Origin of the sequence: Nonomuraea indica, from assembly GCF_002850745.1 — a bacterium.
GTDB classification, from domain to species: Bacteria; Actinomycetota; Actinomycetes; order Streptosporangiales; family Streptosporangiaceae; genus Nonomuraea; species Nonomuraea indica.
Genome location: NZ_KZ559478.1, coordinates 1 through 81,368 on the forward strand (window position 1 = coordinate 1; position 81,368 = coordinate 81,368).

Here is an 81,368-nt window from a genome sequence, read left to right on the forward strand (position 1 = left end):
CCAAGCTCGCGATCAGGCTGTGACCAGCGCCCTGCCGTCAGGGGGATGAAAAAGCCTCACTTCTCCGCGCTCTGGCGCGACATCAACTGATCGGCCGAGGGAGTCCACTTCGATGCGGACCTCGCCGCGTATTCTGCCGCCATGCTGCCTGACTTCGCCTACCATCCGGATCCGCTCAGCACGGGTTCGGTGAAGGCGTCTGATGCGGCGTGCGTGTGTTGCGGTCAACGGCGAGGCTATGTCTACACAGGACCGGTCTACTGCGTCGGGACGCTCGCGAGCGAGCCTTGTATTTGGTGCATCGCGGACGGGAGCCTGGCGGCTCGCTATGACGCCGAACTTATAGACGTCTGCGACGCCCCCGGCAACGTGCCGAGAGAGACGATCGAGATCATCCGTCGGAGAACCCCTGGCTTCTCCGGGTGGCAGCAGGAGCGCCGGTTGTTCCACTGCGGTGACGGCGCGGCATTCCTCGGACCGGTCGGGGCGGCGAAGTTGGCGGCTTTCCCGGACGCCCGGGAAACGCTTCGCTTTGAGCACTCCACCGGCGGATGGTCGCCCGAGCAGGTGGATGACTTCCTCGCGGCCCTGGACGAGGACGGCGATCCCACGGCCTATCTATTCAGGTGCCGGACATGCGGAGCGCATTTGGCGTACGCCGACTTCACGTAGACCCGCTGCGCAAGGACCAGTGGGGATTATTCAGGGCCCCGAGCGTGGGCCACGGGCGTGCGATTGCCCCCAGGTCGCCTCTTCCTCCCACTGGTTCGGCTATGCCTCGGGCGCCCTTGTGCACCGCTTGAGGGGGCAAGCGACGGTAACACGTCGTGCGAGGTTGGCTCTGGCCCTGTTCAGCTTCGGGGCTGCATCTCGCGTCCGTTGTGGCGGCGGGGTGGCCGGGCGGGACCGGCCCGGAGAGGCCGCACGCCCACCTGGACCACCCGGCGGGCGGCGGCTTGATGACGTAGGGAAGGTTTGGAGCACGCCCATCCGGCGTGCTACCGATCGGTTCTGACTGCTGCTGCGATGTCGCTCATGGCGCTGGCCACCGCGTCGGCGCCGGCTCCGTGAGCGTCATGTCCTTGCCTGGCTGGTTGGCGTAGGCGATGCTGCGGGCTCCGGCGTTGATGGCGACTTCCGTGGCGAACCCCGAGTCCGATCAGCACGGAATCCTCCGGTCGCACCCCGGCTATCTCGCAGGCCCGCAGTACTGATCGCGGATGGGGCTTCATCTCGTCTGGCCTCCCGATGGCGCGCCCCACGACCTCAAAGCTGCCGTTCAGACTGGCACGGCCAAGAAACCGCTCGAGGGCTGGCTCTGAGTTGTTGCGGACGATCGCCATCAGTCGGCCTGCCTCAGTGGCAAGGAAGGCCAGCCCTCCAAGTCACTCACCCTGGACCAGGCCGGAGCAATCCTCAGGGCATCCGAGGGCACCGCCCTCCACGCATACATCGTCCCGTCGCTGCTCCTCGGCGCGCGGACAGAGGAACTGCGGGCGCTAACCGGGTCGCACGTCGAACTCGACAGCACCCCGCCGTCCATCATGGCCTGGCGCCCAGTCCGGGAGGCGGCGACACGAAGACCCACAAGTCCCGGCGCACGCTCGCCATACCAAAACGCTGCGTGGATGTCCTCAAAGCTCCACCGCGAGCGCCTGGACGTGGCCAAGAAAGCAGCGGGCGATCGGTGGCAGGACAACGACCTGGTCTTCGCGTCCAAGGTCGGCACCGAACTCGACTCCCACAACGTCCGTTGATCTCCGCTGTGCTCCGGTGTCAGCGGGTCCGCTGACTTTCGCTGATTCCGGCCCACGGGAGTCCGCCCCTTGATGGCTACCGTACGACTGTGACGCTCACTGATGCCGAGATGGCCGCTCTGCTCGCACCCGCCGGGCTCCACTTCATAGGGCGGAGGAACCGGGACGAAGTCCGACTGCCCTCACTGCCCCCGAACCACTCAGCCGCAAGCGCCCGCCCCGAGCACGGCCGGTTCGACTCCCACTCCGACGAGATACCCGAGGTCGATGACCCGGACATGCCGAACAAGGTCAATGCGAGCTGGTTCCGGATGGCGACGGAGTACGGACTCCTCAACGAGGACCGTGAATTTCTGCTCGCGGTCGACTACGCGGGGGACGACGGAGCCGACGATGGAGAGGACCACAGGGGCTGGGCCCATGTGCGGCTCCTCGATGACTGGAACTGGGTCACAAGCGAAATAGACCAGTTGCGGAGCTGGATCGCGGCGACGTTCACAAGACGATTCGTACCGGAGTTCACGGTGGTCTCCCTGGACGGGAAGGTGATGATGAACACCACCGTCTGGGGCAACGGCACTGTAAGCACCATCGCCATACGCCCTGAGTAGGAGACCAAACGCCGAACAACAAGAAGGCCCGGCTCCACATGTTCTGGAGTCGCGCCTTCCGACCTGGTGGGGCGTTCACGAGTAGGCGTCTCCCCAGGAGACGGGCTCCACCAGCTTTGACCGGTGCATGAGCCCCCATATGGCCAGGCCACATGCGCCTGGAATGGCACCCCTACGGCCTCCGCTTCCACCGGATACGCGTGATCGCCTGGACGTGCCACTGCCGCGCCACCGTGTGCGAGTCGTGCGGCGCCGGCGGCCAAGCTTTCATCCGCCGCGCCGTGCAGCTGGACGACGGGCACCAGGTCCACGAGACCAATCCCTCGCCGCCGCAGGAAGCCTGGATGCTCTGGATATGTCTCCTGTCAGGAGCCGCCCGATAGGCGGCAGGGGCCGTGACGGTCCCTGCACGGGGCACACTTCGGCCAGCCGCGTGATCCGGTGGCAAGGACCGACGAAGTCGGTCCGCGGCAGCGATCCCCCCAGCCATCAACAGCGAGTACCGAAGCGAGCGATCGTCACGGTCTCAGCCCATTCGCTGCCACCTATCAACTCGATGACACGACGTGGTCTTCGCGATCGAAGCTGATCGAGCAGGCGTGGAGCCTGTCGCCACATCAGCCGCGAGATTCGCTGAACCAGCGCCCAGCCGAAGGCAGGAGGAGCAGGACGATGACAGTCCAAGTGAGTATGTGAGAGCCGACCATCGCACTCCAAGTCACAGCGGAGAAGAGCGCCAAGTCGAGGACGGTGGCGCCGACCATCAGCAGGTGCACTGCGATTGTTGCCCACCGTAAGTACATTCGGCGGCTCGACCACCGGCTCAACAGCCACCCGAGAACAGCGGCGCTTCCTGCAACGTAAATCAGGGCAGGCAGGATGTCCCAATTGAAGGTGGAGAAGAAGCCAGCCAGCGTGATCGCCAGGCCCACCAGACGGAAAGCCACTTCGACCGTGATGATGAACTGAGCCGCTTTTAGCGTGCCTGGCATGGGCGGCGCCTTGAGGGTGTTCGCCACAGTCCCATTCTGATGGACAGGGCCAATGGGGCGACAGAGGGCAATTACCTCACAGTCCTGCGCCGTTCGATGGTGCGGCGGGGCGGCCGGGCGGGACCGGCCCGGAGAGGCCGCACGCCCGCCCGGACCGCCCGGCCGCCCGACGGGCGGCGGCTTGATGACGTAGGGAAGGTTTGGACCACGCCTCGGACCGCGAAGCACAGACTGCGACTGCCTGTTCGGTGGATTAGGCCGGGGCGTTGCCTGTGGTCGGCCCCTCGTCTGCTCGACTGCTGAAAAGCGCATAGCCGGGCTCGACCGTGGCCACCTGGAGATCCGAGAAGACAAGCGTGATGTCGTGTGCGTTGGCCTCAAACCGAACCTCATGCATGTCGATGCCCAGAGCGTCACCCCATGCCCGAGCACGCGCGGAGTCCTGAATGATCGTTGCTCCCGGATAGAGGTTCTGCCACCTCACACCCCAGCAGAATCCGTCGATCTCGTGTGATGCCGGATCACCGAGAAGCCGGTCGTCCAGGGAACCTTGCCAGATGTCTCGACGAAGCGCCGTATTCACATGTGCCTCCATGCAATGCCGGAAGAGATACCGCAGATGAACAGGAGCGATCCGCGCACGTGAATCAACAGGCAGATAGATGATCATCTCGTAGTCACGCATGTAGTCGGTGAAGCCGTGACAGATCAGCGCCTGATCGAACGCATCATCGAGGAACTGCTGGAGAGCCGAGAGATCCATCCCCGGTTCCTACACCACCGCAGCGACGGCCTCCACCAGCTTTCGCATGCTGTCAGTCACCGCGTCGGCCCCCGCTTGCGCAAGTGTCACGTCTTTGCCCGGCTCATTGGCGTAGGCGATGCTGCGGGCTCCGGCGTTGATGGCGGCTTCCATGTCGAACCCTGAGTCTCCGATCAGCACGACCTCTTCCGGTCGCACAGCGGCTATCTCGCAGGCTCGCAGCAGAGCCGCCGAGATCTCCGGCACCCTGGACCGCCCGGTCCGACACCACGACCTGGCCCGCCTCGACCGCTACGGCGTCACCGACGACGCCGCCCGCCTGATCCGCACCGCCTGGGACCTCGGCAACCCCGACACCCACCCCGACCTCGCACCACTCCGGCTCCGCCGCTGGGCCCACATGCTCGGCTACCGCGGCCACTTCTCCACCAAGAGCCGCGCCTACTCCACCACCCTCACCGCCCCTGCGCCGCGTCCGCCTGGAATACCGCCAGGTCCGCGACCGCGACCGCCTCCCGTACGACCCGACCACTGCCCTCGTCCTGGCCCGCTGGCAGTACGGCGGCCAGGGCTTCACCACCGGAGAATCCGCACTCGCCGCTTCGATCAGCAGCAGAGGAGACAAGCATGGCCGATGACACGCAGCTGTACCGCGTCCCCGACGCCATGCGGAAGCTCCGCATGAGCCGCAGCGTGATCTATGAACAGCTCCGCTCCGGTCGCCTCCGATCGGTCAAGCAAGGCCGTGCCCGCCTGATCCCGGCCACCGCTCTGGCCGAGTACATCGCCCTGTTGCAGCAGGAGGCATCATGACCAAGCGCCGCAGCCGCGGGGACGGCGGCCTGCACTGGGACGAGGCACGCCAGCGCTGGATCGCCTCCCTTACGGTCGGCTACACCCCGGCCGGGAAGCGCATCGTCAAGAAGGCGAGCGGCAAGACCAAGACCGCCGCCAAGGACAAGCTGAAGCAGATCGTCCGCGACTACGAAGACGGGCTGCTCGTCTCCTCGACCGGCTACACCGTGGCGAACGCTGTCCAGAACTGGCTGGACTTCGGACTCAGCGGGCGTGACCCGGCGACCGTCGACGAGTGCACGATCCTTGCGAACAAACACATCATCCCGGCCCTGGGCGCCCGCAAGCTGGTCGACCTCACAGCCGACGACGTGGATCACTGGCTCGCCGACAAGGCAAAGGAGCTCAGCACCCGCACTTTCCGCGAGCTGCGCTCGATCTTCGTCCGCTCGATCTTCGTCCGCTCGATCTCTCGCGCCCAAGCCCGAGACAAGGTGAAGCGCAACGTGGTCCTGCTCTGCGAGATCCCGAAGGGCAAGGAAGGCCGGCCCTCCAAGTCACTCACCCTGGACCAGGCCGAAGCCATCCTCAAGGCGTCCGAGGGCACCGCCCTGCACGCGTACATCGTCATGTCGCTGCTCCTCGGCGCACGCACGGAGGAGCTGCGCGCCCTCACCTGGTCGCATGTCAACCTCGACAGCACTCCACCGTCCATCATGGTCTGGCGCTCAGTCCGGGAAGGCGGCGACACCAAGACCCGCAAGTCCCGTCGCACACTCGCCATGCCCAAGCGCTGCGTTGACGCACTCAAGCTCCACCGCGAGTGCCAGGACGTGGCCAAGAAGGCAGCGGGCGACCGATGGCAGGACAACAACCTCGTCTTCGCGTCCAAGGTCGGCACCGAACTCGACTCCCACAACGTCCGCCGCTCGTTCCGGGCTGTCCTCAAGAAGGCCGGTCTCAACGCCCAAGAGTGGACCCCACGCGAGATGCGGCACAGCTTCGTCTCGCTGCTGTCCGACTCCGGCATGCCCATCGAGGCCATCTCACGCCTGGTCGGCCACCGCAACACCACCGTCACTGAGACCGTGTACCGCAAGCAACTCCGCCCGGTGGTGTTGGATGGCGCCGAGGCAATGGATCGGATCTTCCCGGACATTTGATGCTTACAGAGCGGCAACACCTGCTGGGGTGAGGCGATCAACGTCTCACCCCACGTCCATATGAAAGCTGATCGTGCGCTATGCGCCGCACCTGTGGGAGAGGTACCGCAGCTGCCAACTTGATGACTACGATCAAGGAATGTCGGACACTCGTCGTATGGATCACGCAGCGGACGGGACGCCCGATCCTGAGGATCTTGCCCGCTGGGCCCTGCACTGCTACTGCCCCAATGCGATACGAACGCCCCATCAGGTGGTGCGCGACGGAAACAACGGACAGGTGCTGTACGCAGCACGTCACGGCGCACTAACAAAGCACCTGAACATCTCCGACACGCAACTCTCCGAACTCTTGGAGTTTCGCCTTCTGGAACGGGACGGGGAGAAAGTCCGAACCGCATTCCCGGTCCTCGGTTCGCGTGAGATTACGTCGCTGCGAACCGCCCTTCGGCGACTGGCGACCCCTCTGGTTGACGCCGTGGAGAAGCCGGTACAGGACATCGCCGTGGAACTCCAGCGGCGCGGGATCGACCACAGCTTGTACGCCATGGTGTTCGGCTACGCGCTGGACCTCTTGTTGTGGCACCAGTTACGAGCGGGGGACGCCGTCCCAGACACAGAGCTGACGGCCGAGCGCCGATGGTGGAACGGTGCTTTCTGGGCCCTCTACCCACCACGCCTCGGCGGCTCCGGCACGAACTTCTACCGGTTCGCTGCGGATCTAACCCTGGTGACCGTCTGGTCGGACAGCACCCTGAACCGCCTCCACACCATGGCCTCGACCCCAGGGTTAGCGGAGGCCATGCAAGATCAGGACGTAACCTCCGTCACGGACTCCCAAGGACACCGCTGGCGGGTGCGATTCGACGACGGCCGTCCGGCGATACCGCTCGTCGGCATGAACGATGTCCTGGACGCGCTTGCGGCTGCAGTGGCGCGTCCTGTTTCGGTCTTCCTGCTGAGCCACGACATCGAGGAAGCTCACAGGGCCATTGCCTCCGATGATCGGGGCGTGGCAACCGTGATCGTCGCCCATGAGCTGATCTGGGAAATCACCGAACAACTCATCGCACGCGGCGTCTGCACCCGCGCACCGCAAGGAGAAGACCTGACCGGCCTGTTGTTCCTCTTGGCCAACCGAAGCTCATGATCGTGCAACCAGAGAGAACTCGCTCGGCAGGGACGCCCTAGTCACTCAGTTGGTCACCCAGCAACGCAAGAGGCCGCTTCCATCAACCGGGAAGCGGCCTCTGACCTGGGTGGAGATGAGGGGATTCGAACCCCTGACCCCTTCGATGCGAACGAAGTGCGCTACCGGACTGCGCTACATCCCCAAGACCTCGACCAGATTAGCAAACTCCGAGGGGTCCTCGCGCCATCCTCAGTCCCCCACCGCCCGAGCCGGCGGTTCCGCGTACTGGTCGAACAGGACGTCGCCCTGCCGGGCCGCCAGCTCGATGATCTCGGCCTCCGCCTGTTCGGCGGCGAGGCGGGCGGCGCGGCGCTGTTCACGCAGGCGGCGGGCGCGGTCGGCGCGGGCCTGGGCGGCGCGCTGGCGGCGTTCGCGGTCCACCTGTACGGCGATGCGCAGGAACGCCAGGTAGGCCAGCATGACGACCACGGACGGGGCCACTCCCCACCAGGGCATCATCCGCACCGCGGCCGTGACCACGGAGGCGACGACGAGCAGCGCGGTGAAGAAGAGCAGCCGGCGGCGACGGGCGACGATGATGGCGCGGCGGCGGGCGCGGAACTGGCGCGGGTCGACCCGTTCGCCCTCCGGCAGCTGCAGGTCGGTGACGGGCGGGGCTTCGAGGCGTTCGAGGTCGGGGAGCTGGTGCTCGCCGGTGTAGTACTCCTCCAGCTCGGCCAGCTCGGCGAGGTTGGTCTTGTCGCGGCGCAGCCACATGGGGACGAGGACGCCGAGCCACATGACGACGATGGCGAGGTAGAGGAGGACGCTGCTCACAGCCACCTCCGGGCACGACGAAAACGCCTCTGTGTCGATGGCGTCTTCGATGTGCTCACGTCACGCACCGTAAGACCGCGTGTCACTGATTGACGAGCATTCGGTGCGGTGTGTCGCGAGATCGTCAAACCTCTTCTACAGGAGACCCCCCGCGAGCGGCTGACTCACGTGCGCGACGCCACTGCACGAGCAGACCGCCAGGAACGTCCTCCACGGTCAGCGCGTAGCAGATGTGGTCACGCCAGGCTCCGTCGATGTGAAGTTGGCGACGCCGTATGCCTTCTTCCCTGAATCCGAGCTTCTCAACCACCCTGCGGCTGGCTTGGTTCTCGGGCCGGATGTTGGCCTCCAGGCGGTGCAGCCCGGTGGTGAAGAAGCAGTGGTCGACGGCCATCGCGAGGGCGGTGGGGGTGATGCCCTGACCCGCCAGCTTGCCGTCGATCCAGTAGCCCACCTGGGCGGAACGCGCCGAGCCCCAGACGATCGCCCCGATGGTGAGCTGCCCGGCGAACCGGCCACCGTGCGTGATCACCCACGGTAGCGCCATGCCCTGTCGCGCCTCGCGGCGCAGGGTGCCGACCATGGAGATGTACGGGCCGAGTCCGGTGCGGAACAGCGGCGTCTCCGGGTTGCTCGGCTCCCACGGACGCAGCCAGTCGGCGTTGCGCAGCCGGGTCTCACGCCAGACGCGAACGTCGGCCAGCCGGAGTGGGCGCAGGCTTACGGGCCCCTCGGTCAGGGTCGCCGGCCAGCCACGAAGTCGATCCACGCCACCATCATCCCTCCTGGGGCTTCGCCCCCGCCACAGGTCAGCGCGGGTGGTCGCCGCCGCGGATCTGGTCGACCGCGTGCTTGAGCACGGGCGCCAGGACGGCGACGCCGTCGCGGACGCCTCCGGTGGAGCCCGGCAGGTTGACGATGAGCGTGGACGCCGCCTGCCCGGCGAGGCCGCGGGACAGGATGGAGGTGGGGACCCTGTCGCGGTTCGCCTGCCGGATGGCCTCCGCGATGCCGGGGATCTCCCGGGTGATCACCCGGGCGGTCATCTCCGGCGTGAGGTCCAGCGGCGTCAGGCCCGTCCCCCCGGTCGTCACGATCGCGTCGTAGCCGGCGGCGACCCCGTCACGCAGGGCCGCCTCGACCGCCTCGCCGTCCGGCACCACCATGGGCCCCTCCACGGCGCAGCCCGCCTCCTGCAGCAACGACACCAGGAGAGGCCCGGACCTGTCCTCGTACACCCCGGCGGAGGCCCGGTTCGACACCGTCACCACGAGTGCACGGATCATGGCCGCGTCCACACCCCCGTCTTGCCGCCGGTCTTCTCCTCCACCCGTACGTCGGTGACCACGGCCGCCGGGTCCACCGCCTTCACCATGTCGATCAGTGCGAGCGCCGCCACCGACACCGCGGTCAGCGCCTCCATCTCGACCCCGGTGCGGTCGGCCGTCTTCACCCTGGCGGTGATCGCGACACCCCAGTCCGTCACGTCGAGGGTGACCTTGACCCCGTGCAGGGCGATCGGGTGGCAGAGCGGGATCAGGTCGGGTGTCCGTTTCGCGCCCATGATCCCGGCGATCCGGGCCACACCGAGCGCGTCTCCCTTGGGAACCTCTCCCGACCGCAGCAGCGCCACGGCCTCGCCGGACAGCAGCACCCGCCCCGTCGCCGTGGCCGTACGCGCGCCGACGTCCTTGGCGGAGACGTCCACCATGCGGGCCGCGCCCGTCTCGTCCAGGTGCGTGAACTCGCTCACAGCCTGATCACCTGGACCGCCGTGCCCGAGGGCACCTCCGTCACGTCCTCGGGCACCACGATGAGGGCGTTCGCCGTGGCCAGCGCGGCGAGCTGGTGCGAGCCCTGCCCGTGCACGGGTGTCACGGTGCCGTCGTCGGCCAGCACCCCGCGCAGGAACGACCGCCGCCCCGCCGGTGAGCGCAGCGCGCCGATGACGTACGCCTCCACGGTCTCGGGGAACCCGGCCGGCAGGCCGCGCATCTTGCGCAGCGCGGGCCGGACGAACAGCATGAACGACACGAACGACGAGACGGGGTTGCCGGGCAGCGCGAAGATCGGCACTTGGTCCTCCCCCACCACGCCGAACCCCTGCGGCATGCCGGGCTGCATGGCCACCCGCTCGAAGTGGACCGTGCCGAGCGGCCCGAGCGCCTGCTTGACCGGTTCGTACGCGCCCATCGAGACGCCCCCGCTGGTGACGACGGCGTCGGCCCGGACGAGTTGCGCGTCGAGCTGGTCGAGGAACGTGGCCGGGTCGTCGTTGACGGTGGTGGCGCGGAAGGCCTCCGCGCCCGCCTCCCTGACGGCGGCGGTCAGCGTGAAACTGTTGGAGTCCCAGATCTGGCCGGGCTGCAACGGCGTTCCCGGCTCCGCCAGCTCGGCTCCGGTCGACAGCACGACGACCCGCGGCAGCGGCCGCGCCCTGACCCGCCGGCGGCCCACCCCGGCGATGATGCCGAGTTGGGCGGCGCCGATCACGGTGCCGGGCTTGAGCACGATCTCACCGGCCTGCACGTCCTCGCCGGCCCGGCGGATCGAGTACCCCGCGGGGGCGCTGCGGTCGATGGTGACGGTGACCGTGCCGCCGTCGGTCCATTCGACCGGCACGACCGTGTCGGCGCCGGCCGGCACGGGCGCCCCCGTCATGATCCGTACGGCGTGGCCCTGTCCCACGGCACGCAGCTCGCGCGACCCGGCCGCCACGTCGTCGACGACCGCCAGCCGGGCCGGCACCTGCTCGATGTCGGCGGCCCGTACGGCATAGCCGTCCATCGCAGAGTTGTCGAACGGCGGCAGCGGCACCGGCGAGGTCACCTCCTCGGCCAGCGTCGTGCCGAGCGCCCGCTCCAGCTCCAGCTCCAGGGGCGCGAGCGGCCGTACGGTGGCCAGGATGTCGGCCAGGTGGGCGTCAACCGATTTCATCGAGGAACTCCCGCAGCCACGGCACGAACTCCGGCGCCAGGTCCGGCCGGTCCGCCGCGAACTTCACCACCGTGCGCAGGTAGTCGAGCTTGTCACCGGTGTCGTACCGCCGGCCGCGGAACAGCACGCCGTGGACGGGTCCGCCCTGGTCGGTGCCGCGCCCGGCGAGCGTGCGCAGCGCGTCGGTGAGCTGGATCTCGTTGCCGCGGCCGGGCGGGGTGTTCTCCAGCACCTCGAACACCGCCGGGTCGATCACGTAGCGGCCGATGATGGCCCAGTTGGACGGCGCCTCCTCGACCGGCGGCTTCTCCACCAGGTCGGTGACGCGCACGACGTCGTCCTCGGAGGTCGCCTCGATCGTCGCGACCCCGTACAGCGAGACCTGCTCCTTCGGCACCTCCATCAGCGCGATGACGCTGCCGCCGTAGGTGTCGCGCACCTCGATCATGCGCTTGAGCAGCTCGTCGCGCCGGTCGATGAGGTCGTCGCCGAGCAGGCAGGCGAACGGGTTGTCGCCGACATGCTGTTTGGCGCAGAGCACCGCGTGGCCGAGGCCCTTCGGCTCGCCCTGCCGTACGTAGTGGAGTGTGGCGAGCGAGGCGGGCTCGCGGACCTGGGACAACCGGTGCTCGTCGCCCTTGGCTTCGAGTACCTCCTCCAGCTCGAACGCCCGGTCGAAGTGGTCCTCGATCGACCGTTTGTTCTTGCCCGTGACCATGAGGACGTCGAGCAGCCCAGCGGAGGCGGCCTCCTCGACGACATACTGGATAGCGGGCTTGTCGACGATGGGCAGCATCTCCTTGGGTGTCGCCTTGGTCGCCGGAAGGAACCGGGTGCCCAGACCCGCGGCGGGCACGACGGCTTTCGTCACAGGGTCGAAGTCAGCCATACATAGACCCTAGTGGAGGTCCCTGTGGACAAGCTGAACCTGCGTCGCGAGCTGCTGTCCGCGCGCGCCTCCCTCACCCCCGAGCAGCGGCGCGCGAACGCCGTCAACGTCCGCGAGACACTGCTCGACCAGCCATGGGTGCAGATGGCGGGGCTGGTGGCCTGCTACTGGTCCATCGGCACCGAGCCGGACACGCACGGGCTGGTGTTCGCGCTGTGGAAGCACGGCGCGACCGTGATCCTGCCCGTCCTGCGCGAGGACCACGACCTCGACTGGGCCGTCTACGACGGGCCCGACACGCTGGCGCCGGGCCGGCTCGGGCTGATGGAGCCGGTTGACACGCGCCGGGGGGTCGAAGCGATCCGCACCGCCGCGCTGGTGATCGTCCCGGCGCTCGCCGTGGACAGGCTCTCGGGGGTACGGCTGGGCCGCGGCGGCGGCTCGTACGACCGCGCCCTGGCCCGGGTCGGCCCGAACGTCCCCACCGTCGCCTTGCTCCACGACGGCGAGCTGATCGACGACGTGCCGGCCGAGCCCCATGACCAGCGGGTCCGCTGGGCGATCAGCCCCGAGGGACTCACTAGTCTTATGTGACCGAACAGACGAGAGGGGGCTATATGACGCTGGATGTCTGGCTTCTTCTCGGAGCAGCGATCGTCATCGCCGCGATCGCGTCCGTCCGGGTCGCGCACCGCAGCGGTCTGCCGAGCCTCCTGCTGTTCCTCGGGTTCGGGCTGGCGCTGGGCGACTCGGGGCTGGGCATCCCGTTCAACGACCCTGACCTGGCCAAGCAGATCGGCATGATCGCGCTGGCGGTGATCCTGGCCGAGGGTGGCCTGACCACCACCTGGTCCCATGTGCGCCGCTCGGTGCCGCTGGCGTTGATCCTCGCCACCATCGGCGTCGCGACCAGCATCGTGGTGATGGCCGTGATCGTCCAGGCGCTGCTGGGCCTGGAGCTGACGACCGCGTTGATCCTCGGCGCGGTGCTGGCGCCCACCGACGCCGCCGCCGTCTTCTCCGTGCTGCGCCGCCTGCCGCTGCCGCCGCGCCTGGCCGGCGCGCTGGAGGCGGAGTCGGGCTTCAACGACGCCCCCACCGTCATCGCCGTGGTGCTGCTGAGCAGCATGGCGGGCGCGCCGTCCCTCGGGACGTTCGTGCTGGACACCACGATCGAGCTGGTGATCGGCGCGGCAGTCGGCCTCGCCGTCGGGCCCGCCGGCGCCTACGCGCTGCGCCGCGTCGCCCTGCCCGCCTCGGGCCTCTACCCGATCGCGGTGCTGGCGCTGACCTTCGTCTCGTACGGCGGCGCCGTGCTGCTGCACGGCTCGGGCTTCCTGGCGATCTACCTGACGGCGCTCATCCTGGGCAACTCCCGGCTGCCGCACCGGGCCGCCACCCGGGGCTTCGCCGAGGGCGCGGCGTGGCTGGCGCAGATCGGGCTGTTCGTCATGCTCGGGCTGCTCGCCAGCCCCAAGGAGATGGGGTCCGCGATCCTGCCCGGTCTCATCGCGGGAACGGTCCTCGTCCTGATCGCGCGACCGGTGTCGGTGGCGGTCAGCGCGGTCGTGGCACAGGTGCTGCGGCTGGCCAGGGTGAGCTGGCGGGAGCAGGCGTTCCTGTCGTGGGCGGGACTGCGGGGCGCGATCCCGATCGTGCTGGCCACGATCCCGTGGGCGGCGGACGTCGAGGGCTCCAAGCACGTCTTCAACCAGGTCTTCATCATCGTGATCGTCTTCACGCTGCTGCAGGGGCCGACGCTGCCCTGGGTGGCCAGGAGGCTGGGGGTGACCGCGCCCGGCGAGGCGCACGACCTGGAGGTCGAGTCGGCGCCGCTGGAGGAGCTGCAGGCCGACCTGCTGCAGGTCAAGGTGTCGGCCGGATCGCAGTTGCACGGCGTGGAGATCTTCGAGCTGCGGCTGCCGGCGGGCGCGGCGGTGACCCTGGTGGTCCGCGACGGCACGTCGTTCGTGCCTGCCGCCGACACCCGCATCCGCGCCGACGACCAGCTTCTCGTCGTCACCACCGCTGCCTGTCGCGACCAGGTCGAACGCCGCCTGCGCGCGGTCAGCCGGCGCGGCAAGCTGGCCGGATGGTACGGCGAGCGGGGACTGGAATAGCCGATTGACCGGATCGGTTACCATTAGCAGTCGCATAGCTCGAGTGCCAGAGCCTGAAGGAGGAGCGCGTGCCGACCTACCAGTACGCCTGCAACGACTGCGGTGAGCAGCTCGAGGTCGTCCAGAAGTTCACCGACGACGCGCTGACCGTCTGCCCCGCCTGCCAGGGCAACCTGCGCAAGGTCTTCTCCGCCGTCGGCATCGTGTTCAAGGGGTCGGGCTTCTACCGCACCGACAGCCGTTCGTCGTCCAGCTCGTCGACGCCGGCGTCCTCGTCCACCTCGGGTTCTTCGTCAGCTTCCGCTTCGTCGAGCTCGTCCTCGTCGAAGTCCGGCGACTCGTCCTCCGCCTCCACGGCCCCCGCCCCCGCCGCGGCCTCCAGCTGACCCGGACGGCTCGGCACGCTCTCCGAACGGCTGGCCGACGGCTCGACCTCCGGGCGCCTCACCCGGGCGACGTCGGCCCAGCCCTGGCGGCACGTTGCCACTCCCGAGCCCTGTGGACGGTCCGGAAGGCCGCGCGTCGACACGGTCGCCGAGAGGTCGCGAGCCCCCGCATCGGCTGTACCGATCGCCCAGCTTGTCCCACAACGGCGTGGATACGGTCGAGGCCGCGAGCTGTCCACAGGGGTCGAGGCGCGTTATCCACAGAACCCCGTTCCGGAGCGGCGGCCTCCCCGAAGAAGTCGATAGCCTCGGCGCCATGGTCACTAGCGCACCCATCGGCGTCATCGGCGGCTCCGGCCTCTACTCCCTCCTTGACGACGCGGAGGAGGTCGAGCTCACCACCCCCTATGGGCCACCGAGCGACGTGGTCACCGTGGGGCGGATCGGCTCGCGTTCCGTCGCCTTCGTCCCCCGGCACGGGCGGGACCACCGTTTCCCCCCACACCGCATCCCCTACCGGGCCAACCTCTGGGCACTTCGCTCCCTGGGCGTGCGCCAGGTGCTGGCGCCCAACGCTGTCGGCTCGCTCCGCCCGGAGCACGGTCCCGGCGTGATCGTGGTCCCCGACCAGCTCGTCGACCGCACCTCCGGGCGCGTCCAGACCTACTACGACGCGAGCGGCGCCGTCCACGTCTCGTTCGCCGACCCTTACTGCCCCTCGGGCCGCGCGGTGGCGGTGGCCTCCGCACGAGCAGGCGGGTGGGAGACGGTCGACGGCGGCACCTTGGTGGTCATCGAAGGGCCCCGGTTCTCCACCCGGGCCGAGTCGCGCTGGTTCGCCGCCAACGGCTGGACGATCGTCGGCATGACCGGCTTCCCGGAGGCGGTCCTGGCCCGCGAGCTGGCCCTCTGCTATACCCCGCTGTCGCTGGTGACCGACCACGACGCGGGGGTCGAGGCGGGTGAGGGGGTGACGCACGAGGAGGTGCTGGAGTTCTTCGCCCAGAACGTCACCCGCATGCGCACGCTGGTCGCCGATGCGGTGCAGTCCCTGCCCACCGACCGGACGTGCCCGTGCGGCTCCGCTCTGGACGGCCTGAAGCTCCCGTTCGAGCTGCCATGACCGGCGGCGGCCGCCTCGACACCCGCCGGCCTGGCAGCGACCGGTCCAGGATCGGGCAGCACGGCAACGAGCACTCTGGCCTCAGACGCCTCGGCCTCAGACGCCTCGGGGGCCGGCGCCTCGGCGACCGCCGGCACCGCCGCACGATCGCCGCCGTGCTGGCCGGCGCGGGCGTCCTGCTGGGTTACTCGGCCCTGCGCCCCACCCAGGGCGCTCCGGTCCTGGTGGCCGCGCGCGACCTCTCGCCAGGGGTGCTGCGCCCGGCCGACCTGGTGGCGGTCCCGCTCGACCACCCTCCCGACGGAGCGATCCGTTCGGGTGCCGTGGGCAGGGTCCTGGCCGGCCCGATGCGCCGAGGCGAGCCCCTCACCGACGCACGCCTGCTCCACACGCTCCGCCTGCCCCCGGGCACGGTGGCCACCCCGGTGCGCATCGCCGACGCCGATGCGGTCCGGCTGATCTCCCCCGGCTCCACCATCGGTGTGCTCGCCGCCTGGGAGGGTCAGGCGGCCCAGCTCGTCGCCGACGACGTCACCGTGGTGACCATCCCGCCGGCCGACGACGACAAGGGCGCGCTGATCGTGCTGGCCACCACCCCGGCCCAAGCGGGCACACTGACCGCGGCCCAGGCCGGCGGCCACCTCTCGATCACCATCAAGCCCGGCTAGGGCAAGGTGTCGATCTTCGGGTCATACTCCCAGTGCCACGGCTCGAAAGGACTGCTGTACGCCCAATCCGGATGAAACCACCCGTACTTCTTGGAGTTCCTCTCCATCCAGACGAACTCCGGCGACCGGAACCTCTCCACCCCGCCACACAGGTCCACCGCCAGCCCGAGCCCGTGGTTACTGCGTCCCGGCACCGCGGCGAAGCCCGGCCGCCGATAGTAGACCGACTGCTGCTCGGCCAGGTTGCGATAGGCGTCCGTCACGCAGATCGGCCTGCCGAACTGCCGCCGGTACGCCTCGCTCAGGCTGACGAACGCGATGGCGGCGTCGGCGCGCAGGCTGTGACCCTTCTGCTGCAAAGGACAGAGCATGGCGCTGGGGATGAGGCCGTTCGGGTAGTTGCCGGCCGTGGCGGCGCGCAGCGGGTTGCAGCTGAACGCCGCCCTCCCCACCTTGTCCACCTTGATCCCCATTTTGACGAGAGCCTGGGTCAACGACTTGACGACCTTGTCGGAGCGCTTGCGCAGCATGTCGACCTCGGCCGACAGCTGGGCCTCGGCCAGCAGGTTGCCGGCCCGGATCTCCTGCGCCTCGGCCGCCACCCGCTGCGATTCCCTGGCGAGCACGGCGACCTGCTCGACCGACGCCTGCCGCTCGCTGACCATCTGGCTCACGTTGGCCATGGCGCGCAAGGTGTCGGCATTCGAGTCGCCCGACAGGAACGGCATCACACCGTTGGTCACCACAGGCTGCTGGTACATCAGCTCGACCAGCCGCGCCACCGGCTGCCGGCTCTCCGCCAGCTTCTGCTCGGCCTGCTGCAACGTCTGCAGCTTGGCCTTCAACTCCTTCTCCGCGGCGGCGATGTCCGCGCGGCGCTTCTCCAGAGCCTTGGTCGCTTCTTCGAGTTCCTGCGCAGACTTCTCGGCCTGTTTGCGCAACTCGGTGAGCTTGGCGGGGTCCTTGTCGGCGACCTCCGCGACCCTCGCGGTCCGGACGCTCTGCCGTACGCCGGCTTCCGCCCGTCCAGGCACCACAACCAGCGAAGTCACCGCCATGACGACCGCGATCAGGCCAGCTGATCGGGGGGGTGGCACGTCCGACTCCTCCGTTTGCACACTCGTTACCTGGGTCAGGCACGCACGTTACTACAGCCCCCGGAGTGCCCGGACCCAACTCCAGAGACCCGCTATGAGACGAACGCACCCTTTGTACGATCAGTCCTGGCGTTCCGGACACCGACCCCCGGAACGCGCTGCTCAACACCCACACCCCTGGGTACGCCCCCACCCCCGCCCCGGTTCGACCCGCGGCGACGGTGGGGAACCTCACGCCCTCGCGGGCACGATCACCACGAGGCCTCACCCGGCTCCAGGCCCGCCTCCGGCAAGACAGACGGCAACGGCTCCAAGGGCGGCTGACTAGGCACCTGGTCGGGCGATCGCCGGGACTGCGCAGGGGACCGCCGCACCCGCGGCCGATGAGGAGACGGCCGGCCCACCTGACCGGCCCGCCTCGCCGACCCGGCAGGCACACGATCGTCCGCCTCCCGCTCGTACTCCCCGCACATCTCCCACATCCACGTATCCACCCACTCCTTCGGGCACCTCTCCCAAGGCAGCTCCGCGGGCACCGCACTCCGCCGCCGCGCGGACGCGACAGACACCTCAGCCCGTCCACCCAGGGACGGCGCCCCCTCACCGGACACCGGCACGCCCACCTCCGCAGCCGCGCCCTCCCCGCGAGAACCCCCCTCGGCCCCGGGCGCCGCGGACATGAACCCCGCGTACACCACAACAGGCCGACCAGGCGCCGGCACCCGCACCGGCCGCCACCCAACAGGCCGCGCACCCCGAACCGGCCCCTCCCACCCCACGCCAGCCCGCTCCAACGCCGCCCGCTCCAACCCGGCCCGCTCGTACCCGCTGAGCTCCCCCGCCAGCAAACCCCCAGCGAAGATCACCGGCGCCAGCAACGCCGCACACAACACCACTGGCCGCCGATGCACGTCCCGCCGCCGCCTCCTGATCACGCACCGACGTTAGCCACCCCGCCCACCCCACCTCCCCCACCCCAGGCATCCCTTTACCGCGGCTCACAGCACCCATGACCCACCCACCCAAACTCACCCCGCCTCCACGTCCCACACAGTGCCGGACTTTCGCTAGGCTTACGGGAGTCCGCCTCCGTAGCTCAGGGGATAGAGCACCGCTCTCCTAAAGCGGGTGCCGCAGGTTCGAATCCTGCCGGGGGCACTCATCTCCACCAGGCATTCCAGCCTCTGACCTGCGGTTTCTTAGCCGCAGGTCTTTTGCTTTACAGACCCTCGATAGGTCGCCGAGGGCACCCGTATGCAGCCGTAGGACCATGATCAGGGGACATATGGGGGATGATCTTGGGGGCTTATCCCGAGGTCACACACCGTTCCTGGATGACTGTCGCGGCCAGAGGGCTCGCCCATAGGGTGGCCCCGTGCAGCGCCTTGCCCTCTTCGACCTCGACCGGACGCTCATCGACCTGGACGCCGCGTTCGTCATGTGGGCAGAGGAGTTCGCCGAGCAACGGCGGCTGGGGCCCGAGGGCGTCGCCTGGCTCGTCTCTCTGGATCGGGCCGGGCATCCGCATCGAGAGGTCTTCTTCGGCAAGGTACGCGAGCACTTCAGGCTGACGGAAGCAGTCGAAGAGTTGTGGGCCGCCTACCGCCACCGCATGCCGTACCTCGTGCAGTGCTACCCCAGAGTGCGGGAAGCGCTGACCGCGCTGCGCGACACAGGCTGGCGGATCGGAATCGTCACCAACGGCACGGCCGACAACCAACTCGGCAAGCTCCGACGAACCGGCCTCGCCGACGCGGTCGACGGATACGCCGTGTCCGGAGCCGAAGGTATCCGCAAGCCGGAAGTCGGCATCTTCGAGATAGCCGCCGAGCGGTGCGGAACCAGCCTTGCCCAGGGGGGCTGGATGGTGGGCGACAACCCCATCGCAGACATCGGAGGCGCCCGAGCAGCCGGCCTGCGCGCGATCTGGATCAACCGAGGAACGCGGCCCGTCAACAAGCACCAGGCAGACCATGTCGTCACAGACGTCATCGAAGGAATCGCCATCTTGGATAGGCAGTGAGGCTTTCAGGCAGGCCCGCAGAGAACGGTGCCCTGGTGGGGCCTACAGGAGCGTGCACCGAAGCGATCCACCCGCCATGTCAAGCTCCGGGGGCGCCGGTGGCTTGTGCTCACCTCGATCCGGGAACAACTCCGCACAGGTAAGTGGACCCCTCCAGCAGCCTCGGCGTCATCGTGATCCCGGTGAGGCGACCACAACGCCATTCAACCCTCAGCCCAACCGCTCATCCCGCCACACCTTGATCACGAAAGATCGAGGTTTAGGGTCCCTCCGGAAGCTTCCGCCGATGTGCGCCAGGGGGAGACGAACCATAAATCATCGGCCAGATCGTCCCGCCCTTGCCAAGCATTCCGGATGCACGGAGACAGCTCAGGGCGCATCGTGGATGTCGACGACAACGATCGGAGGCAACACGATGGCCACGGCAAGCGCTTGGTTCGCTCTGGGAGGAGCCCTAGGTGGTGTCCTCATCAGCGGCGCAATCGCTCTGATCACAGCCGTCCTCAATCATCGCTGGCAATCCGAGGCTGCCCAACGGAACTTTGACTGGGAACATTCAAGGCAGATCCGTCAGGAGCGCCGCGAAACATATGCGCAGTACTGGACAGCCTGGAATGCGCTGATGCGCATCCTGGAACGTGGTCGCGACAACATCGAATCTGCCGATTTAGCTGCCGCCGAAGCTCTCTGGCGCGAGGCCCTAGACGCCATGTTCCTCATCTGTGGTTCGAAAGTCCTGGAAGCGGGCATCGAGCACATCCATCTCACTGAGGCTCGTATCGCCGCACGGAGCACAAGAGCCGTTGACGGTGCCGGCAAGTCGCGCGCTCTCAACCGGGCCATGCGAGAAGACATCCTGCATGGGCACAGGGATCGATATCCGGCCGAACTGGAATCTCGCCGCCCTTGAGGCCATTGCCGCCACAGGCACGTTACAGGGGCAAGCCGCATCATGGCGGCATTCACCTGAGCAGCATCGATCTCTATCGCGGCTCGCTATAGCCCAAACGGTCGCCTGTACGAGCAGCCCCGGCCGGGATAGGGTCCGGGTCGTGCGCTTTGGTGCCAATTCGAGGCTAGCTGCCGCGGTACTCGTCTGTTTCGCGGCCCTGACGGGCTGCTCGGGAGAGCCGGAGCGGCCGACGCTAGAGGAAGCGACGCGGCAGCTAGTGACCGACGGGGACGCACTGTTGTCGATGGTGAAAACGGACCTAACCGGGCTGACGCAGGAGCGAGCTGATCAGGACCGGACAACTTCGTGCACACCTGGCGAAGTACAGCGGTATTTCGTGTTCAAGGGTAACCTCGCAGATCCGGCCAGGCATGATCCGATCAGCCGCATCGGACTGCTGAAAGGCAAGCTCGAAACCATGGGGTATCGGGAGGCCGTGGACGAACTCGACCTCATGGAGGACGAGTTGGGCGTTACGGTGTCTCTCCATGAGGAGGCCAAATTGACCTTCGTGCTCCTCGGGCGCCTGTCACAGACTCCCAACCTCGTGATCATGGGCAAAACGGAGTGCTACCCACGCACCGGCTGAACTCGCTCATGTGGGATCGGGGACCTGCGCGGCTTCCTCGCGGAGCTGTCTGGCGCGGCGGCGGAGATTCTCGGCGGTGCTCAGGCAGGAGTTCTCCAGTTCGCTCATCTCGCGTCTGAGCCGGACAGCATTCGCGAGGTACCGCTCTGAGGCGGGGCCCTTCCACAGGGGCTCGCTGTCGCTTGGCTTCGACGGGATGCCGTTGAACGTGTCGGCCAAGGTTCTGGCGTACCTGATGAAGGTAGATGCCAGCGCCTCCTTCTCGGCTGCTTCACGGAGCAGTTGGTGTCTGACGGGCATGCTCAACCACCCCGTACCTTCAGCGCCTGGACCAGGGCGCTCATAAGTCGGCCCTTGACCGCGTCTCGCAACAGGGCTCTGTCCGCTGCGGCGAGCGGCGCCTGCCCGTGAGCCTTCAGCGACTCGACCAAAAAGCCCACCTGCTGTTCCACCAGTTTGTTGGCGACCGCTTCGGCGTTGTCCGGTGTCCTCTGGTCGAGGTAATCCGTGATCATGTCCTTCATGACGCCCTTGGCGTCGTCGAGCCCTTTGTCCTTGCCGGTGGACACGAGCGCACTGTCGATGGGCAGGAACTTGTTGTTGAAGAAGTCGACAGGCATGAGGATGTACCCGGCTAGTCGTTCGGCGTACTCGTCGTCGCTCCACTCGGCGTATGTCGAGCCAGCCAGCAGCAGGTTTCCCAACGCACCCGTCCGCGCGGCGAGGTTGGCGTGTGCCTCTCGCCCGTAAAGATCTGGATCGAAGGGATGGAACCGGCCCGTGTCCAGCTCTTTGGTGTAGTCCTGGCCCGCCTTCATCAAGGCATCGGCCGCGACAGGGTCCTGCATCAGCGCACCCAGGAACCGGGCGCTCACGGCGGGGTCGAGCTTGTCCCAGGGCGCTCTTGGCTCCAGATAGGGCACCTCCGGCGAGTTTCGCTCGGCCTGGCCTCGGGCGAGCTTGTCGAGGATGGGCGCGATGTCCTTGGCGAGCATCCGGCTGATGGGCGAGTTTGTGAACGTTCCGATGCCGCCGCCGACCCAGAGACTGTGCTCGGATCCGATGCTGCTGATGACGGTGATCCAGGCCCGCTCCCGTATGTCATCCACGCCGGCGCCCGGCTTCAACGCCCCGTGCAGCGCCTTCGCCAACGCCTCCTCGTAGCCGGGGACACCGGTTGTAGTGACGGTGTAGGCGTTCAGCAGAACGCCGGCCTCCTTCTGATGCTCGGCCAGCAACCGCTGGAACGCCTCCGGATTCGCCTCGTACGCCTTGGCCAGGTTGTACAGACTCCAGTTGGGGTCCGTGGGATAGGCGTCAGAGTTCGGTGGGCGGTTGAGCAGGTTGGTCGCCACCCGGTTGAGGAAAGTGCCGGACTGCGGGGCCAGGGCAACCAGGGTCGTCAGGATGTCCGACGGGGCTGTCTCCACCATCTTCTGCCACTCGTTCCCGAGCCGTCCGGAACTCTCCGCGCTGGCGAACACTCTGGCTAACAGGCCCGGCGAAGAGTCTCCGGCCCGCTTCAGCGCGTCCGGGGTCAGACCTCTGCGCACACCAGCGGCCTCGATGTTCATCCAGTCGCGGAGCAACTTCTGGAACGTCGTAGGGCCGAGGGCGGCCAGCAGCGCCGCCGCGTAAGTCGGGTCGTTGGCCCTCCCCTTGAGCGCCCCCAGCGCCTTCTCCACCCCGTTCCAACTCGGGCCGGACAAGTGCAGGTCGTGGAGCTTGAGGGCCGCGGCGATGGCATCCGCGTCCTTCCTGGCCGCACGCGCCGCCTCTGCCCCGTTACTGAACGGGAAGGTGGCGGCCAACATGCCCTTCTGCTGCGTCGGCACCAACCGCTTGATGGTGTCGACGCGCCATTTCAGGTCCTGCTGCGACTCGTGGAAGAACGCCCAGGTGCGGTGCATCGCTGTGATGCCCCCATGGCCAACCCAGTCCTCACCGGCCTCGGCAATCGCTGCTTCGAGCCCTGGCCGCGCTCTGCCCAGGACCTCCTTCCCAGCCTCCATCTGGCGGATCAGCTTGTCTACGCCGAGGGGATCGATCCCGACGAACTCCCCCATTGCCCCCTCCCGGAGGGTTGGCTATAGGGCGGGAGTCAAGCACAACAGACGTCTCGGGTAAACACGTAATACATTGTCATAAAGAAGCGGAATCGCTTGTGTACGACGGTTAGTCGCAATAAGTCTCGATGAAAGCCAACATGACCGCAGTGTCCGTTCTTGTCGAGGCCGGGCCGACCGAAAGCTGTCCTTCGTGGATCGGGCGCCACGCGCTGTGCGAACTGGGCGAACTGCAAAGATCCGGGCCCGGCCATAGCCAGGGCCCGGAGCGGCCATCTATACGTCGAGGGCGCTGTTGATCTTCCCGTTGATCTGCTCTTGCTGGCCGTCCATGCACTTGGCGTAGACCCGGAGCAGGACGTCAACGCCATGCCCAGCGCGCTTGGCGACCTCAGGGGCCGGCACGCCGGCGTTGAGCCAGAGCGACACCGCCGCATGGCGGAGGTCGTACGGCCGAGCAGCAAGCGACGAGGTTACCTGGGCAGGCGTCAGAGCGAGCTTCCGCGCTTCCTGCCAGACTCGGGAGTACGCGGAACTGGAGTAGACGCCTCCCGTGCCCGTACAGAAGATCCTGCCGTCCTTGGCCGTGCCGTACTCGGCGATGTGCTCACGGAGCATCGCGACCAGGACCGGCGGGATCGGGATCTCTCGCGTTTCCCTGTCCGCCCGGTGCTTCAGGCTTCGGGACTCGTGGGTCTCGCCGGAGTTCGTCCATCGCTTCGTACTCTGGGGACGCGCTCGCTCCAGGACGATCAGGCCCCATCCCGATGCGGGCAGGGTGCAGTTGTTCGCTCGGAGATCCGCCGCCTCCTCCGGCCGAAGCGCGGCGTAGTAGATGCAGCCGAACAGCGCCTTGAGCCGAGCCCCCCGCTTGCGACCCACCATGGACAGGGCGACGAGGAGCCGCCTTGCCTGCGCTGGGTTGACCACGGTTCGCGGATCCACGACCGTGACGGCCTTGGGTGCAGTCCATTTGATCTCGTTGAGCGGGTTGGTGCCGAACACCTTCTCCTCAACCGCGTGCTCCAGCAGGTGATGGAGAATGGCCCGCTTGCGCCGTACCGTGTTCGCCCCCGCCGGGCCGCCGGCGAAGGTGGCCGAGATGGCGTCGAGTGCCCTGCGGAGAACCGCGGCATCGCCCAGAGCGGTCAGAGGAAGCGAAGCCTTCTCCAGCCACCTCAGGGTCACAGCTTGAGCCGCGGTTAGGTCTGCCCGTCGATCCTCGGGAAGGAGCACATGAACCTTGAGGACTTCCCGCAGTTCCTCAGGCTTGGGACGCCCCGGTGCGTCGGCCGTCAGAGCGGGAACCAACGACAGGAGCGCGTACGCGTCCGTCTCGCGGGTCCGGGGCGCCGAAGTGCGCCAGCGGCGAAGGATGTAGGTCTGGGCGAACTCCAGGAATGTCGGGCCGGAGGATCGGGCGGCGAGCATCGACACCGGCAGGCCGGTCACGATGTCGAACTCCTCCCCTGCCTTGGCCGCCTGGCGTAGGTCGGACAGGAAGGCGTTGGCCAGGCCCTTGGTACGGAAGCTCTTGGACTTCGCCTTGCCCGCGACCTTCCAGCGGGCGATAAAGGCGGGGGTATCCCGGTCCGAACGATGCTGGACTCCGCCGAGCTTCACGTCGTAGGTGGTGTTCACGCGGCCTCCCGGCGAGAGTCGAGCCAGGCCAGGAGATCGCTCCGCCAGACGCGCAACTCGTCATTGGGGAGCCGGATGCACGCAGGTGCACGTCCGAGTTCGCGCCAGCGGTAGAAGGTGCGGCGGGAGATTCCGCCCAGTTCCTCGAGTACCTCGGGAACGGTCAGCAGCTTGTCCTGCCTACTCATCAGGACCACCGCCCGCGTACGACAGGCTGGTGCCGGTGAGTGCGGCGGCCAAGAGTTGGTCTCCGAGGGACAGACCCTTTCCGGCATACTCCCAGTGGGCGATGACGAGGACGGTGTCCTCGTCGAAGAGGGGCAGGCGGCCGGTGGTGATCTCCTCTGTTCGCTGGTGTTCTTCGCGGGCGGCGCGGAGGGCGCCGAGGGTGGTGGAGTAGCGGCGGCTCTTGGTGGAGAAGTGACCGCGGAAGCCGAGCATGTGGGCCCACTGGGTGAGGCGTAGGTCGGCCAGGTCGTCGAGGGTTCCCAGGCGGAGGCATTCGGCGATGAGGCGGCGGGCGTGCTCGCGCAGTGGGTACAGGGCCAGTTCGTCGAGGGTGTGGATGCGCCGGTCGAGCGTGCCGACGCACTCGGCCGCCTTCGTCGCGTACTTGGCGATGTAGGCGGCGACCGCTTGTTCGGTGAGGTCGCCGTTCATGGTGATCGGGCGGATGTCGAGCTGGGTGCCCCAACGGAAGACGCGGCCCAGCGGCTCGACCTCGACGGTGATCGCGCCGGCCGCGTGCTGGACGGCTTGGGTCAGGGCATCGGCGGTGGCCCAGGCTGGAGGCGGCGAGGTGGGCCCGGTGGGGCCGTCGAGGCGGATGACGGCGTGGAAGTGGACGACGCCGCGCCGCTGGTATTCGGCGACCTTGGCGAAGGAGATGGTGAGCTGTTCACGCAGCTCGCGCAGCGTGAGTCCGGAGAGCCGGGCGAACCGTCGCCGCAGTGCTTCGGTGAAGCGCCGCCATAGCTCGGGAGCTACGGCGTTGAACAGCACCGAACCTTCGTAGTCGTAGCAGTCCGAGCAGAGGGGCTCACCGAGGTGCGGGGCGTCGGCCGCATGGCGTGCCGTGCAGGACATGACCTGCCCGTGTGGGCAGGTCTCGGCCTGACGGCGAGCGTGGCAGGGCAGGACCTTGCCGTTCTTCTCCCGTCGGACGTGCACCGCGCCGAACGACGGCGCGGTGAGCGTCACGAACAGCGCCGGGTGTGCCGCAACCGTCTCCGGGACACCCTTGCCGCCGACCAGGCCGGCCCGGACGAGCTGGTAGGTGTCGGCGCGGTAGGTCTCAGCGCAGGCGGGGCAGCGGGAGGCGCGGCGGGTCTTGCATGGCACCCGCAGGACGCCGTCCGGTTCGGTGTGGGTGCTGTAGCGGTGCAGGAGCTGGCCGGTGGCGCGGTCGTAGTGCTCGACCTTGCCGCGCAGGTGGATGGGCTGGCGGCAGCCGCCGGTGCGCTTGATCTGGTGGGCCCAGCGGTCGTAGTTCGGGTCGTGGAGCCGGGTGATCATCCCGGCGAGTGCGTGTGGGTGGGGCAAGATGGGTTCCGTCCTATCCAGTGTTCTGGGTGGATGGCCCCCGGCCTGGCGCGGATCTTGGCGGATGTGTGGCCAGGCGGGGGGCGCTACGGCTATGCGCCGTGGTTGTCGATTCCGGTGCCGTCGCAGTCGCGGCAGGTGTCGCGGTCGTTGTCGAGGCCGGTGCCGTTGCAGGTGCAGCAGCGGTAGTGGATGACGGTGAAGTCGCTGGTCATCGGCTGTGGTCCGTCTCGCGCGGGACGATGTTGACGTAGATGTGGTACTGGCGGGGGCGATGCCGGTTCGGGTAGGCGCGGGACACCGAGGTGACGGTGAAGATCTCGCGGAGCCGGAACATGCTGTAGGTGATCTCGGGGCGGGTGCCGTCGAGGCGAATCTTCATGGGCGGTGATCCCTTCAGGCCGTGGGGCCCGGGTCGGTGTCGGTGGAGTCGTAGACGGTCCGGTAGGCGGCTTCGGCGGCTTCGTGACGGGCGCGGGAGTCGGAGAGGATGGCGATGGCCTGGTACTCGACGGCGCCGAGCCGGATGGACGTCGAGTAGTGGCCGTTGTGCTCTTCGGTCGTGGTGCCGAGCAGCGCCGCGATGTCGTCGATCTCGGCCCGCATCTCGTCGTCGGACGCCGTCCGGGCGTGGTGGTAGACGTCGATCCGGCGAGGTGCCGGGATGTCGGGGCGGTCGTGGAGGAGTTGGGCGAGCGCGCGAAGGCCGGCTACGAGCGCCAGGCGCGCATGTGGTGCGGGCATCGGCTGCGGTCCTTTCACAGGGGTTGTGCGGTGTGGATGGTGCGGAGCAGGTCGGCTGCGAGTTGGTTGGAGACTCCCAGGCGTGTGCGGAGCAGGTCGCGGGTGATGGGTTTGCCGTGCTTGGCGGCGTGCTCGTCGGCGACGCGCCGGGCGTAGTCGACGAGGGCCGGGTCGGGTGCGGGCCCGTCGTCCTGGCCGTTCTCGCCGGCGGGGACGAGAACGGGACGGGCCGGGACCGCTGAGGACGTCTCGGGGACGGCCGGGGACGCCGACACCGTGACCGGGGACGTCTGCGGGACGTCCTGTGGACGCGCAGCGGATGCCCGGCGTTCGAGCATCGAGACGGCGACGAGGAACGCGCCCGCGGGTGTCGCGGCGGTGATCCAGCCCCAGGCGGTGGGTTCGGCCTGGGCCAGGTTGGCGGCCAAGGACAGGACGATCCCGCCGGCCAGGACGAGGACAGGCCAGGAGATCGGGCCGCGCCGTTCCCGGCCGGTCTTCTTGTCGCGCTGGCGTTCGCGGGCAGCCATGACGCAGGTGAGGTCGATGCAAACGGCGATGGCCCAGGACATCCAGCCGGTCTGTCCGTGCTCGCTGGCGGTGTCGCGGATGTGGGCGAACGAGCCCGCGCCCGCTATGAGGGCCAGGACCAAGACGGGGCCGGTGTCCACGAGCCAGGCGGCGAGGTGTCGCATCGGTATTCCCTCCCTTCGTAGGTGCGATCAGGCGGCGGGTATCTCGTGCGGCTGGGCGGCCATGACCTCGTCCCAGGACGGGGCAAGGTGGGCGTGGGTGTAGGCGGCGTGTTCGGCGGCCTGCTCGGTGACGTAGAAGGAGCGGGCGCGGTACCACTGGCCGTCCTGGCCAGCGACGATGGCGACTCCCGGTGTCTCGGCCGGGATGGCACGAGCTGAGACGAGGGCAGCCGGGTCGAGGTCGCCGAGCGTCATGGTCGCGGTCTCCGGGTCGTTGACCCGGTGGCAAATCCGTCCCGAGCACTGGGCCCGGAGGGCGGTGACGCCGGGCCCGAGGTCGGAGCCGATGCGCTGACCGCAGCAGAACAGATAGATGCCGAACGCCCGCCCGAGCTGGGCCACCCGGAGCAGCGCGGTCGAGGTCTTGGCGATCTCGTCCTTCTCGCTCTTGTCGGCCATCAGGTACAGCTCGGCCAGCTCGTCCACCAGGACCACAATCGGGACGGGCCGTACGGCGGGTGGGAGTTGCCAGATGTTGCGGGCCCCGGCCATCCGGCACACGCCCATCCGGTCGGCCATGAGCGTGACCAGGTCGTCGAGCAGGGTCCCGCATTCGGTCCGGGTAGTGGCCAGCGCGGACAGACGCGGCGCGTACGGGGTGAACTCCACCCCGCCCTTGAGGTCGAACCCGACCAGCGCCACGGGTTGCGGGGCCAGGCCGACGATGAGCGCGTTGGCCAGGTTGGACTTGCCCGACTGGGTCGCTCCGGCGTTGATCCAGTGCGGGACCGTCGTGAAGTCGATCGTCCACGGCCCGCCGGTCTCCAGCTTGCCCACGGTGACCTTGAGGAGTTCGGTCGAAGCCGGGAGGTCGGCGACCTTGACCAGCGGGTCGCGCATCGTGGTGGCGAGGACGACCCGGCCGGGGCGGGGCGAGGAGACGCGGACGGCGTGCACGCCCCAGGAGTGCGCGAGCCGTTCGGCCACCTCGGCGTAGTCGGCCGGGATCTGCCCTTCGAGGGTGTGGATGGTGACGCGCCAGCCGTGCCGAGTCGGCATCGGCAGCCACATGAACGGCTTGGTGTCCACAGCGATGCGCTGGAACTTGCGCTTGACGCGGACGACGCCGGTCGAGGCGACCAGGCCCGGGACGGTGGTGAACCAGAAGCGCTGCCGCTTCTTGGTCAGTCCGCAGCCGAGGGCGACCTTGCGCCAGGTGGCCCACACGCTGATCGCGGTCAACGGGTAGCCGAGGACGAGCCAGTAGGAGCGGTAGTGCCAGTGGTGCCAGGCCCAGAGCCCGGCCGCGATGGCGGCCGAGACTCCAAGCAGGGTGAGCAGGTCAGACACCGGCGGCCTCCTGTAGCGGAAGCAGAGCGGAGGCGCGGTAGCTGATCCCCCAGCGGCCGGCGATCTCCCAGACGTAGCCGACGAGGCCGACGGCGTTGACGGGGTCGCCGGCGGTGATGGGCGGCTCGCCGGTGATGCCGATCTTGACGAGTTCGATCCGGCCGAACTCGTCCTCGACGGAGACGGTGACCTCGTAGACGGTGTTGCCGTTCTTGTCGGTCTTGATCTCGCCGGTGTCCTTGTTGAGCACGCGAGGCCGCGGGGCCTTCACGCAGGTGATGGTGAGCTTGCTGGTGTCCACAGGGATGGGGACGGTGCGCATGGCGGTTCCTTCGTTCGATCCGAGTGAATCCTCTTGGCATACATAGAACGCTTGGAATTCTAAGTTGTCAAGGGATTCCACGAAGACTTGGTTGGCATGTCGGATGGGGTGTGCTGAACTGGAGGCAGACAACCTCGCGAAGGGCACGGGATGGTCGAGAAGACGGGTCGCCCCGGCTACCTCCAGATAGCCGACGACCTGCGGAGGCAGATCAGGACGGGATCACTCGCTCCCGGTGCGGCACTGCCGTCGACCGCTCAGCTCTGCCAGCGCTACGACGTGTCCGCGAGCGTGGTCAAGGCGGCCATCAGCGTGCTCCGTACCGAGAACCTGGTCGTCGGCCAGCAGGGCAAGGGCGTGTTCGTCCGCGAGGGCGCCGCCGAGGCCAGCGTCGAGGCCGGCGCCGAGGGGGCGGTCTCGCCGGACGTCATGGACCAGCTCTCTCAGATGCGCCAGACCCTTGCTGATCTCGGCGGGCGGATCGCCGATCTGGAGAAGGCCGTGTTCCAAGAGCGAAAGCGATCTCGCTGACCCGGCAGGCCAACTCCTCCATCTCGGCCTGAATGGCGCGAAGCTCGTCCAATAGCCGCTTGTTTGCGGTCATTCTGGCACCCCTTTCTGGTCGGTCTCTATCCCGGCGGGGATGCCGTTAGTTCATCGCGCATTCGCGCTGTTCGGTATCACGGAGCGTTAGCTAAGCTTCTTCATTGCTGCCTGCACGGCGGTTACACATGCGCTTTCACATGCCCGCTTCTCAAAGTGCGCAAAAGGATGCGATGAAGACAATCCAGCGCCCCGGATGGCGCCCCCTGCTGCTGCGCCAGCACCGCGAGGCGCACGGCCTCACCCTCGAAGCAGCAGGCGATCAGCTCCGGCAGGTCGCCCACCGGCACGGCCTCGTCGCACCAGCCGCCAATTTCCAGACACTCTGGGCACACGAGCAGGGATCGATATATCCCGGACCTCACTACCGGCGGGCCTATTGCCTCCTCTATCAGGCAAGTGAGCCCAAGCTAGGTTTCCGGCTACCACTACCCGGCGAAATAACCGAAGTGGAAAATTCCATCTCGGATTTGCCCGCGCCCACCGATCCCGCAGCGGACAACGCTGCCGCCCAGGTCATCGAACAGACCCTCATGAAAGTGTCCGGCAGCCCTTCCAACGCCGAGCAGAACGCACTCCTCAACCGCGTGGTCGACGCCTGGCGCCGCCGGCACGGCCAAGGCAGTCCGAAGCCGATCCTCACCCTGGTCGGCGGCTACGCCGGATCCGGCAAGACCGAGTTCTCCCGCTTCCTGTCCGACATCACCGGCTGGGCCTTCCTCGACAAGGACTCACTCACCCGCGCCATGGTCGAACGCCTGCTCGTCTCTCTCGGCGGTGACCCACACGACCGGCACACCGAGCTGTACCTGCGTGAGGTCCGACCGCTGGAGTACCGGTGCCTCATGGAGACCGCGTTCGACAACCTCAACGTCGGCACCTCCGCCATCCTGTCGGCCCCGTTCATCGCCGAGCTGGCCGACCCCGACTGGGTGTCCCGCCTCACCAACCGCTGCGCCGCCAAGGGCATCGACGTCGCCGTGGTGTGGGTGCGCTGCGACGTCGACTCGATGCGCGAGTACATCGAGTTCCGCGGAGCCGCCCGCGACGCCTGGAAGCTCGACAACTGGGACACCTACACCAGCGGCCTCAACACCGAGACCTGCCCGCCCACCGCGCACATCACCGTCGACAACCGTCTCGGCGCCGCGATCAGCCTTGCAGACCAGACCCGCGAGACCCTCAAGCGGATCCTGTCGTGAACGGCGTCGTCCTGTACGGCCCACCGGCCAGCGGCAAGAGCACCACCACCACTGCCCTGACGGCTCTCGACCCGAGGTTCGTCCTGCTGCGGAAGTTCAAATCCGGCAACCGGCGCGGCACCGAATACGACTTCGTCACCCCCGAACACCTCGCCCGACTGCGGGCCGCCGGACGGCTGCTCGCGGAGACCCACCGCTACGGCAACATCTACGCCATCGACCGTCACCAGATCGAGCAGATGACCCAGACGGGGCAAGTGCCTGTCGTTCACATGGGCAACATCCCCGACATCCTGCGCCTGGCCGAAGCCGGGGCTTGGCTGCCCGTCCTGCTGTGGGTGCCGCGCGACGTCTGCGAGCGGCGATCCCGGCAACGAGGTGACGGCGACACCGCCAGGCGTTTGAGCGCATGGGACGAGACCCTGCTCGACCTGCAAGCCCACGACGCCGGGCTCTTCTCGCTGCGGATACGCACCGACCAGACAACCCCTGGCGACGCGGCGCGGCAGATAGCCCATGCCTACTTCCGCCAGGAGGCGCCACCACTCGATCACCACGCCTGACCGCTCAAGATCCGATGCCATAGATCCTTCGCCGCACGCTCCCGCATCCAGCTTGTCTCGACGACGTCGGCCGGTGACTCACCCGACATGCGCCTGACGAACCACAGACCGCCCGCCGTACACAGCTCGAAGAACGGGCGCCGGCAGTCGCAGGTGTGTGCCCGTACGCGCAACCGGTCGGCGCGCGGCAGGCTCCTCTCCCACTCCACCGGCTCGGCCCACGGCTGGGGAGGATCAGCGTGCGGCCCGTGGTAGTCATATACGCCCATGACACCGCCGCATCACTGCCGGACCTGCTGCGCCTGCAGCAGTGCGACGAGGGTCACGTAGTCGTCGGCGCTCACCGTCTGCTCCAGCCCGGCGTCGATCTCCGCGTTGCGAAGCGGAGCGCCTCGCCTGGTCGCGTAGAGAGCGCCCGCGTCGCTGCGGAAGAACGACCAGTCGGGGAACGTGGCGCGAAGTGCGTCGAGGTCGTAACCGGGGAGTGCCATGGGGCCAGCGTAAGCAAAGCTCAGATGGGTTGTCTATAGGGCTCCATAGGGCCATCCGGAAAACGATGGGACCTCACGCATTCCTACAGTGACGTCATGATCGAGTTTCGCCACGACCGGCCTCGCTGGGAGCAGGTCGCCGACGTGATCCGCGAGCGCATCGCCGCCGGCGTCTACCGTCCCGGCTCACGAGTGCCGAGCGAGAACGATCTGATGCAGGAGTTCGGGATCGCTCGCATGACCGCCCACAAGGTGATGCGCGCCCTCCGCGAGGAAGGCACCATCTACACCGTCCGCGGCCTCGGCAGCTTCGTCAGCCAGCCGAGCGACACGAAACCGCCGGAAGGCGGGGCGTCCAGCACGTAGGCTCCGGACCGTGACTCGCAGGATCGACTTCTACAACGACCCGCAAGCGCCAGCCGCGAACAGCCTCGTCCCCTCGGTCAACGTCGTCGTCACCAACGAGGCCGGCCACATCCTCCTGATCCGCCGCTCCGACAACGACAACTGGGCCCTACCAGGCGGAGCCATCGACCTCGGCGAGTCGATCCCGGCAGCAGCCGTACGCGAGACCCTGGAAGAAACAGGCATCACCTGCGAGGTCACAGGTCTCGTCGGGACCTACAGCGATCCCAACCACGTCATCCTCTACACGAGCAACGGCGAGGTTCGGCAGGAGTTCTCCATCGTTCTTACCGCCCGAGCTGTCAGCGGCGAGCCGACCCCCAGCACTGAGTCCCGCGAGGTTCGTTGGGTACCGCGAGGCGACCTTTACAGCTACCGCATGGATCGCTCCATGAGACTGCGCATCAGCCACTACCTCCAGGCAGACGGAAGCCAGAAGCCATACATCGGCTGACACGGAGCCAATCGCTTCGACCGACGTCAAGCCTCAACCGAAGCCGAGCAACATCGGAGCGATAAAGCACCAGGTCACAGTCATGATCGTCGACTGGATGAGTACTTTCTCCACGTCTTCAAGGCGCGTTCCGCCTTCGGCGACCCGCGCGCGTCGGGCGGTCGCTGGCCGCGCTGCGGCTCTGCGGCCGGTCACGGCCAGCGCCACCCACGCGCTCAGGCTGGCCTACGCGGAGATTCGACCGTTCCGACTATGGGATCTGAAGCCTGACTGCGCTAGATATAAGCGCGCGTTGAGCAAGATATCGCACTAGTCCGATGTCGTGTCCGATGCTCTGCGCTTCGATGCCGAAAGGAAGAAGGATGTCGGGGGAACCATCAACTCCATCTTCCTTCGTGTGTACAATCCGGCATCTGAGGTCATATATTCTCATTGCTGCCTGATCCAGCAAGCTACTCTGGCGATTATTTGGATCGATTCGCGCCAAGCCATCTATTTTGGATTTGCCGCCGAAGTGCGCCACTCTCTCTGGAGATTCGGAAAGAAAGTCTCTAATATCATCTTCGGTTGCACATCCGCGAATGGTTGCCTTTAGCTGCTCTCTTTCGCTGCCATATCCGCGCCCTTGGCCGCTCGCAAGGCGAAGGATTCTCAAGACCCTTCTATCGTCTTCGTAGTCAAGGGTGGGATCCTTCAGTTCGTATCGAAGTCTCTCCACTACTTCTCGCTGGCTATAGAGGGGAAAGTAGTATTCTAGAACTTGATAGTTGGCCAAGAACTGCAGCAACGGCATGCCGGTGGCAGACCTGGCATACCAGTAGAGCTGCAGAGCGTCGCGGCTATATTCGTTCTTAGGGACGCATGGCTGAGCTCTTATTCTCCGCGGCCTAGCCTCGCGGAGCTCTGAGGTTGTATCGATTCGCCGAAGGCTGAGAGCGACGCCGTAGTTTAATTCCAGCTCAAACAGAGCGGAGCTTACGACCGTTTCAAGCACACCTATTGCTTCATCATGGCGATCGGCCTTCACTCCTGATATGCGAACCGTTGTTATGCTCATGTGTACCCCGGGCGACATAGCAGCGAAGCGGCTGCTTGCGTCCCCTATTTCCATAACCAGATTGTTATCAGAGATGAAGCCGAGCCGCCATCGATAGGAATCCTCGTCCCTCTCCGCACCCTCTAAATGGGTAAGGGTGTATCGCCATCCACCCCTGTCGCCAAGGGGCGTTACGGAGGCTTCGATAACGCCCGAATCGGCGAACTGGAAGGCGTCATAGTAACCCAGCGCCTTAGCATCCTTCAACGACGATCTCATGCACTCCTTTGCCTGCTCCTTTGAGAAAAGAATAGATCGGCTCGTCCGACCATTTGGGATGTCGATGCGAAGCGCCACATTGTCCTCCGTAGTTACGGGGACCCACTCGCACGAGATTCCATGTTTCTTGCAGTATGTCTCAAGCCGAACCCGTCCATCTCTCGGTGAGAGCATCGCTCGCGCAGAATCCTGAGTAAATGCGTAATCATCCATGGTCACTTCCTGGAGACGCGAAGGCTCAACATCCTGATCATAAACATGACTGGCCCCTCGTATCAGCGCAATTTCTAAGCGGTGTCCTCATTGATCGATCAGGACCACACTGATCTGCCACGCCGCTTCCGGTGCTCTCGGGCCTGGCGGCCCTGCGCTCCAGGTCGGCTTGCCACCGGGTATGCGGGTTGCTGTGGTCTGCTGTACAGCAGGGAAGCACAGCAACGCAGCCTGATCGTCGCGTACGGCGTCACACGGTTGAGCAGTGGCGCCGGCTCTCGACCACGGCCCTCCGCTTGACTCGTAATGAAGTGTTCCCGGTTGCGGCCGTGACGATCGCTCACTTCGGTACTCGCCGACCATGGTTGGGGCGATCGACGCCGAGGCCCTCCTTCGTCGGGCCGCGGCACCGAGTGACCATGGCTGAGGTGACAGCAGCGCTGACAGCAACGTCCGCACACGCCGACACATCGGCTCCACCGTCCACACGCGCCTGACCACGCTCTTGATCAGCCGAGCCCGGTGATTGCTCCGCCTGAAAAGCGGAAGGTCAAGCTGCCGCGCCACTTCCGGCGCTCTGGTTTGGCGGCCCTGCGCTTTGGTATGTCATCGGATACACGGCCAGCTGTACAGCAAGGAGGAACAGCATCATCGCCTTTGTGATCCACATTATGTCAGCCTGCATCTGCTATCCGACCGGGGGCAAGGCGTTCCCGACCAGTTTCTCGCTATCGCCAGCGTTCCTCGCCGAACGCTATTTGCGAGCATCGATCAGGAGCTGCACTCCGAAGAGTAGTAGGGAGATCGCTGCACCGAGAAGCACGCCTGAAATAAATAGTGACCGGTTGGCTAGCTGCTCCTGTGCGAAGTCGACCGTCGTTCCAGTCTTTTGTCCAGTTCCACATCCACTCCACCTAAACCCCGGCCCTGTGGGTGCGGGCTGAGCTCCTTCTATCCTTTCTCCAGCGCTTATTGGCGCTACCTCCGTCGTACATTCGGGAGGATCGGCTAGATCGGGCCCGAGTAGCATCGATCCGCGGTCATAATTCTCTGCGAGCTCTTCGATCGACGCTGTTTTGAAATCTTCGAGCTTCCAGACACCCGTCTTAATATTGACATCGGGAGCCCAGTAGGCTTTTCGGTAGGCCCCTACCCGTGTTACCGGGGTACTCACTATCTCGGCAGATACCATACCCATGTAGACCTCCTCACTTGTCACAGGGTACTGTGAGCACATTGCGGCTCGAATCATCTGGTCGGCAATCATGGGATTGCTATTCTCGCCGTTGTTGTTCGTCCACGTCTCTACCGATTGCCCCTCCGCCTTGTAGACGACCTTCTTGTCTAGTTTCACACCTCCCTCCATCGCAAGGGCGTAGGGAAAGCATCCATTGGCCGAATTGCCTGCCCGGCCCGTTACGACAATTACCACGTCATAAGCGTTGGAGTTCGGAATGGTTTTTTCTTCTTGTGGAACCTTATAAGAATAGCTGATGTTGAGCGACTTCATTCCAGGCGGCACAAGCAGAGTGAGCCTACCCCAGGGGTTGTCCGCCCTTGATTGCGTCATCGTTGCGGTAGAGAAGGCGAGCCAGCCGCCGAAGCCGGTGGCTATCGCTAATACGAGCGAGACGACACCGAGAGAGATACGGCGCTGGTGCGTTCGATTAGGCTTGCCAGTGACTTCAGCGTGGGGAGAGAGCTTGCTAGAGGCGCCGCTCGTCGAGGACGCGGGAGTATGGAGTAGGCGGCTCGCTACTGCGATCACGATCAGGACTCGCGCCAGGATGTGCACATGAGGTAGACGATTGGCGGCGAGGATTCGTGCCATCACGAGGGTTGACGTCTTCCGCGCTAGTAGACGCGCTTACTTGCTAGAACCCTGCGTCATGGACATCCGAGGAGGGGGATTCCGTCACGGTAGTCATTAGAGCTGGGGCAACGGAGCGGCCTGAACGGTCGTGATCTCACTTGACAACAACAGTTCGGCGACAACATCGCTGGCCCTGGGGCGGTTTGTCGTGTTTCGGCGACCAAGGTGCTTGGAGTCGCCTCACACATCTGCCCGCCCCTCTGACACCCACTACTCCCCGAGCAGTACAACAGCAGTGTGTAGCACCGCGCTGACCCGGGCACCCTTGTGAATCACGGGCAACAGCGCGACCACCATGTCGACCGCTGCCAACCGCCTCCCCACGTGTTCACACCGAAGCGCCACTCACTTCAGCCGAGATTGCGTAGCCAGGACGAGGCCGCGCAACTCGGCCGGCGTTGGCCAGGGTGCAGAGCGATGGATCATCCGATGGCAGTTCGAGCAGATCAGAACCAGGTCATCGAGACTTGTTGTAGTGGGTCCCGAGACGTGTAGGGGGATCACGTGATGACACTCGATGTAGCCAGCTCCACGTGGACCGTAAGCTCGTTCGAAGTCGAATGAACATACTTCGCAGGCGAGAGTGCCGGCTCGGCCAAGGACAGACTTGATCTTTGCGGTGCGCAACTTGCTATCACGCTCCCGTGCTACATGCTGACGCAGCAGGAGCCGCCCCTCAGGCGCACTCACACCCTCGTCGTCTTCTTCTGCTACCTGAGGCAACCTTGTCAGCGCACCGCTGTCCAGACCCGCCCGAAGCGCTTCAGCAGCAGCGTGCATGACCGCCGGACGCTCTAGGAAGGCGTCAAGGACCTTGCCATCAAGTTTGTTGCCCTTGGTCTGCTTGCCTGTGTACTCGGAATGCTGCGTGGCAATGTCCCAGGTTTTGCGAGCCACGCCGGCCGGGTTGCGGAACGTCTCGCCGCGCTTCTGTTCCGGGTGTAGAGGGAGTAGCTGCAGCAGTCGCGACAGCTCGATAACGTCACGATGATCTGACCGGAGCCCGCGCCAACCGTGCGACCGGAGGAGGTCGCACGCAAGAACGATCTCGTCCCACACCCACGCAGGATTGCCCTGCCGACTGCCTCTGCTGGTGCCTGTGATCGTCATGCCAGCGAGACTACGGGTTGCAACCGACATTCGCTCAGGCGAAGACGCAACGAGGGCAAGTCCCGGCTACAAACGACCACAAGCACTGTTGGATCAGAGCGACGACCGCTCGAAGTCGTGGCTGGATCCCGGTTGCAAGCAGGCAGTCGTACGCCAGCGGGTGCTGTCATGTACGCCGCTCAGCTATTCGGACCGACGCGGCGGGCTGACACGATGGCCGCAATCTTCTTGGCCGCCTCCAGAGAATCCTCGTGCTCCCAGACGACGACCAAGCGCCAGCCAGCCTCCGCCAGCGCCGTCTCTAGCTCAAGGTCACGATCTCGATTCCGCTGGATCTTCGCTTCCCAGTACTCGCGATTAGCCCGCGGGAGCCGTAGGTGCTCCTCACATCCGTGCCAATAGCATCCCCGCACCTCCACGCAGACCTTGACCGGCCGGAACAGCACATCCGCCGTCCGACGAACCGACGGGATGGGACGCGCGCACACTCGGTACCGCAGACCAAGGGCATGAAGGGCACGCCGAAGCGCCAACTCAGGCCCCGTGTCCCGACTCCTATTGCCCTGCATCGCCTTCCGCGTAGCTGGCGAGCTTGCCCACGAATCAGCCACACACTAAGCGTAGCCGTCTTGCTTTACTCTCCATCCAACGTCACATCGAAGAGTTCGTCCATGTCAGTTGACCCTTCGGGATCATCCTCTTCAACAAGAACCTGGCCAATAAGCTTGCTGGCGTCGATAGCAGACGGATCCGGCTCTGGTCTACCTTCCACGTACGCAAGCCGTGTCGCGGCGAGATACGTCAGCCGGATAGCCTGGATAAGGAGCACTCTTCGCAGCCCAGTCGACACTTCACCTCGCTCGTGAGCCACAGCGGACAAGCGGGCGAGCATATCCGCGCGACGAGCAATCCGCGTATCTGGATGACCACGCTCTCGACGAAGCTCTGGGGTCACAAGCTTGAAGCGGCGAGACGGCGGCAGCTCTATAGGAGAGTCACTCTTGGGCGGAATCTTTTCATTGAGAATCGCTTTGAACTTGGAATTTTCGATAGCATGGAGATACGCGGAGTACTCCACCTCGTCAAGCAATCTCTTGGCCTCGGCGTCGCTAGTGCCCCTTCCCTGCAGGTCCCAGAGTGGCCACAGCTCGAGTTCAGCGACTTCGAAAACATCGAGGATTCGCATGGCGACCGCGTCTGTGCGCTGATTAGTGAGATGACGCTTGACTCTTCCGGCTAACCGCTCATTGGTTTGCCCCACGTAGATTGGCTCGCCATCGTAGTCAAAGAACGCATAGACCCCCCACTTGGAGCCGCCCCACTTACGCCCTTGGTCGTCCACCTCTTGAAGAGCCTTATCGAGCTCCTTACGGAAGTCCTGCACTATGGGCGCAGGAAGATCCTTTTTAGCAGGCTTGTTACCTACACGATTCGTCCTACCACCAATGGTCAACGCAGGCCCTCACGTCCGCAACCAAGATCCGTCCACTGCCGCGCACCAACGTAACGGGTGTCACTCGCACAGACAACAGGACACAGCGGTGCGGCACCCGCCCATGCTGGGCGAGGGCCGCATCAGGACCGCTCACACAGCGACGGCCGGCGTCTCAGTGAATTTGCCAGCAACCAGCGGAGCTAGGTAGTGCTCAGCGAGCCACTGAACGGCGTTGACACAGACGGCATCGCCGAATCCGTACAGAGCTTGGTTCCGCCGCAGGCCATCCAGGCGATAATCATCAGCTCCCATGAGCCTTGCGTACTCACGTGCGGTCATCCAGCGGACACGAACTCGACCATGACCGGCCTCCACGAGAGCCTGCTTCGACGATCCTCCGCGCGCTGTTCGCAGACAACCAGCTACGTCGTCCGCGCGAATCTCCCACATCGGCACGCCATTGCGAGTCCGCCTGTAGGCCGTGCGATACGAGATAGTCTTCGCAGCTCGCATCAACTGAAGCCTCTGATCCTGGATTGGCGATAGAGAGTTCAGAAACGCGGCGCTTCGCGCCTCATCCCACCATTGAGCGTCTTCCGCCGAGAGCTTCTCAACAATCTCTGAAAGGCCCGCCTTCTTCAAGGCGGGCGGATCGGGAAGATCAGCTTGATGCATCCTCAGATCGTCTGTTGAGAAAATCGCATCAAGCCACACCGGCCGCAAGGTCCTGTTCGGAACACCGACGCTGGGCGGCGGGTCCATTGTGCCGACTATGAATAGCCGAGGCCGAGACTGAGGGACGAAGCGCCGTGCGTCGAGCGTGAGGACATCGACGGAGTAATCCAAGTCGTTCAACGCCTCTACCGCGGCCACCAAGTCGGCCCCTTTGTGACTGGTGGCGAGTCCAACCACATTCTCAAGGGCAACAGTCCTCGGCCGTCGCTCCTTCATTTCTTCGAGAACCCTCACAAATTCCATGAATGTTCCCGACTCTTTGCCTGCAAGCCCTCTGCGCCATCCAGCAAGCGATAGATCGGTGCAGGGGAACGACGCCCAGGCAAGGCCAAGATTGTCTGGCATATCGACACCCTTGACATCGGCAACACTGTCCGTAACGTATGTATGCCGGTCTGGGTCATCTTGAAAGTGACGCGTATACATTTCGTGCTTGTCCGCGTCGATATCGTTCGCCCAAACGACGCGGAACCCCGCTTGCTCAAGGCCCAGCCTGACCAACCCGATGCCCGCGAAGAACTCAGCGACTGTGGGCATTCCGTCCGGTGCCCTCTCCTCGGCGGCATGCTCCGGAGCAATGGTCACGGTGCTGACCATACGACAGCCTCCCCTTCTGCCCCCAGTCGCTACCGACTGCGAGTCTTGATCGGCAACACTCTCGCAAGCCTCACACCTGCTCACTCGTTCTACACATCGGCACCGACAAGCCCATCAGCACCTAGCTGCTGAGACGTCAAGACGCCGAGGTGTTCGATGAGCTACACCGTATCGCGTGGGACATGACCTGTGTCGTTACACCTCGTGGGCTGTGGATGACTCCTGCGCACACCCGAAGCTCGAAAGCTCCAAACAGCCTCCGCCGTCACTGCTGCCTGGAACACAATACGATCGTCAACTCCTCACAAGTGCGCCAGAGCGAACGATGGCCCCAACCTGGGCATCCCAGAGTCGTCCCGCTGCGGTGGAGACTTGATCTCTTGAGAAGATCGAGCCTCATGCCAGGCAAGCCTCCGCACCCGCCGAGCTGCGCCGTCGACCGGTGCGGATCGTCGCCGAGGTGCGACCGGATTGCCCAACCGAGTCGACGGCCGCCACGGACAGAGCTGGTCGCACGCCGCACTGGTGCGAGAGCGGGGCCGTGTCAACCCCGAGATCGCGATCTGGATAGCGGTGCTCAACAACACCATCCTGGACAGTACAGCGCCAACGATCGGCTGCCGCCTGTCACATTCGCACAAGGTGATCGAGAGGGGGTAAGCCGCAGCGGTCCTGTTGAGGACCGCTGCGGCATGGGGCCGTGTCCTCGTTTCCAGGCGATTTCCACATGCTTGCTGTCACACATGTGGCGAGGTGTGGACAAAACCGGCAAGTGACCGTAGAGGTCATGGTGGGAGACTCGCAATCCGCCCGTTCTGTCGTTCAAGAGCAGTACCGTGAGAAGCAAAGCCCCGACAGGTAAGCCCCTGCTCACCTATACGGGTGGCGAGGTCGACGCAAATGGGCGGCCAGAGAGCCTACGGGCACTGCCCGTGGTGTACATGAGGGAGATTGAGTGTGGACGCTGAAGACTCGATGCCCTGTAGGCATGCCGGCGCACCTCCACAGCCGGTCGTCGATTCGGTCATCGCTCTCATCCGGAATCTAGGAGCTGAAAGCGCCCTTCTCGGTCAATACGGGTTGTCCTCGCAGGAGTACAACGCCGCTCTGCCCGCAGCCGTCGAAGGTCTTCGAGGCAGCATGAGCGCTAGCGTCCAGGACCGGAAGGCTTTTCTCGGCACCCTCTTTCAGTACATGCTCGACAAGGGCGCGATCAGCGGCCTTGAGAGGCCGCGGTACGGTGACGACACCGTGTATCGTCTGAAGATCAGCGGCTTTGGAGACGTCGCTGTTATCCAGAAAGGCTGTCCGGACGGAGCTCACAGCAGTGTCCGTTGGTCGGCTCCGACATGGGCACAGGAAACGTACCTGTGGTGGTTGTGTGACAGTATGCGTTACGAGCCTGGCGAACACCTTTCGAAGGGCGTCAACCGCCTCCGCCAAAGGTTCTTCGGCGACTACCCGGACACAGTCGACGGTGTGATCTTCCATAATCATCTCTGTGGAACGAACCAGCGGATCTGCCCGAAGATCGACAACTCGATTAGACTCGACGCCGTCGACGTCCCTCCACCTTGCATTTACGTGATGCCGGACCGCATGGATGGCGCGTTCGAATGGAACTGGGACGGCAGCCAACACCGGTTCTTCCCACGAGTCCTGCTCAGTGCGTTCGGAATCTCGTCGGAGCAGGCACCCTTCTTCACCGGCTACATCGGGTTCCAAAGACGGGGAGGAACCCCTCGCGCCACAATCACCTCTCGTTTCGGCGCCGGCCGCGCTACCACCTTTAGGAACTGATGATGTTCATCCCCAACCTCGACCCTGACCGGGCTACTTTTCTCGCAACCAGAAACAAGCTGTCTCCCGTTACGGTGCCTGCTTGGCCTCGGATTGACAAGGATCTTCCGCAGGTGCAAGTTGAGGTCACCTGGGTCCGATTCTCGACCTTGAACCATCGGACAAAGGCCGAGCAGCTTCGGGAAATCCACCAGACTGGCCGTGACGATCTCTTCACACACGATCCGCTGGGGCCTGACGCTCAACAGGCCCAGTATGGCATCCTATGCCGCCAAGACGGCTTCGAGCTTTTGAAGGCCGATCTCGCAGACAGAGGCCAACAGGACCCGGCAATCTTGACCGCCGACGGAGTGCTGATCAACGGCAACCGCCGCTGCGCGGCAATGCGGTCACTCTACGAGGAAGACAACAACCTCCGATTCCAGTACATCAGGTGCTTGGTGCTGCCCGAGGACGCCACGGCCGAGGAACTGATCTACCTCGAAGCCGAACTACAGGTCGCCCGCGACTTCAAGCAGGACTACTCCTGGGTCAACGAGGCGATGCTGATCGAGGACCTCTTCAACCGCGCGGGCAAGGACTGGAAGAAGGTGGCCGCGCGCATGCACCGCAAGGTCAGCGACGTTCGAGAGCTCTACGACAAGCTGCAGCAGGTTCATCAGCTGGTTGAGCTGTCACAGGGCGCTCGCCTCCATGTCGACTTCGCCGACAATGAATCGGCCTTCGATGAATTGGCCAAGCACATCAAGAACAGGCCGACGAAGGAGGCTGACGCGGTCAAGGCCGTATACTTCCTCGGCACACTCGCGGGGACCGAATACCGAAATCTCCGCCACCTGCGGCGCGCCGACGCCGCCGAGCTCGTACGACAGGAGATCGAGGGCAACCCTGCGCTCAAGCCGGTGCTCGACATCGCCGAAGAGTCCGCTCCTGGGGAGAGCGAGGACAATCTCCTGGACGACGTGCTGGGCGAAAGCGAACCGCAGTCTCCGCTTCACAACGTGCTCAGCTTCGTTGCGACCAAGCGGCCGGGCGCGAATATTACCCTCGCGAGCGGAGACAAGGTTGCCGTCCAGGACGTGCTCGGAAGCCTGAGGAGTGCCATCACCACGGTCGCCTTCGAGGCCGCGGAAGAGCAACGTGACCAGAGCGCGGTTGCTGCTCCGGTGGTCAGGGCCGATAAGGCCATTGCGGAATTGAAACGGGCGCAGTCCGCTCTCCCCAAGGCTCGGGCCCTCGACGATTGGGATGAGGCGGCCTTCTCGGAGAAGGTCGACCAGTTGGAGAAGCTCATTGCGAAAATCAAGGGGTCTCGGTGATCTTCGCGGAGCTCTATCGTGGCGGCCGCCCGGTCGTCGTCCTCGAGCGAGGGGGCGGTTCCAGTGACGGAGCGTGGGCGCGGCTGCAGGAGGCTATGTCCCGCGGTGTGATGGGGGGGTCAGCCAATCGCGCAGAGATACGTGCGGACGTCTTCCTCGCAGAACTAAGCGCAGTCAGGGAGGTTCGCTCGCTCTTCGGCCAAGGCCTCAGCTTCGGGCCGACGCTCACCGATCAGCTCAGATCGCTAGCACGCGACCGCAAGTCGCGCGAGACCGCGATCTCAGAACCCGCAGACGTCCCATTGGACGATCTCGAAGCGGAGCTCGGCAGGGCAGGGTTCCGCAGGAAGCTCAAGCCGTTCCAGCTCGAGAACCTGGCTACGATCATGCGCCTGCCGCATGGGGCAGATTTCTCGGTGCCAGGCGCGGGCAAAACGACCGTCGCACTGGCCAACTTCACTCTCAACCGGGCGCGTGGCAGGGTCGAACAGCTGCTGGTCATCGGCCCGATCGCCGCCTTCCAAGCTTGGAAGGAGGACTCTGCTGCATGCCTGAACACGGCTCCGTCGATCGCCATCCACACCGGCCCTGGATCGCTGATTCCCGAAGACATCGACATCCTCCTCACCAACTACAACCGCGTCGCCGCCGACTATGACCGGATCAGGCAGTATGTGGCTCATCGGCCAACGCAGGTCGTCCTGGACGAGGCACACCGGATCAAGAGGGGTGAACAGGGGGTTCACGGTCGGGCTGTCCTCGACCTCGCTTACGCCGCCGAACGTAGAGACGTGCTCACGGGCACACCGGCGCCGCAGGGGGCATATGACCTCATTGCGCCGATCCGCTTCTTGTACCCGGGACAGGACCAACAGATCCTCCCAGCTAGCGTCTACTTCGAACGCGACGGGAGAGAGCCGGAGGTGCTAGAGGCGACCAGTAGAGCGATCTCACGCTACTTCGTACGGACACCGAAGTCTCGGCTCGAGCTGCCCGCTACGCGTTTCACTGTGGAGCCTCGTCCCATGGGTCCCATTCAGCAGGCGATTTACGACGCTCTCCTCGGGAGGTATAGAGGAGAGTTCCAGCTCAATCGAGACGAGCGACGACGGTTCAACCGGCTGGGGCGGATCATGATGTATCTGCTCGAGGCCGCCACGAACCCCATGCTGTTGATCGCGGGATCTGATGAGCACGACCAGCAGGGTTTTCAACATCCGCCCCTCAACCTCCGCGGCGACGAGGCAATCGCCGAACTCCTCCAGCGATACCGCGAACACGAAATGCCCTGGAAGTACCAGCGAATCACGGAAATAGTCACCGAGGCTGCAGCGAAGAACGAGAAGGTACTCGTCTGGTCGACCTTCGTGCGGAACTTGAAGATCTTGGGTGCCCATCTCAAGGAGTTCCAGCCGGCGATTGTCCATGGGGGAATTCCTCCCGAGGACGGCGCGCCGCTGGGAGTCCTGACACGCGAGGCCGAACTCCACAGGTTCCGCAACAATCCTGACTGCAGCATCCTTCTGGCCAATCCAGCGGCGTGCGGAGAGGGCGTTAGCCTTCATCACTGGTGCCACCACGCGGTGTACCTCGACCGGACGTTCAATGCGGGGCATTACCTCCAAAGCCAAGATCGGATTCACCGTCTCGGCTTGCAGGATGGCACTACCACCCGCTTCACAATCCTTCTCAGCGAAGGAACGATCGACCAGAGCGTAGAAGGAAGATTGCGCGATAAGATCATCGCTTTGTCCCGGCTGATGGACGATCCCGGCCTGGTCCGGGTCGCATTGCCAGAGCCAGACGAGGACGCCTCTGACCTGCCGGTGGCCAGTGACGACATAACGGCCCTGGTCTCTCACCTGCAACATGGCGGGTGACAGTGCTTCCACGGCATGGACTTGCCTATAGCGTCCTGCTGCTCACCCGCGTCGCCAGCCTGGCACCCAGGAGCAGCATTGACGACTGGACAAACGCTGCCCGTGCCCATGGCTCCTACCTGGCCTCGGCCATTGACCTTGAGGCCTCCGCAGCGTTTCTAGTGGCCTGCGGTCTCGTCAATCGCACAGACCCTATTTTGCTGAGTCCACAGCTCACCGAAGTCGCCGGTCTCGGCGACGCCGTGAGCCTCTCGGACGTTGCGCGCCTCCTGTTAGCCACCGCCCCACCGCCTTGGCTCCGCCTCGCGATCTCCGCCGGCGGAGTCTCACGCGAGTACATCCCCGCCGAAGATCTCAAGGGCCTACTCTGGCTCGAACCCGATCTGGATCGGGTTCTCCTTGACGCCTACGCTGATCTCGACCAGTCCAACCAGGCAGCGATGCGTAAACGCATCGGCGATGCTGCCGAGCTCGTCGTCCTTGCGGCTCTTCGGCACGCTGGGCACAAGCCGGTCCACGTCTCGCAGATCTCCGACTCGTATGGCTATGACATTGAGGCCCGTGGCACGGGTGCTGACCGCATCGAAGTAAAGGCGGCCGGACCTATGACGAGGGGGACCTTTCATCTCACGCGCAACGAGTACGCGAAGAGCCTGCAGCACGGCCACCAGTGGCGTCTTATCCAGGTCGTATTCAACAGCGCCGCCTTCGTTGCCGACGAACTCAACGCCTCGCATGTCGCGGCCGTCTGCCAACTCGCTCCCGGAACTCTCCAGAAGATCGTTCCGCCAGACACTCCGCAGTTCACCTGGGAGGGATCCGCACTATTGTCCCCTCCCGATACAGCGTGGCTTTCGCCGGGACTCGTCCTGGACCCTGACACCAAGATTCCGGGAATCGGTAGCTTCGCTGACTGAAGCCCAAGCGGCCCAGAAGCCGGCGGCCCGGTCGTGGAGCCGGGCAGTCAAAGTGCGACCCTCTTGCCTCTCCACTGGTTCGGGACAAAGATGTCACCATGGCTAGGATCAAGGAGTTCTTCCGAGTTACGAAAAGTTCAGGACCACATCCCACGGAAGTGGAATGCGGCTATCAGGCGATCCACACAGATGAGGGCGTCTTTTTGCAGCTCAGCACATACGGTTCGGACGAACGACAGTCCGAAAAGAAAACAAGCCAGACCCTTCAGCTCGATCGACAACGTGCCGCAGAGCTGCTTTACATCATCACGAGCACCTTTCCTGATTTGAAGGTGGAGAGGGCCTGAGGAACAGGATCAACTTGATAGAGACTCGTGGCGGATAGCGACAGCGGGTACATCGACCTGCGCGTTTAACAAACATGCACTCCGACGTGCTCGCCGTCAGGCCGGAACAAGTGTGAATCCTACGAAACGCAAGTCATCTACGAGCGCTCTACCATTTTTCGAAGTCGACCGCCGGTCGTGAATTCAGCGATCCAGGTACGCATACAGCCGTATGGCCTGCGGCATCACAGTTCACCCCGTTACCTGGTAGACCGGAGAGGACTGCCTCGCCTCCACTTTTCTCGATCTTGAGTTGACCAGCTATGAGGTTCGGCCGGAGGCCGATTTCTTGCCATGGTCAGCGCGGTTGCCCGGCTACCGCGCCGGGTGGGCGGGGGTTCGACGGGCCAAAGGGGGACCTTTCCGCTCTTGGGGACGAAGTGGTGATGGCTCAGACTGGTGCCGGAAGAGCATCTAGCCGGGGCCAGGGGCCGTGATGATCTACCTGGCCCCGGCCATCGCGGCGCCATGCGGAGACGCAAGCGGCGGCCTCAGTGCAACCCGCCGTCGACGGCGGGCAGGCGTTGCCCTAGTCGTTTGAGCTTGTAACGGCAGGAGTCAGTGCCGGTAAACTCGCAGCCTAGTGCGACGATCTCCAGCCAGTTCTGGTTTTCGGTGCAGTCATGCAGGGGCGGGTTACGCAGGCCGGTGTCCTTGGCCGCGGTGATGCAGGTCCAAATCGGCGAGCTGGCTAGCGGTGCCAGTCGCGAACAAGTGAAGCGGTGCCTATCGAGATCCGTGAAACGCAGCTGGGCGACGGCATGCGGGCATTGTTTGCGAACGATAACGCGCAGCCCCTTCGCCCAGCTGGTCAACTCCAGCAGCCCGTGAGCTCAGTGGCCCAGGCGTCGGGACAGACTTGGCAGCCGGGCTCGGGACGGTGGCGGCGAGTTCGCAGATCACGGTAGCGATGTCGTCGGTGATGGATCCTTTATGAAGTACTTCAGCCATCGTCCGGGCGTCTAGCCAGGAGCTACGCACGGGTGCTCGCCGCCGGATTCGCTACGGAACAGCACGTTTGCGCCACTGGGCGCGGTGTAGCTGGTTTACGGCGAGCCGGGTCGCCTCGATGCGGCCGGCAGCGGTGTTGGAGGCGGCGTTGCCACGTCGGGCTGTACCGATTCACCCCTCGAACAGTCAGTGTGCTCTGCGAAGTTCGCTCCGCCACCTGGCAGCACCAGGATGGCTATCGGCTGCTAGCTCTACAACGGCACGTAGTCAAGTCTTTGAAAGCAGCCTATACCCTGGCGTACATGCTTTTGGTGGCAGCTCGGAGTGTGCCTGGACTTATCTGACCTAACACCCTCTCCTGAGAGGTGAAAGCTTAATCAATTACGGCGCAGCCTTACAAAGACACTCTCAATCTTAGCCACGCCCGCAAGGACGCTTTCTACTCTCTGCTTCGCGAGCGCAGGGTCAGGCGGATTTTGAACAACTTGCGCCGACTGATGAGCAACTAAGCCGCGCATCACACCAAAGCTATTCATATCGGCAAGCCAAACGTTATCGAACTCGGCTTCTTGAAACCCGAGAGGGAGAAGCATTTTCATTAGGTTGGCCTCTTTTATGCCGTGATTATCGCGCTGAAGATATTCACGATGCAACTTAAACGCCTTTTTTACAACCGCGTCAAACAAGTCCGCCGAGACTTGCTTAGACAAAGACTTAGGAGCTACTACTTTCCTCTCGTTGTATAACATCAAAGCCGCCATACAGAGGCTTGATTTACCTTTAGACTTCCAGCGTTCTTCCGCCTTTTCCAGCAAATCCAAACACATATACTCGATGTAGGACTCGATCTCCGCATGGCACAGCACGATGTATGCTCTGACGTGATCGTATTGATCAGCCGTGTAGTTGCCTAGCAGATCAATGGCGGGAAGAAATATTCTTTCTAAATTCGCTAAACGCTTGCATAAGCGGCTATACCTACGAGACGGCAATGTCGCCATCCGCATCGAAGGAAGGCAGATGGATGTCGATACCTATGATGTCCCTCAGAGCGCGCCCCCACTGGATGAGTCTCGTACCCGTCGCCTCCCTACTCTTAGTCGTGGCTGTAATCGCTAGGTAGAATTCTTGTTCACGGCATAGCGATTGATATTTCTGCTTAATTTGATGCTCTCGCCCGATAGTCGCGGCACGTATATTTTCATGACGAAAATAATAAGCCATGATGTCGAAAACGGCACGATTGAAAGGTCTTTCAAACTCACTGCCGTTCCAGCGGCGAAAGGCGTCGGCCCCAAAAATCTCCCTTGTTAGAACTATTGCGGCTACGCATTCGTTAGCCATATCCTTAAGCTCATTTTCGCTTTTCTGCCACATCTTGTTGAGATTCACGCACGTCCGATCCAGAAGCACCTTCAGGTTACTGGAATAACCTTCAAGATATAGCGCGAATGCATAGAAGCGGACTAGAAGTTCGACGTCTCGCATGCGAAAATCAGGGGTTTTTGTCTTTGCCGAAAATAGGGATGCAAAGATAAGCTTCTGAGAGGTATAAGAGTTCGCAAAGTCCACGAACCCTCCCGGATAGAGAGCCTGCCTAAGTTCCTGAGGGCTTAGAGGGACATTGCCCGTATTTAGACGATGGAATATCAAATAGAGGAACTCGTCCTGCTTCCAATTTCGAATAACCATAGTGCGGACGGTTTGCGTCTCCAGGGAGAAGCGGGCCTCATCGGGAAGAGCATCGATCGACTTTCCGTTGAGATCGCTTCTCAACTCAAGCCCGGCGAGCTTGAAATTCCCTTTAGAGAATTGCATGATGGTTAGAAGCCGCTGCTTACCATCTAGCACAACGAAGCCACTCCCGCTCCGGCTCTTTCTTTCGGCCAAGACGATCTGAGGCACAGGAAGCCCCACAATCAGCGACTCAATGAATCTACTCTTCTTCTTTCGATCCCATGCATCCCTGCGCTGGAAAACGGGATCCATATCTATCTGACTACGAGAGATCAGATTGAGCAGCGTTTCAGTGGTCCAATCACTTGAGACAACGATGGCATCGAAGCTAACTTGCTCTTCGAAGCCTTCAAGATCGTCTTCGGACTCGCTAAAGAGATCCTCGGCATCACTGTCGACGTCTTCTTGATAGAGAGAGTTTTTCAGCATATGACATTCAGCTCCAAGAATATTGCATTCGCAAGTATCATAAACAATCAGTTCGATCGCAAACGACCATGGAGGTCGCTATTGCTGTCGTATCCGTAATGCGTCGCGGTACTACGTGCAACCTCCTGCCTCTGTTGCTGTGAGCGCCTTCGAGGAAGGTGCGCCGCAGACGCTTGTTCCGCCTCGAGAGCCGCAGAGCTATCGTGCCATGGAGGAGCTGCGGAGGTACAGGACGCACGAAGCACGTAGATGCGTGCCGTACAGCTGCTCAGCATCCCCCAGGTCAACCCACCTAACTTTCGACTCCATTCAGACCATCCCATCTTCGAAAGGATCGTGCCTGTACCAGGGAGGACATCCACTGCGTATTTGCAGGTGGTCAGCGCCGCGCCACCTCCCCGCCTCTCGGACCGGGAGGGACGCAAGCCCACTGGGCTACTTGCGAAATGCCCTTATGAGCAACGGCCACATCACCGGTGTTCGTGCAGGCGAAGGACTGTAGGACGAGGACTTGGCCACCACTCTCCTACAGCGAGCGCCGCGGAGGTTCGTCCCGTTCGCCGTAGGGCCCCAGACGACCAGGCCGTGCCCTCGACTTCTGGCGCGTGCCGCTCACATGTCGATATTTGTCGACGACACGCGAGGGCCTGCCTATGAATTTGATCTAGGTCTCATCGAACGAGCGGCAAGTCCTTGCAGGCCTGTTCCAGGTCCGATGCCCAGATCCACAGTCGGCGACGCGGTGGTACGTGGTAGCTGTACAGGCCGACCTCGGTCATCGCACGAAGGTCCACACATACCCGCTGATAGGCCCCCGCGATTGTCTTGGCCGGGTCCAGCAGATTCGTCACGCCGAGCTTGATGCAGGCCCGGTACTCGCACTCCAGGATGAGGTCTTCACCAAATTCGTGCCACGCTCCCAACTTCTTGGTCCGGCATTCTCTGCCTCGGCAAGGAGGAGATTGAGGTCGAACGTCCGCGGGATCGAGGGGTAGAGCGTCCTCCAGACCCGCATCGAAGAGTAGCGCCAGCTGGACCTCCCCTTCGCCTTTCCTGTTCGGTTAGCAATCGGCGCCGTGACAAGCCGCCAAATGCGCCCCGTCCACCAGCCGAGAACGCTGCGCAAGGCGACACGACCAGTCCATGAGCGAGATCCGCTGCTGGGAGCCCGCAAGTCGCGATGGCGTCTCTCGACGACGCTGACGGTCGCGGCTCGCCGCCAGCACCACGAGCAGCACCTCAAATGACAGGGTTGGTCGTACCACCTACGCCGTACAATTCATCACCCCGAGCATGGAGGAGTGAGCTGTGGCGGACTCGGCACTACCTGACTTCGAGGAGAGGCTCGCCGCTTTCGCCTCTTCCGTGTTCACAGAGCTCCGACCAGGGCAGAAGCAGGTCCTTGCGACCTACGCCCGGCATCATCTCGACACCGCGGACCTCGCGATAGAGATGCCAACAGGCGAGGGCAAGACCTTACTGGCGCTACTGATTGCTGACTACGCCCTCGACCAAGGACTGTCGGTGGCTTACCTGACCGGAACACGCCAACTGGCGGAACGTGTCGAGGATGAGGCCTCCAGGCTAGGTTTGGAGACCGTTCGGTTCTCTAGCAAAAATTACGGCGGCGCTAGACTCGACGACTATCACCAAGCCCAGGCCGTCGGCGTGATGAACTACTGGGTCTACTTCAACAGCAAGCCGGTCCCAAAACCAGCCGACTTGGTCATATTCGACGATGCCCACCTAGCCGAGCAACCACTGAGCGGATTGCAGACACTCCGCATCCCTGACACACCCGGTCCAGCGCGCAAGCTCTACCGGACCATCTGCGATCTTGTCGTCGCACACACCAACGCGTACGCGGGTCTGCCAACCATGCGCGACGGCATTGCCCGGCCAGGCACGCCGCCGGAGCTGCTGTCTTTCAGAGACTGGGCGGCAATCGCCACTGCAGCGCGGAACGCCATCGAGGAGTCGCCGCTGGCCGCCGACGACAAGTTCGCGAAATACGAGGCCGACGAAGTCAAGAAGCTCGAGAATAAGACGGACGCTGTCAGGGCCGAGGCCAAGAAGCGCAGGGACGAGGGGAGGAAGCTAAAGGACGAGATCAAGTGGGCGTGGCCGAAGGTCCGTGAATACCTCACCCACTGCGGGGTGTTGATCGGGCCGTCGGGGATCGAGATCCGCCCCTATCATCCGCCAACCGCACTGAACGCGGGCTACAGCCAGGCGAAACAGCGGATCTACCTGTCAGCGACGCTCGGCTCGATGGACGACTTGCAGCGCCGTATTGGCGGTGCTCCGGTTACCCGGCTGGTGACCGAGCAGTCCCTGCCCGTCGGTGCGACCGGCGACCGCATGTTCGCGCTCAATCCAGGCCAGCAGCAGGCCACCGACCCAACTATGCTCGCCTGGGCACTCGACCAGGCCGACGCTGCCGGCGGGCGGGCCGCCTGGCTTTGCGCCAGCCACACAGAGGCTGACACGTTCCAAAGGCTGCTCACCGGCTTCGGCCACACGGTCTACCGCCTGCGCGCAGGAGAAGATTCCGTTGTAGACGCCTGGAGCCAAGCCCAACAGGGGCATCTGGTAACCGCTGGCCGCTACGACGGACTCGACCTCGCGGGCGACCTGTGCAAGCTGGTCGTCATCACGACAATCCCTCAGGCCAGCAGTGAGTTCGAGCGGTTCGTGGTCGCCTATCTCGGAGACGCCAGCTTTATGCGCCACCGTGTCGGCCAACGAGTTACTCAGGCCCTTGGCCGAGCTAACCGCACCGATACCGACCGGTCTCTTTACCTCGGCCTGGATCCCACCTTCGCGGAGGTGCTCGCTGATCCCAGTGTTCGTGCGTCGATTCCTGAAGGCACACGGCCTACCGTCCGCAGTGCGCTGGAACTGCATGACCAGGGCTGGGAGGCCACGATGAAAGCCTGTCGGAACTTCTGGCAGGCAACGAGACCGATGACTGGCACGGAGTCCGCCGCCCCAGCGGCACCCCGTCGTAAGGCACGCCCCGGCCGCAGCATGACTGGAAGTGGCAACGTCGCCAGCGCGGATGCAGAAGTGTCGGCAGCCACCGAACTGTGGATCGGTGACCAAGCCAGCGCCTCCCGTAAGGCCCGTGAAGCCGCCAGGTTGCTTGGTGCCGCCGGTGAGACCGAACACGCCGCGTTCTGGCGCTACGTCGAGGCCCATGCCCTGTTCGACCGCGGCCGACCCGAGGACTTGGCCGCCGCCCGAGAGGCATTGGAGGACGCAACCGCCAACGGACCCCGCACGGCGTGGTTTCGCCGCCTGAGCCGCACCGTTGCTGACCTACAAGGGCATGAGCCCAGGGCCGACGACACCGACCGCTTCTTTCTGGCCTGGGATGAATGGCGCCGGGAAGTCGGCGGGCGACTCGACAACGCGCTCTCCGCCGGCCGCGCCGTGCTTACTGGCAAACACGATCAGCAGTGCGAGGGCCTCAAGGTGCTCGCCCGTTTGGCCGGTGCCAGTGGCGAGCGACCACACAAGGCCGAGCAGAGCGCCACTGACTGTCGCTGGACCTGGTCCACCGTCAAGAGGGGCGAACGCCGAGTCTGGGAAGTCAAGACCGGCGAGCCCCACCCCGTCGCCCGTGAAGACGTCAACCAGCTACTTGGTCAAATCGAAGTGGAGACCAAGCGCGCTTTCAGGACACGGGTCTATGGCTGCTTGCTCACACCGGCTACTACAGCTCAGGACGACGCTGCCGAAGCGGCACGCGACAAGATCACGATCATCAACCACGATGCCGCCGTCCGGCTCTACGATGTGTTGGCCGATCGACTGCGGCAATACGCCGCCCTGTGCGGCGACGGCAACGCCGAAGCGCGGGGTGAAGCCCGGACCAAGATCGAGGCGCTCCTACCCCCAGATGGCTGGCTCGGCAAGCTGCTATCGCCGACGCTAGGGAAGGTCATCAACGTTGACGACGTCACGAACTTGTTCCCACCACGCTGACACGTAACCCCGCGAGTGATTTCGCGGCCACCCTGGTCGAAACAGGGACATGCGCGGGATGATCTTGCAGACGGTGCGGGCAGAGCGAAGCATCTGCGCAGGTCAGACCATATGGGAAGGGAGCTTCGCCCACGCTCTCCTAAAGCGGGTGCCGCAGGTTCGAATCCTGCCGGGGGCACGCACCTGGATCGGCATTTCAGGCCCTTGACCTGCGGTTTCTCAGCCCGCAGGTCTTTTGTTTTGTGTCTCTGGTAGCCAGCAGACGGCGCCCGCATGCAACCGTAAGGCCATGATCAGAGGACATACGCGGAATGATCTTGATAGCGTTTCCGCAGCTCAGGCCCTGATTATCCACCATCCCGGCCTCCGGCACCCGCTACGGCCACCCGGACATTAGACGAACGCCACTGGCGATCGCACCAACCCCACCGCGTCACTCCACGTCCCCCGAGCAACTCTCCGGCCCATGCTCAGGCTGCTGCCACACGAACGCCAGGCCTGTTAGCGCTTGCGGCCACAACGACTGCTGACTTGCAACTGGTCCAGCAGCGCGCGCATTCGCCCCGCGCTGGCCCGGCAGACGAACGTGCGCGCCTCTTCGATCACCACCAGTACCGGCGGGCACGGCCAGCCCTGCTTGCCGATGGGTTCATCGCGGAGCACCGCGATCACCCGATCGGCCATCGCCTGCAGCAGGAAGACAGGTGGCGATGCATCCCGAGAACCGGACATCAGGACCCATAAGACGACCGGCCAACCTTGTTCGGGCATATCCACTAGCTGCGACGATCTTCGAGCTGCACAATTCCGTACGTGAAGGCATATGTCGGAGTCACCGACGGCGACTGGTATCGATTCATGTCGGCTCGCCCGACCTTGACGGAGGCCAACTTCTGGCGTCCCTCGGGCAGCACGAACTTCCGCGCACTGCGTCCCGGCGAGCCGTTCTTCTTCAAGACCCACCATTCGGGCAGGAACCCGGTCAACGGCTTTCCGTACAACCAGGTAGTCGGCGGTGGCATCTTCGAAAGCTTCCAGCCATTTTCCCTGTCCGAGGCATGGGAGACCTTCGGCGAGGCCAACGGCGCCGACCATCAGGAGCAGATGAGGGAGAGGATCAGCAAGTATCGTCAAAGTCCCATAGCAGCAGGTGAGGACCCGATCATCGGCTGCGTCCTGCTCCGAGACACTCGATTCTTCGAGCTTCCAGCGGGCCCGCCCCCTGACTTCGCCTCCAACATCGTTCAGGGCAAGGGCTACGACATGGCCGCCCCTCCTTACACCGACTACTTCACCGACCTCATGACCCGTCTGCTCGGCAACGACACCACCGACGTGGCACAACCATGGCGGCTCGAAGGCCCCGTCTTTGGGGACCCCCGCTTGACCCCCCGGCGTCTTGGCCAGCGAGCCTTCAAAGCTGTGGTCCTCAACGCCTATGGGGGACGCTGCGCCATCACCGGCTCGACCATCCGCCCAGTACTACAAGCAGCCCACATCCGACCAGTGACACGCGGAGGCGAACACCGGCTGGACAACGGCATCCTGCTGCGTTCGGACATACACATCCTGTTCGATCAGGGGTATCTCGCGATCGGTACGGATTACCGGCTACGAGCGAGCCCGCGCTTGAGTCAAGAGTTCGGTGACGACGAGCTCTACCAACATGCAGGAAGTACGGTCACCATGCCTGCCAACGCATCCGACCGACCCAGCCGAGCTTTCCTGGAATGGCATCTGAACGAGGTGTTCCTCGCAACATAGAGGCCAGGTAGGGTGCTTCCGACTTGATTTTGAGTCGCCCGAGTTTCGGTGGAATAAGAGCCAGGCTGGTCCAGACAGTCGCCGGCACCGTAACCTGCGCAAGTCCGTCCTGCTGGACGCCGACACCACCCACCGACAGACGCGTTGTTGGCCGGTCGCGCTCGCGCGCTGCCCGAGACTCGCGTCGGGATCGTGGAATCGATCCGCGTCGTGCATCTGGCTCGGGCCGGCGCCATGAAGTGCGCAGCCTACTAATCATTGCCCAACTCAGCTTCGGGAGTAGATGGCGGGCATGTCGGCCGAGGCGTTGATCGCCGCCTGCGCGCGTCTGGCGTTGGGTCCGCTCCAGAGCACCAGGCTGTCCTGCGGCACCTGCGCGCCACTACCCAATCGTGCCGCTCCCTGCGTGATCGTGTCGGTCGAATGACCTGAGGCCCTCGAACCTGAGCATGCGTCGTCCATCGCGCCAGTGAAGACAAGTCCAAGTAAGAGATCGTCCGCTATCTCAAGCACTACATCACCCACGGACTGTTCGAATCCTCACGGGTAAGACAGGAAGCGAATCATGATCTCCAGCGTCCGCTACCAATGCCCCAATCACCCACAAGCCCCTTCTCGTTATATTTAACTTCTGCCGCGACTACAACAAGGTAGCTTCCTTGACGCGCAAATTGCAACGGTATTTGTCGGAGCTATCTGTTTACATGACTCTCAAGCCCCCGCGTCGAGGTCTGGAGGAAAGCCATGGCAGATCGGTATTACCGCCGCGGCCATTGGGTCAATAAGTCCCGCCGCAAATCCAGAAAAGGAGCGGGCTGGCTGATCCTGGCCATTGCTGCCGGCGTGGCCTGGTTCGCCGTGCAGGGAACCAAGTCCGAGCCACCGGCGCCAGCTCAACCCACTTCCACAGCGCAGGTCGTCCCTGCCGATGTCGTACCCTCCGAGGTTGCGACTCCGTGAGCAGCAAGGCATGGAACTGGCTGCGACCACACATTCGTCCTCGGCGGCCTGCGACCCTCGGTGAGTGGGCAGCGGCGGCAGCAGCGGCAGTGTTCACCGCTCTTCTTCTCTTGGAGGCCCTGCGGGCCCTGATCGAGTTGGTGCTCGGCCATTGGTATCTGACCGCCACGGCAATCCTCGTTCCTGTCGGTTTCGTGGCCGGGCGGTGGCGTTGGAAAGCGGTCATACAGCGTCGCCGCGCAGAGCGTCTCGCTCATCTGCGGCTCGACCTGGTCATGGACATCGACAGGCTCGACCCCACGGCCTTCGAATACGCCGTCCGTGACCTCATGATCCGCGACGGCATCGGCGCCAGACGAGTGGGCGGCGCAGGCGACAGGGCCGCTGACGTGATTGGTCGCGGCCCGGGTGGCCGCGTGATCGTTGTGCAGTGCAAACACACACTCACCCAGGCGAAAGTCGGCGCCAAAGTGATCTACCAGGTCAATGGCACCGCTGAACACGCCCATGGCGCCGATGACGCCATCGTGGTCACCAATGGATCATTCACCAGCAGCGCCGTGAAATACGCCGCGGAGGTGGGCATTCACCTGATCGATCGCGACGGCCTACGCGCCTGGGCCCAGGAAGGTGTAGCGCTTCATGAGCTCCTCAAGCTACGCCTGGACGACAGCCGATGGCGCCGACAGCGCGGGCGGCTTCGCCGGCACCGACGTCGAGGAGCAGGTAGGACTGGAGCAGCGAGATCGAGAATCTCGCATGCGCGTCGTTCGCAGGGTTGAGCAGCGCCGACCGATCTTCTCACTTCCGTCACTCGACCGGGCCGATGCTGAGCGGCGGCAATGATTTCTTGAGCATGTGATCACGCGGTTCAACGCAGCTGGAACGAGCGGCTCGTCGAGTCAACCTCGCCCAACGGCGGCGACGCGGTGTCGATCGAGGTGTGCGAGGACGGTTTGGTTGGCGGCCCAGCCGTCAGGGAACTTGATCGGCACATTGAGCTGGACCTTCGGGCTCGAGGGATGGCTGTCGAGCATGTCGGTGATTCCGGCCCTGGCCACCACGATGCACGCGTGACGATGCCGGGACGTCAGCACGCACAAGCGCCCCGACTCCAGATGAAACGCCGTGGCGTCACGGCGGCCGGACAACGGATGCCAGACGATCGTGATGTCGTACTCGCGACCCTGCAGCCGGTTCGCCGTGTCGACGGTCACGCCGCCAGGGACGCCTGCCTTTCGTACAGCTGCCACTTGATCCTTGTGGGCACAACCGATGGCGATCCGGGTCGCTTCCGCCTCGTGCCAACCGTGTTCGTCCTCGGCCACTGTCCCCCGCTGTAGCAGGCGGCGGGCTAGGCCAGCGCATGCTTCGGCGACCTCGGGGTCGGTGCGAACGGCGTGACGGTTGGGCAGCTCATGCATCGCCCAGCCCTGCGCCCCAGCTTCCGCCAGGGTCGGGTCCCAAGGGTCACGCAGTCCGGGAAGGGTGAAACGCAGCCGCCTTTGTCCGGGAGCCGTTCCCGCGGTGAAGGCGTTGGCCGGGTAGAACGCCTCCGACACCACCTGGGCAGCACTGGCCGGAAGCCTCCATGACACCGGCAGCTGATGAACTTTGAGCCGGTTGAGCCGCTGTGTCACGGCGACCGCACTCTGCATGGGGTCCCACGCCAGACCGGCCCACCGTTCGCTCTCGATCACTGAGAAGGGATCGAGCTGTCCCGGGTCCCCGACGAACAACGCCTGACCGTCAGCGAACAACGGAGCCACGGCCAAGAGCTTGTCCGAGCGCATCTGATAGGCCTCGTCCACGATCGCCCACTCCCACGTCCGGTCTTCGACGTAGGCCCACTTGTCGGCAGTGGAGACGACGACCTGGCACTTGTCGACGTTCTCGGCCTTGTTGTGCGTGGTGACGTTGTCGTGGCGGGTGACGCGGGGCGGCGGTTCGAAGCCTTCGGCGTGCAGACGTCCGATGGTGAGCTGCGGCTCTCGGCTCGCGAGCCGGTCGACGAGGTCGTCCACCTGCTCATTGGTCTGCGCGACAATCATGAGCCGCTCGCCTGCCTTGGCGATTTCCACGGTGGCCGCCACTACCAACGTCGTCTTGCCGGCACCGGGTGGGGAGTCGACGACCAAGCCTTTGTGCGTGCGGCTGGTGTAGTCGGCGAGAATACTCGCAGTGGCGGCCGCGGCGGCTTCCTGTGGACTCATGACCAGATCTCCCCCGCGTCCTCGTCGGTGGGCACGTATTCCGTGGGCGGACCGCCATGGGTCCAGGGCGTCAGTTCCAGCGAGGGCAGTCGTGGCCTGCGTCCTTCGGACGGGTCCAGCTCGGTGTAGCAGACGGTCTCACCGACAGCGGGTATCGTCGCGCCTTTGCTCATGCCGGAGTTGATCTGGATCACCACGAGCCCGTCGTCGATGGACATGAGCTGGCACGACTGTTTGGGACGCTGCGGGGACAGCAGCTTCTTGCCGGGCGTGATGCGTACTGGATCATCGGTACGGATGGTGACCAGCGGGCGCAGGACCCGGCGGACCTTTCCAGGAGGAATGATCTTCCTGTCGACTTCGAGATCCACGACCCGGCCCTCGAAGGCCACCCCTTCCATGCGGTGGTCCGCCATGACCAACGGATCGTCGAACGCCTTGCCGGCCTCGTAGCTCTGTTGGGCGCTCTCCATCATGGCGAGCCTGCGGGCCGCGGCCTGCGGGTTGTCCCACCGTCCCGGAGGAAACGCCCCCTCGGCGATCCTGATGCTCTCCCTGGCCAGCGCCACACGGTCACGTTCCCAGCGAGCGGCCACGCGAGCAGCTGCAGGAAGAGCGCGTAGCAGGTCGGCGCCTCGCCACATGAGATCCCAGGTGGGCGTGAGCTGCTCAAGGAGCGCCGCATGGAGCTGGCTCTTAACGCCGGTGGATTCGTACAGCTTGATCAGCGGTTCCAGGACCTGATGGTCGAAACCCGGGTCTGTGTCGGGGCCAGCCGGCGGCGAACGCAGCGGATCCTCCGCCAGCAAAGCCGCGGCATCGCCTCGTTCGCCCGCGGGTGGATCGATCCAGGCCAGCAGAGCGGCCAAGTTTCCGTCCTCGGCGGTGCTCTGGCCAGTGACCCAGTGCTCACTGAGCACGCCCGTCATGGAAAGCAAGATGGCGGAGCCGGCGAACTCACTGCGTTCGTGCAAGAAGGTCAGCCATCGGCCCAGCAACGGCACCAGCGGCGGTACGGCATACGGTCCGGTAGTGCTGCGGAAGCGGGTGGAGCGGCCGAGTAACCGCGTGAAGCTCACCCCGCCTTGATTGGGCACCAGGATCTGCGGCGCGTCGAGGCAGCGCTCCTCCTGAAGGTCGATCCGGGAGGAGAACTGCCTGATGTACGGCACGAGGATTTCGGCCAGTTCGGCCATGAAGGCGAAGCGATGATCGCGGTTGCGAGGCTGCGGAACGATCAGAAGCCGGGGATCAGCCCTATCGTCCCCCACCATCGCGGCCACAGGTGCCGCTGCTTCTCCCGCCATGCGTAGCGGGATGAAGACCATGGGCTTCTCCGCAAGGTGTACGTGGCGGAGAGTCGTTAAGGCTTGGGCCCGCCCCGTCTGCAGGGCCTGCACCTTCAGGTAGGAGCCAAGGAAGGTCACGCGACCACCTCACCGTGGATTCTGCGGGCGTACGTGAGCCGCTCGGTCACGGCAACTAGATCGTCGGATGGCACAGCGGCACCGGTGGCGAGATTGACCACCGTACTCACCGACTCGATACCGCCGAGGTCGTCACGGACAGCTCTCCCGAGGGCCTCCAGCGAGCCGCACGCTCTGGCCTCCGTCCGGCAGAAGTATGCCAGCTCGCAGACGGACAGGCATTCAGGCGCGTACCGCGCCGGAATCTCGGAGACTGCCGCGCTGAGCTCCGCTGCCGAGCGTGTCGGGGTGTCACCGTCCATCATCAGGTCGAGGCTGAGACCGGGGGGCAGAGTGTCGAGGATCGTGTCGATCCTGGCCAAGCGTTCCAGCTGGCGCCGCAGCACCTCCAGTTGATGGCGTACGTCGACCAGCCGGGCAGTCGGAAAGTTCCTGAAGTTCTCAGGACAGACCAGGATGATGTCGTGGGATACCCGCTGCGGATCCAGTCGGAGTTGCTCGAACAGGACACGCATCGCATGGACGTAGACGGCCGCCTCTCGCGCAGCCGCTGAAACTTTCGCGGTCTCGGCTTGGTCGTCGATGATGGCGAACGTCTTGATCACTACGACATGGAACTTGCCCTGCGCCTGGAAGGCGATGACGTCCGGCTCAAGGTATACGTCGTAGCCCGCGACGTTGAGCTTGAGCAGCGGATGATCCACGATCGTCGCCGCGTCAACCCGGTTCGCGGCGGCACTCCTGAGCAGTTGCTCCGTGTGCTTTCGGAGCAGCGCGCGACCCGCGTGCTCGTCGACGTCCTCCACGTCCCGATAACCGGCCTCCTCCACGGCCAGCCCCAACAGCCCTCGTAGCAGGCGCAGGAGATGAGCTCCGCCGTTCTCCTTGACGATCGCCTTGAACTGCCGGCTGCGGATCAGCGCGAAGGGCGACTGACCGAACTGCATCGGGTGGCCCAGGTGCTGGACGACCTTTCCCTTGTCGATCCCCGCCGCGTCGAGCACGGCCCTGCGGTGACATGCGGGATTGGCGGCCAGGGCTGCGATGCTGCGGGCGTTGTGGTCGACGGGCGGGCTCGGGCCGCGCAGCGCGTCGAGCCGGCTCATGCGGTGCTCGCCGTCCTCAATCCCGCACCGAAGAGCTGGTTGACCTCCGCTAGCTGTGATGCCGCACGCTCAGCGACCGCCTTGCGGTGTTGTCGATCTTTTTCCTCGTGTACGGCGAGTTCGGCGCGGGCGGCGGTGATGACTCGGCCCGGATCCGCGGGTCCGAAGTCGGCCACCGCGCCGGGGATGTTCTGCGCCATGGCGGTGAGGAGCCGGAACCCACCGAGCGGGCTCTCGCCGGCGCGGGTGAGCCGCTGCAGATGCTCTGCGATGCGGATGGTGGAGGTCAACAGGTCGGTACGTGGACTCAGCGGCCCGATGATCCGGCGGCGCAGTGGCCAGGTGCTGACGGCCAGCACACCTCGTACGGGAGAAAGGCGTTCGGCGCTCAGCGCCGCGCAGAGGTAGTAAGGCCTTGAGTTGGGGGACGAGCGGAAAGATCGCTCCTCGTCCCTGCGCAGACTCGTGAGTTTGGCGTTGGTGATCGTACCGCTGAAGAACGACTCGTCGACCGCGACGATCGTCTTGGCCGCAGCTGGTACACCCAGCAGTGTCAACGCCTGGTGCACATGCTCCCTGACTGGGGCGGGCGGCGCAGGAGGGGGATTGATGGCCTCTTCCCAGGTTCGCTCCACTTGACGGAGCTCGGCTCTCAGGGATCGCACCCGGGCGGGGTCTCCGGCGGCCGAGGCTACGCGTATCTCGCGCCTCAGCGTCAACATGCGTTCTTCAAGCCCGTCCATGTCCACGTTTCCGCAGCTTAGCAAGCGACCCAAGCGGAGCCAAGCTATTCCACTTGCTTCCACTATTTTCCACGGTTACCCTGGGCGAGTAGCCCTCACGGCAGGCGTGGCATTCGGTGTGGATGGGGATCCACCGCCCGTCTCCGAGGGCCTTTTCTTCTTCCCCTAGGCGCCCGGTCCCGTGGGCCGGCGTCTTCCGCGAGCTAGGAGACGAAACATGGTGCGACCGAGGACGCGTGACCTGACCCTGTACCGGCTCACGGGCGTGGAGCCCACCCCGTACGGCATGCTCAACGTGCTGGACCTCGCCAAGCTCGACGAGCTCGAGGTGGAGCCGCAAGAGCTCTCCCTGGCCGGGGCGCCCGCCCTGTGGGTGGCCGGGCACCAGGAGATGCCGCTGGCCAGCTGGTGCGAGGACGCTGCGGCCACGACGGGCCTGAACGTGGCCTTCGACGAGCGGCGCTCCTTCGGGCTGCTGATGATCGCCGTCGACGGCGGCGTCTACGCCATCGGCTACGGCCAGGGCCACTGGTGGATCCCGGACGAGCACAAGGACCACGGTTTCGGCATCCGCTTCGCGGTGCGCCGCCTCGACCCCGACCACGTGCAGGACGTGGCACGCCGCCGCATCGGCGCGCGTGGCCGCACCGACCTGACTCTGATCCCCGGCGGCATGCCGATCTGGGCTCTGGGCATCGAGGAGCAGGCCGAGGTGATCCGCCGCATGGGCGGGCGCTCGCGCGACCTCAAGGTCACCTTCTCCAAGGCCGACGAGCGGCCGGTGCGCCTGGAGGCCGGCGTGGGGCTGAGCATGAGGTTCGGCATCTGGCCGGAGGACCTCGTCGCCGACATCCGGGAGATCGCCCGCGTCTGCCGTGAGGACGAGCCGCACCCGGCGCTCGAGTTCGTGGATCACATCCGCCCCATCGTGGACAACGCGCTGGTCACCCGGCTGGACACCCGGCTCGATGAGCTGCTGGGCCACCCCGACACGACGGAGCTCGTCTGCGTGGTGCCGACCCCTTGCCTGCCCGGCTACGCTCAGGCCCGCCGATTCGAGGTGAAGATCGGGACTGCGACGCAGCGTGTGGACGAGCTCGACGTCCAGCTCATCCGTGTCCGCGCTCGGCTCCAAGCCCCGGGGGCGCGGGTGACGGCGTTGCGAAAGGGCAAGATCCGCATGTTCCGGGACGCCGAGCGCACGCACGAGGTCGGGGACGCGGCGGCCATCAAGTGGCTGGAGGTCGTGCTGACCATGGGCGGGCGGCGCTACTTCCTGCTCGACGGCGAGTGGTACGAGATCGACCCCGCATACCTGGAGGACAAGCTCAACGAGATCGTGCCGCTGTTCGCCTTGCACCCCTCCGTCGAGCTCCCGACGCGATACGCCGGTCAGAACGAGAAGGAGTACAACATCGACGTCGCGGAGATGTGCGACGGGTTCCTGTGCCTGGACCGCGCTCTCCTGAAGACGAAGTTCTTCGCCGGCAACGGCTTCGAGGCCTGCGACCTCCTGGGCCCCGGCGACACCCTGGTGCACGTCAAGTTTGCCGAGGGCGCCAGCACGCTCAGCCACCTGTTCGCCCAGGGCGTCGTGGCGACGCAGGCACTCCTGCACTCCGACGAGGCGCTGCGCCGTTTCAAGGAGAAGGTCGCGGAGGTGAGCCAGGGCCGTCGCCAGGTGCCGGAGGACTTCCGACCGAGCAAGGTCGTGTTCGCCATCCACCTCAAGACGGGAGCCTCGCTCACGCCCAAGACGCTCTTCCCGCTGGCGCGAGTGGCACTTGCGAACGCGGCCAGGGTGCTGCGGACGTACGGCATCGAGGTCGAGGTGGTGGGCATCCCCGCCGCTGAGGGCGTGCTGGCCGCCTAGATCCCTGCTTGCCTGCCAACATCGCGATCCTGCCCACGTCTCTCAGGGCGTCCCGTTAACCTGTGGTCGCCCTGGGAGCTCCAGTACCGAGACCTGACGAGGTCGTGCAGTCCCTCAGCTAGGAGTGCCGTGAGCCATCTGAACGACAGCCGCGCGCGTGTCATGGAGTTCTGGCGGGCTTGCGAGTTGTTCAGCCCGCCGAGTCTGCCAAGGGTCACCCCTCGGGACGAGCGGGAGCCGGTGTTCCAGATGCAAGCCGGCGCCCCGCTTCCCTGGGAGGCCGATCACCCGCTCCAGCGCAGGCGCATCAAGCCGAACATGACATGGCGCTACATCGTCTACGGCGGCGTCTTCCAGCTCGAACGGGTACGGGTCCTGCTGGAGAACGTGTTCGGGCCCGATCCGGAGAACTTCGACCGTGCCACGCAGGGGGCAAGTGCGCTCTTCGCCATGCTGGTCACGGAAGAAGGCCGGCCGTTGCTGGGAGCGTGGGAGTTCTCCAGTGCCGCCTGGGCGGCGGGTCGCACGGTGTCCCCCGGCCACCGGGATCCGGCCTGGCTCAAGGGCTTCGATGTGGCGGCCGGTCGCGTAGGGGCCGCCGGCGAGGAACTCGTCGCCGCTCTGGAGCATGACGAGCGAGCCGCCGAACTGCGGAACGAAGGTGTCTCTGTCGGTCGCCCCCTCAGGCAGGATGACTTGCGGGCACTCATGAAGCTCACGGCCGACCGGTTCGGTGTGGAGGAGGTCCTGGCGCCCGACGGTCTGCTCGTCAAGTGCGTGCAGGTTTCGCGCCGGCGCGAGCACGACGATGACGGCAGCACCGACTTCCTCAACAGCTTCATCGTCCATGACCTCGAACGAGTTGCCTCAGCCGTCCGGGCAGGCACCTATGGCGCTGCCTTGGACGCCTACCTGCGGATTCCAGAGCCGTCCCGTACGGACCTGCGCAAGGAACCGCAGGTGGTTCTCGACCACGTGTCACCCGAACATGTCCCTGCGGGACGTTGGCCTCAGGGGCCGGGTCTGCCGCTCGCGCTGAGCCAGCAGTTCGCGGTCAACACGATCATGTCCGAGCTGGCCCCGAGGGCGGGCTTGTTCGCTGTCAACGGACCTCCGGGCACCGGCAAGACCACGATGCTCAGGGATCTGATCGCGGCCAACGTCGTGGAGCGCGCGCTGCGCCTGTCCAGGCTGCCCAGCACTGAGGCCGCGTTCACCGGAGAGATGCGCTGGCAGACAGGCGACTTCCGGCGGGTGGTGAGCCTGTGGCGCGAAGAGCTCACCGGCTTCGAGATGGTGGTCACCTCAGCCAACAACGGGGCTGTGGAGAACGTCACGACCGAGATCCCCGGCGAGAAAGCGATCGACGCACTCTGGAGAGGTGAGGCCGCCTACTTCGACGACGTGGCGAGCCGGGTACTCGGCGAGCCCGCGTGGGGCCTGGTGGCGGCCAAGCTGGGCCGGAAGTCCTACCGCATGGAGTTCGTCAGCAAGGCCTGGTACGGCACCGCCGACGAACCCGGTCTGCGGATGAGCTTCGAAGCCTGGCAGAGCACCGTGACGGACTCCTGGGCAACGGCCGTCGAGTCGTTCACCCTCGCCTACGAACGAGTCGAGGCTCTCCGGCGCGAGCGGGCCACCGCCCACGACGCCTTGCGGGAACTGCCCGTACAGCAGCGCATCATCACACGGGCGACCGAGCAGATCACCGCCGCCGAAGGTCGTCTCACCGCCCTGCGCACCGAGTTCGACGACGCCAAGCGTCTCGAGGAGTCGGCACGGCAGGAGATCACCGCACGCAAGCGCAACCGCCAGGAGCATCAACAGTTCCAGCCCAGCCTGGTCACGGCGCTCTTCACCCTCGGGAAGGCCTCCCGGGAGTGGCATGCGCAGGACCGGGCCCTTGCAGGCGACGTTCAGAGCGCCGAGCACGCGCTCGGCACCGCGACCGCGCGGCTGGAAGGACTCCGCCAGGCCGCCGCGCAGCTCTCCTATGAGCGCGACTCGCTCCGCGCCGAGTTGCACACCGCCCGGTCCCGGCTGGCCGAGATCCAGTCCCGGCTGGCCGTCCAGCAGGAGCGGCTCGGGCGGTTCTTCCCGGACGAGCGCTGGTGGACCGACGAGGAGCACCGGGAGAGTCAGACGCTGTGGACCGACGAGGCCTGGAACCACGCCCGCACCGACCTGTTCGTGGAGGCCCTCCGCCTGCACCGGGCGTTCCTCCGGGCGGAGGCGACGCGGATGCGCAGAAGCCTGCAAGCCGCCATGGACGTCGTCATCGGGGACGTGCCCGCCGGCGTGCCAGAGGAGGCCGTACGGGCAGCGTGGCAGGGCTTGTTCTTCCTGGTCCCGGTCATCTCCACCACCTTCGCCTCCTTCGATCGCGTGTTCTCGCACCTCACGCAGGAGGCGCTGGGTTGGTTGTTCATCGACGAGGCCGGCCAGGCCGCACCACAACTCGCGGCGGGCGCGATCTGGCGGTCACGGCGGGTGGTGGCCGTAGGGGATCCTCTGCAACTGGAGCCGGTGGTGACGCTGCCGTTCGCCGCCCAGCAGGCACTGCGGCGTACGTTCGGCGTCCAGGAGGAGCACTGGCTGCCGGGACGCACCTCGGTCCAGCAACTGGCCGATCATACGAACGCGTACGGCACGTATCTGTCCGGAGAGGACGCACCCGTCTGGGTCGGAGCCCCGCTACGCGTCCACCGCCGCTGTGACGAGCCCATGTTCGGCATCTCCAACACCATCGCCTACGACGGGCTCATGGTCTACGGCAAGATCGCTGAATCCCCGATCGAACTGCCGGAGAGTGTGTGGATCGACGTGGTCGGCGCCGGCTCCAGCGGACACTGGATCCCCGAGGAGGGGGCAGCGCTGGAACGCATCCTGACCCGCCTCGCCCACGACCAGGTCGCACCAGAGGACATCTTCGTGATCAGCCCGTTCCGCGATGTCGTACGCGGGATGCAGCAGGTCGCGCGGCGCTTCCCGGGCGTGGAGGCAGGGACCGTGCACACAGCCCAGGGCAAGGAGGCCAAGGTAGTCATACTCGTCCTGGGCGGCGATCCGCAACGGCCAGGTGCCAAGGCCTGGGCGGCCAAGCGTCCGAACCTGCTGAACGTGGCGGTCAGCCGCGCCAAACAGCGCCTCTACGTGATCGGCGATCGGACGTCGTGGTCGACGCAGCGCTACTTCAACGTACTCGCCCGCGATCTCCCGAAACTCGTGCTGCCGCCCGAGACCCCGACGTACTCAGGCCACTGAGATCGCGCCATCGAGCACCGCCCGGAGGTCAGAGGTTCCCATGACATCCACCGACTGGCTGGAGGACGGCCATGAACAGCGACGGAATGTTCCACATCGACGAGTCCGGTCGCCTCCTCGCGATGCGTCTGGCACCCTACGAGGCCGAAGAGGTCCTTCAGCAACTGCTCGCCACTCACCCGGACCTCCTGGCGGGCGGGCAGATGACGCCCGACGATCCTCGCCGCTGGCTACTGGTACGGCGGGAGGCCGGTGTCCCCGACCGTGACGGTGGCAGCGGACGCTGGAGTCTCGATCACCTCTTCGTCGACCAGGACGGCATCCCCACCCTGGTCGAGGTCAAACGGGCCGGCGACAGCCGCATCCGCCGCGAGGTCGTCGGCCAGATGCTCGACTACGCCGCCAACGGAGTCCTCTACTGGCCCGTACTCAACCTTCAGGCGCTGTTCGAGCAGACGCAGCGTGAGTCCGGCCGGGATCCACAGGAGATGATCGCTCAGCTCTGCGAGGACGACACGGCCACCGTGGAGGCCTTCTTCGCCAAGGTTGGCGACAATCTGCGAGCAGGCAAGATCCGGCTCGTCTTCGTCGCCGACGCCGTCCCCGACGATCTCCGCCGCATCGTGGAGTTTCTCAACGAGCAGATGAACCCCGCAGAGGTTCTCGCGGTCGAGGTCAAGCGGTACATCGCGGAGAATCATGGATGGCGCACGCTCGTCCCGTCCGTGTACGGACGCACCGCAGCCGCCTCCGCCAAGTCCGTCGCCGCGCGGCCGAGCCTGAGCGAACTTCGCGACAAGGCAGACGAAGACGTCCGCACCCTCTGGACCTTGCTCGAGCAGTGGGCCGACGATGAAGAACTGACCCTGACCCACACCGCCGCAGGCGTCATCGTCTCGGGCCGAAACGACCTGCGCATCGCGCAGCTCTATCCGAAGAATCGGGCCCTGTGCATCAATCTTGACCCGCTTCGCGGGCGCGGACGCCACGAACTGGCGGACGCCTGCCTCGCGACCTTGCGCACACTGACGAGCAAGCCACTGACATCAGCCTATCCGTTCTTCCCCGCGCCTGACGCCGTGGCCCAGTGGGAAGACCTCGCGAAGCTGCTTAGCCAGCTTGCCACTGCATGAAGCGTTGAGAAGGGCGGTGACGGATACGCCGGCCGCGGCGCGTGAATCGGAAACTCCCGCCCGGGAGTATCGCTTTCACCAGCGTAAACACCCGCCCAGCGATGGACAGCGAGGAGGTCCTTGCTGAGGAGCTGAGGCAGGCCGAGCAACAATCACATATGGCCCGTCAGCAGAGAAACCGGACGCCGTTCGACTCGAGCTCTCCTAAAGCGGGTGCCGCAGGTTCGAATCCTGCCGGGGGCACTTTTCTGATCAAGCATTATGGCCTCTGACCTGCGGCTAGGCAGTCGCAGGTCTTTTGCTTGCTGGACCTTGGCATGCAACTGAGGGCACCCCTATGCGGCCATAGGACCATGGCCAGGGAGGCTTTTCCAACCTGATCGGGCACGTCAGCGGGGGTGGCGTCGAGGCGCGGTTGGCATGAGAAGAGGCTCTCGGTAAGACAGCAGTCGACCAAGATCCGATGCCTCTACCGGAGAGCCTCGTTGCTGTCATCCCCTGCCGCGATTCTGCTGTCCGATCACACCCTGATCGCCTGGCCGAGCTGATCCGTACCCGGCGTGCCGAACGCCGCTGCCGTTGGCGGCGCCTGGATGCGTCCCGGCAAGCCCTGCTGGTCCTGGCGCACCTGCGTAACGGCGACACCTACGCGCGTCTGGCCGCGGGCTTCGCCATCGGCACCAGCACCGCCTGGCGCTACGTCCGCGAGGCGGTCGACCTGCTCGCCCTGCTCGCCGACGACGTCCACGCCGCCGTCTTACGCGCTGGCCGGCTGGCCTACGCCATCCTGAACGGCACCCTCATCCCGATTGACAGGCTGGCCGACGAAGGGCCGTACTACTCCGGCACACACCGACGCTACGGCGTGAACGTGCAGGTCCTGGCCCGGGTGCGCTGCTGCCCGTACCGCGCCATCACGATCGTGCAGGCCATCCTCGTCGTGCAGCTCATCGAAGAAGGCCGCTACTCAGGATGAAAAGTGCTTAGTGGGTTCGAGGCCGCTGGCTGCTCAAGATCGCCGCCGCCGAACTCGGCCTTCCTGGCTGAGCTTCTGTGCGACTTTGTCGGTCGTGCTCGCCATACTCGCCGCTGTCGATCAAGAGGCTGACGGGATGCAGGGTGGAGATATCGGCATGAGCATGGAGCGCACGCTGACGTTCGTCGGCGGGGGTTCGGCCAAGTTCTGGGAAGTGCGCCAGGACGGCGCGGAGCTGCACATCCGGTATGGACGGCTGGGCGCGGCCGGTCAGACGCAGGTCAAGTCGTTCGGCTCGGCCGCCGTCGCCACGGCGGCCGCGGACAAGCTGGTGGCGGATAAGTTACGCAAGGGCTACACGGAGGACGAAACGGCCTCCTCGTCGCAGGACAACTCCTCGCCGCAGGACAACTCCTCGCCGCAGGGCAACTCTTCGCCGCAGGGCAACTCCTCGTCGCAGGGCAACTCTTCGCCGCAGGGCAACTCCTCGTCGCAGGGCAACTCTTCGCCGCAGGGCAACTCTTCGTCGCAGGGCAACTCTTCGCCGCAGGCGGCTTCCCCGGTGGGGTCGCCTGTAGCCGCCGGGAGCGTTGAGGACGAGGACCGGCTGACGTTGCCGCCCGCATGGTTGCGCGTTCTCCACCCCCGGCGGGGCGGAGCGAGGGTCTCCGTGAAGCGGCCGGACGCGAGCGCGCCCGAGAGGTTGGCCGCCGAGCTGGACAAACGCCGGAAGGTTCTCGCCGACACGGTGGCGAGGTGCCCGGATCCGGAGCTCGCGTCCGCGGGCGCGGCGTACCTGGCGGGGGAGCCCGCCGGCACACCGCTGGGCGCGGCGGTGGTCGCCAAGGCGGTGGCCGCGTCCCTGCCATGGGCCGAGCGCGAGATGCTGTCCCTGTTCGCCGAGACCTGGCTGACCGAACGCGGCCCGGTGTTCGCGGCGGTGGCCGTGACCGAGCTGGCCTCGCTGGATCACGTCCACGACGAAGGCATCTGGACGATCCGGCAGCTGGCCGACGGCGAGGCCCCCGACCGGTGGTACGGCTGGGCCTCCGCTCAGGAGATCGACGCCCGGGTCCGCGCCGCGCTGGCCGCCGCGTCCGACGCCGAGTACGCCGAGGTCGTCGCGGCGCTGGCGGTGAGCCGCGAAGGCGGGCTCCACCACCGCGTGGCGGCCTCCTACCTGGCGCCCACCGAGACCGGCTGGGTCACGGCCGACTGCGCCGAGGTGAGCCAGAACCTCCCGGCTCTCGCCTTCCGCCTGATCGCCGCCATGAGCACGCCGGAGCACGCCGAGCTGATCATGGACCAGGTGCCCGGTTACTACATGGGGGACTCCTTCGCCCTGCCCGCCACGGTCGTCGACGGCATGGGCGAGGCCGCCGTGCCGCTCCTGGCAGTCTGGGTGGACCACGCCTACGGCGCGGACTGCCGGAGGCGGCTGCTGGACGTGCTCGCCGACCTGCCGTACGACACGGCGATGCGGGCGATCCTCGACCGCATCGAGCAGAAGTACTCCCAGCCGGCCTTCCTGCGCGCGGCCTCCCGTTTCCCCCGCCGCGCGATGCGGATGCTGGCCGAGTCCGGCGGCAAGGTGGTGGACCTGCTGCTGCGCGCCCATGTTGCGGCCCATCCCGACCTGGTGGACGAGGTGCTCGCGAGCCTCGGCGACAGCGGCGCCGCCGAGCGCATCAACAAGATCGTGACCGCTGGGACCGTCGCCGCCGCTCCGCCGGAGGCCCTGCCCGAGGTGCTGGTCAGCCCGCCCTGGACTCGCCCGCGCAAGACGCGCAAGGTGGTCGTGGTGAACGGCCTGGCGTGCACCGACGAACCTGCCCTCGTGTGGGCGCCGGGCGAGCAGGACAACTGGCGTTCCCCTCGGGTGGGTGAAGGTTCGTGGGATCGGTCCTGGCGCCGGAGCTGGGAGGACGTCGCCCGGCAGATCGCCAAGGGCAAGAACGGCTACTGGTCCGACGAGATCGCCCTGTTCGTCGCCGGGCCCGAGAAACTGGCCGCGCCGCTGATCGAGAAGTGGCGCCCTGGCGACCTGTACGGGGCGGGCGACTGGATGCCGAGGGTGGTGGCCAGGTTCGGGCCGGCGGCGCTGCCCATGGTGCTCGACAGCGCACGGCGCGCTCCGAGCTCGGTCGCCGCGTCGCTGCTGCCGTTCGCGGCGCCGGAGGTCGCCGTGCTGATGGCCGATTGGCTGGCCCGGCTGAAGTCCGTACGCGCCACCGCGCTGGCCTGGCTGCACCGCCACCCCGGAGCGGCCGCCAGGGCATTGATCCCGGCGGCTCTCGGCAGGCCCGGCGTAGCCAGGCGCCGGGCCGAGCAGGCGCTGGCGGCGCTGGTCGCGGGCGGCCACCGCGACACCGTGGCCGAGGCCGCCGCGGGGTACGGGCCCGCCGCCGAGGCCGCGATCGCCGACCTGCTCGTGGCCGACCCGTTCGAGGCGCTGCCCGCCAAGATGCCCGTGCTGCCCGAGTGGACGGAGGTCGCGATCGTGACTCCGATCCACCTGCGCGGCGGCGCGGGCGCGCTGCCTCCCGAGGCGGTCCGCCACGTGATGACGATGCTGGCGATCTCCAAGCCCGGCGACCCGTACGCCGGGCTCGCCGTGGTCAAGGAGGCCTGCGACGGCCGCAGCCTCGCCGACTTCGCCTGGGCGCTGTTCCAGCGCTGGCAGGCGGCCGGCTACCCGTCCAGGGAGAGCTGGGTGATGGACGCGCAGGCGCTGCTCGGCGACGACGAGACCGTACGGCGGCTGACCCCGCTGATCAGGGCCTGGCCGGGCGAGGGCGGGCACGCGCGCGCGGTCACCGGTCTGGATCTGCTGGCCTCCATCGGCTCCGAGGTCGCGCTGATGCACCTGCACGGCATCGCCGAGAAGGTCAAGTTCAGCGGGCTGAAGAACCGGGCCAAGCTGAAGATGGACGAGGTCGCCGCCGAGCTCGGCCTGACGCCGCAGGAGCTGGCCGACCGGCTGGTGCCCGACTTCGGCCTGTCCGCCGACGGCAGCCTGACCCTCGACTACGGCCGCAGGCAGTTCGTGGTGGGCTTCGACGAGCAGCTCAAGCCGTACGTGGCCGACGCCTCGGGCAAGCGGCTGAAGAACCTGCCCAAGCCGGGCGCCAACGACGATCCGGAGCTCGCGCCCGCCGCCTACCGGCGCTTCGCCGGGCTGAAGAAGGACGTGCGCTCGGTGGCGGGGGACGCCATCCACCGCCTGGAGCAGGCCATGGTGAACCGGCGTCGCTGGAGCGCCGGCGACTTCGGCCGGCTGCTCGTCGGCCACCCGCTGCTCTGGCACATCGTACGGCGGCTCGTATGGGGGCTGTACGATCCGTCGGGCGAGCTCAGGGGCACCCTGCGGGTGGCCGAGGACCGCAGCTTCGCCGACGTCGAGGACGACACGCTGACGTTGCCCGAAGACGCCCTGGTAGGCGTGGTGCACCCGCTGGAGCTGGGAGAGGACCTGGCCGCCTGGTCCGAGGTGCTCGCCGACTACGAGATCCTGCAACCGTTCCCGCAGCTGGGCAGGGAGACGTACGGACTGGATCCGGCGCTGGTGGCCGAGATCGAAGCCGCCAAGATCCCCACCCGCGCGGTGATCGGCCTGGAGCGGCGCGGCTGGCGGCGCGGTGCGCCGCAGGACGCCGGCTGGCAGGGCTGGATCGAGCGGGACGTACCCGGCGGCGAAACCATCACGATCGGCCTCAATCCGGGCATCTCGATCGGCTACCTCGACTTCGCCGACGAGCAGACCCTGGTGGGGCTGGAACTCGACGGCCTCGATCCGATCACCACCTCCGAGATCCTTCGAGAGCTGAGGGACATCACCCGATGAACGAACACGCCCAGCGGCCCCCCGCCGAGATCCGCTACGCCGGCGAGCTGGCCAGGCTGCGGGAGCACGACACCGACGACCGGCCGCCCGGCTGGGCGCTCAGCCTGCGGGCTGCCCGCCGTTTCGTCCTCGGGGACGAGACGCTGGGCATCAGCCGCAAGTTCGTGGGCGATCCCTCGCTGATCGACCGGTCCCTGGTGACGCTCGCGACCAACCGCGGGCTGATGCTGGTGGGCGAGCCCGGCACGGCGAAGTCGCTGCTGTCCGAGCTGCTCGCCGCGGCCGTGAGCGGCACCTCGACGCTCACCATCCAGGGCGGCGCGGCCACCACCGAAGACCAGATCAAATACTCCTGGAACTACGCGCTGCTGGTCGCCGAGGGCCCCTCCACCCGGTCACTGGTGGCCGCGCCGCTGCTGCGCGGCATGGCCGAGGGCAAGGTGGTGCGCTTCGAGGAGATCACCCGGTGCCCGCTGGAGGTGCAGGACTGCCTGCTGTCACCGCTGTCGGACCGGGTGCTCGCCGTACCGGAGCTGAGCGGTCCCGAGTCGATGGTGTTCGCCCAGGAGGGGTTCACCGTCATCGCCACCGCCAACACCCGCGACCGCGGCGTCAACGAGATGAGCGCCGCGCTCAAGCGCCGCTTCAACTTCGAGACCGTCTTCCCGATCGCCGACTTCGGGACCGAGCTGGCGTTGGTGGAGGCGGAGGCGGCGGCGCTGCTCAAACGCTCAGGCGTCACCGCGCCGCCGCGCCGCGACGTGCTGGAGGTCCTGGTCACCGCCTTCCGCGAGCTGCGCCAGGGGCAGACGGCGCGCGGCGACGCCACGGACCGGCTGTCGGGGGTGATGAGCACCGCGGAGGCCGTCTCGGTCGCCCATGCCGTCGGGCTGCGCGGCTGGTTCCTGCGCGGCGAGCCGGGCACCGCCGCCGACCTGGTCTCCTGCCTCGCCGGTACGGCCGCCAAGGACAATCCGGAGGATCTGGCCAAGCTCCGCAGGTACCTGGAGCGCAGGCGGCACGGCGACCAGTGGAACGCCCTGTACGAGGCCCGCCACCTGCTGCCGGGCTGAACGATGGCGGTCATCTTCCTCGGCGTGCGGCACCACAGTCCCGCCTGCGCCCGGCTGGTCGCCGACACCATCCATGCGGTACGTCCCGCGTACGTGCTGGTCGAAGGCCCGGCAGACATGAACCACAGGATGGACGAACTCCTGCTCGGCCACGAGCTGCCCATCGCCGTCCACACCAGCTACCGCGACCATGAGCGGCGCCATGGTTCATGGACACCGCTGTGCGACTACTCCCCCGAGTGGGCGGCGCTGACCGCGGGCCGCGAGGCCGGCGCCGAGCTGCGCTTCATCGACCTTCCCGCCTGGCATCCGGCGCTGGCGGACCTCAGCAACCGTTACGCCGACGCCGAGGCCCGCTACAACGAGGTGACCGGACGGCTCTGCCGCGCCTTCGCCGTGGACAACGTGGACGCGTTGTGGGACCACCTGTTCGAGATCGAACCGGCCGACGGGCTGGCCGAACGGCTGGCCACCTACTTCGACCTCGTACGCGGCGACACCGAGACCGGGCCCGACGACACGGCCCGCGAGGCGTACATGGCCCAGTGGGTCCGGGCGGCCGCCGACGACGCGGGCGAGCGGCCGGTGGTCGTGGTCACGGGCGGCTTCCACCGTCCCGCGCTGGTCCGGCTGGCCGGACAGGGCGAGCGGGGCTGGCCGGAGGTGCCGCAGCCGCCCGAGGGGGCTGCGGTCGGCAGCTACCTGGTGCCGTACTCGTTCCGCCGGCTGGACGCCTTCGACGGTTACCAGTCCGGCATGCCGTCGCCCGGTTACTACCAGGACCTGTGGGAGTACGGCCCTGACGGAGCCGCCCGCAGGCTCACCGAGGCGGTGACGGCCAGGCTGCGCGCCCGGCGCCAGCCGGTGTCCACCGCCGACCTGATCGCCGCGCGCACCACCGCCGACGGGATCGCGCTGATGCGCGGCCACCCGCATCCGGCCCGGGTCGACGTGCTCGACGGCCTGGCCAGCGCGCTGGTCGGCGAGGCGATCGAGGTCCCGCTGCCCTGGGCGTCCCGCGGCCCCCTCCAGGCGGGCCACCATCCGGTCATCGTGGAGATGATCGCCGCGCTCAGCGGTGACCGGACAGGCCGCCTGCACCGCTCGACCCCGCTGCCGCCGCTGGTCCACGCGGTGCTCGCCGAGCTGGGCGGCCCCGGCGACGAACGGCTCCACCTCGGCGGGCAAGCCGGCCGCGAGCGCAGCCGTTTCCTGCACAGGCTGCGCGTCCTGGGCATCCCGGGCGTGGTCCGCGCTTCGGGACCCCGCCCGGCGGGCGGCACCGAGCTGGTCGAACAGTGGACCCTGACCGAGACCGACGACCGCCTGCCCGCCCTGATCGAGGCAGGCGGGTACGGCGTGGACCCGCAGGAGGCGGCGGCCTCCGTGCTCGCCGAGCGGATCAGGGACGCCGACCTGGACCAGCTGGCCGGCGTGCTGTTCGACGCCGCGCTGTGCGGCATCGGCGAGCTGGCGGGGCAGGTGCTCGACGACCTCGCGCGGGCGATCGTCGCGGCGGCCGACCTGGGCTCGCTGGGCCGCACCCTCGCCGTCACCTTGGCGATGTGGCGCCACGACGACCTGTTCGCCACCAGAGGCAGCGCCACCTTGGGCACCGTGGTGCGGGCCGCCACGCTCCGGGCGTTGTGGCTGGCCGAAGGCGTGCTCGGCGGGCCCGTACCCGCCGATCCTCAGCGCATCGACGCCATGGCCGCCGTACGCGACGCGCTCAGGCACGCCGGCCCGCCGCTCGGCCTGGACGTGGACGCGGCGCTGGGTGTCGCCGACCGCATCGCCGCCTGCCAGGACGCGCCGCCCGACCTGCGCGGAGCGTCGCTCGGGCTGGGCTGGTCGCTGCGCGGCACCGCCACGGCGGACCCCGCACGGGCGGTACGCGGCGCGTTCGTCCCCGCGTCGGCCGGCGACTGGCTGGCCGGGCTGTTCGCGCTCGCCCGGGAGGAGGTCCTGCACACCGGCGGCGTGCTGGAGCTGCTCGACGAGCTGGTCGGGGCGATGAGCGACCACGACTTCCTGGTGGCCCTGCCGGCGCTGCGCCAGGCGTTCGGCTACTTCCCGCCCCGCGAACGGCACCTCATCGCCACCCGCCTGGTCGAACTGCGCTCCGGCGCGGGTGCGTCCGCGTGGGACCTGATGCGGCTGGAGGCGGCGCCGGAACTGGTGGCCGCAGGTATGGCACTGGACGAACGAGTCGATGCGGCACTGCGCCGGGAAGGACTGATCACGCCATGACCGACCCCACCCTCGTACGGTGGCGCCTGCTGCTCGGCGAGGCCGGCGGCGCCTGCGTCGGCGGCGGGCAGCTCGACGCGGAGGCCACCGGCCGCGACGCCGCCATGGACTGGCTGTACGGCCGCGACGAGGACCTGCGCAGGCGCGGCGTACGGCGGCAGGCCGGGAGCGGCCCGTCGGCCCTGACCACCTTCGACTGGCTCGATGACATCACCCGCCTGTTCCCCAAGGAGACCATCGAACGTCTGCAACGCGACGCCGTCGAACGCTACGAGATCCACGACCTCGTCACCGACCCCGACGTGCTCGCGCGCATCGAGCCCAACCCCGCGCTGCTCAAGGCGGTCCTGCACACCAAACACCTGATGAACCCGCAGGTGCTGCGGCTGGCCAGGCGCATCGTGGAGCAGGTCGTAGGGCAGCTCATGGAAAAGCTCGCCACCGAGGTGCGCAGCGCCTTCTCGGGCGCCAAAGCACGGCGGCCGGGCCGGATGCGGCTGGTTCGCAACTTCGACATGGTCAGGACCCTGCGCGCCAACCTGGGCCGCTACCAGCCCGACACCGGCAAGGTCGTGATCGAGACCCCTCTGTTCTTCTCCCGCACCCGCCGCCACCTCGAACAGTGGCAGGTGATCCTGCTCGTCGACCAGTCCGGCTCGATGACCGACTCGGTGATCCACTCGGCGGTCACCGCGGCCTGCCTGTGGGGCCTGCCCGGCGTCCGCACCCACCTGGTCGCGTTCGACACCGACGTGGTGGACCTGACCTCCGACGTGGACGATCCCGTGGAACTGCTCATGAAGGTCCAGCTCGGCGGCGGCACCGACATCGCCCGCGCGGCGGCGTACGGCGCCGGACTCGTGGACCGGCCGCGGCGGGCCATCGTCGTGCTGATCTCCGACTTCTACGAAGGCGGCGATCCCCACCGGCTGGTACGCACCGTGCGCAACCTGGTCGAGCAGGGCAGCAAGGTCCTCGGCCTCGCCGCCCTCGACGATCAGGCCAACCCCGCCTACGACCGGGAACTCGCGCAACGCCTGGCCGACGCCGGGGCGTACGTGGGCGCGATGACCCCCGGCGAGCTGGCGTCCTTCGTCGCGGAGCACGTGGGCCGATGAGAACGGATCTGCTCGGGCTCACCACGGACGCCCTCGCCGCGCTCACCAACCGCGGCCTGGTCAAGCGGGCGGGCAGGGAAGCCGCGCCGGACCTGCGTACCGACGCCGACGGCACCGTGCACGGCGACTTCGCAGGCGGACCGACCGCGAGCCTGCCACCCGGCGGGCTCGACGCGGCCCGCTGCACGTGCGGCGCCACCGGGGTCTGCCGGCATGTCGTCGGGGTGGTGCTCGCGTACCAGCACCGGCACGCCGGACCCGCCGCTGGGCCACCTGCCGGGACCGGCGAACATGCGCAGGCCGAGGGCCGTGACTCGGACCCCCCTGACTGGTCGCCGGGGCAGGTGAGCGACGACGAGCTGACCGCCAGGATCGGCGCCCGCCTGATGACTGCCGCCCGCCGTACCGAAAGAACCGGATACACCGCCCGCGTGCGCCGCGCCACCGCCGCCGATCCCGCGCCGCAGGTCGAGCTCGCCACCGCGACCGTGCGTTTCCTGATCCCCGGCGACCTCGGCTTCGTCCACACCGACGCCGTCGCGGGCAGCCGCGACGACGTCATCGCCCTGGCTGTCTGGGCGTTCCGGGTGGCCGACGAGCTGCATCCCGGGATGCGGGAGGTACGGGTTGACGTCGGCGGCGAAGCCGGAATGGGTGGCGGATCCGGGCTGGAGCGGGCCCTGGGGCTGGCCGGCACGGTCCTGCGCGAAGGCGCGGCGCACCTCGGTCAGGGATGGGAAGCCACCATCGCCGACGTACAGCGCCGGCTGGACGCCGCCGGATCGCGCTGGCCGCTGCTGGCCGTCGGCGACCTCGCCGAGCAGCTGACCGCCTACCGCGAGCGCAGCGCCCACTACCGCCCCGAACTGCTCGCCAGCCACCTGGCCGAGCTTCACGCCCGGCACCGGGCCGTGACCCGCCCCGGCGCCACCCTCCGCAGCAGCGTGCTCGGCACCGCCGAGGCCGCCGAGACCCCGTTGCGCCGGGCCCGGCTGGAGAGCCTTGGCTGCCGGATCCGCAGCCTCGGCGACCGGCGGATCGCCGAGATCTACCTGGCCCACAGCGACAGCGCGATGGTCCTGGTACTCCGCCGCGCATGGGACGACGACGGCGCCGCGCCGGCACGGCGACGCATCGCCGGCTCCACGCTGGCCGCGCTGGCCACAGGCAACCTCGTCACGGAATCCGCCGTCCGCAGCGCCAGCCGTACCGTGCGGTTGGCCACAGGGCGGATCTCCAGGACGACGGTCAGCCCGTCGCGTGGCGACTGGGGTGAGCTCTCGCCGTCCCTGCTGGTGACCGACCTCGCCGCGCTCGGCCGCGAACTCGACGCCCTCACGCTCCGGCCCCTCCGCCCGCGCGTCGAAGCGGAGCTGGTACGCGTCGTCGCCGTCTCCGAGGTGGTGGCCATGACCTACGCCGCCGGCGACCAGCGCCTCGACGCCCTCATCGCCGACCAGGCAGGCAACACCGCCACCGTCACCGCCACCCACACCGGTGCCGCCCCCGGCCGCCTCGACTCGCTGGCCGCCGTACTCGCCGGCGAGGAAGGCGAGCTGCGTTTCGTCAGCGGAGTGGCCGGCCGTACCGCGGGCGGTGTCGTCATCGACCCCATCGGCCTGGCCGCCGGCGGCCGTGTCGTCGTACCCGACCTGCGACCCGCCGGAGGCAGCGGCCCGCTCGCGGTCGCCGGGACCGACCAGCACGATCCGCTGACCGCCGTACTGATCGACGCCCGCGGGCTGCTCGCAGAAGCGGCCCACCACGGCCTGTCCCACCTGCCGCCGACCTACGACGCCCGCCTGGCCACCGCCGCGCGACGGCTGGACACGCTCGGGCTCCGCCGCATCGCCCAGGCCGTCACGGCGTTGGCGGCGGCGCGGTCCCAGGACTCGGGCGAGGCGGTCGAGCGGACCTGGATCGACGCCTACCTGCGCCTGGAGGTGGCCCTGGATCTGATCTGACCGAATCCGCCCCCCTCTCCGCCCACGCCTGGCACTACGCGGTGGTCCGCGGGGCGCCGACTCTCCTTCGAGGACATGGCACAGATCATGACCGATATACGAACCGCATCTCCCGAACAGGATCAGTATGGACTCCTGGCGGCGCACGGGTTCGACGAGGCCTTTTTCGGGCTCTGGGTGGAACGGGACGACCTCGACGAGCTCGCCGGGTCGCTGCGCCTGGACGCGCGATCCAGGCGCGACGTGCGCTTGATCGAGGAAGCGGCCACGATGACGGACTGGTCCGTCCCGTTCGATGAGAAAGACAGCCTCTGGATCGGGCCCCACAGTCCAGGCTGGTCGGTCGTGATCAGCACCAGCGGTCCCGAAACGGGAGGGTGGTGGCTCAGCTCCGGAAATCGCGGCATGCTCGTGGTCAGTTGGCACCGGGATGTCGATGGCCTCTCCGACCTCGACTATTACCGAGATGGAAACCTGGTCGCAGAACTTCCAGCGCTGCCATCAGGCGAATTGCTGCCCGGGCAGCTGTTCGAACCCTACGCTCAGGGGCTTCCCCCCGGCGGGGATCCGAACATGGGCCAGGAACGGCTGGCGCACGCCTTTCTGACCATCGTGGGACGGATGACAGGCCGCTTCATCGACGAGGACTGGCTGCGCACCCCCGGTCGCGCGTATGGATTTCCTCTGGACGACACGAACGGACAGTCCAGCGGTCCGGCTAGGTCCGCGTCGTGCGCCTTGGGGCCGTGGACGTCCGCTTAGATGCCGGGGTTGTCTCGGTGGGCCTTGGGTGTGGGGTCGGAGGGCGGTGCGGTGCGCCTCGTGTGGAGTTCGAGGCCGCCGTCGTACGCGGGTGTGAATCCCAGTGTGCGGAGGTCGGGGTGGTCGATCGGCGTGACCACGTGCAGGGCGCCGGCCTCGGCGAGTTCGTGGACCGCGACACGCGCCAGCGCCTCGCGTACCGTTGACGGGACGCCGGGCTGGATGTGCACCACGTCGAGACGGGCGATGGTGTGCCGCTGGTCCTGCCAGGACGCGGCTGCATGGCCGACGAAAGGTTCCCCGCGGGCGTTGTCGACGTAGGCCTGGAGCCAGCAGGCGAGCCTGGCCTCGACGATCAGCTGGTGGGGAATGGTGACATCCATCCCCGCCTCGGCCAGCCAGGAGCCGGGCAGGTGGGAGACACGTGCCGGTGGCGGTGTGCGGAGGGCGAGTTCGACGTCGCCGCCGATGGGGACCGGGCTGATGGAGTACCCGGCGGGCCAGGGGTCCGGAGCGTCATGGGTGTCCAACAGCACGTAGCCGTCCCGGACCATCCGACGGCTTCGACGTACCAGGCCGGTATCGAGTTCCTCCATGAGGAGGCATTCGACGTCCGCGGCCCAGTCGTCGATCGAGTTCACCGGCAGGCCGGTCCACGGGCTCTTCGGCCCTGCGGGGTACCCGACCTTGACGGCGTAGGTGTTCGGATCTCGCCGCCAGCGGAAGAGCACCACCATGGCGTCAGGCTCCGCGACGACATCGACGGCGGAGTACCCCTTCGTCACAGCGCCCGGACGGAGCAAGCACGTCCTGGCCGCTCGGAGGGCCTGCTGCCGGGACCACCCATTCGTCATTCGGCCAGATTCCCACGTCGCACGTCGGCCGTGCTCGATTTCGGCTGGTAGGTGCTGGGAGTATGCCGACCCGCGCACGTGCGCCGCGTCCGGCCCACCACCGCGCCGTCCGGCCAGCCGTCGTAGGAGCAGAACGCGCAGCAGTACTCGTACGCCATGAGCACCCGGTCACGGAAGCCAGGGTCACGCCGTTTCCTGATGCCCGTGATGGTTCCGGCCGCCTCCAGGTCCAGGCCGGCCAGCAGGCACAGATCCGTGTGCAGGGATGGCGCAGTGGGTTTCAAGTTGGGTGCAAGATCTAGGGGAGTGTCCGATTCGCGTTTCGTTCCGGAGTTCTCCCATGCGTGTGTTCGTCCTGCTCGCCGCCCTCGTTCTGCCGCTGGCCGTGGCCGCGCCCGCCGCAGCCACTCCGGCCGTATGGAAGTGGCGGGGCGGGGGCCCCCCC

At 66.1% G+C, this 81,368-nt stretch carries 76 protein-coding genes, 2 tRNA genes and 2 pseudogenes; 39 read left to right on the forward strand and 41 right to left on the reverse strand.

Annotated elements, in window-relative coordinates; genetic code table 11:
• The first annotated feature begins 141 nt into the window (after positions 1-141).
• From CXR44_RS28020 to CXR44_RS28030, 3 genes are all read left to right on the forward strand, one after another.
• A complete protein-coding gene (locus tag CXR44_RS28020; protein WP_101789142.1) occupies positions 142-672 on the forward strand; it encodes a CbrC family protein in 531 nt (176 codons plus the stop codon).
• A gap of 956 nt (positions 673-1,628) precedes the next feature.
• Complete coding sequence (locus tag CXR44_RS41785) at positions 1,629-1,757, forward strand: hypothetical protein (RefSeq protein ID WP_281260305.1); 129 nt, start codon at positions 1,629-1,631, stop codon at positions 1,755-1,757.
• 89 nt (positions 1,758-1,846) lie between these two features.
• Positions 1,847-2,368, forward strand: coding sequence for a hypothetical protein (locus CXR44_RS28030; protein ID WP_101789144.1), 522 nt, complete (start codon positions 1,847-1,849; stop codon positions 2,366-2,368).
• 617 nt (positions 2,369-2,985) lie between these two features.
• Here the strand turns inward: CXR44_RS28030 and CXR44_RS28040 are convergent.
• The 3 genes from CXR44_RS28040 to CXR44_RS28050 form a co-directional block, all read right to left on the reverse strand.
• Entirely contained in the window at positions 2,986-3,387 is a 402-nt protein-coding gene (locus tag CXR44_RS28040; protein WP_101789146.1) for a hypothetical protein, read from the reverse strand.
• 226 nt (positions 3,388-3,613) lie between these two features.
• On the reverse strand, positions 3,614-4,123 hold the full coding sequence (locus CXR44_RS28045) for a YxiG-like protein (RefSeq protein ID WP_101789147.1): 510 nt from the start codon (positions 4,121-4,123) through the stop codon (positions 3,614-3,616).
• 9 nt (positions 4,124-4,132) lie between these two features.
• Complete coding sequence (locus tag CXR44_RS28050; protein ID WP_101789148.1) at positions 4,133-4,369, reverse strand: HAD family hydrolase; 237 nt, start codon at positions 4,367-4,369, stop codon at positions 4,133-4,135.
• On the opposite strand from CXR44_RS28050, the gene CXR44_RS42255 reads away from it, so the two are divergent.
• The 4 genes from CXR44_RS42255 to CXR44_RS28065 all read left to right on the forward strand — a co-directional run bounded on the left by CXR44_RS42255 (position 4,275) and on the right by CXR44_RS28065 (position 7,231).
• Positions 4,275-4,808 (forward strand): replication initiator, encoded by a 534-nt coding sequence (locus tag CXR44_RS42255; RefSeq protein ID WP_425437456.1) that lies wholly within the window; start codon positions 4,275-4,277, stop codon positions 4,806-4,808. The genes CXR44_RS28050 and CXR44_RS42255 overlap by 95 nt on opposite strands.
• The gene (locus CXR44_RS28055) at positions 4,751-4,936 is read left to right on the forward strand and encodes a helix-turn-helix domain-containing protein (RefSeq protein ID WP_101789149.1); all 186 of its coding nucleotides are present in this window, start codon (positions 4,751-4,753) and stop codon (positions 4,934-4,936) included. Before CXR44_RS42255 ends, CXR44_RS28055 begins: the two co-directional genes overlap by 58 nt.
• Entirely contained in the window at positions 4,933-6,081 is a 1,149-nt protein-coding gene (locus CXR44_RS28060; RefSeq protein WP_101789150.1) for a site-specific integrase, read from the forward strand. The genes CXR44_RS28055 and CXR44_RS28060 overlap by 4 nt, the downstream gene beginning before the upstream one ends.
• A gap of 157 nt (positions 6,082-6,238) precedes the next feature.
• Entirely contained in the window at positions 6,239-7,231 is a 993-nt protein-coding gene (locus CXR44_RS28065; RefSeq protein WP_144070102.1) for a hypothetical protein, read from the forward strand.
• A 110-nt stretch (positions 7,232-7,341) separates the two neighbouring features.
• Here the strand turns inward: CXR44_RS28065 and CXR44_RS28070 are convergent.
• The 7 genes from CXR44_RS28070 to galU all read right to left on the reverse strand — a co-directional run bounded on the left by CXR44_RS28070 (position 7,342) and on the right by galU (position 11,876).
• A tRNA-Ala gene (locus CXR44_RS28070) sits at positions 7,342-7,415 on the reverse strand.
• A 47-nt stretch (positions 7,416-7,462) separates the two neighbouring features.
• On the reverse strand, positions 7,463-8,050 hold the full coding sequence (gene sepX / locus CXR44_RS28075) for a divisome protein SepX/GlpR (RefSeq protein ID WP_101789152.1): 588 nt from the start codon (positions 8,048-8,050) through the stop codon (positions 7,463-7,465).
• Between the two features lie 124 nt (positions 8,051-8,174).
• Positions 8,175-8,819: a GNAT family N-acetyltransferase gene (locus tag CXR44_RS28080; protein ID WP_101789153.1), complete on the reverse strand. Its 645-nt coding sequence runs from the start codon at positions 8,817-8,819 to the stop codon at positions 8,175-8,177.
• 40 nt (positions 8,820-8,859) lie between these two features.
• Positions 8,860-9,336 carry a MogA/MoaB family molybdenum cofactor biosynthesis protein gene (locus CXR44_RS28085; RefSeq protein ID WP_101789316.1) on the reverse strand — a complete coding sequence of 159 codons (477 nt, stop codon included), beginning with the start codon at positions 9,334-9,336 and terminating at the stop codon, positions 8,860-8,862.
• Positions 9,333-9,803 carry a cyclic pyranopterin monophosphate synthase MoaC gene (moaC, locus tag CXR44_RS28090; protein WP_101789154.1) on the reverse strand — a complete coding sequence of 157 codons (471 nt, stop codon included), beginning with the start codon at positions 9,801-9,803 and terminating at the stop codon, positions 9,333-9,335. The genes CXR44_RS28085 and moaC overlap by 4 nt, the downstream gene beginning before the upstream one ends.
• Positions 9,800-10,987 carry a molybdotransferase-like divisome protein Glp gene (gene glp, locus CXR44_RS28095; protein ID WP_101789155.1) on the reverse strand — a complete coding sequence of 396 codons (1,188 nt, stop codon included), beginning with the start codon at positions 10,985-10,987 and terminating at the stop codon, positions 9,800-9,802. The genes moaC and glp overlap by 4 nt, the downstream gene beginning before the upstream one ends.
• Positions 10,974-11,876: a UTP--glucose-1-phosphate uridylyltransferase GalU gene (gene galU, locus CXR44_RS28100; protein ID WP_101789156.1), complete on the reverse strand. Its 903-nt coding sequence runs from the start codon at positions 11,874-11,876 to the stop codon at positions 10,974-10,976. Before galU ends, glp begins: the two co-directional genes overlap by 14 nt.
• A gap of 24 nt (positions 11,877-11,900) precedes the next feature.
• On the opposite strand from galU, the gene CXR44_RS28105 reads away from it, so the two are divergent.
• From CXR44_RS28105 to CXR44_RS28125, 5 genes are all read left to right on the forward strand, one after another.
• Positions 11,901-12,470 (forward strand): 5-formyltetrahydrofolate cyclo-ligase, encoded by a 570-nt coding sequence (locus CXR44_RS28105; RefSeq protein ID WP_101789157.1) that lies wholly within the window; start codon positions 11,901-11,903, stop codon positions 12,468-12,470.
• Positions 12,471-12,493: 23 nt separating this feature from the next.
• On the forward strand, positions 12,494-13,996 hold the full coding sequence (locus CXR44_RS28110) for a potassium/proton antiporter (protein ID WP_101789158.1): 1,503 nt from the start codon (positions 12,494-12,496) through the stop codon (positions 13,994-13,996).
• Between the two features lie 68 nt (positions 13,997-14,064).
• On the forward strand, positions 14,065-14,382 hold the full coding sequence (locus CXR44_RS28115; RefSeq protein WP_101789159.1) for an FmdB family zinc ribbon protein: 318 nt from the start codon (positions 14,065-14,067) through the stop codon (positions 14,380-14,382).
• 316 nt (positions 14,383-14,698) lie between these two features.
• Complete coding sequence (locus CXR44_RS28120) at positions 14,699-15,505, forward strand: S-methyl-5'-thioadenosine phosphorylase (RefSeq protein WP_101789160.1); 807 nt, start codon at positions 14,699-14,701, stop codon at positions 15,503-15,505.
• A complete protein-coding gene (locus CXR44_RS28125; protein ID WP_144070103.1) occupies positions 15,502-16,173 on the forward strand; it encodes an SAF domain-containing protein in 672 nt (223 codons plus the stop codon). The genes CXR44_RS28120 and CXR44_RS28125 overlap by 4 nt, the downstream gene beginning before the upstream one ends.
• On the opposite strand, the gene CXR44_RS28130 is transcribed toward CXR44_RS28125, so the two are convergent.
• Positions 16,170-17,270 carry a M15 family metallopeptidase gene (locus CXR44_RS28130; RefSeq protein WP_245899489.1) on the reverse strand — a complete coding sequence of 367 codons (1,101 nt, stop codon included), beginning with the start codon at positions 17,268-17,270 and terminating at the stop codon, positions 16,170-16,172. The genes CXR44_RS28125 and CXR44_RS28130 overlap by 4 nt on opposite strands.
• A gap of 1,085 nt (positions 17,271-18,355) precedes the next feature.
• Here CXR44_RS28130 and CXR44_RS28140 point away from each other — a divergent pair.
• The 4 genes from CXR44_RS28140 to CXR44_RS28155 all read left to right on the forward strand — a co-directional run bounded on the left by CXR44_RS28140 (position 18,356) and on the right by CXR44_RS28155 (position 20,834).
• Positions 18,356-18,428: transfer RNA gene (locus CXR44_RS28140), tRNA-Arg, on the forward strand.
• A 217-nt stretch (positions 18,429-18,645) separates the two neighbouring features.
• Positions 18,646-19,293, forward strand: a complete 648-nt coding sequence (locus CXR44_RS28145; protein ID WP_101789161.1) for an HAD family hydrolase — start codon at positions 18,646-18,648, stop codon at positions 19,291-19,293.
• Positions 19,294-19,678: 385 nt separating this feature from the next.
• Positions 19,679-20,203: a hypothetical protein gene (locus tag CXR44_RS39060; protein ID WP_144070104.1), complete on the forward strand. Its 525-nt coding sequence runs from the start codon at positions 19,679-19,681 to the stop codon at positions 20,201-20,203.
• 142 nt (positions 20,204-20,345) lie between these two features.
• Entirely contained in the window at positions 20,346-20,834 is a 489-nt protein-coding gene (locus tag CXR44_RS28155; protein ID WP_144070105.1) for a hypothetical protein, read from the forward strand.
• Between the two features lie 6 nt (positions 20,835-20,840).
• Here the strand turns inward: CXR44_RS28155 and CXR44_RS28160 are convergent, their stop codons facing one another.
• From CXR44_RS28160 to CXR44_RS28200, 11 genes are all read right to left on the reverse strand, one after another.
• Positions 20,841-21,134, reverse strand: a complete 294-nt coding sequence (locus CXR44_RS28160; RefSeq protein WP_101789164.1) for a hypothetical protein — start codon at positions 21,132-21,134, stop codon at positions 20,841-20,843.
• 2 nt (positions 21,135-21,136) lie between these two features.
• Positions 21,137-22,900 carry a hypothetical protein gene (locus CXR44_RS28165; RefSeq protein WP_101789165.1) on the reverse strand — a complete coding sequence of 588 codons (1,764 nt, stop codon included), beginning with the start codon at positions 22,898-22,900 and terminating at the stop codon, positions 21,137-21,139.
• A 276-nt stretch (positions 22,901-23,176) separates the two neighbouring features.
• Positions 23,177-24,541 (reverse strand): tyrosine-type recombinase/integrase, encoded by a 1,365-nt coding sequence (locus tag CXR44_RS28170; protein WP_101789166.1) that lies wholly within the window; start codon positions 24,539-24,541, stop codon positions 23,177-23,179.
• Positions 24,538-24,729: a helix-turn-helix transcriptional regulator gene (locus tag CXR44_RS28175; protein WP_101789167.1), complete on the reverse strand. Its 192-nt coding sequence runs from the start codon at positions 24,727-24,729 to the stop codon at positions 24,538-24,540. Before CXR44_RS28175 ends, CXR44_RS28170 begins: the two co-directional genes overlap by 4 nt.
• On the reverse strand, positions 24,722-26,056 hold the full coding sequence (locus CXR44_RS28180; RefSeq protein ID WP_101789168.1) for a replication initiator: 1,335 nt from the start codon (positions 26,054-26,056) through the stop codon (positions 24,722-24,724). The genes CXR44_RS28175 and CXR44_RS28180 overlap by 8 nt, the downstream gene beginning before the upstream one ends.
• Positions 26,057-26,175: 119 nt before the next feature.
• On the reverse strand, positions 26,176-26,298 hold the full coding sequence (locus CXR44_RS41790; RefSeq protein WP_281260306.1) for a hypothetical protein: 123 nt from the start codon (positions 26,296-26,298) through the stop codon (positions 26,176-26,178).
• Positions 26,295-26,465: a hypothetical protein gene (locus CXR44_RS39710; protein WP_180903740.1), complete on the reverse strand. Its 171-nt coding sequence runs from the start codon at positions 26,463-26,465 to the stop codon at positions 26,295-26,297. The genes CXR44_RS41790 and CXR44_RS39710 overlap by 4 nt, the downstream gene beginning before the upstream one ends.
• A 14-nt stretch (positions 26,466-26,479) precedes the next feature.
• On the reverse strand, positions 26,480-26,827 hold the full coding sequence (locus tag CXR44_RS28185) for a ferredoxin reductase domain-containing protein (RefSeq protein WP_101789169.1): 348 nt from the start codon (positions 26,825-26,827) through the stop codon (positions 26,480-26,482).
• Between the two features lie 14 nt (positions 26,828-26,841).
• Positions 26,842-27,522, reverse strand: coding sequence for a DUF2637 domain-containing protein (locus CXR44_RS28190; RefSeq protein ID WP_101789170.1), 681 nt, complete (start codon positions 27,520-27,522; stop codon positions 26,842-26,844).
• 27 nt (positions 27,523-27,549) lie between these two features.
• Complete coding sequence (locus tag CXR44_RS28195) at positions 27,550-28,872, reverse strand: FtsK/SpoIIIE domain-containing protein (protein WP_101789171.1); 1,323 nt, start codon at positions 28,870-28,872, stop codon at positions 27,550-27,552.
• Positions 28,865-29,194, reverse strand: a complete 330-nt coding sequence (locus tag CXR44_RS28200; protein WP_180903741.1) for an SCO3933 family regulatory protein — start codon at positions 29,192-29,194, stop codon at positions 28,865-28,867. The genes CXR44_RS28195 and CXR44_RS28200 overlap by 8 nt, the downstream gene beginning before the upstream one ends.
• 150 nt (positions 29,195-29,344) lie before the next feature.
• On the opposite strand from CXR44_RS28200, the gene CXR44_RS28205 reads away from it, so the two are divergent.
• The 3 genes from CXR44_RS28205 (at position 29,345) to CXR44_RS28215 (ending at position 31,562) form a co-directional block, all read left to right on the forward strand.
• The gene (locus tag CXR44_RS28205) at positions 29,345-29,725 is read left to right on the forward strand and encodes a winged helix-turn-helix domain-containing protein (protein ID WP_101789172.1); all 381 of its coding nucleotides are present in this window, start codon (positions 29,345-29,347) and stop codon (positions 29,723-29,725) included.
• 245 nt (positions 29,726-29,970) lie between these two features.
• Entirely contained in the window at positions 29,971-30,999 is a 1,029-nt protein-coding gene (locus tag CXR44_RS28210; protein ID WP_101789173.1) for a P-loop nucleotide/nucleoside kinase family protein, read from the forward strand.
• A complete protein-coding gene (locus tag CXR44_RS28215; protein WP_101789174.1) occupies positions 30,996-31,562 on the forward strand; it encodes a nucleoside/nucleotide kinase family protein in 567 nt (188 codons plus the stop codon). The genes CXR44_RS28210 and CXR44_RS28215 overlap by 4 nt, the downstream gene beginning before the upstream one ends.
• Positions 31,563-31,843: 281 nt before the next feature.
• On the opposite strand, the gene CXR44_RS28225 is transcribed toward CXR44_RS28215, so the two are convergent.
• On the reverse strand, positions 31,844-32,053 hold the full coding sequence (locus tag CXR44_RS28225; protein WP_101789176.1) for a hypothetical protein: 210 nt from the start codon (positions 32,051-32,053) through the stop codon (positions 31,844-31,846).
• A gap of 96 nt (positions 32,054-32,149) precedes the next feature.
• On the opposite strand from CXR44_RS28225, the gene CXR44_RS28230 reads away from it, so the two are divergent.
• Positions 32,150-32,419 carry a GntR family transcriptional regulator gene (locus tag CXR44_RS28230; protein WP_180903742.1) on the forward strand — a complete coding sequence of 90 codons (270 nt, stop codon included), beginning with the start codon at positions 32,150-32,152 and terminating at the stop codon, positions 32,417-32,419.
• A gap of 10 nt (positions 32,420-32,429) precedes the next feature.
• Entirely contained in the window at positions 32,430-32,912 is a 483-nt protein-coding gene (locus tag CXR44_RS28235) for an NUDIX hydrolase (RefSeq protein WP_101789177.1), read from the forward strand.
• Positions 32,913-33,162: 250 nt separating this feature from the next.
• Here CXR44_RS28235 and CXR44_RS39065 read toward each other — a convergent pair whose 3' ends face one another.
• From CXR44_RS39065 to CXR44_RS28255, 6 genes are all read right to left on the reverse strand, one after another.
• On the reverse strand, positions 33,163-34,305 hold the full coding sequence (locus CXR44_RS39065; protein ID WP_144070106.1) for a hypothetical protein: 1,143 nt from the start codon (positions 34,303-34,305) through the stop codon (positions 33,163-33,165).
• 889 nt (positions 34,306-35,194) lie between these two features.
• Positions 35,195-36,235: a hypothetical protein gene (locus CXR44_RS39070; RefSeq protein WP_144070107.1), complete on the reverse strand. Its 1,041-nt coding sequence runs from the start codon at positions 36,233-36,235 to the stop codon at positions 35,195-35,197.
• A gap of 423 nt (positions 36,236-36,658) precedes the next feature.
• Positions 36,659-37,423, reverse strand: a complete 765-nt coding sequence (locus tag CXR44_RS28240) for an HNH endonuclease (RefSeq protein WP_219602022.1) — start codon at positions 37,421-37,423, stop codon at positions 36,659-36,661.
• Between the two features lie 179 nt (positions 37,424-37,602).
• Positions 37,603-38,034, reverse strand: coding sequence for a very short patch repair endonuclease (locus tag CXR44_RS28245; protein ID WP_101789179.1), 432 nt, complete (start codon positions 38,032-38,034; stop codon positions 37,603-37,605).
• A 23-nt stretch (positions 38,035-38,057) separates the two neighbouring features.
• Complete coding sequence (locus CXR44_RS28250; RefSeq protein ID WP_219602023.1) at positions 38,058-38,876, reverse strand: GIY-YIG nuclease family protein; 819 nt, start codon at positions 38,874-38,876, stop codon at positions 38,058-38,060.
• A gap of 132 nt (positions 38,877-39,008) precedes the next feature.
• Positions 39,009-40,178 (reverse strand): DNA cytosine methyltransferase, encoded by a 1,170-nt coding sequence (locus CXR44_RS28255; protein ID WP_245899491.1) that lies wholly within the window; start codon positions 40,176-40,178, stop codon positions 39,009-39,011.
• A 969-nt stretch (positions 40,179-41,147) separates the two neighbouring features.
• Between CXR44_RS28255 and CXR44_RS28260 the strand changes: the two genes are divergently transcribed.
• The 5 genes from CXR44_RS28260 to CXR44_RS28280 all read left to right on the forward strand — a co-directional run bounded on the left by CXR44_RS28260 (position 41,148) and on the right by CXR44_RS28280 (position 46,453).
• Positions 41,148-41,990 (forward strand): hypothetical protein, encoded by an 843-nt coding sequence (locus CXR44_RS28260; protein ID WP_144070108.1) that lies wholly within the window; start codon positions 41,148-41,150, stop codon positions 41,988-41,990.
• The gene (locus CXR44_RS28265) at positions 41,990-43,309 is read left to right on the forward strand and encodes a hypothetical protein (protein WP_180903743.1); all 1,320 of its coding nucleotides are present in this window, start codon (positions 41,990-41,992) and stop codon (positions 43,307-43,309) included. The genes CXR44_RS28260 and CXR44_RS28265 overlap by 1 nt, the downstream gene beginning before the upstream one ends.
• On the forward strand, positions 43,306-45,189 hold the full coding sequence (locus tag CXR44_RS28270; RefSeq protein WP_101789184.1) for a DEAD/DEAH box helicase: 1,884 nt from the start codon (positions 43,306-43,308) through the stop codon (positions 45,187-45,189). Before CXR44_RS28265 ends, CXR44_RS28270 begins: the two co-directional genes overlap by 4 nt.
• A complete protein-coding gene (locus tag CXR44_RS28275) occupies positions 45,186-46,106 on the forward strand; it encodes a protein NO VEIN domain-containing protein (protein ID WP_144070109.1) in 921 nt (306 codons plus the stop codon). The genes CXR44_RS28270 and CXR44_RS28275 overlap by 4 nt, the downstream gene beginning before the upstream one ends.
• 98 nt (positions 46,107-46,204) lie before the next feature.
• The gene (locus CXR44_RS28280) at positions 46,205-46,453 is read left to right on the forward strand and encodes a hypothetical protein (protein WP_101789186.1); all 249 of its coding nucleotides are present in this window, start codon (positions 46,205-46,207) and stop codon (positions 46,451-46,453) included.
• Positions 46,454-46,983: 530 nt separating this feature from the next.
• Here the strand turns inward: CXR44_RS28280 and CXR44_RS39075 are convergent.
• The 4 genes from CXR44_RS39075 to CXR44_RS28290 all read right to left on the reverse strand — a co-directional run bounded on the left by CXR44_RS39075 (position 46,984) and on the right by CXR44_RS28290 (position 50,460).
• Positions 46,984-47,307, reverse strand: coding sequence for a hypothetical protein (locus tag CXR44_RS39075; RefSeq protein WP_144070110.1), 324 nt, complete (start codon positions 47,305-47,307; stop codon positions 46,984-46,986).
• Between the two features lie 513 nt (positions 47,308-47,820).
• Complete coding sequence (locus CXR44_RS39080) at positions 47,821-48,444, reverse strand: HEPN domain-containing protein (RefSeq protein ID WP_144070111.1); 624 nt, start codon at positions 48,442-48,444, stop codon at positions 47,821-47,823.
• The gene (locus tag CXR44_RS28285; protein WP_101789187.1) at positions 48,422-49,609 is read right to left on the reverse strand and encodes a DUF262 domain-containing protein; all 1,188 of its coding nucleotides are present in this window, start codon (positions 49,607-49,609) and stop codon (positions 48,422-48,424) included. Before CXR44_RS28285 ends, CXR44_RS39080 begins: the two co-directional genes overlap by 23 nt.
• A gap of 671 nt (positions 49,610-50,280) precedes the next feature.
• A complete protein-coding gene (locus CXR44_RS28290; protein WP_144070112.1) occupies positions 50,281-50,460 on the reverse strand; it encodes a hypothetical protein in 180 nt (59 codons plus the stop codon).
• Positions 50,461-50,917: 457 nt separating this feature from the next.
• Between CXR44_RS28290 and CXR44_RS28295 the strand changes: the two genes are divergently transcribed.
• Positions 50,918-53,599, forward strand: a complete 2,682-nt coding sequence (locus CXR44_RS28295) for a DEAD/DEAH box helicase family protein (RefSeq protein WP_101789189.1) — start codon at positions 50,918-50,920, stop codon at positions 53,597-53,599.
• A gap of 501 nt (positions 53,600-54,100) precedes the next feature.
• Here the strand turns inward: CXR44_RS28295 and CXR44_RS28300 are convergent.
• Positions 54,101-54,331 carry a hypothetical protein gene (locus CXR44_RS28300; RefSeq protein ID WP_144070113.1) on the reverse strand — a complete coding sequence of 77 codons (231 nt, stop codon included), beginning with the start codon at positions 54,329-54,331 and terminating at the stop codon, positions 54,101-54,103.
• A gap of 81 nt (positions 54,332-54,412) precedes the next feature.
• On the opposite strand from CXR44_RS28300, the gene CXR44_RS28305 reads away from it, so the two are divergent.
• The gene (locus tag CXR44_RS28305; RefSeq protein WP_101789191.1) at positions 54,413-55,363 is read left to right on the forward strand and encodes an HNH endonuclease; all 951 of its coding nucleotides are present in this window, start codon (positions 54,413-54,415) and stop codon (positions 55,361-55,363) included.
• A gap of 267 nt (positions 55,364-55,630) precedes the next feature.
• On the opposite strand, the gene CXR44_RS41795 is transcribed toward CXR44_RS28305, so the two are convergent.
• Positions 55,631-55,753: a hypothetical protein gene (locus tag CXR44_RS41795; RefSeq protein WP_281260307.1), complete on the reverse strand. Its 123-nt coding sequence runs from the start codon at positions 55,751-55,753 to the stop codon at positions 55,631-55,633.
• Positions 55,754-56,319: 566 nt separating this feature from the next.
• Here CXR44_RS41795 and CXR44_RS28310 point away from each other — a divergent pair.
• Positions 56,320-57,105: a restriction endonuclease gene (locus CXR44_RS28310; protein ID WP_101789192.1), complete on the forward strand. Its 786-nt coding sequence runs from the start codon at positions 56,320-56,322 to the stop codon at positions 57,103-57,105.
• Between the two features lie 120 nt (positions 57,106-57,225).
• Here the strand turns inward: CXR44_RS28310 and CXR44_RS28315 are convergent, their stop codons facing one another.
• Genes CXR44_RS28315 through CXR44_RS28330 form a run of 4 tightly spaced genes read right to left on the reverse strand, consistent with a single transcriptional unit; the run spans position 57,226 to position 61,812 of the window.
• Positions 57,226-58,536: an AAA domain-containing protein gene (locus CXR44_RS28315; RefSeq protein ID WP_101789193.1), complete on the reverse strand. Its 1,311-nt coding sequence runs from the start codon at positions 58,534-58,536 to the stop codon at positions 57,226-57,228.
• Positions 58,533-59,963 carry a hypothetical protein gene (locus tag CXR44_RS28320; RefSeq protein ID WP_101789194.1) on the reverse strand — a complete coding sequence of 477 codons (1,431 nt, stop codon included), beginning with the start codon at positions 59,961-59,963 and terminating at the stop codon, positions 58,533-58,535. The genes CXR44_RS28315 and CXR44_RS28320 overlap by 4 nt, the downstream gene beginning before the upstream one ends.
• Complete coding sequence (locus tag CXR44_RS28325) at positions 59,960-61,069, reverse strand: hypothetical protein (protein WP_101789195.1); 1,110 nt, start codon at positions 61,067-61,069, stop codon at positions 59,960-59,962. The genes CXR44_RS28320 and CXR44_RS28325 overlap by 4 nt, the downstream gene beginning before the upstream one ends.
• Complete coding sequence (locus CXR44_RS28330) at positions 61,066-61,812, reverse strand: hypothetical protein (RefSeq protein WP_101789321.1); 747 nt, start codon at positions 61,810-61,812, stop codon at positions 61,066-61,068. The genes CXR44_RS28325 and CXR44_RS28330 overlap by 4 nt, the downstream gene beginning before the upstream one ends.
• 217 nt (positions 61,813-62,029) lie before the next feature.
• Between CXR44_RS28330 and CXR44_RS28335 the strand changes: the two genes are divergently transcribed.
• The 10 genes and pseudogenes from CXR44_RS28335 (at position 62,030) to CXR44_RS28380 (ending at position 80,069) form a co-directional block, all read left to right on the forward strand.
• Positions 62,030-63,685, forward strand: coding sequence for a TIGR04141 family sporadically distributed protein (locus tag CXR44_RS28335; protein ID WP_101789196.1), 1,656 nt, complete (start codon positions 62,030-62,032; stop codon positions 63,683-63,685).
• Positions 63,686-63,814: 129 nt separating this feature from the next.
• Positions 63,815-66,949, forward strand: a complete 3,135-nt coding sequence (locus CXR44_RS28340; protein WP_101789197.1) for a DEAD/DEAH box helicase — start codon at positions 63,815-63,817, stop codon at positions 66,947-66,949.
• A gap of 71 nt (positions 66,950-67,020) precedes the next feature.
• A complete protein-coding gene (locus CXR44_RS28345; RefSeq protein WP_101789198.1) occupies positions 67,021-68,082 on the forward strand; it encodes a PDDEXK family nuclease in 1,062 nt (353 codons plus the stop codon).
• A gap of 485 nt (positions 68,083-68,567) precedes the next feature.
• Positions 68,568-68,968 (forward strand): annotated as a pseudogene (locus CXR44_RS28350) (helix-turn-helix domain-containing protein); the annotation flags it as partial.
• Positions 68,969-69,215: 247 nt separating this feature from the next.
• Positions 69,216-72,902 (forward strand): DUF4132 domain-containing protein, encoded by a 3,687-nt coding sequence (locus tag CXR44_RS28355; protein WP_180903745.1) that lies wholly within the window; start codon positions 69,216-69,218, stop codon positions 72,900-72,902.
• Positions 72,899-73,975, forward strand: a complete 1,077-nt coding sequence (locus CXR44_RS28360; protein ID WP_101789200.1) for an ATP-binding protein — start codon at positions 72,899-72,901, stop codon at positions 73,973-73,975. The genes CXR44_RS28355 and CXR44_RS28360 overlap by 4 nt, the downstream gene beginning before the upstream one ends.
• Positions 73,976-73,978: 3 nt before the next feature.
• Entirely contained in the window at positions 73,979-76,225 is a 2,247-nt protein-coding gene (locus tag CXR44_RS28365; RefSeq protein WP_101789201.1) for a DUF5682 family protein, read from the forward strand.
• Positions 76,222-77,343: a VWA domain-containing protein gene (locus CXR44_RS28370; RefSeq protein WP_101789202.1), complete on the forward strand. Its 1,122-nt coding sequence runs from the start codon at positions 76,222-76,224 to the stop codon at positions 77,341-77,343. Before CXR44_RS28365 ends, CXR44_RS28370 begins: the two co-directional genes overlap by 4 nt.
• Positions 77,340-79,307, forward strand: a complete 1,968-nt coding sequence (locus tag CXR44_RS28375) for a hypothetical protein (RefSeq protein ID WP_101789203.1) — start codon at positions 77,340-77,342, stop codon at positions 79,305-79,307. The genes CXR44_RS28370 and CXR44_RS28375 overlap by 4 nt, the downstream gene beginning before the upstream one ends.
• 75 nt (positions 79,308-79,382) lie before the next feature.
• A complete protein-coding gene (locus CXR44_RS28380; RefSeq protein WP_101789204.1) occupies positions 79,383-80,069 on the forward strand; it encodes a hypothetical protein in 687 nt (228 codons plus the stop codon).
• Here CXR44_RS28380 and CXR44_RS28385 read toward each other — a convergent pair.
• Together CXR44_RS28385 and CXR44_RS39085 are read right to left on the reverse strand one after the other, a co-directional pair.
• Positions 80,066-80,806 carry a hypothetical protein gene (locus CXR44_RS28385; RefSeq protein ID WP_245899493.1) on the reverse strand — a complete coding sequence of 247 codons (741 nt, stop codon included), beginning with the start codon at positions 80,804-80,806 and terminating at the stop codon, positions 80,066-80,068. The genes CXR44_RS28380 and CXR44_RS28385 overlap by 4 nt on opposite strands.
• Positions 80,807-80,950: 144 nt before the next feature.
• Positions 80,951-81,195: pseudogene (locus CXR44_RS39085) on the reverse strand (phosphorothioated DNA-binding restriction endonuclease); the annotation flags it as partial.
• Positions 81,196-81,368: the final 173 nt, after the last annotated feature.

What these genes read in the sequence shown, in the direction of transcription:
- CXR44_RS28265 (WP_180903743.1), top strand. Translation starts at nt 41,990, where the DNA reads ATGATGTTCATCCCCAACCTCGACCCTGACCGGGCTACTTTTCTCGCA.
- CXR44_RS42255 (WP_425437456.1), top strand. Translation starts at nt 4,275, where the DNA reads ATGTCGAACCCTGAGTCTCCGATCAGCACGACCTCTTCCGGTCGCACA.
- CXR44_RS28055 (WP_101789149.1), top strand. Translation starts at nt 4,751, where the DNA reads ATGGCCGATGACACGCAGCTGTACCGCGTCCCCGACGCCATGCGGAAG.
- CXR44_RS28205 (WP_101789172.1), top strand. Translation starts at nt 29,345, where the DNA reads ATGGTCGAGAAGACGGGTCGCCCCGGCTACCTCCAGATAGCCGACGAC.
- CXR44_RS28175 (WP_101789167.1), bottom strand. Translation starts at nt 24,729, where the DNA reads ATGAGTAGGCAGGACAAGCTGCTGACCGTTCCCGAGGTACTCGAGGAA.
- CXR44_RS28330 (WP_101789321.1), bottom strand. Translation starts at nt 61,812, where the DNA reads ATGGACGGGCTTGAAGAACGCATGTTGACGCTGAGGCGCGAGATACGC.
- CXR44_RS28300 (WP_144070113.1), bottom strand. Translation starts at nt 54,331, where the DNA reads ATGTCCGGTTCTCGGGATGCATCGCCACCTGTCTTCCTGCTGCAGGCG.
- CXR44_RS28280 (WP_101789186.1), top strand. Translation starts at nt 46,205, where the DNA reads ATGGCTAGGATCAAGGAGTTCTTCCGAGTTACGAAAAGTTCAGGACCA.
- CXR44_RS28165 (WP_101789165.1), bottom strand. Translation starts at nt 22,900, where the DNA reads ATGGGGGAGTTCGTCGGGATCGATCCCCTCGGCGTAGACAAGCTGATC.
- CXR44_RS28210 (WP_101789173.1), top strand. Translation starts at nt 29,971, where the DNA reads ATGAAGACAATCCAGCGCCCCGGATGGCGCCCCCTGCTGCTGCGCCAG.
- CXR44_RS28240 (WP_219602022.1), bottom strand. Translation starts at nt 37,423, where the DNA reads ATGACGATCACAGGCACCAGCAGAGGCAGTCGGCAGGGCAATCCTGCG.
- CXR44_RS39080 (WP_144070111.1), bottom strand. Translation starts at nt 48,444, where the DNA reads ATGGCGACATTGCCGTCTCGTAGGTATAGCCGCTTATGCAAGCGTTTA.
- CXR44_RS41785 (WP_281260305.1), top strand. Translation starts at nt 1,629, where the DNA reads ATGTCCTCAAAGCTCCACCGCGAGCGCCTGGACGTGGCCAAGAAAGCA.
- CXR44_RS28180 (WP_101789168.1), bottom strand. Translation starts at nt 26,056, where the DNA reads ATGATCACCCGGCTCCACGACCCGAACTACGACCGCTGGGCCCACCAG.
- CXR44_RS28355 (WP_180903745.1), top strand. Translation starts at nt 69,216, where the DNA reads ATGAGCATGGAGCGCACGCTGACGTTCGTCGGCGGGGGTTCGGCCAAG.
- CXR44_RS28370 (WP_101789202.1), top strand. Translation starts at nt 76,222, where the DNA reads ATGACCGACCCCACCCTCGTACGGTGGCGCCTGCTGCTCGGCGAGGCC.
- CXR44_RS28085 (WP_101789316.1), bottom strand. Translation starts at nt 9,336, where the DNA reads ATGATCCGTGCACTCGTGGTGACGGTGTCGAACCGGGCCTCCGCCGGG.
- CXR44_RS28120 (WP_101789160.1), top strand. Translation starts at nt 14,699, where the DNA reads ATGGTCACTAGCGCACCCATCGGCGTCATCGGCGGCTCCGGCCTCTAC.
- CXR44_RS28315 (WP_101789193.1), bottom strand. Translation starts at nt 58,536, where the DNA reads ATGAGTCCACAGGAAGCCGCCGCGGCCGCCACTGCGAGTATTCTCGCC.
- glp (WP_101789155.1), bottom strand. Translation starts at nt 10,987, where the DNA reads ATGAAATCGGTTGACGCCCACCTGGCCGACATCCTGGCCACCGTACGG.
- galU (WP_101789156.1), bottom strand. Translation starts at nt 11,876, where the DNA reads ATGGCTGACTTCGACCCTGTGACGAAAGCCGTCGTGCCCGCCGCGGGT.
- CXR44_RS28230 (WP_180903742.1), top strand. Translation starts at nt 32,150, where the DNA reads ATGATCGAGTTTCGCCACGACCGGCCTCGCTGGGAGCAGGTCGCCGAC.
- CXR44_RS41790 (WP_281260306.1), bottom strand. Translation starts at nt 26,298, where the DNA reads ATGACCAGCGACTTCACCGTCATCCACTACCGCTGCTGCACCTGCAAC.
- CXR44_RS28200 (WP_180903741.1), bottom strand. Translation starts at nt 29,194, where the DNA reads ATGCGCACCGTCCCCATCCCTGTGGACACCAGCAAGCTCACCATCACC.
- CXR44_RS28060 (WP_101789150.1), top strand. Translation starts at nt 4,933, where the DNA reads ATGACCAAGCGCCGCAGCCGCGGGGACGGCGGCCTGCACTGGGACGAG.
- CXR44_RS39060 (WP_144070104.1), top strand. Translation starts at nt 19,679, where the DNA reads ATGTCGACGACAACGATCGGAGGCAACACGATGGCCACGGCAAGCGCT.
- CXR44_RS28110 (WP_101789158.1), top strand. Translation starts at nt 12,494, where the DNA reads ATGACGCTGGATGTCTGGCTTCTTCTCGGAGCAGCGATCGTCATCGCC.
- CXR44_RS28380 (WP_101789204.1), top strand. Translation starts at nt 79,383, where the DNA reads ATGGCACAGATCATGACCGATATACGAACCGCATCTCCCGAACAGGAT.
- CXR44_RS28375 (WP_101789203.1), top strand. Translation starts at nt 77,340, where the DNA reads ATGAGAACGGATCTGCTCGGGCTCACCACGGACGCCCTCGCCGCGCTC.
- CXR44_RS28045 (WP_101789147.1), bottom strand. Translation starts at nt 4,123, where the DNA reads ATGGATCTCTCGGCTCTCCAGCAGTTCCTCGATGATGCGTTCGATCAG.
- CXR44_RS28185 (WP_101789169.1), bottom strand. Translation starts at nt 26,827, where the DNA reads ATGCCCGCACCACATGCGCGCCTGGCGCTCGTAGCCGGCCTTCGCGCG.
- CXR44_RS28160 (WP_101789164.1), bottom strand. Translation starts at nt 21,134, where the DNA reads ATGCCCGTCAGACACCAACTGCTCCGTGAAGCAGCCGAGAAGGAGGCG.
- CXR44_RS28360 (WP_101789200.1), top strand. Translation starts at nt 72,899, where the DNA reads ATGAACGAACACGCCCAGCGGCCCCCCGCCGAGATCCGCTACGCCGGC.
- CXR44_RS28365 (WP_101789201.1), top strand. Translation starts at nt 73,979, where the DNA reads ATGGCGGTCATCTTCCTCGGCGTGCGGCACCACAGTCCCGCCTGCGCC.
- CXR44_RS28325 (WP_101789195.1), bottom strand. Translation starts at nt 61,069, where the DNA reads ATGAGCCGGCTCGACGCGCTGCGCGGCCCGAGCCCGCCCGTCGACCAC.
- CXR44_RS39710 (WP_180903740.1), bottom strand. Translation starts at nt 26,465, where the DNA reads ATGAAGATTCGCCTCGACGGCACCCGCCCCGAGATCACCTACAGCATG.
- CXR44_RS28190 (WP_101789170.1), bottom strand. Translation starts at nt 27,522, where the DNA reads ATGCGACACCTCGCCGCCTGGCTCGTGGACACCGGCCCCGTCTTGGTC.
- CXR44_RS28345 (WP_101789198.1), top strand. Translation starts at nt 67,021, where the DNA reads ATGAACAGCGACGGAATGTTCCACATCGACGAGTCCGGTCGCCTCCTC.
- CXR44_RS28065 (WP_144070102.1), top strand. Translation starts at nt 6,239, where the DNA reads ATGGATCACGCAGCGGACGGGACGCCCGATCCTGAGGATCTTGCCCGC.
- CXR44_RS28225 (WP_101789176.1), bottom strand. Translation starts at nt 32,053, where the DNA reads ATGGCACTCCCCGGTTACGACCTCGACGCACTTCGCGCCACGTTCCCC.
- CXR44_RS28335 (WP_101789196.1), top strand. Translation starts at nt 62,030, where the DNA reads ATGGTGCGACCGAGGACGCGTGACCTGACCCTGTACCGGCTCACGGGC.
- CXR44_RS28020 (WP_101789142.1), top strand. Translation starts at nt 142, where the DNA reads ATGCTGCCTGACTTCGCCTACCATCCGGATCCGCTCAGCACGGGTTCG.
- CXR44_RS28285 (WP_101789187.1), bottom strand. Translation starts at nt 49,609, where the DNA reads ATGCTGAAAAACTCTCTCTATCAAGAAGACGTCGACAGTGATGCCGAG.
- CXR44_RS28125 (WP_144070103.1), top strand. Translation starts at nt 15,502, where the DNA reads ATGACCGGCGGCGGCCGCCTCGACACCCGCCGGCCTGGCAGCGACCGG.
- CXR44_RS28385 (WP_245899493.1), bottom strand. Translation starts at nt 80,806, where the DNA reads ATGGTGGTGCTCTTCCGCTGGCGGCGAGATCCGAACACCTACGCCGTC.